The organism is Undibacterium sp. GW821-FHT11H02 (assembly GCF_058808015.1).
Window position 1 is genome coordinate 173,015 of record NZ_JBXARG010000002.1, and the last position, 115,343, is coordinate 288,357.

Below are 115,343 nucleotides of genomic sequence, written 5' to 3' on the forward strand. Positions count from 1 at the left end.
GTATGCACATTAACGGCGTTGGTGGTGATTGTCCGGGCAAAACCGAGTTGCATGCCGATGTGTTGCGTATGGGACCAGTGTTCTGTGAGTTCGAACCTCAGTCACGTATCGAGGGTGATATGCAGCAAATGCCAGCTGACTTCCCAGTTACTGAATTATGGACGGTCTTGTCGGGCAAAGTCGTTGGCCGTAGCAGTGCAGAACAAGTAACGATTTTTGATTCAGTTGGCTTCGCTTTGGAAGATTACTCAGCTTTGCGTTATATGCGAGATGCGGCAATTGAGTTAGGCATGAGCGAGACTTTGTCCTTAATACCGGCGATGGCCGATCCTAAGAACTTGTTCGGTTTTATTGGCGATAACACGGGCGCTACGACGAATCTGAATGTAAGCACTCGTGCCAGGGCAGCGTTTGTATCCTGAGCAAAGAAAACGCTGTGACTGAAACGGCAGTTGGGTGAGAAATAAAAAGTAATAAAATAAATAGCTTTAGAAATATAAAAAAGCCTGATTTTCTAAGGAAATCAGGCTTTTTTTCGTTTTGGACAAAAATAATCTCAAAAAAAGCGAAAAAAACCAAAACATGTAAGTATTTGTGTCAACCAGCTTATTGGGCCAGGCGTTTTTTCCCTAACAGAAACTCTGTCACACCATGAATAGACAGAGACATTTAGGGAGTTATAAAATGATTTACGAAATCTTAGTTCGCCCATCCTACAATAAGCTGATGACCTCCGATCATTTGATCTGGGTTGATAGCCAAATGCCAACTCGCTTCTTCGAGCAATGGCTGCGTGATCATGCTTTGTTAGACGGCAGCGGACGCTCTCCTATCGTACGTTGGGGCATAGTACAAACGCAACGCCCAGCGCATTTCCAATTGGCGACGCAAGAAGGTGCCTTAACAGAACGTATTGCTCAATTGATGAGTGGTGCCGCGCATCTGGGCGAATTGCCAGTCTCAGCACGCGATACAGTACAGGCGAAATCTCCAGTCTTCTTGGCTGCTTAAGCCAGACTAGATCGCAAGGACTTTATGCCTTAGTGGTTTCGTGCTGGGGCCTTAAGTCAAAACAATGAATTCACTCTGCTAAAAGCCCCGTCGTAGCTAAGGATGGGGCTTTTTATTGTTGCCTCAATGCATTCAAACGATCTAATTTTGCCGAATAGAGCGCAAAATCTTTTTGTGTTGTACTGTTTGCTTTGGCGATATCCAACTCTTGCTGAGCGGCTTCCAGTTCGCCGAGCCGAAAGTGTGCCAATCCCAGCCAGAAGTGAAATTCGTGATAATCAGGAGCGCGTTTGAGCTCTCTTTGAAACAAAGATTTAGCCTGCTGAAACTCATTTTTTTCCATGGCTTTCACCCCCAAATTAAAGAAATGAAATGGTGGGTAGGGTTGCTTGTTTAGTAATGTCTCATTTAGCAGGCTCGCTTCGGCGTTGCGCCCTAACATTTCTAAAGTCTGAACCATATTTGACATCGCCACTAAGCTGTCCGGATCAGTCCGTAATGCCATGTCGAGAGTACGATAAGCATACAGATATTGTTTCTGACGCATATAAATAACGCCCAAGGTATTATATGAATAAGAAAACTGAGGGTCTGCTTTGATCGCTTCCTTCACCCACCAATAGGCTTGATCAGTTTGATTGCGCACCAGCGATTCAGCAGCACGATTATTCATATACATGGCGACAATCGTGTTCTCTTCCAGATCGATGGTACGTTGACTCGCGGTGTCCTGAGGTGGCAGAAAATCTATCGTCATTTGATAATTTTGATCCAAATGATTTTTTTCATCGAAACGTTTTTTGCCTAAAACCACGTTCACATGCCCGCTCGCAAAGTAAAGTCCACCGCTGCGGCTCCAATCTTCTTTGGTTAATACTTTTTGGTATTGCACCGATAGCCCCATTTCTTTGGCTAAGGCGGCTGTCATAATGACCAGAGACAGGCAATTGCCTGAGCGTGCGGCAAAGGCTTCGCTGGCAGTACGGGTGTAGGAGGAGTCGTATTCCAGACGTAATTGTGCCTTGCTATACAAGGCATTAAAAAGTGCTCTTTGATGGCTGGTTGAGCGCAATTGACTGACGATCTCACTGGCAATGAATTGTTGCATTGCCTTGTCCGCCGCGAAAATATTATGTGTTTGGATAGGATTGCTGTTGGCAGCGAACAGATCATCGCGGAACAGATCTTGTGGAACCTGCTGTACGGTGGGAGCGGCGACACAGCCTGTTAGAAGCAATGAATAGACAAATAAAACGAATCCCGATCCGAACAAATGGCGCAAGTAGTAAAGAAGATTTTTTGACATGATGGTTCCCCTTTTCAATCCCAGCCTTGTTATGTTGATGCGCGTTAAGTACTTATTGGCTTAGAGACCTATAACCCAGAATAGTTTCCGAGAATCGCACATGCAAATTTAAACCTCATTCATGTTGAGCGGATATTGAGCTAAAAATACAGCTAAGTTTACGGCGCGCATGGCGAAACATCATTGTCATGCCCGGGTCATATTTCCCCTTTACATTCCTGCACTTTAGCCAAGTTTTATCGGTAAGTGTTTGAATTCGACTGATTAGGGGAAAATGATGCAAAATAAAGTGATGGCCGGTTTTACTATGCTGGCTGCAGCCGCAGCTTTAGTGGCCTGTGGCGGCAATGATAGTGTTGAGCGAAAAGTCGTTCCAGCGCCCGTATCCGGTGTATTTTTGGATGCCGCAGTCGAAGGACTAGAGTATGCAGCCAATGGTGCGGCAAAACAAACTACCAGTGCCAGCGGTGGTTTCACTTGCCTTAATGGTGAGACGCTAGCCTTTAATGTAGGCGGCATTAATTTAGGTTCAGGCGCTTGCAGTACCACGATTACACCTTTGACTTTAGCGGGCAGCGATAAACTTAGAGACGATAAAGTGGTCAATCGTTTGTTGGCATTACAATTATTAGACAGTGATAACGATCCTGCTAATGGAATACAAATTTCATCCGAGGTAAAAACGGCTTTGGCGGCGCAGAGCCTAGACTTCAGTTTGGCACCGGCGGCTTTTAATACGGCGATGAACGGCGTTTTGGCGAAGCTGCCAGCGAACTTTCAAAGCCGCATCGTTGACAGCGATAGACGTACTTTAGTGAGCGAACATTTTGAAGATACTTTGGCCTCGAAGATATCTACACCGTTTGTGGAAGCCATCACACAAACCAATACGCTAGGTAGCGTTAGCGCCAGCATTACGCGCTATCAAATTCAAGCAGCAGATTCTTTCTATGTCCCTTACGAAGGAAGCGTTGCTGCGATTAAGGCAGATTTTCCTAAAGGCTTTTTGCCATCCTACGGTTCTGGTTTAACGTTTAAAGGCAAAACAGCTGATGGTAGCCTGGAGTTTTATGGCATCACGGATCGTGGCCCCAACGGCGATGGCCCTAAGGTACCGAATGCGATGATCACTGCGGGGGCAACGGGAAACAGTGACGGTAAATTTTTCCCTTCACCTAGCTTTACCCCGTCGATAGGTGTGATCGCTGTAGGCAAAACCGGAGCGGTCTTAAAATCTAGTATGCCAATTAAATTTTCTAGCACGATTAATGCCTCTGGACTCGCTATCGCTGCCGGTAAAGTCGGCTCTTCTGGCGAAGTACCTCTGACCGATGCCGCTAAGTATGATGCAAGTAGTAAAACGGTATTTAGTGATTACGGTTTAGATACGGAATCCATCGTATTGGATAGCGCACGCAATGCATTATGGGTATCGGATGAATATGGCCCGTTCATAGTCAAGATCGACCTCACTACTGGCGTTATTTTGAAAAAATATCAGCCTGGTACTGGCGCGGCCGATTTGCCCGCTGTCTTATTGAAACGTCGTGCCAATCGTGGCATGGAAGGTCTGAGTCTAGAAATCGCCAGCGGTAAATTGCACGGTTTTATACAAAGTCCTTTGGACGACGGTAAGGCCAGTTACATCGTACCTGGCGCAAGCGCTGCAAGTAACGAAAGTATCAAAGACTATGCCAAATTTAATCGCTGGGTAGAGTTTGATCCAAGCACAGAAACGACCAAACTCTATGCCTATCCTTTGGATGCAAGCATGTACTCAGGCGGTAAAACGGGCGGTGCAAAATTAGGTGATCTGGTGTCCTTGGGTAATGGCAAATTCATCGTCATTGAGCAAGGCGCAGGAGTAGATGGTAAGGTATTTAATCGTCTGATGTTGGTACAGATTCCGAATAATGCAACGAATATTGCAGCGCTCGGGACCGATTTGGAAAAGAGTAGTATGACGGGTGCTGCTGTGAACGCCGCCAATTACGCCAATGTCGTGACTTTGAAGAAGACGCTATTATTCGACTTAAACACGGCTGGCTGGTTGGCAGAAAAAGCCGAAGGTTTAGCCTTGGTCGATGAGAACACCTTGGCTTTGGTAAATGATGATGATTTTGGATTGAAAACCATAGTTCAAACAGCAGCAGGCGTGAATGTAGGCGGAGCCGATGTCACCAAATGCACGGTCGATATGACAGGGGCTTTGACTACGACTAGCTCAGCGATCGGTTGCGCAGCGGGCAATACGACGCGCATCACTCGTGGTGCTGACAGCGAACGCCCAAACCGTTTATGGTTGATTAAATTTGATAAGAAGTTGAATGAATTTGTGGTGCCATAAATTTGTCATCATGCATTTCGCAAAAATCCGCTGAGGCTTTCAGCGGATTTTTTTGAACCGGGATTTTCTATTAGGATTTGAGATGACGAGGGATGCACTTTTCGAGGTAGTTTTGGTGCGAATGAGGCGCCAATAGCGACCTATTGGCAACAAAGAGCATTAAAAATGACCGAAAACGCCCCTCGGCGCTCAAATAGCGCTTACGGCGCGCCTAATGGAAATCTCGGTTGAATGCAACGATGGTAAATATCCGAAACTAATACGCTACAGTAAAACGTTGGTTGATGAATTGCGCCTGTTCTAGTTCATCGATCATAGCTAGCGCATAATCTTCCACTGAAATATGACTCTTAGCCTCTGCATCAAACAACATCTGATCTTTACCTAGTCGGAATTGCCCGGTGCGCACGCCTGGCGCGATGACGGCCGCTGGACTCAGCATAGTCCAGTTGAGATCCTGTTCTTCACGCAGTAAATTCAGAGCTTGACGCGCACCCTCAGCCGTCGCCTTATATTCGGCTGGAAAGCTTGGTGTATCTAGCGCCTGAACACCAGGTGCTACTTCTAAAGATCCAGCACCACCAACAACCAGTAAGCGAGGGGCATGGCTACTTTTCGTCGCAGCGATAATATTCTGAATGCCTGATAAATAGTAGGCATAGGTATCGCTTTGCGCATGACCGCTAAAGGCGCTGATGACTGCATCAAATCCTGATAGTTGTTGCGTAAGCTGATTGAGATCCTGCACATCACTGGTTACAGCTTGCAGAGCTGCGTGTGCAGATAATTTTTCTGGGTGGCCGACTAAGGCCGTGACTTGATGACCGCGTGACAATAATTCCTGTAGCAAAGCTGAGCCGATAAATCCACTTGCGCCTATGAGTGCGACGTTCATAATGAGTTCCTTTGATTTGTTGTGAAGTTGAATGTGTCTACATAACGAAATTACGGAACGAAGTATGCGGGTATTGATTGACTAGATAAATACGCGAATCTAGAATTCATTGTTCTCAAATTCTTATCAATAGTGTGATCCGAATCTTATTTCAACTGGCAAGGTCCAAGGGGTCTTAGCGCACGAAAGGAAGGCGTCGATGGCTAAATTAGATCAGATCGATCTCAATGCTCTAAATATCTTTGATGCTGTCGTGGAAGCCGGTAGTTTTACCAAGGCGGCGGATCGCCTAGGTGTCGCTAAGGCGAAGATTAGTGTGCAAATAGGGCGCTTGGAAAAGCAATTAGGTAGCGCACTATTTACACGCACGACACGTCAGGTAAATCTGACCGATGATGGACGGAGCTTGCATGAGCAATGCCAAGCTTATCTGATGGGATTGCGTGATGCGCTGACTCAGGTCGGAAGCGCGCAAAATGAATTGACCGGTGTTTTACGGGTCTCCGCCAGCGTGATGCATGCGGCACAATCCGTGGCGCCGGCATTGGCCGAGTTTGCTAAGCTGCACCCGCATTTGCGGATCGACCTACGCACCAATGACAGAATTACTGATCTGGTGGCGGATGGTATCGATCTTTCATTTCGCATGGGCTGGTTGCGCGATTCTTCACAACGCGCAATCAAAATAGCTGACTTCCAACAATCTGTTTTAGCCGCCCCTGCGTATTTGAAAAAATGGGGCACTCCTCAACATCCTGAAGATTTACGCGAACACGAATGGCTGGCACTGTCGCTATTGCCGACCCCTCTAACTTGGAAATTTACTGATGGAGCCGGACATAGTTGTAGCGTGCATATGAAGTCACGTTTGCAAGTCGATGCGCCCAGCTCGCTATTGGCTTTATTGCAGCAGGGCGTTGGTATTTCGGTCATGGAAGAAATGAGCGCACAAGCTGCGATTAAAAGTGGGAAGTTAAGGCAAGTATTGCCGGCTTGGTCGCTTCCCGCTGGCGGCATTTACGCAGTCTTACCACCGGGACGTCACGTGCCTGCTAAGGTGAGAGCCTTCATTGATTTTTATCGCGAATTTATGTAATTTTGATTTTGTTTATAGAGAAGAGTTGACTCCTTCCATTGACCTGTCTCAAGCTTCCGGAACAAAGATAATTAGGCCCCAATATTTCCCTCTATAGTGAGCGTTTTCGATCTTCGGGAGGCATCTCATGCCTAAGAATTATCAAGATATTACTCAGTCCATTTCCAGTTCACTTACAAAATTACGTACCGATACACCAGATGTGATGAAGGCCTTTGCAATGTTGGCGCAAGCAGCAACTAAGGATGGTGCTTTGGATAAAAAAACCAAAGAGTTGATCGCCCTGGCTTTAGGCATTGCCGCGCATTGTGATGGCTGCATAGGATTTCATGTGCAAGCCTTAATCAAACTAGGCGTCACTCGCGCTGAGTTAGAAGAAATGTTGGGTATGACGGTGTACATGGGCGGTGGTCCATCTTTAATGTACGCCGCCGATGCTTTGACGGCGTTTGAGGCAATGTCGGCTTAGGATAGTCATTTACTTGAAGCTAGCGACTTTGCAAATTTCGTATCCCGTCATTTCACTGCCCACCTTACTGCTATCTTTGATGCCGATAATCGGTTTTTGCAAAATCATTTGCTTAATCTCTGGTACGCAAGAACCGCAATTGGTGCCGCAATGCAGACGCTGCTTTAGGTGTTGCAGAAACTCAGCCTTAGTATCGATGGATTGCGTACTTAGTTGCTCGATCTCGGCCCGGATTTGATGTTCGCCTACATTCAAGCAAGTACAAACAATTTTGTTACTGGCTCTGTTTGTAAGTGTTGTTGGTGGCGCTTCATTGAGTAATAAGGATTTGGTTTCTTCAATGACTTCGTGATCGTTTAGTAAGCGCCTCAGCCACGGTTCTGCACCGGTGTCGCCAGCTAAAGCAAAACCTTGTATTGTATTACCGTGTTCGTTTGACGCTAACAATACATGTCGTGAATTGCCGCGTTTTTTATCGTCGTAACGCAGCACGGCAGAGCCACGTATTCCCATCATATTTTCAATTTGTTCGGTGATGCGGTTATCAATGGCGCTTGTATGCGCTGCTCGAAATAGCAAACCTTGTTGATCGCGACCAAATGGCACGCAACTGGCGTAAGCGAATTTCCCATAGAACTGACGCAAGCTTTGCTGCACGCTGAGAATTTTTGCTTCATCGAACCAAACAATGACCAGAAATTGCCATGGACATTCTGCTTTTACGATTTTGACTGCTGTGTGTTTTAGTTCTGGTTGTTTAGAGTCTGGGTCTATCGCCGGGTTGCATAGGGCATTGACGCCGTAACTAGGTGCTTCGCTACTCACGGCGCCTGAGACAAATTCTTCACCCCAATGCATGGCGATAAAAGCTTGTCCTGCTTTTAAGGTGTCACTGGCGCTGGCGATCAATCTTTGCATGCCGCGACTATTGCTGACTTCGACCAAATCACCGTCTTTGATGAAACGGCGCTCCATGTCCTGAGTCGCCATCTCTATCACTGGCTCTGCTGTATGTGCAAATAATTGTGCCACGGTGCCAGTGCGACTCATGCCATGCCATTGATCGCGTAAGCGACCGGTAGTCAAAGCGAACGGATAGCGTGGATTAGTTTTTTCCACGGTGGGCATGTACTGCGTATTGACAAAGCGGGCGCGACCATTAGCAGTCGCGAAGCAATGGTCTTCGTACAGGCGCGCTTTTCCTGCGCTTGCACCGTCGGGGTAGGGCCACTGTTGTGGGCCCTGTGTTTGCAAAATGTCGTAACTTAAACCGGTGATATCAAGATCGCGTCCGCTGGTCGTTGCTCGGTGCTCGTTCCAGATTTCTTCAGGTGAAGTGTAAGAAAAATTCGGCGCGCATTGGTTTAATTTCAAAGCTAATTTTCGTGCAAACTGCGCTGCGATTTCCCAATCATGTCTGGCTTCACCCGGCGCGTCGATGGCGGCATTGACTCGTGAGATACGACGCTCTGAATTAGTCACCGTGCCAGATTTTTCTGACCAGGTTGAGGCGGGTAATAAGATGTCTGCGTATGGCACGGTAGCGGTGCTGGTGTAGGCTTCTTGCACTATCACCAGTTCCGCCTTGAGTAGAGCTTCGCGGATTAAATTTTGATCGGGCATCGATTGAGCGGGATTGGTGCAAACTATCCAAAGTAGTTTGATGTCGCCTTGCCGTACGGCTTCGAACAATTCAACCGCCGTTTTTCCAGCCTGCGCTGGGATATTGTCTACGCCCCACAAAGCGGCGACTTCAGCGCGATGTTCGGGATTACTTAAGTCACGATGCCCAGGTAAAAGATTAGCCATGCCACCGACTTCACGCCCGCCCATCGCATTCGGTTGTCCTGTCAGTGAAAATGGCCCAGCGCCGGGTTTGCCTATCTGTCCGGTCGCAAGGTGTAGATTGATGAGGGCGGCATTTTTTGCGGTGCCTGAGGCGGATTGATTCAAGCCTTGGCAATATAAGGACAGCGCCGCTTTGGCTTGACCGAACCATTGTGCCGCTTGTTGTAAATCTTGTTCTTTAATGCCGCAAATTTGCGCCACCATAGATGGCGTAAAATCACGCACCGTCTTTTTTAGTTCAGCAAAACCATCCGTGTGTTGGGAGATGAAATCATGGGCGAGCGTATCGTCCCACAAGCACAAATGTAAGAGTCCATTGAAAAGTGCGACGTCGGTGCCGGGCAAAATAGCCAGATGTAAATCAGCATCGCGCGCGGTATCGGTGCGTCGCGGATCGACTACGATCATTTTTAAGTTGGGATTATTTTCACGCGCTCGTTCGATACGGCGATACAAGATGGGGTGCGCAAATGCAGTGTTAGAGCCTGCAATGAACAAGAGATCGGTATGGTCGATATCTTCATAACTGCAAGGTGGCGCATCGGAGCCTAGAGTCTGTTTGTATCCCGCTACCGCGCTCGACATACAGAGTCGTGAATTGCTGTCGATATTATTCGTGCCTATCAAGCCCTTGGCGAGTTTATTGAAGACGTAATAGTCTTCTGTCAGTAGCTGCCCCGAGATATAAAATCCTACGCTGTCAGGGCCATGTTCTTTGATCGTCGCAGCAAATTTATCGGCCATGCTATCGAGACAGCTATCCCAGTCTAGGCGTTGCCTGGCTTGCGAACGGTCGGTACGCGATTCGGGATACAGCGCACGTACCTGTTGTTGCAATAGCGGCTTGGCGCTCAGATGTAAGTTGCTGCCTTTGCTGCATAGCTTTCCAAAGTTCGCCGGATGGTCTGGATCACCGCGTACGCCGGTGACTTGTACACCGTCGGATTCTATAATGACACCGCAACCGACACCGCAGTAGCAGCAGGTGGATTTGGTTTCTAGCGTAACGACTTTAGTTGGCATGGTTTCGCGCATAGTGTCATTCATGATCTTGGAGATTGCTTAGGTTTCGATTGCCAGTGTTAATAATTCATCTGCATCAAGATAAACCTGATCAGCTTCGACCTTGACGCTGAATTTCTGCGTGCAACCTTCATCTGGTGAGACGGCACAACCAGTTGGTAGTTCTATGTTCCAGTTATGCAAAGGGCAGGCGACTTTTTCGCCGAAGACGATGCCTTGCGATAAGGGACCACCTTTGTGCGGGCACTTATCCAAGAGTGCGAAGATTTTGTCTTGCGTGTTTCTGAAGATCGCAACATCGGTCTGTGCCTGACGTTTGACGACACGTGCACCGAGTACGGGAATGTCGTCTACGCGACAGATGATTTGCCATTCTTGGGACATGGTTTTTCCTTTGTTTTCAATGTGTTTTGATCAGCCAATTTAATGTAGGGCGGGTTTATCTAAAACCCCTCAACGCCGAGGCGCAGAGACGCCGAGAAAGTCGAAAAGAGAGGAAGCCGAGTAATCAAATGTTTTCTCGGCGCTCCTCTGCGCCTCCGCGTCTCGGCATTGAGGGGTTTTGTGCTTGATGAATGCATGCATGTAATTTCAATCCTATTGCGGAGAGGATGCATGTTTTTCATCTAAACTCATCCGCCAATCCGCTCAAACTGCCGCGTATCCACTTGCGCCTTCTCAGGCTCATGCCAAGGATCAGCTTCACCTTCGAGTGAAAACAACAAACGTTGATACAACTCCTCACGTCGTGCAGAATTTTCTAATATCTGTTGCTTCACATAGTCGAGTCCAACGCGGGCGATGTAGTGCACGGTACGTTCTAAGTACCAGCCTTCCTCGCGATACAGTTGGAGGAAAGCACCTGTGTATTCCATCACTTCTTGATGCGTCTTGAGCTTGACCAAAAATTGTGCGACTTCCGTCTTGATGCCGCCATTGCCGCCCACATACACTTCCCAACCCGAATCTACACCGATCACACCGACGTCTTTAATCCCCGCTTCGGCGCAATTGCGTGGGCAACCAGAGACCGCGAGTTTGACTTTGTGGGGCGCGTACATGCGGGCTAATTCGCGTTCTAATTGCTGCCCCATGAGCGTGGAATTTTGTGTACCGAAGCGACACCATTCGCTACCGACGCAAGTCTTCACCGTGCGCAATCCTTTGGCATAGGCGAGTCCTGACGGCATGCCCAGATCTTGCCAGACTGCGCGTAAATCTTCTTTCTTTACGCCGAGTAAATCAATACGTTGACCGCCCGTGACCTTCACCGTTGGGATATTGAATTTGTCGACCACGTCGGCAATTCTGCGCAATTCGGAGGCATTGGTTTCACCGCCCCACATACGCGGGATGACGGAATAAGTGCCATCTTTTTGGATATTCGCATGCGAGCGTTCGTTGATGTAACGTGATTGCGGATCATCCACCGCTTCTTTCGGCCAGGTCGAAATAAGGTAGTAATTCAAAGCAGGGCGGCAACTCGCGCAACCATTTGGCGTGCGCCATTCCATGAACTGTTGAACTGCACTGACAGTTAATAAATGATTGACTTTGATCGCTTCACGTACCGCATGATGCGAGTGGTCCGTGCATGAACACATGGCCTTGGCTTTGGGTGTCGCCGAATAATCGCCACCTGCCGTGAACATAATGATTTGTTCGACCAAACCTGTACAGGAACCGCAGGATGCCGATGCTTTGGTATGTTTTCGCACATCCTCAAGCGTGAACAAACCTTTTTCTTTAATTGCTTTGACGATTGTCCCTTTACACACACCATTGCAACCGCAGACCTCTGCGGTGTCTGGCATAGCCGCTGCTTTGGTGTGGCCTTCGTGGCCGACGTCGCCCGTATTCGATTCACCAAACATCAGTGAATCACGAATCTCGGCGATGTTTTTCCCTTCACGCAACAGCTTGAAATACCAACTGCCATCGACGGTGTCGCCATACAAACAAGCACCTATCAGTTTGTCGTCTTTCAGCACGAGTTTTTTGTAGACGCCACCGATAGGGTCGGATAAGACGATTTCTTCGGTATCTTTTCCACCTGAGAAATCACCCGCAGAAAATAGATCAATGCCGGTGACTTTGAGTTTGGTAGAGGTGACTGATCCTTGATAACGACCGATACCGAAATTCGCCAAATGATTAGCGCAGACTTTCGCCATTTCGAATAAAGGCGCGACCAAACCATATACCGTACCGCGGTGATTCACACATTCACCGACCGCATAAATGCGTGGATCGTAAGTTTGCATGGTGTCGTTCACGATCAGACCGCGATTGCAATACAGCCCTGCCGATTCCGCTAAAGCTGTATTGGGACGTATCCCGACCGCCATGACGACGAGTTGTGTGGGGATTTCTAAACCATCCGAAAAACGGATGGCTTTCACACGGCCGTTTTCATCGCCTAGCAAGGCTTCGGTATTTTTCTCAAGTAGAAAATTAAGTCCACGATCTTCTAAAGATTTTTGCAGCATCTTACCTGCGGTGAGATCAAGCTGCCTATCCATCAGCCATGCGGGCAAGTGCACGACCGAGACATTCATGCCGCGCATCTTCAAGCCATTCGCAGCTTCTAATCCGAGCAAGCCACCACCGATCACGACGGCATGCGTATGCTCTGCCGCTGCAGCGATCATGGCATTAGTGTCGTGGATGTCGCGATAGGCAATTACACCTTGCAAATCTTTGCCTGGTACAGGCAGCATGAAAGGCGTAGAGCCGGTGGCGATCAGCAATCTGTCGTATTCGGTTTCCATGCCATCTTCGGCGATGACCACACGTTTGTAGCGATCAATTTTGACGATTTTTTTACCCAGATACAGAGTGATATTATTCTCGGCATACCAGTCAACATCATTGAGCATAATGTCTTTAATCGTTTGTTCGCCCGCTAATACTGGCGACAATAAGATACGATTGTAGTTGGCATAAGGCTCGGCGCCAAAGACCGTGATGTCGTACAAATCGGGGGCGATTTTCAGCAATTCTTCTAAGGTGCGCACACCTGCCATTCCATTGCCGACCATGACGAGTTTGAGTTTTTTCATGATGAAAATCCTTAATTTGAAAGCGAAAACCTCTCAACACAGAGGCACAGAGGCACAGAGAAATGCGAGAAAAAATCAAAATCGCAGAGGTCTCTTAATTTAGGTGTTCTCTGTGCTACCTCTGTGCCTCCGTGTCTCTGTGTTGAGAGGTTTATATTTTTTTTCCGATCAAGCCACTTCCTTACTCGGATGCGATTGACGGTGATATAAAAATTCCAGCACCGCGCTGCGATATTTGGCGTATTGCGCATCGTTCGCCAGAGCGACTCGTTCACGTGGTCGTGCTAATTCCACGGACAAGACTTCACCGATAGTTGCGGCAGGGCCATTGGTCAACATCACGATTTTGTCGGATAGGAGTACCGCTTCATCTACATCATGCGTGACCATCACGACCGTCGATCGTGTCTTGGCGACGATCTTGAGTAACTCGTCTTGCAAGTGTGCGCGGGTCAACGCATCGAGTGCGCCGAATGGCTCATCCATCAATAGGACTTTTGGTTCAATCGCTAAAGCTCGGGCGATGCCGACCCGTTGTTTCATACCGCCGGAAATTTCATGCGGACGTTTTTTGTCGGCAGCGCTCAGGCCAACTAAAGCGAGGGCATTGCGAGTGCGGTTGATGAGTTCTGCTTTTGATTCCGTGGATGAGAACACGCGTTCTACCGCCAGGTAAATATTTTCAAAGCAATTTAACCAAGGTAATAAAGAGTGATTTTGAAATACCACACCACGCTCAGGCGACGGCCCGGCGATTTCGCGATTAGCGCACAATAAAGCGCCAGATGTCGCGTTGGTTAATCCTGCAATGAGATTCAAGAGTGTCGATTTGCCGCAGCCAGAGTGACCGATCAGGGTGATGAATTCACCTTTGGCGATGTGCAGATTGATATCGCGCAGAGCGTGAAAGCTGCCTTTCTTGGTGTCAAAGCGCATCTCTACATTTTGAATTTCTATGTATTTTTTTTCATTCGCTTTATCGGTGCCAGTGGTGATGGCAGTGACCGTCGAATTTTCCATGAGTTGTGTCATCACTAAGCCCCAGTCTCTTCATAAGTAAAAGCACGTGCTACTGCGACCAAAATTTGTTCCAGAATCAAACCGACAAAACCAATTACGACAATCGCGATAATGATGTGCGGTACATTCAAGTTATTCCATTCATCCCACACCCAGAAACCGATGCCGACACCACCCGTGAGCATTTCTGCCGCGACGATCACTAACCACGCTGTGCCGATGGCGAGGCGTACACCTGTCAACATATACGGCAATACGCTAGGCAATAAGATGCGTGTCAGGATTTTCCATTCGGACAAATTCAGTACCCGTGCCACATTCATATAATCTTGCGGTACACGTTGCACGCCGATGGCAGTGTTGATCACCATGGGCCAGATGGAGCAAATAAAAATAGACCAGATGGCGGCAGGATGGGCGGCTTTAAAAACTAAAAGACCGATAGGTAACCAAGCCAAGGGCGAGACGGGTTTGAGCAGGCTAATGATGGGATTAAACATACCCGCCATAAAGCTGAAGCGACCTATCATGAAGCCGAGTGGAATACCCACGATGGCAGCTAAACCAAAACCGACCGCGACCCGTTTTAAAGAGGCATAAATATTCCAGCCTATGCCCTGATCGTTAGGCCCATTTTGATAAAAAGGATCAGAAAATAATTTGATCGCTTCTTGTAAAGTAAGCCATGGTGAGGGTAGCGAGCTATTCTTTTCGGCAATGATGGTCCAGATTAAGACCAGTAAAGCCAGCCCTAAAAATTGGGGCAACATCTTTAAAGCGATTGCTTTTAGCTTGGTCGAGAATTTGAGCGAGAATGAAGAGGGCGTCGCCATCTTGGTTTCTTTCTTGTGTGATTGTGCCGGCGTGGGACCTGGCATTGCCGGAGCTGCATTGCCCTTATCGGGCACGCTGGCATCCGGGCTGGCGGTATAAGTCGAGAGCATGCTAGTCATAAAAATCCTTAGGCCTTGATCTTGAAGGAAGCGGCATAGGCAGCAGGATTTTTGCCATCCCACACCGTACCATCGATCAATTTACTCTTACGCATCACATCTTTTGGCACATTGACCTTGGCCATTGCTGCACCGTCTTTGTAAATGTCGATACGATTCACGGCCTGCGCTACTCCCAAATAATCTGGATCGGTTTTCAACAAACCCCAGCGCTTGTGTTGAGTCAGGAACCACATGCCGTCCGATAAGTAAGGGAAATTTACCGCGCCATCATTGAAAAATTTCATGTAATAAGGATCATCCCAAGTCTTACCCAAACCATTTTGATAGCGACCCATGATGCGTTGATTGATGACGTCGACAGAGGTGTTGACGTATGATTTTTCGGCGATGATTTCCGCCATTTTTTGTTTATTCATCAGCGATGCATCAATCCAACGGCTGGCGTCGAGAATTGCGGCAATAACTGCACGTGCGGTATTGGGATATTTTTGTGAAAACTCCGCAGTGCAACCCAATACTTTCTCAGGATGATCGCGCCAAATGTCTTGTGTGGTGGCGGCAGTAATACCGATACCGTCTGCAACCGCGCGATGATTCCAAGGCTCACCCACACAATAGCCATCCATATTGTCGACGCGCATATTGGCGACCATTTGCGGTGGCGGTACGGTGATGACTTTGGCCTCTTTCATAGGATTGATGCCGTGTGCAGCCAGCCAGTAGTACAGCCACATGGCATGAGTGCCGGTAGGGAAGGTTTGGGCGAAGGTGTATTCACGTTTTTCACGTGCCATTAATTTGGCGAGACCGGCGCCATCCACCGCACCTTTGTCGGCAAGTTTTTTCGATAATGTGATGGCTTGACCGTTATTGTTGAGGGTCATCAAGATATTCATATCTTTTTTGGGACCGCCTATGCCGAGCTGCACGCCATACACCAGACCGTACAAAACATGCGCCGCATCGAGTTCGCCGTTGACCAATTTATCGCGCACACTGGCCCAGGATGATTCCTTGGTCGGGATAATTTTGATGCCGTATTTTTTGTCAAAACCCATGACTGAGGCGATGACCACTGAGGCACAATCAGTCAAAGGAATGAAGCCGATTTTGACTTCTTCTTTTTCTGGCTTGTCAGAGCCTGCAGCCCACGCACCACTTACGCCGACGCCGAGGCCTAACATGCTACTTGCTGCAAGCATGCCAGCACCTTGAATGAGATTGCGGCGTGAGGCCTCGTGTGCAGTCGGTGTAGGGTTGGCAGGAGATGTTTCATCTAGGGCACCTGTTTCGTTTAAGTGGTTGACTTGCTTATTCATGGTTTGGCTCCAGCGTGTTGGTCTTTACATTGCATGATCAAAACGAAAAAAGGCGTCTTACTACCCGGCTCAGAGGAGCTAGATAGGAAGACGCCTTTGTCTTTTTGGAAGTGCTAAATGAGCAGACAAGCGCAGCAAGATGGTCGCTGCAATACTGGTCTTACTTAATTAGTCCTTCCTGAGAAATTTACCGCCGTTAGCAAATTTCTGTCTGTACCGATGAGGTACTTGATCTTGTAGTTGCAATTACTGTGCCAACTGGTCTTATCGCTAGTTCGCCTTGCGTTTGTCAAAATCGGGCTGGTAAAAAAGGATTTTTTGCACTGATTTGGAACCCAATTTGGTGCAATGCACTAAAAACGATCAGATTGAGATTAGGTCAGCACGCCCTAATGTTAAGCTAGCAAATCCGCGACATCTAAAATGCGTTGAGCCAGATCGACTAATTTAAGATTTTTTTCCATCGCTTGCTTGCGTAGCTTTTGATAGGCTTCGTTTTCGCTCAGGCGATGACGTTCCATTAATAAGCCTTTGGCGCGCTCTATGGTTTTGCGTTCGGCCAGTTTAGTTTTGGTGTCGGATAATTCCGAGCGTAGTTTTTGATCCGCGTTAAAGCGCGCTACCGCGACCTCGAGTACTGGTTTTACTCTATCGACTTGGAGACCGGCCACCACGTAGGCTGAGACACCGGCGGCCATCGCCGCTTCTAGTTGTGAGGGATTGCCATCTTCGGTAAATAAGACGATAGGGCGCGGTGCATCACGACTGACAATGACCAATTCTTCCAAGACATCGCGAGCATCGGATTCGGCGTCGATGATAATCAGGTCAGGCTGCAATTGCGTCAGCCGGTCAATCAGATACATATCGCCGGGAATAGAGGCAATAATATTGTAGCCAGCTTGTAGCAAGCCTATTCGTAAAGCGCGCGAGCGAGCCATTTGCAGTTGCATGGCAGGATCTTGATCATGAGTATCCTCTGACACCGGCATCACGGTATTGATGACGACGATCTTCAGGTTAGGCGCATGAGGTTGAGACAAACAGGGCTCCAGAACTAAGTGCGAAATCACATCACAGAATCAGCTGATTAGCGCTGCGTCAGAATTGCCAATGTGAATCGCAATATAAAAATAAAATGTCGAATAAGTATTGAGCGCTGCTAATTTTGAGCAGCACTCAAGTTAGTCATGCAATATTCGCGCCACCTTATTTTGGGGAGCCGTGCTTTTCCTATTTAGCTAACTTACGGTGCTGTATAGATGACCACAAGGACGCGACAATAAACGCGACACCGATCAGTCCGGTAAAAATTTCTGGAATGTGATACTTCATACTAGCAAACATGATCAAAGCCAAAATGCCTATCGCATAATGCGCGCCGTGTTCCAGGTAGACATATTCTTCCAAGGTGCCCTGACGGACTAAATACACCGTCATCGAACGTACAAAGAACGCACCTATAGCCAAGCCCAGCATGATGATGACGACATCATTGGTGATGGCAAATGCGCCGATCACACCGTCGAATGAAAACGAGGCGTCCAGCACTTCCAGATACAAGAAACCGCCTATGCCGCCGCTTTTTACTACCGCGCCAATATCGATATCGGTGGCTTCTTCTTTTTCCAATAGGCCGCTAATGAAGTCAACGCCGACGTAGGTCACTATCCCCCAAATACCCGCCAACAGTACGGCAAATTGCTGTGCCTCCTCGACCAGACTGACACTGCCTATGACCGTTAACAGCGCTACTAAAACAGGAATAGAGCCGATAGTGCCGAACGCAGACATTTTCTCTTCTATATTGCCCAGCCAGTGCATGTTCTTTTTTTCGTCAAATAGAAAATTCAAAAACACCAGCAATAAAAACACGCCACCAAAAGCGGCGACTTCTGCATGATGACTGATCAGATGAGTGGAAAAAGCCTTAGGATTATTGATGGCAAGATCCCAGACTTCGACCATGCCGAGGTCAGCTGCCTGCGCCACGATTACCAGAGGAAATACCAGACGCATACCAAATACAGCAATGACGATACCGACTGTTAAAAACAATTTTTGCCAAAATGCATCCCAGGTTTTTAATACCGAGGCGTTCACCACCGCATTATCGAAGGACAGTGAGATTTCTAAGATCGCCAAGATTGAGGCGATGCCGAGTGCGGTCAGGGCCGCATTAATGCCACCATGGGTATAACCCCAGTAAGCGGCCAGCGCTAGTAGAACTATAGAGATCAGGATAGATACTTTGAAATGCTTCATGGGATTCCGAAAGGATAAGTTACAGACAAGCGATAAGCTAACAGGCGTCATTCTTGGTGAGAGCGACTGACCAAAGCTGCGATTTTAAGTCGAAGAATAACGCGAGTTTAACATCGAAGATTGATGACGTACGGTTTCCTCATGAAGCATTTATCTTGGATGTGTCGAATCACTATGCCAACAGTTGCATCTGGCGAGACTTTGCCAAGAGTTTGCCATATACGATTAGGTTTTAAGCAATATGCCGCCTGCGTACTACGCGCCTTCTGTCGTATATCGATCTTGTGCTGCGATGATCAATGACAGCTCCCTCTGTTTTCAATTTAGGATCAATTATGTTGAATAAAAAATGTCTCCCAGCGATCGCATTGCTTGCTATGTCTATGGTGAGTGCCGCCGCCAGCGCTCAAGTGTATGTCGATGCTTCGATTGGAAGTGGTAAATGGACTAAGAACTGCGCGGGCGAGGTGAAATGCACATCAGGTACGGCAGTTAAATTCACGGGTGGGTACACCTTAGACAAAAATTTTGCACTAGAGGCCAGTGTGTTCACCTTAGGAAATCATTCGACCAAACTCGTTACTCCGACGATCTTTCATATGACGGAAGGTAGAACGAATGGCGTATCTTTGGCCGGTGTGTTCAACTACGAATTTAGTGAAGGGTTTTCAGGCTTTGCAAAACTCGGTATTGCCTCACTGCGTGAAAAAGATCATTGGACGAATAATCGTATTGATCCAGGGATGGTCACTTTTTCTGAGACCAGTTCGACGCATTTGATGTTAGGTGCTGGTTTGAAATATAAGTTGAACGATAAAGTGTCGTTGACCTTAGAGCTCGATCAATTTCGTTTGAAATCGAATTATCAAAAACCTGCCGCACGTGCACTTACCGTAGGTGCACAGTATGCATTTTGATGGGCTACCGCAATAGTTCTGGGCATTTTTCTTCGATGTTTTATTGCCGCAGATGTAGTTAGCTTCCCTTTCTCTGCAGTTTCGAAAACGGGCTCAAAATTGAAATCCCTCGTCGCTACCCAAGTGCCAGTCTTGGTTGTGCGTACGAGGGATTTTTATTTCCAGCTAAATCGAGCACACACAAAACCCATATTCACTTCACACAAGTTGTCTACACTAGGTCAACAGGCACTAGGCCTGTTTATAGACGACTTTCAAGGTGAATCATGAGCACAAAAATCCTACTGATCAATCCGCCGCACACTGCAATTGGCAGTCGTATTCCTAAAGAACAATTGCCACCATTGGGTCTCTTGAGTATAGGCGGGCCTTTAATTGACGCAGGTTTTAATGTCAGCTTGCTTGATGCTGAATTTGGTCCTATGTCTTTGTTTGACATCGTGCGCACTTGCAGAAAACAGGCTCCACAGTACGTGATGTTGGGACATTCCGGATCTTCTTCCGTGCACGCTACGGTGGTGGTGCTGTGCGCGATGTTGAAATCAGCGATGCCAAATCTGGTCATTATTTATGGCGGTGTATTTCCTACTTACCACTATGAACAAGTGTTAAATGAAAGCCCTTACATTGATTTCGTCGTAAGGGGTGAGGGCGAGCGTACTACGACGCAATTGATGCGTGCATTATGTCAGGGCGGCGATCTCGCCTTAGTAGATGGGATCGCCTATCGTCAGAATCATGCGATACAGGCGACCGCTGCGGCAAGTATGTTGGAGGATCTCGATGCCTATCGCGTAGGCTGGGAGCTGATTGATCATAGTCGCTACTCATATTGGGGTGGCAAACGCGCGGTGGTCGTACAATTTTCACGAGGCTGTCCCTATCTGTGCAGTTATTGTGGACAGCGTGGATTTTGGACGCAATGGCGCCATCATGATCCCATCAAATTCGCCAAAGAAATGGCGCGACTACATAGAGAACAAGGCGTTGAGTTAATTAACTTCGCTGATGAACTACCCACCGGTTCACGTAAAGCCTGGAAGGCATTTTTAGAGGCGTTGATCGCAGAGAAAGTAAATTTAATCCTAGTAGGCTCCACCCGAGCTGGCGACATCGTACGCGATGCGGATATTTTGCATCTATACAAAAAGGCTGGCGTGATTCGGTTTTTGTTGGGCATAGAAAGCTACAACGAAGCCACACTCAAGAACATCAAGAAAGGTGCCAGCACCAGTGAGGATCAGCAAGCGATTCAATTGCTGCGCCAGCATGGCATCGTTTCCATGGCGACTTACGTGGTCGGATTCGAAGAGGAAACTGATATCGACTACTGGCGCTCACTCAAATACTTGCTGCGCTACGATCCCGATCAAATTCAGATGCTCTACGTCACACCGCATCGCTGGACGCCCTATTATCCTACGGTCAATCAGCGCCAAGTGATACAAACTGACACCCGCAAATGGGATTATAAACATCAAGTGCTGGCCACTAAAAAGGTGCCACCCTGGCGCATCTTCATGTGGGTAAAAAGCATGGAAGTCATACTGCAAATGCGCCCCAAGGCAATCTATAGAAATTTATTCAGCCGTGACCGTGATGTCGCCTATGCGATGCGCTGGTACACCAAGATGGGTAGACGTGTTTGGTTGCGAGAGGTGTTTGATTTTATTTTTAAAGATAAGCGAGTAAAGAACGGTCCCAGTTTGGAAAGTTTTTTAGGTAAGTCTTTGCATGAGCGTGAGAATGCGATGAGTAAGTTCAAATTCAAGCGCAAAGTGACTGAGATTAAGTGGGTGGATTTGCATTGAGTCGGACGAGGTAAGCTCAAGGCGGGGGAGATAGTAACAATTGTGGACCGTAGTTTGGGGTGAAGCATCTCGCCGATATGGCAGTGAAAAATTGAATTAGTGCCACTACGCAGCCGGGCTTTCCACTACAATGTCCCCAATTAAATTTCGTACTAGCATCGAAGATCATGGCAAGACTCCCTCGTTTAGTAATTCCCCGTCAGGCACATCACATTACTCAGGCCGGCATAGACGGCAAAATTATTTTTGTCGACACGGCGGATTATGTCGTCTTCATTGATTGGTTAAAAGCGGCGGCGAAACAATTTGCTATTCAGATTCATGCTTATGCCATTTTGCCAGATCGTCTTCATTTGCTGGCGACACCAAGTGATGAAGTCGGATTAGGCAAAATGATGCAATGGTTGGGGCGATATTACGTTCCCTATTTCAACGCCAAATACAAGCGCAGTGGTTTGCTGTGGCAGGGCAGGTTCAAAGCGACCGTACTGGAAGCTTCTCATTACTTTCTACCTTGTTGTGTGATGATAGAGGAAATGGCAGTACGTCAGCATTTGGTGCAAGAGCCGTCTAGTTATCCCTGGTCTAGCTGTCAGCACCATCTGGGGATGCGGGTTGATCCTGTGGTGGCGGATCATGCGATGTATTGGGGCTTGGGGAACACGCCTTTTCAACGCGAAGCGGCATACCGAGATTTGCTGGAAAAAGGACTGTCTTCCAGCCACTTCAAAGCCATTAACGATGCCACCAGCAAGGCGTGGGTATTGGGCTCAGATTCATTTAAGTTGGAAATGGCGAAGCTGACTGAGCGCAGAGTGGAGCCAGCATCGCGTGGGCGACCACGGAAGAAAGTTGTGGTCGCTACCTGAAATTCATCATAAATAAAATTAAGTAAATTTATTTATTCGCCCACCAATTGCACAGCATCAATCACTTTATAGCCACGCTCCAAGTTATTTGCCAAAGTGACTTTAACCGCCTTAGCCTTGTAATTGGTTTTTTCAAAGCTGCGAACGAACCAAGTACGATTGCCGCGTCTATCGCGCTTTTGATCGCTAATGCCTTCCCAGACAGTATTCCATTTGCCATCCGTGTTTTGTAATTCAATTTTGCTGATGGCTTCAACGCCTTCACCGGCTTGGAATACCACGCGTACTTCGCTTGCGGACACGGGTTTTTCGTAACTTAATTCCAACCAATCAAAACCGATATCCTGATTATTATTCGTCCAGTCCTTGCCATCGACTGCGCCTTTAGCATTGATCGCCAGATTAGATGAGGCTGGGCCCGAACTATTTTTTTCGCCGAAGGTTGAGCTGGCTTTGGCATCATTCGCCCATTGTGCTTTGCTGTCATTGATGTATTGGTCTTCCATCTGGGCGTAGTCCATCAGGGCTTTTTTCTTGGCCATTTCCCTTTGCTCAGGCGTTTCTTCCACAGGAGCGGGGCTTGCGGCTGGCGCCGCTACGCTTGCTGTCGATGGGGCGCTGGCAACAGCGACGGCAGTTGCCGATGCGTCAGCGGATTTTTTGTTGCAACCCAATACGAGTAAGCAACTGATCGCTAATAATGCGGATAACAAAGGTGAAGTGCGAAATGTTTTTTTCATGGAAGAGTCAATCAAAAAAGTTGAAGCAAAATATCATGTCGAAATAACATGGATGTGAGAATCACATTCTATGCGAAATGTTTCCTCTATTTCGTAAAAAATGTAATTGTTTGTCGTTTTGGCTTAATGCGCAAAGGATGCTTGTGTGCGCTTCTCATTGCGTCATTTGGAAATTTTTTTGTGTTCTTGGTTGTCATCTAGATTGGCGGTCGTCCGCCCCTGTGCTCATGTCGACGCATTCGCATGCCGAAATTTATGTCAGCTGGCCCTAGTTAGCGCTTTTCTCTATCGATGTTGCGTAATAAGGACCAAACCATTGCGCCTAATACAGCGAGTGCTGCGATTAGCGCCGCCCAAAACACATAGTGTTTTTGTGTGCCCTCAGGTTTATTTGGTGTTGCGGTGATAGTGGGGTTGTCGCTGACGACGCCTTGCTTTGCTTCCGTTCTTGAAACTCTTATTTCAGCAAAATCTAAATCGCTATCGCTTAGATTGAATTTGGGCATTAATGTGCTGACATCGAGCGCTTTTCCTTCTTTTGTGTTGGTTGAAAATTCTATGCGATACGGTGTATCGCCACGCGTCAAAAAAGCCAGATGACGACTTAAGGTTCCCAATGAAATTGTTGGCGCTACGGCACCTAGGCTCTTTACACCAGCGGGGATTTGCAAACGAATTTTGTTGAAGGCTTCGCCGCTCAGGGAAAAATCTTCAGTGCTGACTTCTCCAGCCGGAAGATCAAGGCGGTAAGCGGTGCTATCGCCGAGAAAAAATTCCTGCGCAAGTGAGGATGCTGTTACGTGTTTTTGATGGCGCAGAACATACAGCGGATTGCGGACATGCCTGTGTGCTGTAGTTGGTTGTGCTGATGGTGGGAGCTCGCCAAAAATCTGTACTTTGGCTAGTGTATTTTTTTCTTGCAAATGGAGTCGTAAGCTATCAATCGGCGTGTTTGCCGGTACTTGGTATACACAAGAACTGGCATCGCAATGATGCGCCTTGATGGTGTCTGTCCATTGCATCAGTGGCGTGACTAGCTCTTGTGCTTGGGTGTCGACGTCGATCGCCAAAATCTGGGGAGGAGTTTGTGCTTGATCTGAATCTGTTGGCAGACTGATGCGCAGATATTTTGCCTTACTGTGACCGAGGTTCAGAGACAATTTTTGTATCTGTTCACCTTGATGTTGTAGCTGCACAAGTTGTTCGACGCTGCCCAAGTTGTGCCAGGTTTTAAAGTCCTCACTAGTCTCAATTTTTACCGGCGCAATGCCTTGAAAATTTTTGTCGATGCGCACTCTGGCTTGTACTAAACGAGCGGCTGGATTTAACTTGCTGGCATCGACGATCCAAGTATGAATGGAGGTCGTTGCGTTCTTTGTCGGTTTAATATTGCTTTGTGCTATTAAGCTGCCATCAGTTTGACGCAGGATATTGAACGCGATGAGCTCCTTGCTTTGACTATCATCTTTGAGCGTCGATAAGGGAAAAAATGGCAGCGTATGACTTTCTATCTTTAGCGTTTCGCTTGCGCTGTCTAGCCAGGCATAGTTCAAGAAATCTCCCTTGGCGTTCCGTATCTTCAGGTCAGATAGCTGACTATTGGCACTGAGTGGGTAGAGCGCCATCGGCATCCTCACTGCGTAGTACGGTGAGGATTTTGCCGTGCTGGTCGGTAGCTCGATAAACATGACGCGATCATTTGCAGCTGTCGTTGTGGCGACGGACAATAGCAATGCCCCTAAGCTGGCACAGATAAGATGTGAAAGCTTAGGCATGATGATTTCCTTCTTGGTCTTTCAAATTCTCAGTACGGTCTTTCGCGGCCTCACTCGCCACTTTTGGTTTAACCGGCACTGGTGCGAAATAGCCGACTACCAAAAATGCAATGCCAACGCCAATGAAAGACACAATGCGATACAGGCCGCCGCGTCCAGCGAGTTCAATCACAAATAATTTCAAGACCACGATGCCGAGTAAGACCACACCCGCAATCCATACTGTACGAGAGGCACGGCGATTACCCGATAACATCAGACCAACGCCGCACAGCGCCCAGGCTATCGATACTGAAGCTTGTGCCAAGCGCGATGCAAATAGGGAGTCGAAATCCCAAGCGATATCGCCAAAATGGTGTACTGAACGCAGCACCATTCCCGTCAACAAAGCCAGGCTGCTCATCGCCAAAACGCCTAGTGCATGAGGTCTTGGTAGTTTGACTTTAGCGCTGTCTGGTAGTTGCTGCCACCAAGCGTACAAGCTCAATAGTATGATCAATTGCGCTAGCTCTAGAGGATTCAGTAATGGCAGGTAAGGCAAAGGTGAGGCGTTGCCAGCCGACAGAATATTGCTGACCCAGCACCAGAGTAAAAGATAAAGTGCAATTGGTGTGCATGCCTCTTGCAAATACACGCTGCGATACTGTGAAACAGGCCAGCGTTGCGCGAAGTATCGACGTCCCAAACCAAACAGGGTTAATGCAGGTGCCAAAATCCACGCTAATAAAACCCAACTTGAAGTCGGCTCACTCAACAAGCTAAATTGTCCGCGTAATTCTGCAGAAATGATAAACAGCGCTAACCATAGGCCTAGTATGTGCAACCAGGCTAAAAGGCGTGGGTGTCCAGTATAAAATGGTTCTTGCTGTTTCAAAGCAAACCAATGCCAGATAAAGGCGCAAGGCCAGGCAAGAATTCCCCACGAGCTTGAAGGTAAATAGGTGGCTAAACTTCCCATCATGCCAAGATCGGCAGCGTAGATAAATAGACCTAAACTGACTGCACTTAATAGACCCATAGGCTGCCAGTCACGCCATTTTGCTAATAGCAATAAGAGCGCAGCGGTGGCTATGCCTATCGCAATATCGGCGTTGGGGACGGCTGCGGGTAACTGCCATTGCGTGAAGGCAGACGCGGTTTCTGCTAGCCAGGCCATCAACCACCATGCTAAGCCCCACAATACAGGCAACCATAACATGACCGCCTGATTGCACCAGGGATTTAGCCAGGCGCGGAAGTTGGCGTTACTGTCAATCAGATTCGTGTCGGCATTTTGCGGTTTGCTGGATGCTGATAATTCACGCAATACCACCAAAAAGCGTTGTGCTTCCGCACGTATCTGATCACCACTCCACCATCCCGCAACCGCTAAAGACAAAGCAGCAAAGAAGCCCAAATTCATGAATGGCGTAGTCGCATAAGTATGGCGATGAGCAAGGAAAATGAGGGTGCTGAATGCTTGCATCATCAGAGCGAAGGTCGCCAAGGGGGCATGCGACATATGCAATGCGCCAGCCAAAATGAGGCAAGCGGTCAAAGGCCAGAGCGCGGCCGCTTGTGGCAAAGTCAAGGCAAAGAGCATGGCGATATGCAGCAAGCTAAAGGCGCTGATCAAAGCCACGCTATTGAATATCGACCATGCTGGCGGTAGACCCTGCATTTCCGCTTCGTGCTTACTGCGCAACATGTGGCGGCCGGCATTCAAAAGTATAGATACAGAGATGACCACGGCAGCCAGCATGCCGCGCCAGCCATCTTGTAAGAAACTTTGTGGTTCTGCATTGCTGTTGGTATGCAGGGTCAGTATGAAACTAAGTAATGCGAATGCCTGTATCGTCGCCGCAATCGGTCGTAATGCGGGCAATTGACGGCGTATTCCCTGATCAGAGACGATCAATGCCAGTGCCGCGCATGTCGCCGCTGCAAAAGTAGGCCGCAGCAAGAGCCAGGGCAAAAGCATCAAGGCCGTAACGCCGAGCCAAGGCAAGCCAGCAGCCCCTAGCGATTCCCAACGCGCCATGTTGTCTTGCGCGCGACGCAAATGTAGTACCCACATGCATAGGGCACTCAGTCCCAATAACACAGGGCCGAGCAAGGAACCCTCTAGCAAGGCTTGCTCAGGTACCGCATTGATGCTGATAGCCTTGAGCAATTTGAGCGTGGCGCCAGCGATGACGACCAAAGCAAAAGCACGTGCATAAGGGCGCTCTTGTCGTGTGCCTAGCCAATACATGCCAGCACCTTCTACCGCCCAGGCAGCGCTAGTCCAAGTACCTTCTAAGCCCAAAGGAATCGCGAGCGTGGCAAAGATCGCCGCGACGATGACGTAGGCTTCCGCTAATAATGCCAATCCTTGCTTTTCTTTGGAGAAGATGAGGCGTGCTAACCCCAGATAAAAGAAGGCAACGGCTAATGCCGACCATGCCGCGCCAAATTCTGTGTGTTGCACCAATAAGTATTGCAGACCAAACGCAGTAATCGGATTGCCAAACACCAGCGCGCTGTCAACGCGACCTACAATTTTTATGCCCGCAAATGGATTACCAGTCTGTTGGGCTAAGCTCGCGGTATGCCTTGCTTCCGATAAAGTACGACGTGCAAAAAGAACACCGATTAGTGCAAAGAGTACGAAGAAGAAAATCAAGAAAGGCTGTACCAAAGCATAGTCACTATCAGCGTAAAATTTATTCGCCCAGCCTATCGCCAAAGTAAAGGTGCCAACAAAGGCAATCACATTCAGGACGCGCCAAGCGTTGAACCAGGCGACTAGGAAGATACCGACATCGAGTATCGCCAGATAAGTGAACAGACCAAGAGGACGATTCGCGCCTGTTGAGGTCAGGATGGGCGCAGCAAAGCCTTCCAAGGCCGCGATAATCGCCAGCGCCGGTGCCTTTTGCAAGACCGCCAGCGCAGCACTCAGAACCGATATGGCAAATAGAAAAGCAAAGCCGATTTCCGGTGCGATCAGCGCATGCACTTTGAGCGCCGACAGTATGGTCAGATAAAACACACCGATCGCCATTCCTTGCAGACTCAGCGCATAGTCGCGTCGCTTATGACGCAATACCCAGCCTAATCCTAGTAATACAAGGCCGGTCAAGGCGACGCCAACATAGCGCAGTTCGACCGGCACTGTTACGCGTTCTGCAGTGTAGCGCAGTAAGAAAGCCAGGCCGAGGAATAAAATCAGTACGCCAACTTTTACTAGTATATTGCCGCCGTAAATAAAATCGGCGATGGGCTGAGGCAGACTTTCACGGAAAGTTTTACGCGGTGGCGGCGGTAACCTCTTGGCGGCAGGTTTGACTGGTGCTGTTTCTATGCTTGGCGTTGCGATGGAGTTGAGAGGAAGCGGTGTTGCTACCGCAGTGCTGGTCAGCGCCATTTCTGGCGATGCAGGCCTTGGCTTCAGATTGTTCGCAGTGTTGGTACTTACGGCGAGATCAGTCTTGGTCGATGTAATTGCCGCTTGCATGACACTGTTTAATTCTGCTTCTGGATGACTGCGAAGTGGGCTTGTTTGATGTTGAGTGTTGGCTAGCGGTGTCGCCGCTGTAACGACTGCAGCGCCAGTATCTGTTTCGCTCGAAGTGTCAGTGACGTTAGCGGGTGCTGATGGCGCCGCATTGTCGGTAGCCGAAGTGCGATAGGCGCGCAACTCTTCTTCCAAAGTTTTTAGCTTTTGTTCTAGGTTGGTGATGGTTTTTCGTAATTCATTGAGCGCCGCTGCGGCCTGTTCATGCAGGGTTTGGTTAGATTTTTTGAGCGCGTCAAATCGCGCACTTAAATTCATCTGCAAGATCAAACCGAAAACCCCACCTCCAAGCACATAAATCAATGCTGTGCCTGAGCTTCCTAGGCCTAATGCCAGTCCAATCAACGCGCCTATCCACCACATAGTCTACCCTCTCAAAAATGACTAAATGTCAATGCAGGAACTGTAAGTAGTATTTTGAGTTTTTACAAGAGAAAGTCGCTGTCTATCGCGATTGTTGTATCGACGTAGATCAGCTTGGGCCGTAATGGGACGAGCTTGGCTGGTATCAAGCCACTTAGAAGCGCTTGGGGAAATACCAACTTAGTCTATCAGCGCAGGCGAATCCGGTTCGCCCCAGCCTACTCACCGTTCGCCACAAATAGGTAGTTCTGATTTTTGGGGCAACCTATTATTTGGCCTAGGTTGCAAATCTCTAGAATTATGCCAACAAGGTCTTTGTAAACGATAAAGGACGATCACAATGCGCGGTCAGAATTGCAGCATGAACAATGCCACCGATACTTCGGGTACCGTCAGCTATGGCCTTTCGACACGTCGGAATGACTTGGAATTATTGCGCATAGTAGCTGTAGTTATCCTGATTTTCTACCATACCGGCATGCTGTACGTCAGTGGCTGGGACTTCCATTATAAGAGTGAGTATCAAAGTGAAACGGTAGCGAATTGGATGTTATTGGTTAATCCTTGGCGCATGTCTTTGCTATGGTTAATTTCTGGTGTCGCATTGCGTCATGCTTTGCATAAATACGGCGCCTGGCATAGCTTGCAGCAGCGCTGCCTGCGTTTGCTCTTGCCCTTATTATTTGGCGTGCTCGTCGTGGTGCCGCCGCAGCTATTTATAGAAATGGCAGGCAAGGCACAATTACCTGCGAACTTGAGCTATTGGGATTTTTATCAGGCTTTCTGGCATTTGCAGGATCCACTTTTTGATCAGTACAAAGGCGGAATCTTGCCGCACATGGATGTGAATCATCTCTGGTACTTACGTGAGTTGTGGAAGTTTTCTTTATTGCTCATCGTTGCGCACTTTGCCTGGAAAGGCTTGAACCAAAGATTTCCGTTTGCGATCGTTTTTGTAGAAAATAAAGTGCAGCATCTATTGACGATAAGTTGGCAGGGCGCAGCCTATAGTGGTTTATTAATTTTTGCCCTAGTTGTTTTAGATGTAGTCCACCTTGACGACCGCAATATTACCGGATTCTTATTCTTGGTGGCTGGTTATGCGTTGGCACCCGCTTCGTCTTTTTGGCAACATGTGTTTGAGAACCGAAAAAGATACCTGATCTCTGCCGGCCTGTTTTATCTGCTCTTACTCTGCGTGTATAACTTTTTGTGGATGGTGCCTGAACGTAAAGCACTAGCTTGGGTAGACCCGGTCGCAGCAATTGTCTATCGGTCATACGGCGGCTTTTGCATCATGGCGGCACTCGGTTATGCTCGATATTTTGGCGAAAGATTTCAGGCATTTTCAAAGCGTTGGAGTGAAGCGGTATTGCCAGTGTATATCGTGCATCAAAGTCTGATTTTGATTGCCGCCTACTGCTTAAAACCCTACGCAGTGGGTGCTTGGCTGGAAGCGATTTTGGTCATTACTTTCACTTGCGTTGCAAGCTATCTGATTTATTCCGTGATAGCACGCATCAATATCTTGCGGGTTTGCTTTGGCTTGAAATGGCAAACGCCTGAACAGCTTGTTGTATCAGCTACCTTGGGCTTGAATCGGAGCGCGCACTTTGGACAACAATTGCGCAAGGGTTTGGGCTATATCGTGCTGGTGCCGCTGGCTGTGAAGCTGATTTTGTAGTGGTTTTTTCGTGGTGAGGTGAACGAATTTACTAGGCGTTTCCTAAAATATAGGAAACGCTTTTTTTTGCTAGTTTCGATTTTCAGTCTGGATTAATCGACTTCAGGGCGATCGGAGCGCATCCAGGTGTAGGTCAATCCAATTAAGAATGAAGGTGCGGTTTTGCGTTTTATTAAAGGACTGTTTTCATTTGCGGCGCCCACCACGCTATCTAAACGTAGCCCCCCAAATACACGGAAATTATTGGTATAACTGTGTGAAATAAAGGCAGACATGCGCCATGAAATCAATCCCTGTTTGGCTTGATAAGCAGCGCGGTCAGGGAGCACTTGATCGGGGCGGACTTGATAAAAAGTTTCTGCCATTTGGCGATTGCCGACGACGGCAGATAAACCTGTGCTATAGCGCCAACCGCCGAAGGCACGTCGTTCAAATTCGATTTCTGGTTCTAATGTGTAGCCTTTGTGTTTGAAGCTATTACTTAAATCAAATACCGCACGTAAGGGCAGTTCAAAACGCCAACGACCATTCGCTTCTGGCTCACTCAGATTCCATTTAAAACGGGGGCCAAACTCAATTAAATTGCCTAGTCTTTCCATACCGCGACGAGCAGCGACTTTATCCGAGCTGGAACCCAGTGCGCCGGCAAATCCTATGTCGAATTCGAATCTTGGCGTCTTGATTGCGCGGTAGCCTGTATTGCCACGATCGACTCTAAAATGCTCGCCGCGATACAAAAAATAAGGGACCGCGAGTACCCGGTTCACATAAGTCTCTGATCCCGGATAGGCTTGCTGGCTTAAGGCAAATGCTGATACACCTAATTCCCATAAAGGTAGCGGCTCAGCGTCTTTTACTAAAACTGGCTTTTGAGCTTGCTGGCCTGATTCTGTATGTGCATTTGCCAACTCTTGCGCAACGGCCGTCGTTGCGAGCAAGCCGGCCGCTACCAGTGTCAATAATGAGGTGGTAGTTTTGATTGATTTTTTGAACATGGCGAGGTCTTCGAAGACGGTAAAGTGATAGAAATGCGGGCAGTGTAACGCAGCTGTAAAAAAAAGTTTCGTCGAAAAACCAAGCACGAAACGAGAGCGCCCGGCTGACCGAGACACGAGGCAGAAAAAATGCCGTGTAATGCATGTACTAGCGTGTCAAATTGACCCGGTAAATTTACAGTCAAGCTAGGGCCTGCTAACATTTAAATCGGGAGATGCGTTCAAGCCAAATGGTGGGATGGCAAGGCGTAGTTCGCCGCCGAGGCTGGTGCCTCGGCAAGAGCTACAACGCTGTCCATCGCGCCTTTTGGCTTGAACCCTTCGGGAATGGGCGAATTGGATAAACTCGCGGGCACATGGCGTTGTTGCAAGTCGCTTACAGTGCCCGCACTGCGGCGCCCCTTGACGGTGAAGTCAGGGTTTAGAGCAGCATGCTGCTCACTGACGCAACGAAGCATCCTTGCAAGGATGCTTTCCGTTAGCGATAGCCTAGCCCTGTGCCCGTTTTTCCGCATTCGCACTCCCAATTTAAATGTTAACAGGCCCTAGACTTTGAGTAAGCTGCGAAAGCCTCTGCCGCTGTAGTAAGACTGTGCGCCATTGTGGTAAGTGAAAACCTGATCGTAGCGGCGATCACAGAATAAGGCGCCGCCTAGCTTTCTAATCGCTGCCGGCGTCTGTATCCAGCTCGACGTTTTTTTATCGAATTCACCGAGTTTTTGTAGTGCACGATATTGTTCTTCTGTGAGTAGTGTGACGCCCATCATTGACGCCATGTCGATGGCACTATCTGCGGGTTTGTGTTCTTTTCTTGATTCCAGGCCTTCGCGGTCATAACAAAGGCTTCTGCGGCCATCTGGGCTTTCAGGAGAACAATCGCAAAAAATGTATGCGCCTGTGGTTTCCTCATAGCCCACCACATCGGGTTCGCCACCAGTTCTTTCCATATCGTTGAGCGACAATAATTTTTCAGCATGGGATCTTAGTCGCGCCTGAACCTCGGACCATTTCATGCCTGAATGACGCTGACTATTTTTTTCAAATCTTTGCTTTAATATGGCGATCAATTCTTCAGGTACATAGTTTGTCATGCGCTGAGCTCCTTCAATATGGGCGATCTTCATTTCACAATTTTTGTAGACTAGCACAAGCGTGTTATCTGCTACCTGAGCAAGCTGGGGCTGCTTAAATTCCTCGCTAGACCCTCGCCAGCGCAATTTTGCTAAGTTCTATTTCTGTTCAATAGTAAAACCAATGTTCAATTTTCCTGTACTTTTCCACGCAATACTTTCTGCATTCCACGAAGGCTTTTACGGTCCAGACGTTGGCGTTGTGAGCTGCGCGTCGGTCGGGTCGCCCGCCTTATGCTGGGTAGTAGCGCCGCTTTGTCTATGATCGCTTGTAGTCGTTGTAATCCCTCAATACGATTTTGTTCTTGGCTGCGTGATTGCTGCGCTTTGAGAATAATCACGCCTTCTTTGTTAATGCGCTGATCGCGCGAGGCGAGCAGACGAGCTTTGATCGCCTCCGTTAAGGAGGATCGTGCAATGTCGAAACGCAAATGAACTGCACAGGCGACTTTGTTCACGTTTTGACCACCAGGGCCTTGTGCGCGAATCGCATTAAATTCGACTTCGTCGGGATTGATCAAGTTCATAGCGTGGTGCGAGAGCCGGTAGACGGATTTGTCAATTGCGACAACTGAACATGATAACTGAGATCATTGCGATTCCGGCTATGATAGCGTCAACTAAGTTGCACTTCATTGAGTTAATGGCGTTCAGTTAAGCGAACAAGGTGCTTAATTATGCTTTGAAACCCCTCAACGCCGAGATGCAGAGTCGCCCAGGAGCGCAGAGAAAAGCGAAGATTTTACGGAGTTTCTACTCGGCTCTCAGCGTCTCCGCGTTGAGGGGTTTTTGTTTTTGTCCGAAGCCACAAAGTCAATTCGAATAAAATCTCGTATTTTCTCAATGAGGTGTTCTCATATTTGTCTTAACTGTACGGCATGAGCCACATCGAGCAGTGTTTTTTTCATTAAGTCCTGTAACCGAGCTTAATGCTAAGATCAGGTACATTCTTAAGGAAAATCTCGCTTAAACCATTCAGTCGCTTTGGAGTCGAACTATGTCTATCAAATTCGCGCTTTGCGCTTTTACATCGCTGATGTTTATCAGCCCGGGTAGCGAGGTCTGTGCTCAGGCATTAAAACCTCAAGTGAGTCAGGCAGATACGCAAAAATTTTTGAAGCAATTCGAACAGGTGGACGAGAATCAAAAGCAAGCATGGAAAACCTTTACTGACGGACAAGTAGGCCGTATTAGTCAGATACCGGGCGCAATGGAAACGTGGGTGCAAGCCGCCAATAAGCAAGAGCCTTGTAAAGTATATGCGGCGACATTTGTCGAGCAAGGCAAATCACCGTGGTGGGAAAAAGCCGGCAACTATGTCAATTGGGACGGCAGTTGTGTCAATGGTTATGCATCGGGTCTTGGGCGTGAATTTAGCATGGAGGAAGGCGAGTTGTCCGCATGGCTGGCTGAGTATCAGGGCGTCAAACAAGCGCCAAAATACTACCTGGTGACAAACTACAGTAAACAAACGGTAGAGTTCAGAGCGGCATCACATCCCTTGTATGTCAGTTTGCAATATGCGCTCAACACGAATATCACGAATAAAATGGATAAGCAGCTTGCAGTGAATTACTCGGTATTCAATGTGACTGAGAATCGGCTTTACCGCCGCGACGGTGCAGTTGGCTTTGATCAGGTATCCAAATCACAGATGCTAGCAAATAGGAATAGTTATGCGGTGGTGCAAAGTAGCCATCCTATGGCGACGTTTTCTTATCACACTAGCGTGAATAGTAAGTGGGAGCGTATGGGCTACTCTATCGTCAACCACAGCAACGGTGTGGAGCGAAAAATTATGCAGATGTTTAATGCTACACCGACACAAACCGTCGAGGTCACCCTGCCCGACAATTATATTGAGCACTTGAAAAATATCGATACAAAAATTCATAGCAATCTGAATGCAGGCGTGCCCGTATTGCAAGCCACGTTCGCGGCCATCACTCAGTATCAAACCCGGCTATGTCAGGGCACGGTGAAAGTCGATTTTATGGATAGTGGATTGTATGGGCGGATTTGCCTGGAGCAGGGTGAGCTCAGCGTTTTTAAGGAGATGATGAGCGCCGCACTCGAACAACAAAAACAAAGGCACGATCAGGCAAGAATTGAGATAGCCCGCAGAACAGAAACAATGACAAATTCGCAGACAGCGCAAATCGCGGTAACAAGCGGCAGTACAAAAAAGATTGCGGCTAAGCTTCAACAATTTGCAGACGACACGGAAAAATCCAGTCAGCGTGTTAGCGATTTTTTCCGTTCGGTGATGAGTGGGCAAGCGATGCCTGGCGGCCAGCAGATGGGCCAAATGCAGAGTAAGGCGATTTGTGTTCTGGTGGAGAATGTAGTGGAGTGCAATACGCGGTAGCGCTCGATTTGCTTTAGATACGTCAGCCCAAAAAGAGGCAGGAGATTTTTCTATTTTGTTGTAAAAATACCGTTTTCTTGTCTTGCTTGTTATAGGTGTCAGTCTGTTCTGAGGAAAGTGTTGACAGTGGGTAACTCGCTTGGCAAAGTGGATTACGTAGCGGCGCAGCTTATCTGGCGCCTCATTTTGTTCAGGCGGTGCTTTGTTTAATTTCAACAAAATTACTTTAGAACGTATCGTATTCGCGGGCATAGTGTGTGCTTGGCTGTGCTTGCTTTCTTCATTTTCGCTGGCGGCCTCGACTTCTGAATTGCGCTTTCAAAGATTGTCTGCGCTGGGTGCCGATCAGCTCTCTACCTTATCTTTGCTACAAGATAAACAAGGCTTTATTTGGATAGGAACCAATAATGCCGGACTGTACCGTTTTAATGGTTATCAGAGCGAAAAATACCAAAGTCAGGCCAACAATCCTGCCAGTTTGCCGCACGATAGAATTTCTGCTTTGTATGAAGATAAGGAAGGCCGGATTTGGGTAGGAACCCAAAATGGTTTGGCGCGATTTAATGCAGAAACCAATAATTTCACGCGTTTTATCCCAAGTACCGGTGTCAATAATCAGCGCATTATCAAATCTATCGTTGCCGATGGCAAAGCTGGCTTTTGGCTGGCGACTTGGGGCGGTCTGCAACATTTCGATCCCGCCACCGAGCGTTTTACGCTGTATTCGCATGATTCGGGGCAACCGGACAGTTTAGCCAGCAATGACTTAAATGCGATAGCGGTCGATCTCCGTGGGGGTGTCTGGGCCGGTACCTGGCCTGCCGGAATCGATTATTTGGCACCAGGTGCAAAGCGCTTTCAGCATTACAGGATTGATGATGAAAACGAGCCAGATTCCAAATTGAATATTGTGCGTTCCATGTATTTGGATCCACAAGATCAATTATGGATAGGCACAGAAAATGGTGTGGTGTTGTGGGATAGTAAAAGTGACTGGTCAAGTCGACGTCGCCTGGCTACCCCAGCTAGTCGTGTGAACAATATCTATGCTGACCGGCATGGTGTGGTGTGGGCGGCGACTCTATCCGCCGGTTTGCTGCGGTGGAACAATGACACCAAGCAATTTACACAGTTTGTGAAACAAGCGATTGATCCCTATAGCCTGCCCTCCGACGATGTGCGGGCGATTTTGCATGATCGTGGCGGTATGCTGTGGGTCGCTACTTTAACTGATGGCATCGCGCTTACCAATCTGAATAGTCGCGGATTTCGCCGCATTATTCCGTTTGATGCAGACGCCCAAAATCCCAGGCCGAACAATTCTATAGGGCGCATCGTTGGCGCTCAACAAGGAAAATTATGGTTGGCAAATAATAATGGACTAGCCTTATTTGATCCTGAAAATGGCAATGTACTCAAGCAATTTCGCGCCGATAAAAAACGTCCCAATGCGCTCAGTAATGATTTGGTTTATAGCTTACATCAACAAGTCAACGGACCACTTTGGGTCGGGACTTCGGTAGGTTTGAATCGACTCGATTCAGCAGATGGAGCCTTCACCGTGATGCATTTTGGAAGCATCGCTGATGATTACATCAATGTCATTGCCGCAGGTGATGCGGGGATATTGTGGCTGGGAACGGGTAATAGTTTAATTCGCTACGATACGACGACAGGCGCACACCGAAAATTCATATCCGACCCAAACGATCCTGATAGCCGTAGCGCCAAGGGAACGACTACCATCTTGCAAGATAGTCGCGGCCGCTTGTGGGCCGGTGCTGAATGGGTGGGTGGTGGTCTCGATTTACTTGATCAGACTAGCGGAAAGTTTCGGCACTTTCGACATGATCCCAAAAATCCTTTCAGTATCAGCGCCGACAATATCTCTTCGATACACGAGGACGCCAAAGGTCGCCTCTGGGTCGGTGCAAGCAATGGTTTAAATCAAGTCATCACCGCACAAGATGGCAGCATACGATTCCAACATTTTTCCGCAAAAGACAGTGTAGGCGCTGTCAAAGTTGTAGCGATAGAAAGTGATTTGCAGGGCAAGCTCTGGCTCAGTACAGTCAATGGTTTAATTCGATTCGATCCTGATGCGGCGACGGCCGATGCATATACCGCCAGCGATGGTTTGTCAGATAGTTTTTCGGGGGCGTCTTTCCGCGATGCCAAAGGCGTATTGTACTTTGGCGGTACTAAGGGTATGAGTGCGGTTTATCCCGAACAGGTACAGCGTTTTTCAACGCCGCCGCAAATTGCGATTACCGATATCAGCGTCTTTAATCGTTCGCTCAAATCTGGTAAAGCCGCTTCGGAAGTGAGCTTAACGGGGGCTGTTACAGCGCCAGAATTATTGCGCATAGAGCAACAGGAATCAGTATTTTCTCTGGAATTTGCCGCCTTGCATTTTACCAATCCCGCATTAAATCGTTACGCCTATCGTCTCGAGGGATTTGATCGCGATTGGGTAGAAGTCGATGCCGAACATCGTAATGCGACTTATACCAATTTGAATCCCGGAAACTATATTTTTCAAGTTAAAGCCAGCAATGATGCGGGCCTCTGGAGTGAAAATCTTGCTAGCCTTAAGATCGTCATCCCACCCAAATATTGGCAAACCAGTTGGTTTCGCTGGCTTGTTTTATTTCTGGTCGCAGGCCTGTTGTTTGGCGTTTACCGTTGGCGGGTGGCGCATTTGACGCGTGACCAACTCCGCTTAGAAGGCTTGGTGGCGGTACGCTTGCAAGAGCTGCTGGCGCAACAACAACTAAACCGTGACAACGCACAGCGTATGCAAGCAATTTTGCACAATGCGGCTGATGCGATTTTGACGGCAGATAAGAACTGGAACATAGAATCGTGTAATCGTGCCGGTCTGGCTCTGTTTGGTTGGAATATTGAACAGATCAAAGGTATGCCGTATTCTGCACTGTGCACAGAAGATAGAACAGCCAGCCTGATGCAACTCATCGCGAGTCATGATTTTTCTGAGAAGGGTCATAGCGAGATGGAGCTACAACAGCAACGCGCCGATGGTAGTGTTTTCCTTGCAGAATTATCTTTGAGCGGTTTTGCAGATGCGGGGCAGCGCAAGTTTATTTTGATTGTACGTGACGTTACCGAGCAAAAACGGGTAGAGCGTATGAAGACACAATTCGTATCGACCGTCAGTCATGAATTGCGTACACCGCTGACGGCGATACGCGGCAGTCTTGGTTTGATGGTCGGTGGCGTCACTGGCGAGTTGCCGGCGCCTGCAGCCAAATTAGGACAGATCGCTCTCAGTAATGCGGAGCGTCTTGGACGCCTGATTAATGATTTGCTCGATATGCAAAAAATTGAAGCAAATATGATGGACTTCAATTTTCAACGAGTGCCACTGGCAGAATTGGTCGCCGATGTACTCGAATCCAATCAAGCTTTTGCGCAGCGACTTGGCGTGTTTCTGTTGTTGGACAGCGCTATTCCTAAGCTCGCTTTAAGAGTCGATACCGATCGCTTTGCGCAGGTGATGGCAAACTTGATGTCAAATGCCTGCAAGTATTCACCTGAAGGTGGCTTGGTTAAATTACGTCTTATCCAGCTCGATAATGGCTACATCAAAATTCAAGTTGAGGATCGTGGACCAGGTATTTCTGCGAGTTTTTGTGATCGTATTTTTCAGAAATTTTCGCAAGCGGATGCCTCGGATACGCGGGCCAAAGAGGGCACGGGTTTGGGCTTAACTATCGCCAAAGAGCTGGTGGAAAAAATGGAGGGGAAAATCGGCTTCTATGCCAACCCGCTCGGTGGCGCGATATTTTTTGTTGAATTTCCCTCATACCCACTTTAGGTGGAAAAGCGTGATAGGCGTTATGAGTAAAGCGCCTCATTGACGCCCAATCAAATCCCACTTATTCCCATACAAATCTAAAAACACCACCACCGTGCCATAAACTTCCTCGCGCGGTTTTTCGGTGAAAGTGACGCCATGTGATTCCAAGTGCGCATGGGTTTCCCAAAAATTATCGGTCTCTAAAAATAGAAAAACCCGACCACCGGTTTGATCGCCGATATGCGCTATTTGTTCCGGCGTACTAGCCTTTGCCAGCAATAATTTGGCACCGGTCGATCCGGCGGGCGCGACTACTAGCCAGCGTTTATCAGGGCTGATTTGTCTGTCTTCGAGAAGCTCGAAGCGCAACACCTTGGTGAAATAGTCCAAGGCTTCATCGTAGTCACGAACCAGGAAACTGATGTTGGCGATATTGGTTTTGCTGATCATGATTATTGAGTGCGATTGTCGTAGTTGATATTAAAATTTTCTGAAAGAAGTCTCTTTCGAACAAGAGGGCACAAGTCATTATAAAGTGTAGCAGGGTATTCGAAGCTTGAGCCGCCAACTCTATGAGTAGCATAGCGCAGTAGAGCTTATACTATAGTCTCAACACTCTAAGGAATTCAGCATGGCTATCTGGAAAGCAGATCTCAGCAACGAACTTGGTCAAATCGAAAACGCCATGGTGCGCGTGTCCGAAAATACCATGAAGCCCATGCTCAGCGAATCCATCGCCATGGCGAGCGAACATCTCGATCAGGTCGTCGATAGAGCCAGCGCTAGTTTGAATCAAGTCGTAGAAAACGCTGGTAAGCAACTCAATGAGAGCATAGAACGCTTATCGTCCGAGGTACATAATCACCGCTCCATCACCAAAGACGATATCAAAGAATTGATTGAGTTTGCCACGGTTCAGATGGGCGATATGCTCGATCAACGCATCTCGGCATTGAAGGATGAAACTTCGAATCTGATTAATGACAAAACCCAGATGTTGCGACAAGAACTAGAAGAAGCCGCGATCCGTAGTCGCAAGACTATGTACACCAACGCCGCGATTTCCATAGGTGCTGCGATATCGATGGCGGTCGTTGGTTTCTTGTATAAGCAAGTCTCGCTAGATCAAATCGACCTACTCTCGGTGTTTAGAATTGCCTTATTGTCGCTGTCAGTAGGCTCAGGTATCGCAAGTGTGCTGAAGATCATTCAACACTGGCGCAGCATGAGCGAAGCAAAGAAAAATACCACGACGGTGGTCATCAGTTATTTAGGGGTGTTACGTCCCAATGGCGCATTTGGTTTATTTGTCTTGAGTGTGATTTTGTTATTGGGTTGGGGTGGCTTATTGCATTTGCCGAAGTTTTTGCATTTGGGTTCGTGAGTGTTTTGATCGCAGATCAATTGCAGATGAATAAATCTAAGTTGACTTGGATATCCGCTTAACAATTGCGAAGTATTTATCGCTGCATTATTTGTTTGTTCTCTTATCGTCGCCGCTCGCCATAGCCGTTTTTGGCCAGCTTAGTGCTATGAAGGGGCCGAGCAGCATTCGCTTTTTCATGGCACAGGCTTTAAGTCGATTCACTCTTAATTGCCGACGCCTCTATTGTTTCAGCCGCATGATTCTTCCTAAATATCAAGAAGCATATTGCGCCTAATGGAAGTGATATCGAGATGATCCAAGGGCCATAAAATGCCGCGATAGCTGAAGCACTGAACATTTGTATCGCGAGAGTTGCAAAGTGGATTTCACCGGTAGTCCAGTTCACGGAGAGGTTACAGAAACCGATCAAAATGAACAGTACCCATGGCCATTTTCTTCCTCTTAATTTCATCCTGATACAGATGATTAGTGCCACGATTGTTAGTATAGGAAAAATGATAGCTAAGACAAAAATAAGGTACTGGATTGCGGATTTTCCAGTAAGCGAAAATTTGGTTTGCTCTTCGATGGATGCTGTTTGCTGATTCACGTGGAAGCCAATAATACTGATCCTATCTGCACTTTTTTTCAGCGCAACATTCACGATGATCCATTTGCGTGGATAGGTGTATTCATAGGTCAGGTTGGTGCTGGATTGATCATTCGAAAAATGTTGTTGCGCTCCGATCAGGGTAATTTTTGTGGGCTCTTCGATAGGTAGCAAGGCAGACATTTCTACTAGTGTATTTCTCAGATTCGCTTCTTTAATGCTAGGGTCAATCATCTTTTCAATATCTTCAAACTGTTTTTGTTTGAGCAAAGCGAGGGTTTTTTTCGCCAGTGCCTGATCCTCAGCGGGAGCGAATTTTTGTATTAAGTCATCCTTGCTACATCCTGTTACGATAAAAATGGATAGATGGAGAATGAAGCATAGGAGAAATTTTTTCATTTTGTTTTGATGATTCACATTGGGTTACTTGAAATTACGCTTATGTATTTGTTGTCGGTTTCTTACTTATTTTCTCTTCCCGAAACCCAGAAGGCGACATACCCGTTACCCGCAAGAACTCTTTATTAAAATTCGATTTACTACTAAAACCCGATTCCTGCATGACCTCAATCACCGTCATCTCAGGCGCTTCGATTAATAGGCGTTGGGCTTCATGTATGCGTTGCTCATTGAGGTAGACCGAGAAACTCTTGCCATAAATTTGGTTGATCGCATTCGATAATTGGCGTGCCGGGACTTGTAGTTTTTTGGCGGCTTGCGGTAGTGTGATGCCGAATTCTTGTTTGTGCAGTTGTTCGGTTTTGACTAGATTTTCCCAGCGTTGAAACAGGGCTTGCGCCACTTCAGGGGCAATGGCTGGCGCGGCAACTTGCAGGGTTTGCTCGCCAAATTGGTACATCCATTCTAGCCAGTCGCTGCGTTTGAGTGCGGCTAACATGATGCTGATATTAATAGAAAAGAAAGCGATACTGGCGACCAAGAGGGAAATCGAATCGCGTAGGGCGACGCCAGTTTGCATTTCCAGATTGACCGCGATCTCTAACAGGATGTTCACCAATGCCAGGAGCATCAGGCTCATTAACCAGCGATAAGCTGAGCTCGCATAGCCTCCGAGGTGAGCGAGTGCTTGCTGGCCTGATCGCATTTGTAGCGCGATCAGAGTGGTGTAGGTGATGAAGCTGGCAAGGATGGCAATATCGATCAATGCCCTGAGCGCTTTGATTTGACTAAGTAAGATAATGATCAAGGCACCCAGGCCGAAGTGCCATAGATCGCTTTTTAAGAATCTGGCATCTGGTCGGCGTACGCATAAAAAGTAGACGTATAGGCAGGGCCCAAGCAGCATAGCGAGCAAGGGGCGGGTGAATGCAAAGACCGCCGTGTGACCGTTGAGTATGGCTGCAAGGGCAATACTTTGGTGGGCGTAGAGCAGACAATTCAAACCCAAGAGTCGTTTTGGGATGGGACGCATGGCATTCATGGCTAGCATTTGTGCTGCCAGTAAAAGACACAGGACGGCGTTGGCGATTTGTAGATGGCTGATGATAGATGGCATGTTTGTCATCATAAACGATGTTGAGGTGCTGATTCAAAAAATGCTTGGATGTTAAGTCATTTTCTAGGTGAACATGACTTTCAGTATTTGTTTGATAATGAAATGCTAAGAAATCAGACTTTGGATGTCCTTAAACAGGTTTTTTTCGTCCTTAATCGCGTTTGAGGTCGAAAATCCTGTGTTGAGCGATGACACTGAAGTCCTTTCCAGCCCTCAAGGATTTCATGATGTTTTCTCACTCTATCGTTTCGTCTCGTTTCCTCCTTGCTTCCAGTTTGCTCATGTCTTTATTGGTGCCCAATGCTCAGGCGGACAGCTTATTGATAAAGCAAGTACGAATTATTAATAGCACTAGCGGCGATCAGCCTCAAATATCCAAAGTCAGCGACGTGTTAATCCGAGACGGCAAGATTCAAGCGATTGCAGCGAATTTGAATCAAGCGGCGGGCAAGGTGACAGCTCAGATTGACGGACGTGGCAAGTTTTTGATCCCCGGTCTGATCGATAGCCATGTACATCTCGATGGCGTGCCAGGTTATGCCGGTGACAATCCCCGCGACGCGGCAATGCTACAAGAAGCTAGGGCTCAGATGCCGCGTAGTTATGCCTATTTTGGATTTACCACGGTATTGGATTTAACGGGCGATGCCAACTTCATTGCAAAATGGAATGCCCAACCCGCTGGGCCGCAGGCACATTTTTGTACGCCCGTCACCATCCCCAACGGCTATCCAGCCTCATGGATGGATAAGGATTTGCAGTTTCAAGTGCCAGCAACTAAGTATATGTTGTTCGATCCTGCGCAGCCGAATGGGTATCCAAGCAACTTCAAAGTCGATGATCACACGCCGCTAGCCGTAGTGACTGCCGCCAAACGAGATGGCGCGAATTGCATCAAGGTGTTTTACGAAACAGGCTTTGGCCCGAAGAAGAATCTGCCCGTGCCCTCAGTCGAATTAATACAAGAAGTCGTCCAGCAAGCCAAGCGCTTGAACATGCCTGTGTATTTGCATGGCAATTCTCAGGCCTCCTATGAATTTGCTTTAAAGGCAGGCGTGACCACCTTGGTGCATGGTATGTGGCATGAGGCAAAGAATGTGGAGCAATTTGCCAATCAAGCACGACTCAAGCAGATCGCTGATGAAATTACCAAAGCGGGTATTTCTGTGCAACCGACTATGCAAGTTTTATATGGTGAGCATGAAGAAATGAATCCTGATTTTTTTAAAAATCCTTTAGTGGCGCATGCCATTCCTCAACAATTGATGGCTTGGTATCAAACCGAAGCAGGGCAATGGATGAAGAAAATTTTGGCCGAAGATTTTGAACCTCAGACAAAAACACCGGCGGACTTATATCAGACTGTAAAAACCATGTACCAAAAACCCTTAGGCACGGTGCGTCGTATGACTGCTGCTTTACATCAGAACGGTGCGCAATTGTTATTTGGGAGCGATACCCCAAGCGGTCCGTTTTATACCCAATTCCCCGGTATTAATGGACGTTGGGAAATGGACAGATGGTTGGAAACCGGCATGAGTTTGCCGGAATTATTTACCGCTTTAACCATGAAAAATGCCCGCGCCCTCGGTTTGGAAAAAAACATAGGTAGTGTGGAAGTTGGCAAACAAGCTGATCTCTTATTGTTGTCGGCGAACCCGCTGCTCGATGTGCGTGCTTACGATACGATAGAAAAAGTTATTTTGCGGGGACAAGTGCATCAGCGTGCGGCGTTGTCGGCGCAAAAGCCATAGCCGACTAAATTGACTTGGAATAATCGTTTAGCATGCAAAGGCGCCGTCTCCTCGGCGCTGTTTATGCTTTGGTGTTTTGTGAATTCGTCCGGGTACCTCGCGACGATGAATTGGCCGATCGTCAGACCCAACGTAGGCCTAAGAGCAGCACCTTCAGTTGCGAATTTTTAAATAGACGTTTGAAGATTTTTTGCTGCGTTTTTGTTGATACATAGCTTGATCAGATTGATCCATCAATGCTTCTATCGTCGTCCCATCTTCAGGAAAAATTGCCAAGCCTATACTGGCGTCGATAGTCAATTCATTGGATTCAAACTTAAACGGTTGGTGAATCTTTTCAAATAATCGCAGTATGTGCTTCTCTGCGCCGGCTCGATTCTCGACTTTGTTGAGTATGATCATGAATTCGTCGCCGCCAATTCGGGCGACCGTATCGGTTTCCCTGGCAATCGCATTGATGCGATTGGCAAATTCTTTGATCGCTGCATCACCCGCCCGGTGCCCAAATAAATCATTGATGGACTTTAATCCATCCATATCTAAATTCAGAATCGCAAAAATTTCCTTATGGCGGGTCGAGCGCGCCATGCTTATCCGCAAACGATCAAAAAATAGCGAGCGATTTGCCAGTCCGGTCAGAGCATCATGCGTGGCGCGCAAATACAATTCATTGGCCTCAAATCGCGCTGCATGAAACATCGAAGCCGCAATTAATTCGGACATCATCTTCAACACGAATTGATTCGTTGAATCAAAAGCATTGGCATTCTTAGAGAGTACTTTGAGGACACCTACCACCTCGTCCCTATGCATTAAAGGTACAACGATCATCGACAATAAACCCACTGCTGCGCAGGCCTTGCGATCCACCCGGTCATCAGTGCGAGCATCCGAGCAATACATGATCGTGGCTTCTTTGACGCACCTGCCTGACAGGCTACCTTCACGTGAGATGCGCAGACCCAACTGCGGATTGGCTATGCCGGATGTGGTGCGATACACCATTTGTTCACCTTCGCAAATCTCGATGACAGCACCATCCGCATTGGTGAGTTTTTGTGATTGCTCCGTAATCAAGGGCATCACTGCGCCCAAATCCATACCGGCTTTGACTATGTCGGTTTGGATTCTGATGATCTCCAATAAGGTCTGATTATTGGGTAACTGGGATTTCATAACAATTCCTGATGCTTGGTTTTCAGCGGTATGCGGCCGGCACTTTTTGACGATGCAAGCCGACGCTGTATTTTTATTACGCGTTGCCATTTGCTTTTTTTCATTGTGCAATGCTTGATGTCGATCTTCCCCTATCGATAACAGTTGCGAGAACTACATTAGCACAAAAGCGTGTTCAGTAGAGCAAGTAGGCAACGCATAGCTTCAATTAAAAGGATAGTGCATAGCACATGGTTTGCAATGCAAATCCCAGGTGTGATTCTGTCTGATTGTCGGTGAAATCTGACGGCTCTGAAAATGATGTCAGTATCAATTTAGATACTTGCATGTCTAATCCTTATTCAGCCGTACATTGATCACACAGGCTTGCGTTAATGTGACCTCAGCCAATCAATTCACTTCTTTTTGTTGTCTAATAGTTAGGGAGAGCCTAACATAGATTTTTTGAGTAATACGGCACGCTATTCAAGAAAATCTCAAGTGGTTTTAAAGCGATGCTCATGTTGTATTAGCTAAAGGAAACTCAATGAAAGTACGTATACTTGCTGGTCTTATCGGAACGCTGTGCGTACTTGGCACCCCCATAAGTAGCGCGACAGACTCAACCAACACCGACGATTTGTTCGCATACTATAAGCACTTGCATGCGAATCCTGAGCTGTCGCATTTTGAGGTGAACACCTCCGCCAACTTAGCCAAAGAGCTGCGTAAGGCTGGCTATAAAGTCACTGAACGTGTCGGCAAATATGCCGATGGTAGTCAAGCCTACGGTGTGGTTGCGATACTGGAAAACGGTCCCGGGCCGCGTCTACTCATACGTGCGGATATGGATGCTTTGCCCATAGTCGAAGAAACGGGTTTGCCTTACGCCAGTAAAGTCAAAGTGAAGAGCGCTTCAGGGCAAGAGGTGGGCGTGATGCACGCTTGCGGTCATGATGTACACGTTACGACTTTGCTAGGTAGCGCGCGTGAGCTCGCTGCCCGTCGTAAGGAATGGCAGGGTACGCTGGTACTGGTGGGACAGCCTTCCGAGGAAACCTTGGATGGGGCGCAGGCGATGTTGCGTGATGGCCTCTATCAGCGTTTTGGCCGGCCAGATATGGCACTTGCCATGCACGATTCACCTGGCTTAGCGACCGGTTTCGTTGGGGTGTATTCTGGCGCTACTCATGCTGCGGTGACTTCGGTCGATGTGACTATACGCGGGATTGGCGGTCATGGCGCGGCACCGCATCGTGGCAAAGATCCGGTCGTGATGGCAGCACAATTTATTAATCAGATTCAAACCATAGTCAGTCGCAATCAAGATCCTATGGACTCGGCGGTGGTCACGGTTGGCAGTATCCACGGCGGCACTAAGCGCAATATCATTCCCGATGAAGTGAAGCTTGAGCTGACGACGCGGGCGAGTAAGGACGCCGCTATGAAAATTATTTTAGATGGCATACAGCGCGCAGCCGAAGGTCTTGCCCTTAGTAACGGCTTGCCCGATGATCGCAAACCTATAGTCAAAATTATAGAATCAGAATCGGGACCGGCCAATATCAACAACGCCGCTTTGGCCGCGCGCGTAAAAAAAGCGATGGCAGCGGCGATAGGTGCGGATAAAGTCACAGATGGTTTTGGTATTATGGGTAGTGAAGATTTCGCGCAATACAGTTTGCCGCCTGAACGCGAAATTCCAACCGTGCTGTTTATACTCGGTGTGGTTGACCCCGATTTATTAGCCAAAGCTAAACTTGGCGAGGCCTATGTTCCCGGCACTCACACCAGCAAATTTGCACCGATGGCAGAACCTGCATTGAAGCTGAGTGTGAAAGCGATGAGTGCAGCTGCGATCGGCTTACTGCAGAAGTAAAAAATGAAGTGGTGCTGGAATTTTTTGGGTAGCTTGTGAAAAAAAGGTGGAGAAGAAAATGCTATTTCTTCTCCACCTTTTTTTCAGCTTATTCTTTTAACTTAGTTGATCAAGCAAGCAAAAAAACTCACGAAGCAGGTACATTAACGGTATCAAAGTTGAACTGGTAGATGCCATAGAAATTGGCTGGCAGGTAGATGTCCTTGTTCACAATACTGACACTTCCACCCCAGCTAAGGGTAGGGAAATAAGCACGGATTGTCGGCGTCTGGGGCTGACTGATATCGTATAAGAACAAACCGTACCAGTCCTGAGCCAACAATTTCCCCGGACGCAGGGCAAGAGGATTGATGCCATTTCCCAGAAGATTACTTGATTGCAGATTGAATTCTTTCACTGGCGCGGCATAGATATCCATCTTGTACAGGTAATTGCTGGTGTCATAACTCGTTAGCACGACGGTGTTTTCATCCGCCAGAATTCGACTCAAATATTTGCCCGTCAGGCTCAGACTGGCTTGCAAATACGCGAGATTATTTTGCACGATAGACATATGCAGGCTAGGTTCAAGATTCTTGCCGACTAAGGCATATTCGACGCTATAAAATTGCTTGCCGACGATGGCCATGAGCTGACCCGGAATATTGATCTCTTTACCCAATTGAGGATACGCCGCCGATGCAAGACGCAATTCTTTGACAAAGTACTTGCTTTGCGATTCGCCATTCGGCCCCAGTTGTGGTTGCGCTTTCTGGTAATTAATCCACAGGCTGCTGCCATTTTGGATAAGGTCGATACTCTCTTCGTCTTTGTCCATCATAATTTTCGGGAGCAAAACGGGGTGGCTGGCATCCTCTAAATTAAGGACTTGGAAAATATGACTACTCCAGTAACGCATATTATTTTTTCCATCGGTCGACAAGCCGTTTTGTACTTTGCGGCTGCTGAAGACCAAGGCTTTTCCTACTGCCATAACTTGCGGTGTGGCATAGCTATATCCACCACAACGTAAAATACCGCAGTCAGGCGTCTGAAAAACTGAATAATCGTTGGCTGCCAAAATATCGTCGCTGACAAAATGACTGGTGAGACGGGGATTGCTAGGAATCGATAAATCGTAAGTTAGGATGGTGGTGCGTATACCCTTGTCACGCATTTCACTTGAGACCAGACTTAAGTGATTGCCCATCGCGAACATTTGTGATCCGGCGGGTACTGTTACGCTGGCAATGGGCGCATTGCCATCGACATCATTGAGTGCAACGACTTCAATAACGTCCTTACGCTGGGCCGCACTGTTGCTTCCCCACCAGCCAAAATCGCTGGCACGATAGCGTACGCCGACCTGGGGCAAAGCGATAAATTGAGAATAATTTGCAGCTAAAGTGAGATTGGATTTTTTTACCGGCGAATTCAGATCGCTGATGTTAAATAGTGAGAGTTCGTTGCCAGACAAATTGGCAGCGATATTGTCATTGCTATCGCCCATGAAACTGCGCCTAACCTGGGTGTCTTGCTGCATACTGCCTCGCCGGGTCAGGGTGGAGGCGGAGAAACTGAAGATTTGCACGCCACTACGATAGGTATTGGCGCTGGCATCCCAACCGGTAAAAGGTAATAAAACTAATCCTGTCTCTCTGGTCTTGCCATCGGCAGCTAGCACATTCGTGGCCTTGTCGAGAACGGTAAAAGCCCTATCATCCCAGTTGGCCTCCGACCACGAGTTGGCCAGATCAATTTCGGCACGGGCTAACAGCGGTTGGGTGTTTTTCAAATTGCTAATGTCATACAGGCTAATCGCTAATGTACGCCGATTGTTCGCGTCGTTATGTCCGACGCCGATCAGACGAGTATCGCTTTGTACAGGCACAAAAAAATCATTCCAGCCTGAGACGATAAACTCATTTTCCTCTTGCATGACACCACTGGGCGAAATTGAAAAAGCATGGAAGGGATCTTGCCGCAAATAGGTCACAAAAAAGGCGCGATCCGCCATGAAGGTGGTGCCGAATAATTGCTGCCCGGCGCCGAAAGTGTCATGGTCTACTGCAATAGGTTTGGCTAAGTCGGCGATGTTGAAAGTTTCAACATGGTTGGTATTCAGATTGCTGTCCTGAGTACTTGTGGCTAATGCCGTTGTGGTAGACGAATTACTCGTGACGACGTCGAGGGTGACAGGCACTATATTGGGATCGCGCCTGAGCTCACCATTAATCAACAGAAAACCAGATCCAACGCCACCCGCAGACGAAACGATGCGCATGATATTGCCTTGAATATGCATATTATTCTTTTGCTTGACCAAACCAAACAATGGAACATCAGCACCTCTGAGCATCAGGCCATCGGGGTTGGAGATATCGATCACACTCACTTTAGAGCGCCAATTGCCCGCCAAGGCTGCGACAGAATCGAGACTGGCCACCATCAAGCGCTCGTTCAGCGCCTGAATAGCTTGTACATAATTGCCCAAGCTCAGGCTGGTCTTAGCCTGTAATATTCCCTGGCCGTCTGTTGCAAAACTCATTACTGAAGAATCATTAGCTGTGCCGGTGTAGCGTTGCACCGTGACATACAATGCATTTTTACCGCCACCGCTAGTCATGCGAGATGCACCCAGATAGCCGTCCACCGGCATACTCGCAAGAATTTTAGGCTGGCTGCGATTTGAGATATCGACCGTGATTAAGGCCGCACCCTGGAACCGATCTAAGACGGGTTTGCCGTCTTTTTGCACACTGCGATATTCTGACCAGGAATTCATTAAAACGTAGACCCGTTCACCTATTCTATACATTTCGGTTGGCGTGCCTGTCATTGCTACTCGGCCTATGATTTTGGGGGTGGCTGGGTTACTCAAATCGATGATTTGCAAACCGCGATAGGGGTTCAGATTGAGTAGGGTTTTGCCAGCGTCGAGCACGCGATAGATATCACCCTCGGTCACCGTGCGCGTACTCAATGCGCTGTTAGCGTTGCTGACATCCATCGCGGTTTGCATGGTGTCACTAGAGCGATTAATAGGGTCGTAACTTCGGGCGTCACCAAGCAAGGGCGCGGTCGCTGGGGAGACAAAACTGGTGCGGCCGCTGAGAGCGATTGGTTCTGGGACAGCGACTTTTTCAGATCCACTTCCGCCGCCACAAGCGCTCAAAAATAGACAAAGAAAGATGCCAGCTAAGCTGATACTGTTATTTGAGTCGGCATGGACTTGATTACCAACGGATCTGACAACTGCAGGGCTCAAAGACCCCAATAGGGCATGAGACATTTTTGAAATTGACATACGTACTCCACACAAAATGAAGATGGACCAAAGCTAGAATGCCTATTATGAGCTTTCCAAAAGTTGCTGTTGTCATTCAATTGTATCGGTTTTGTATTGGTAAAAATTAATTTTAATTTGCTCTTTATTGACGCCAGCAACGCAGGCTTTTCTATCTGTTTAAGAATCATAGTTTGAATCAGGTGGTGATAGAAGAATTTCATAGTCGGGTAAGAAATTCGCCTTCACACGTCTCAGTTTGACGGCATACGATCGCCGATATTAGCTGACAAAAATTAGTCATATGATCTGTATGGAGGCGGTGGCGTCTGACTGGAAATAGCGCGATCATGGAAGGCAATTACTTTCGTCGCGGGTAAAAAAATGCCAGTCTCTGAAGACTGGCACCTAACTCAGATTTACCACAATGACGATGTCAGCACGCACTTAGAGCCGGCAGAATCTGGGCTCAAGTGTCGTGCTGCGATCGGTGACTATTTTTTTATATCATGTCGCGTCATTGTCGCTGGCACACTATTGCTGTTCTTGCTGGCGCGCTGGATGGATGCCTGCATTCCAACCGCCTGTAAGGCAGGTATCGGCGCGATGATTAAGTTTTTATCGCCGATAAAGAACAGTGTTTTACCGTCAGGACTGATGGTGCCTAAAGCACGTGAATTGCAGCCATAACTTGAATTTGAACAGGTGGGATAGTCGTTAAGATCAAAATAACCCAGTACCGGCAAATTCGTGGTGGTTACTAAGCGATTGCTAGTGTCGAGCACATAGACACGAGGCTTTACGCTGGAATCATCTGATCCACTGAAACCGCTAGAATGGTAAGCAAGAATGTAAACACGATTGCCGTCCGGTGCGAAAACAGGGGTGCGGCCATAATAGGCGTTGTCTGGCAAGACCACGTTACCTATCAAACTAAAATCGCGATCCCAGACTTTGTAAGTCCCTTCGATAAATCGTTCGCCATGTAAGCTTTGCGCACCTTCATACCAGAATTCCAAACCCGCTGGATTGACTTTGACGACTTCATCAGAGGCATTCATATATAACATTTTGGGGTTAGAACTAATACTGGCAGACTGCACGATCAATAAACGATCCCCGTCACCTGATACGTTAAACCAAGGTCCACCGTAGAAACTAAACTGTAAATTACTACTATTTTGAACAGTAAATTTGCGTGTTGTTAAGTCAAAATAGGTGAGCCCGTTCGCCCAGGTTCTGCTTTGGAAGTAGGCCTTGCCATTGTTTGTCATTGCCAGTCGTGGCAAGGAGTTCAAGCGATCTCCTGCTATGAAATCGGCGTCTGCGCTATAGGTAGCTTGCGTCTCTAAACTATCAGGATCTATCAGGCTCAATTTACCATTGGTGGAGGTCGTTACCAGAGACTTGCCATCCGGTGACATGACTGAGGAATCGATACTAGGAACAGTCGCACTAGAGATCGCCCAAGTGCCATCCATCGCCGTAAATCGCATCACAGAACCCAACTCTTTGTTGCTGGTAAATATAGATTGGCGTGCTGGATCAAAATGGATAGAGCCCTTCATACCTTGGGTAGGAATGGCGCGATAAGTAAAGCTTCTTGGTGGGACCACCTTCAAAGTGGCTGATCCTGTCGGGATTGCCAGTGCATTCTTCAGCGAGACCGTAGTTTCACCCTGAGCAGCGGCATCAAAGTGAAGCAATAATTGCGTATCGTTGACCCGGGTAATGCGTTTGACTGGCAGTCCACTTACATCGAGTGTCTGTTCCAAATTAATGACACTGTCAAAACCGCGTCCGCGCACTATGGCTGTGCTCGCTTCACCAGGGAGACGTGTCGCAGGGCTAATGAAATTAATCTGCGGCAAATTCTTATTGATGGTAAATGTGAGTTTTCTCGGCGCAATTTTGCCACTCGCTGAGCTGATTAAGACGTCTGAAGTATAGGTCGTAAAATTATCCATTTTCAGCAGCTCGTTGGTGTCAATGGCGACCTGCAATTTGCTGCTTCCCGTGATACCGCTCGTGTTGAGTAGTTTTAACCAAGCAGAATTAGTACTGGCGGTCCAAGCTTGTGCTGGTAAGTTAGGTAAATCGACTGCAAGATCAGCAGATAGTTGGCGCGTGCCACTCTCCGCATCAATTAAGAAATTAGTGGTGCCTACGATAGACCAACTAGGAGTACCAACCACCAGTGAGATAGGAATGGCGATGGGCGCTGCCATAGGCCCCGAGCTAATCGTCAGATTCGCATAGTAAGTTCCCGCACTCATATTTTGTGGTAAGGCTGAGACCGTATAAGAACGTTCACTAGTTTTGCTTAAGCTGAGCCAATTCAAGCCGCCAGAAGTGTAGCTAATCTCCGCTTTGGATTCGGTACTCCACGATGGCAAGCTTAAATTGACAGTCAGTGGTGCAGTCTGCGCGCCGCCTGCAATCGCATTGAAATCCAGATTAGTAACATCAGGAATGATTCTGGTCACAGTACTGCTATCACCGGTCACGGTAAAATTGACAGGAATGTCTATATTCCGTCCGGGAAAGTGGACCGACAAAGTGCCAGCATAATTGCCCGGGGGCATAGCGGCAGTCTTCACCGCAAATCCATTGGCACCGATGTTGCTTACACTTAACCACGCGACCGAAGAGCTAACTTCAAAACTGCTCTGTCCGGCAGGTAACTGGACACTGAGATCACGACTAGTCGAATTCCCACTTAAGGTGCTCAGTGTTAATGATTGAGGTGAAACCTTAAAGCCTTTGGCAATGACTATGGTGTAAGGGATGCTGACAGGCGAGCCAGAAAAATGCTGGTTACACTTTGCATCGGGGCAGGCAAACAACTGCACGCTGCCGGTGTAAGTACCGGCCGGCAGATCAGATTTAGGATAAATAGTAAACTTAATCTGTGCGCCTATGACTTCCACGTTCACACGATCAAGTGAGGTCCCTAGATCAAGGCTACCTGTGTAAATGCTGGCTGGCGTCGTACCCACTCCATTACCCAGTACGGCCGCAGGTGACAGGCTTCGGCCTTCCTCACCATCAAAACGCAATGCGGTACGATCAACAGACACTTGAAATCCTGCAGATGGCTTGGACTCTGTTCCACCAGAACCACCACTGCCACCGCCACAGGCACTTAAGACCAGACAAAACACGGCGATACCCCATCGCTTCATTGTTTTAGAAAGTGAAGACAAAGACATGCAAATTCCTATTTATAGAAAAATTAAGATGGCAATTGTACTATGAACATTGAGGAGATTTAATAGCAATACGATGACTAAAAGTCGGTATGCTTTGATTTTATTATCGGCGTTGAAAATGCCGTTGCTACTAACTGGACGTGGATATGAGAGAAGCGCAAACTCTCGCGTCGCTACGATTTCTGCGAGAGTTTGTCTGGTTTCGATTGAAGCTTGCGTGTTCTGTTTTTACTCAAGCCAGTTCGCTTTGGCGACACAACACCTATTTCAAAATCCTAATCACTTTCCCAACGATGCGATCAGCGGGAAGAAAGCCCCAATATCGGGAATCACGACTATTGTCACGGTTGTCACCCATCATGAAATAGTGATCCTTAGGCACGGTACAAATAAAGCCTAGTTCGTCGAAATGGCAAAGTTCCATAAACTTAAAGTTTCTTGGATATGACAGATGCAGCGGCGGCAGCTCACGGTCTAACATAACTTGATAAGTGCCGTTAGCAGTGTGTTCTTCATACAGCTCGAGTTGCGCAGCTTTATCGCTGCTACTGACAGCCTCGTGTCCTACTAGCTTACGTGTATCGACTGCTTGTCCGTTAATCACTAATCGCTTGTTACGATAGCTGACATGATCGCCGGGCAAGCCGATTACTCTTTTCACGTAGTGATTTTTCACTTCATCAGGGACTTCGAAAACAAGTATGTCACCACGTTGTATTGGTGCGGAAATGGCAGTCTGATACAGATTAATGCCATAAGAACCATAATGACCATAGCCCCACTTTTGCACAATGAAGAAAGACTTGGCTGGGATGGTCGGACTCATAGAAGCAGATGGCGCATTGAAGGGTTCAAAAGCGTATGCACGTATCAGAACAACGAGAGCGACAAATGCCATAAACATAGACACTAAAGCGTACCAACGACTCGATGTGGGACGAATTTCACCATCGGGAAAGTGCCTCGCAATTCTATAGGTGTGCGTCAGGCCAACGATCAAATAAGACAACTTAGCAAGCGATGTGGCTATTTCATGTTCATGATAAAAGAAGGCCGCAAAAACAAGTAACAAAAGCAGCACAAGATACATTAAGGCATAACGTCGCTTGCCTAAGTACATCATGGCGAGCGGCGTTGCAAATAATGCGATGAGAACGGCGATCCAGGTTTTTGGTTTGTTTTGCATATAGGTTTATCTGGTTTAAAGGTGAAATACTTATTGCGTTCTGCAGTATCGATTGGGTAAGTGATAGGAATACAGCTGGCTCAGATGCAGATCTTTTGGACCTGTCCTACGCTCGGGCTGTGATTTAAGCCTAAGTCTTGCGGGTATTTTAATTGATACCCGCAAGCTTACAAATTGAACTTGTTTCGTTTGCTTAGAAATGCGGCATCTCTTGCAGATCAAAACATACCTGTGACTCTCAGAATGATCGCTGAATTCTATCTAATTTCGTCGAGTTAGATTATTAGTTGACTAGCTTTGCCTGTGTGCACTGGGACTGTAGCGCTTGTGCCATTTTATGCATAGTGTGATTGAGTGCGTAATTGAGTGCGGTGACATGTTCTGATTTTGCGTTCCACATATTCGTTTTGCTACCAGTTGCACGGAATTTTTCGCTGTGTTGAGCAGAGGATGCCATGTCAATGTCGATTGCCACCATGCCATTGATTCTCATATTTCCGAACCATGTATAAGCACGGATTAGCCGCACATTGAGATTGATCGCATTGGCAACCGGCACTGCGCTGCGCTGTACAGGGAAACCGTATTCCTTTAGCCTGTCGAAGCCACTTTCTATCCATGGTTCAGATGGACTAGATACGATAGGGAATTCGGCACCTATGCTTTCCTTATTGAAGCGCTCGTCAGAAATGCGGACAATGTTGATCATGCAGGTACCAGTCAATTTGACCGGTGCAATGTCACTAACGCTTGAGTCATAAGTAAGTGGCGTAATTTCGTTTGATGCGGGGGTGGCGATGGCCGCGCTGCCGGTTGCAAGCGACAATGCGGCGATAAGTAAGATGGTAGATGGTTTCATTTTGCGCAGCCTTTGTTATTGAGGAAGTGAGTAGACATTACCTTGATCATTGCGCAGAATTTTGCGATCAACGCTGGATGCCATCAGTTTTCCGGATATATTGCTCTTCGTTGCTCCATCGACTTTTGCGATGACTATTTGTTCTGTTGGTTGGGGATCGGTCGCGCTAGCGGCAAGGTCTAACTGAAGCATCTTAGTAATTTCTACAGTGGCATCGTTCATCGTAGTACGGTAAGTTTCTCCCATTTTGTCAGACCAGATTTTGATGGAATCTGCACCGCCCGTGCCTGCGGATTTGGATTGGTAAAAAAAGCTATTCTTAAATACGGGCGTTTCGCTGCCTGGTACTCTTAGTTCCACATAGGTATTTACATTGATGCGTGTGAAGTCAGAGGTAAAAGCGTAGCTCGTACGTACATACATTTGACCACTATCCGTCTTAAGCTTGTTCGTACGAGTGGCCACGTCTTGCAATAAGGGAATGAGCGCAGTGCTTTCCACCAGAGAAAACTTTATTGCCGCGTTGTTCAATAGACTGTTTCCTAGCGTGCGTTCAAAGTGCGTGCGGAAATCGTAGCTATCTACCGCCGCATAAAATGGCGCGACGATTTCTTGCATGGTAGCTTGCCGACCTTCTGCTACTTTTGAGTCAATGATTGCTCCAATCAGCCCACCGCCCAGCGCCATCGTTGCGCCAAAAGACTCCGCTCGCACGATCACTTCGTCTTGGGGCAAAACGCTGAGGACATTGACCTCATTGAGTTTTTGTTTGGCGGCGGGATCTAATGCGATGCGCGATGGCATACTGCCGCATGCGCTCAGTAGGAGTGCCAAGGCACTGGCCATGATTACTTTGTACATATCTATCTTTTCCTATGTGGTTATTTGAGTGAACTTGTTTATAATCGAGCTGACTAGTAAAAAAGCTATGTATTTTACAAGCTAGGCATGGGGAATGCCAGCCTCCAATTCGGTGTTGAGGAACAATGCCAGAATTAGCGAGCAAACTATGAATGCGCGCACAGTAGGGCTATGAAGAAACTCTTAAGTGTAAGGAGCCAACTGTAAAGTTAGCGACACACCTAAGCGATGCATGAACGCTCGCGAGTCTCTCAGTTGAAATATTCGCTAATTACGCGAGATCACTTAATCGCTCAATTAATAGCTCACTCAATCGCTCACTGTAAAGCGAGCTTCAAGGTGAGGCGGGTGTGAGCCGTGAGTCCCAAGCATAAGCACTTTCTACCCTATCGGCGACTTGATTAATCAGTGACATGCCACTGTCACTATTGGTCATCACCACTAAGCCATAGCCTTTTCGGATATGCCCAATCGCCCAAGCGCGGTAGCCCCAGTTGGCACCGCTATGGGAAAAATACCAGCCGTTGTTGCGTTGACTGATAGACCAGCCTATGCCAAAACGACCCACGCTGACTGGCGTAATCATTTCGCGCGCCGACTGTTGCGTGAGCAAGCTCTCATCTTTTCCTAGCAGCGCATTTTGCATGGCGATGATCACTTTTGACAAGTCACTCGGTGTCGTCCACAAGCCTGATGTCGCGAGTTCGGGATAAACATGCCATGGCGCAGCAAAACGCTGTCCCGCTTCATCGTGAGCAAGTGCCGCATTGGAATTGCCTTCCAAATTTTTCGCTTGCACAAAACTGCTATCGTGCATGGCTAGTGGCTGCAATATGCTTGTTCGCATCAAATCGGCGAAAGGGCGCCCGCTTACATCACTCATCGCTAATTGCATAAACATCACTCCGCCGCCGGAATATTTTGAAACTTGAAATGGTGCTTGCGTGAAGAGGATTTTTCCCACATTGGATGGTGGTTTGCCTTCGAGAATTTCTTCTGTCGTCGGCAATTTTGCGTCTGGTTCGTATCCCGGAAAGCCAAAACCATCTGCCGCACCGGAGGTGTGACTAAACAGCGCACGTGGCGTAATCGTTTGATTGGGAAAAGCGGGGTTTGCCGGTATGCGCAAAGATTTGAAATAGGTATTGACGTCCGTATCGAGATTGAGTTTGCCTTCCTGAACCAAACGCATGGCTGCCATTGCGGTGATCGGCTTACTGATAGACGCGGCCTGAAAACGGGTTTGCAAATTCAAAGCTTTGCCACTTTGCGCGTCGCTTACCCCATAAGTCTTTGCCCAATGCAGCTTAAAATCTTTGATCACCGCGATACTCATGCCAGGCACGTGAAACTTCTCCATCAGTTGCGTCAGGCTTAGCTTGTCCAGCTCGCTCTCTATGTGCTTTTGGGGTGCTTCTATCGCGCTGATCATGGCCTTCACGTCGTCCTGTGCTGAGACCTGATTACTTTGCAAAGCAAGCGCGAGCAGTATGCTCAGAGATAAGATAGCTTGTGTAGATCTTGGGAAGACAAACGGCAACAGCATGTAAAAATTCCTTTTTTGATATAAGCGATACGGGTGGGGAGCATATAGGATTTTTGCTCCCAAGACCATTATTTAGGATTGACTGCGCCTGCTGCCGGCCAGCTTGTGTTGCCCAGACGTTTAAGCTCCATCTCAAAGAAACGAACGGGTGCTTGATTTGGCGTAATCCGATCGCCCACTTCTTTCCAGGTGCCATCCTTGATCACTGCGGTATATCGGATAGTCATCGGACCCGCAGGAATTTCCCAAATAAATCCATCATCAGTTGGCGTCAGCGCGTAATCTCCCACCATACCCTGTGCATACGAATGCATGGTGTAAGCATTGGTACTTTGATTAAAAGAGATCGTAGCAAAAGCATTAAAAACAGTTTTTCCATTGGCATCATAACCGCGTCCCTCGATGACTTTGACACCGCCATCTAGAAACGGCCCGATTCGTTCTGTTTGCGTAACTTGATGTTTTTCACCATTTGGCAAAAGTGTCGACGCAGTACCGCGCCATTCACCATCCATAAATGACAATTTTTGCATTGCTTGCTGTTGCGCCGCCATTAATTTTGCGGAATCAGGCCGCCCTTGCGCAAAGCTACTTGGTACGACGACCAAGCTCATCAAAAGTGCCATTGCTATTGATTCTATTTTCATTTCGTTCTCCAGTAGTGAAAAGCTAGTTTGCTGATTCTTGCTTTCGCAATGACAGTGACTCTATTTTGCTTGAACATCAAGGGAGAAAACAGTAGCTGTTATCACGATTCTTTTGTGACAAATGTCATTAGGGTCAGACTGAAGTCAAACAAAAATAATGAACACGTGTCGAGACTGAGATAGGTGGATGATCTAGGCCGGTTTCGTGCGTATATTGCAGTTCGGTCAAGGTGCATATGTGCAGTCAAATTAGATTTGATTCAGTATTGAGGTTGACACATTTTGTGCGAAGTCAGAACGCTGGATTGTGTAGGCATAACACTGTGTAAGGTGACTTCGTGCCTGTGTCGGGGGCTGTCAGCAGCAATACCTGAGTGTCGCACTTAAGACTGTGAATCCAAGCCAAAGACGCGCAATTCTTGTGCGCATCGGCAAGCTTTAGCGATGCGCGCCGCCCAAGCAAGAGCCTCATCACGTGTGCCTAATTCCAATACAGTGAAACCACCATTCAGCCTTGGTGCCCAAGGATAGCCGCCCGTCGTCACTGTGCCATCGGCTGCAACCAGTACTGGTGGCGCACTTTCATCAATTCCACCAGCGAAGACATAGACTCCCGCTGCTTTTGCTTCTTCAATTACAGCGTGTGCGTCGTGACCGACTTGTGCCAGTTCGTGATCTGGTACTTGCATTGCTGCGCTGGGGAAAGAGATGAGATATTTGGCCATGGCGATTTTGTTCGCAGAATTGATCTTAGTTTTAGTGAGTTCTGTTGATGAAAAGTGACGAGAGACTGACTATTAAATACTTGAATTCTAATTGGCTTTCATCGGGGGGGAATTGACCTCTGAATTTAGTTTTTAATCTGCAAAATATGGAGCTTGGATTGTAATAGTTTGACCCGCTGGGTGTAGGTGCTGCGTTTTCTTAAATCCGATTGTCATTGTTTAATTTCATAACCACGACCTTGTTCAAACTCCAGGTATTCCGCAGCAATAGCACGATCACTAAAGATTCCCTTTGTTTGATCTTGCGTATTCGATCCATTTAATCCTTGTAGTGTTGCGATTGAATTGATCGAATCAATGCTTTCCTGAGCTGGTGCAATAAATGCTTGAAGGTAGTTGTCGAGAATGCGCTTTCCTGGTGCTGCGATTTTTTGTGTCAGCGCATTCAGATAGTCATTTTTATTTGTGTCATGTCAGTTGATAGAGAGACCAGCGCGCCTACAAAGTTCTGTATGTACCGCAGGATAGTTCGTCCATTACCGATCCATAATCGGATGACCAGAGGCAAAAAGACCCATGACTTCGCCATGACGATCACGCATCTTCGTATGGTCTTGCCCAAGGTTTGAACCGGACTGAACAGCGAGTGAGGCGCTTTGCGGATGGCTAAAAAGAGTAACGCCTTTGTTAGTCACACTATCTGGCGCGGTCATACTCCTATCTTGAACAGCCCAAGGATAAAAGCTTGCGAATAAAATATGATGAACCCTCAGAAAATGTTCATCGGTGATTTCGTTTCAATCGCACAATTTGAATTAAACAGTCTGCGGCCACTTAATCTCCACCTTCCGCCCACTAGCAATACAGTCCCGCAAATACAAATTAATTAAACTCTGATATGGCACGCCAGCCTCATCAGCCATGCCTTTAAAGTAGTCCACAACATCTTCAGAAAGTCGCATAGTCACAGGCTTCTTCAGTTTAGATGCATAGGGGTTTTTTCTGGACTTTAGTTGAGAGAGGTCGTATTCATCTTTCATTTTCTTACACCTTGGTAGTACGCACTTTCGCGCTTGGTTGCTTGGCGGGCTGAGATGATGCGAATAATTGCACCGTGACTTCGTTCGCAATGACAAACGATGAGTAGTCTTGCGCTTGAACTCATACCTAACATCAAGAATCGATCTTCGTTTGAAGAATGATCTTCGTCATAGAACTGAACGCCAAACTCGTCAAAGAATACGGTTTTGGCTTCATCAAACGAGATTTGATGTTTTTTGAGGTTGCTTGTCGCTTTGGACTCATCCCATTCAAATTTAATCATACGTACATTGTATTTACAAAAATTGTTAAGTCAAGTTGGGCAAAAGTGGAAAATTTTAGATTGCAATTGATTTGCAAAGAGCCTAAGTCAGCATACATAATCAAAAATGCATAATTTAATATAAATTAACTCTGATCTTCATTATCAATAAATACAATTTAGAGCTGAAAAGTGAAACTTCACTCCTGCGCAGCATATCCATGCTAAAGCACCAGTTCTAGTTAGACCGTCTCTATCTATGCATCAATCTGTGTTCATTTTCATTCGGCGCAAAGTGTCCTTCTAAATTTACTCCGTCCCCAATAAAAATTATCAAAAAATAAGACCAATTTTTATAAACTCTGACCCTAATTTTTCTTGTTGTGAAATCTTTTGCGCTGCACTATTCTTGAGCCCAAGTTTGATTTTTTTATTGTCGATTGAGTGATTTCCAAAACTTTATTTGGAATTGTTCAGCAAGCAGATTGAGGTACTTCGGTTGAGAAGTGCTCCAATGCAACAGCAGGAGAAAAGCTATGCAAGCACAAGGTTTATACGATCCGAGTAATGAAAAAGACGCCTGTGGTGTCGGTTTTATTGCGCATATCAAGGGTAAGAAGACGCATGCCATCGTTGAACAAGGCTTGCTGATTCTGAAAAATCTGGATCATCGGGGCGCGGTGGGTGCCGATGCCTTGATGGGTGACGGTGCGGGTGTCTTGATTCAAATTCCGGATCAGTACTACCGCGAAGAGATGGCGAAGCAGGGTGTGGAATTGCCGCCGCCAGGTGAATATGGTGTCGGCATGATCTTTTTGCCTAAGGAACATGCTTCTCGTTTGGCTTGCGAACAAGAGATCGAACGTGCGGTGCGTGCTGAAGGCCAAGTTGTGTTGGGCTGGCGCGATGTGCCGGTTGACCGCGACATGCCGATGTCGCCGACCGTGCGTGAAAAAGAGCCAGTGATTCGCCAGATCTTTATCGGTCGTGGTCCTGACATCATGGTGACCGATGCTTTGGAGCGTAAGCTCTACGTGATCCGTAAATCGGCAGTGCATGCGATTGAGGCTTTACACCTCTTGCATGGTAAAGAATATTTCGTACCGTCGATGTCGGCGCGTACCATCGTCTACAAAGGTTTGCTGCTCGCGGATCAAGTTGGCGTGTACTACAAAGACTTGCAAGACGAGCGTTGCGTCTCGGCTTTGGCGCTCGTGCATCAGCGCTTCTCAACCAATACTTTCCCAGAATGGCCATTGGCTCACCCATACCGCATGATTGCGCACAACGGCGAGATCAATACCGTGAAAGGTAACTTCAACTGGATGCGTGCACGTGAAGGCGTGATGAAGTCTGCGGTGCTCGGCGACGATTTGCAAAAACTCTATCCGCTGATTTTCGAAGGCCAATCCGATACTGCAAGTTTTGATAACGCGCTCGAACTCTTGGTGATGGCAGGTTATCCAATCGCGCAAGCGATGATGATGATGATTCCAGAAGCTTGGGAAAATCACACCATGATGGACGACAACCGTCGCGCTTTCTACGAATATCATGCGGCGATGATGGAACCATGGGATGGTCCCGCAGCGATGGCATTCACCGATGGTCGCCAAATCGGCGGTACTTTGGATCGCAATGGTTTGCGTCCAGCGCGTTACATCATCACTGATGATGATTTGGTGGTGATGGCATCTGAATCTGGCGTCTTACCGATTCCAGAGGCACGCATCATCAAAAAATGGCGTCTGCAACCAGGCAAGATGTTCTTGATCGACTTAGAAGCTGGTCGCATCATCGACGACAAAGAAATCAAAGACACCTACTCCAATGCTAAGCCTTACAAGCAGTGGATTAATTCCGTGCGTATCAAACTCAATTCACTCAAAGGTGAAGAAGACAATACACCAGAAGCGGCTTCCTTATTGGATCGTCAACAGGCATTCGGTTACACGCAAGAAGACATCAAATTCTTGATGGAGCCAATGGCGGTGTCCGGTGAAGAAGCGATTGGTTCTATGGGTAACGACTCTTCCTTAGCGGTGATGTCGAATAAGCTCAAGCCACTGTATAACTACTTCAAACAATTATTCGCGCAGGTGACAAATCCACCGATCGATCCTATCCGTGAAGCGATGGTGATGTCGCTGGTGTCTTTCATCGGCCCTAAACCGAATTTGCTCGACACGAATAACATCAATCCACCGATGCGTTTGGAAGTGTCACAACCAGTCTTGGATTTCGCCGATATCGCAAAGTTGCGTAACATCAGTGCGAACACTGGCGGTAAATTCAAATCCTACGAGCTCGATATTTGCTACCCAGTCGCATGGGGCAAAGACGGTATCGAAGCACGCTTGGCCTCTATCTGTGCAGAAGTCGTGGATGCGGTGAAATCCGGTCACAACATCATGATCATTACCGATCGTAAGATGGATGCGAACTTTGTTGCGATCCCTGCTTTGTTAGCAACTTCAACCGTGCATCAACATTTGGTCAGCAAGGGTTTGCGTACCACGACAGGCTTGGTAGTCGAAACGGGTTCTGCTCGTGAAACACATCACTTCGCTTTGCTCGCAGGCTATGGCGCGGAAGCTGTGCATCCTTACTTAGCGATGCAAACACTCGCGGATATGTCGAATAAGCTGAAGGATGTCGATGCAGAAAAAGCCATCTACAACTACACCAAAGCGATTGGCAAAGGCTTGCATAAAGTCATGTCGAAAATGGGTATCTCAACTTATATGTCTTATTGCGGCGCGCAGATTTTTGAAGCCGTTGGTTTGAATAAATCTTTGGTCGACAAATACTTCAAAGGTACTGCGTCGAACGTCGAAGGCATAGGCGTTTTTGAAGTCGCGGAAGAAGCTTTGCGTTTGCATAAAGCGGCGTTCGGCAATGATCCAGTGTTAGCGAATGCACTCGATGCGGGCGGTGAATATGCTTTCCGTATCCGCGGTGAAGACCACATGTGGACGCCAGATTCGATTGCGAAGTTACAGCATTCCACTCGTTCAAACAACTTCAATTCCTACAAAGAATACGCACAGATCATCAATGATCAATCCAAGCGTCACATGACTTTGCGTGGTTTGTTTGAATTCAAGATTGATGCAAGTAAAGCGATACCGCTGGACCAAGTTGAGCCAGCCAAAGAAATCGTTAAACGCTTTGCGACGGGCGCGATGTCCATGGGTTCGATCAGTACCGAAGCGCATGCGACATTGGCCATCGCGATGAACCGTATTGGCGGTAAATCTAATACCGGTGAAGGCGGAGAAGATCCAGCGCGCTACACACAAGAGTTGAAAGGCATCCCGATCAAGCAAGGCGCGACCATGGCTTCCGTGATTGGGCGTGAAAATGTCGAAGTCGATATTCCTTTGCAAGACGGCGACTCTTTACGCTCACGTATTAAACAAGTTGCGTCCGGTCGTTTTGGTGTGACTGCAGAATATTTAACGTCAGCTGATCAGATTCAGATCAAGATGGCACAAGGTGCAAAGCCAGGTGAAGGCGGTCAGTTGCCCGGTCATAAGGTGTCGGACTACATTGCGAAATTGCGTTTCTCTGTGCCAGGTGTAGGCTTGATTTCTCCGCCACCGCACCACGATATTTATTCCATCGAAGATTTGGCGCAGTTGATTCATGACTTGAAAAACGTCAATCCACGTGCTTCGATTTCTGTGAAGCTGGTGTCTGAAGTCGGCGTCGGTACGATTGCTGCAGGTGTGACCAAGGCGAAATCTGATCACATCGTGATCGCAGGTCATGACGGCGGCACAGGTGCTTCACCTTTGTCATCAGTCAAACATGCAGGCACACCATGGGAACTAGGCTTGTCCGAAACCCAACAAACTTTGGTTTTGAATGGTTTGCGTGGTCGTGTTCGTGTACAAGCCGATGGTCAAATGAAAACCGGTCGTGACGTGGTGATCGCCGCGATGCTCGGTGCCGACGAAATCGGTTTTGCAACGGCACCGTTGGTAGTCGAAGGCTGCATCATGATGCGTAAGTGTCATTTGAATACTTGCCCAGTTGGTGTCGCGACACAAGATCCTGAATTGCGTAAGAAGTTTTCTGGCAAGCCTGAATATGTTGTGAACTATTTCTTCTTCGTCGCAGAAGAGGCGCGTCAAATCATGGCGCAACTCGGTATCCGTACTTATGATGAATTGATCGGTCGTGTGGATCTCTTGGATAAATCCAAAGCGATCACACACTGGAAAGCGAAGGGCTTAGATTTCAGCCGTATCTTCCATCAAGTGGATGCAAGCGAAGAAGTCGCGATCCGCCATGTTGAAGATCAAGATCATGGTTTGGATAAAGCATTGGACAACAAGCTGATCGCCCAAGCGAAATTGGCGTTGGAAACAGGCGAGAAAGTGTCCTTCATCCAGCCTATCAAAAACTTGAACCGTACCGTCGGCGCCATGTTGTCCGGTGAAGTGGCGAAACGTTACGGCCACGCTGGTTTGCCAGATGACACTATCCACATCCAATTGCAAGGTACAGCAGGACAATCCGCAGGAGCATTTTTGGCACGCGGTGTCACTTTGGATTTGGTGGGTGAAGGCAATGATTACGTCGGTAAAGGTTTGTCCGGTGGTCGCATCATCATTCGTCCGAACACCGAGTTCCGTGGCTGGGCGGTTGATAACATCATTTGCGGTAACACGGTTTTGTACGGTGCGATTGCGGGTGAGGCATTCATCAATGGCGTGGCAGGTGAACGTTTCGCGGTGCGTAATTCAGGCGCTTTGGCGATCATCGAAGGTACGGGTGATCACGGTTGTGAATACATGACGGGCGGCACGGTAGTCGTGCTAGGCGCGACAGGCCGTAACTTTGCAGCGGGTATGTCTGGCGGTATCGCTTATGTCTACGATCCAGATGGTGAATTTGCGCCTAAATGCAATATGTCTATGGTGACTTTGGAGTCGGTCTTGGCGGGTGACGAGCAAGAAAAAACCATTCCGAAATCGCAGTGGCACGCCAAGACACGCGGCGCAGAGCCAGAGACGGACGAAGCGATTTTACGTAACGCAATTGAACGTCATTTCAAACACACAGGCAGCACGCGTGCGCGTAATTTGTTAGACGACTGGGCACGTAGTCGCGCCAAGTTCGTCAAGGTATTCCCACACGAATACAAACGCGCTTTGGGTGAGATGTATGCGGCGAAACAGGCTGAAGTGAAATTGGAAAAAGCGGCTTAAGGACGAAACGGCTTAACCGCAGAGGCGCAGAGAAAGCCAAAGCAGCGACGATAGATATATTCGTCATTCCCGCGAAGGCGGGAATCCAGTGACTTCAGTTGATCAACGAACGCCGCTGGACTCCTGCCTACGCAGGAGTGACGGTTAACTAGTTTTGCTGTCAATCTATTTTCTGTTGGTTTCAATGTCTCTGAATTGAGAAGTTCTAAAAAGTTAAAACACGCGCATTGCGCCTAGCTAGATTGAGGTTTTATCATGGGAAAAGTAACAGGTTTTATGGAATACCAGCGCTTGCAAGAAGCGAGCGAAGCGCCGAAAGCGCGCTTGAAGCATTACAAAGAATTTTTGATGCATCTGGACGATGGTCAAGCCAAAATCCAAGCGGCACGTTGCATGGATTGCGGCATCCCGTTTTGCAATAACGGCTGCCCAGTCAATAACATCATCCCAGACTGGAATGATTTGACTTACAACGGCAATTACCAACAAGCCTTGGAAGTGCTGCACTCCACGAATAACTTTCCAGAATTCACAGGAAGAATTTGTCCAGCACCTTGTGAATCAGCCTGCACACTCGGCATCAATGAACTGCCAGTTGGCATCAAATCGATAGAGCATTTCATCATCGATAAAGGTTGGGAAAACGGTTGGGTCACACCACAAATCCCTGCACACAAAACAGGTAAAAAAGTCGCGATCGTTGGTTCCGGTCCAGCAGGTCTGGCAGCCGCTCAGCAATTGGCACGCGCTGGTCATGATGTGACAGTTTTCGAAAAAAATGATCGCGTCGGTGGTTTGCTACGTTACGGCATTCCTGATTTTAAAATGGAAAAATCCCACATCGACCGTCGCGTTGAACAAATGCAAGCAGAAGGCGTGACTTTCCGCACCAGCGTTTTAGTCGGCAAAGATTTTCCAAGCAATATCACCAACTGGGCGAAAGAAACCGTCTCCCCAGATAATTTGAAAAAAGAATTTGATGCCGTGATCGTCGCAGGTGGCGCTGAAGTACCGCGTGATTTGCCTGTGCCAGGTCGCGAACTCAAAGGTGTACATTTTGCGATGGACTTTTTGCCTTTGCAAAATAAGGTGAATGCAGGAGACAAGATCAAAGATCAATTGTCCGCAAGTGGCAAGCACGTCGTGGTCATCGGTGGTGGCGATACAGGTTCCGATTGCGTTGGCACCTCGAATCGTCACGGCGCAAAATCAGTCGCTCAATTTGAACTGATGCCACAACCACCAGAAACAGAAAACAAACCGCTAGTCTGGCCGTACTGGCCAACCAAATTGCGCACCTCCTCTTCACACGAAGAAGGCTGTGATCGCGATTGGGCAGTGGCGACAAAACGCCTAGAAGGCAAGGGCGGCAAAGTAGAAAAACTGATTGCCTGCCGCGTTGAATGGAAAGACGGCAAGATGTCGGAAGTACCCGATTCTGAATTCGAAATGAAAGCAGATCTCGTGCTTCTAGCGATGGGCTTCGTCTCACCAGTGGCACAAGTCTTGGATGCTTTTGGTGTCGACAAAGATGCACGCGGCAATGCACGCGCTACGACCGATGGTGAAGGCTGCTACAAAACCAATGTAGAAAAAGTCTACGCAGCAGGCGATATGCGCCGTGGTCAATCGCTGGTCGTATGGGCGATCCGCGAAGGCCGTCAATGCGCGCGTGAAGTGGATATGTTCTTGATGGGCGAATCAGTTTTGCCGCGCTAGTTATCGAGTTAATTTTTAAAGTTGTACCTTGTCGTAAGCTTAAGGTTTCCCTCCAATGTGTTCATTAGTGAATGTATTGGAGGGTTTTTTTATTTGAGGAAATATGACATTTTTGCGTACATTGCTTTAAAAATAGGGCGGCAGGAATTATAGTGCTGTAAAATTGATAACTTCAATTTTCTTTGTGCTTCGCTTATTCCCTTCATGCGCATGCCTTTCACATTCTACAGACTTGCCCTCGTCTGTATCTTGCCTTTGTTTGCAAGTAGTGCGCATGCCGCGCTCGATTTACAAGCGCCTATGCCGGTCGATCCAACGCTCAAACTTGGGCATCTTAAAAATGGTTTGACCTACTACATCAAAAAGAACGAACAGCCTCAACAAAAAGTAGAGCTACGTTTAATTGTGAAATTTGGCTCCATCGATGAAAGTGACGATCAGCGTGGTGCCGCGCACTTCATCGAACATCTTGCTTTTAAACACACGCAACATTTCAAAAACGATAGTTTGCGTTCAAAGATGGAGACGATAGGCCTTAAGTATGGTCGAGACTTGAATGCCTTCACCGAATATGACTTGACCCGATATGAAATATCCTTACCCAATAATAAAAAGGAGAATTTGCAAATCGGCTTGCAAGCATTAGCTGATTTTGCCGGTGGAGTTGAGTTTCGGCCTATCGATATCGCGGGTGAAGAAGCAATTATTGTAGAGGAGCAGCGCCTCAGAGATAACTTAGATTCTAGAAAAAACCGGGCAACTCTTGCGCTGGCATTACAAGGCACCAGGTATCCTGACCGTCCACCTATTGGTGTCGAAGCGGTTCGTAAAAATTTTACTGCCATGATGTTGCAGAGCTTATATCGTGAGCATTATCGACCTGATCGTATGGCGGTCATGATCGTTGGTGATGTCGATTCTTTGCTTGCGGAAAAATTGGTAACGCAACTATTTTCAGCGCAGAAGACACCCGCAATTCCCGCCAAAGAGCGAATGCAAGAATCGCGACAATTTGCTGAGCCTGGTTTGAAAGTGTTTGCTGATCTTGAGCAAAGCACACATCAAATCGAATTGATGTATTCCGTCAGAGATCAGAAGGATATGCAAACGATCGCCCATTTTCGGGAAGGCATGGTGAAGCAATATTTTGTGGAGATGATGAAGAATCGTCTCTCAACTTACAACGAAAATTATATTCGGGCGAGCGGCGTGCGCACTGAGCTACTCAGAAACAAGAAATTAGAGTCTCTAAAATTCGAATTCGCAAAGGGAAGAGAAGGGGCCGCCATCCATGCGGCTATAGGAAAAATACTTCAGGTGCAGCAATATGGCTTCCTCGAATCTGAGTTGCAAGAGCATAGACAATTTAGCTTGAATTCATTCGAACAAAGCTATTTGGAACGGAACAAAATAAGATCAAGCACCCATATTGGCGACTATCTGGATCACTTTCTTTATGGCGACAGTTTGTCTAGCGTCTCGCAGTATTGGGATCTGCTGCAAAAACTACATCCGGGTATTAGCCTTGAAGAAGTTAATGCTTATGCGAAGGCGCAATTTTCTTCTAAAGAGCTGAAACAAATTTTATATACGGTTCCCAAAAAGGATGAAGCTGCCGTTCCTGTGAAAGCCGATTTATTGAACAAGATCGCCCTTGCGGAGCAACAACAAGTGGCGCCAATGGTGGCTAGGACAGGTATCAAATCATTAATGAAAACGCCGCCTGCCACAGCTGGAAGCATCATCTCAGAAAAAGAAAATTCTGTTTATGGCACCACGGAATTAGGCCTGTCGAACGGCATTACGGTGATCTTCAAGAAGACTGATTTTACGAATAATAAGGTCAGCATGCTCCATCAAACTTATGGAGGAAGCTCTTTGGTCGGCCCTGATGATACGCTGAATGCAACGCATGGACCAGACCTGACTAACGCAATGGGATTCGATAACCTTGGCCCGCGTGATGTGCAAGAATTTTTACAGCCAAAATCTGTGTCCTTTAGATTAGCGATAACGCCTTATCTTGAAACGGTGATCGGTGATAGTTCTGCTGCGGACATAGAAACACTGCTGCAATTAAATTATCAGCGGCTCACCAATCCATCGAAAAATGCAATACTTTTTTCCATGGCACTTGGACGTATAAAACGTAATTTTCAGCAATTCATAGAGCGACCAGAATGGATAAACGCCGACCAGTATGTGAAACTGCTCTATAACAGTAATCCACGTATTACGTATATACCTCGCTTAGAGGATATCGAGACCATGGATATGAATAAAGTTGTTGCTACTTTCGATCGCTTGCACGCTAATTTTTATGGAAGCTATTTTGTTTTTGTCGGCAATGTTGATCTGGAAGTGATGCGCCCCTTGATAAGAAAATATCTGGCGAATTTGCCTGGCACGTATCAGGTGAGAAATCGAGAATTGGCTTTTCCCTTACCTGTGCAAGGTGTCGTAAAAAAAGAGATTTTTGTTGGAAAAGATAATAAGGCACAGGTACAAATAGGATTTGCCGGTAGCATGACATACACGGATGAAGAGCGACTGCGCTTAACTATGCTGACCGATATTCTACAGTTACGCTCGATCCAATCCTTACGCGAAGATAAACGATTGATTTACGCAAGTGGTGTTGCTAGTGAAGCGTTGCCAATAGCAGGTGGTCGTTACCAATTGTTGCTGACCTTACCCTGCGCCGCGGAGCAGACTGATGCCGTTATATCGGCTTTGGCCCTGGAGTTAGAGCGTTTACAAAGTGTCCCTGTGAGCACTGTGGAATTGAATAAAGTCAAAAAAGCTTGGGCGCAAGTACATACAGAATCACTGCGGAATGATAATTATTGGGCCAGGCGTTTGCTCGACGCCAAGTTGAATGGACAAGCAGCGCTACTATTAACTGCACCTGAAAAAGTATTAGCGACAATCACTACGGATTCTATCAAGCGTGCAGCGAATCAATATTTAGATAAACGAAATTATGTGCAATTGGTGCTTAAACCAGAAAGTATGGCTCAAGAAGAACAGGCGGAAATCAGTGCCTATAAAAAATTTGTGCCACGAGACCTAGGACTCGAAATACTTGAGCAGCATTATCGAAGAGACACGAGTTTGAGCGTGGAAATTACCAAATCCTTTCATCCAAAAAAAGACGATTTCATTTTTTCTGATAGAACGTCAAATTTGCAGGAAATAAAATTAGTGCTCGATAACTTGACTGACCTGACGGTCAGTAGTTGTCTGGCCGAGGCGAAACAAGCGCAACTTGAATTGACGAGAAATTTATTTGACCGAGTTTCAATTATTCACCTTAGTGGAGCGGGTGAAAAAGGCGAAAGAAGGGATCTTAGTAATGAAAAGGTTAAACGCTATTATGAATTGTTAGAGAGCTCTAATCAAATTGCCCCGTCTATTCCTAAGAAAATCAAAAGATGTGAAGATGGTGCGAGATAAATCAATAATTATCATCCTTAGCTCGTTGTAAAACGTCTATTTCAAGTATCGGCAATCGCGCTTAAGATACCTGTTTTTTGCGGAGACTACGATGCGATTTACCTACTTATTTCTGTTGTGCTTAGTGTTTGAACTCTTTTCTCAACAAACCGTGACGGCGCAAGAAAAGACTTTGCTGGAGATTACTGCACAAGAAGCCAAAAAACTAAAAACACCGTATGAATTTCGCGTCGCTAGTTTTGCGCAGGATGAGGGGTCATATGGCAGTGGCGCTTTGATACTATTAATCAGCAATGATACCAACACCGCAGTGATCAATTTACAAGGTGTTCGTACTGAATTGAAGGCGATGCAAAGTGTTGCAACGCCGAGCTGCGCAACAGGTGCGACACGCCAGCAAATTTACGCCAAAGACCAATTGCGACTGACGGTAAAATTTAAATTGAAAGCGGGCGAGGAAGCTTGTTGGGCTGAGGGATTGGTGTCTATCCGTACCGACAAACACACCAACCGCTATTTGGTCAAAGGCGTTAGTGGCTTGTAAATGCACCAGCATTTGCTGTCATAGATAAGCAAGTACGCGCTCGCGGGTCCAAAGTTGATTGGCGTAGATTAAGGCACAGATGCCGGTCACGATGACACCAGATAAGTAACTCAGGTCCATGCTGAACAGCGCCGCTTTTATCGGGTCTTGCTTGTGTAGATAAAAGTAGCTTGCAATACCCGCCGCTGTTACTAAGCACGTCAAAAATAGATAGAAGAAACTGCGGCCGGGCTTTTTGCTGCCGCGAATGAGCAGACCGACGCAAAATGCGCTGAGTAATTCTATGATCAAAGTGGCGATGCTGAACAAGGATGGCGATGCCGTACGTTGGTATGTCAAAGGCGTTGCTATCGATATTTTTAAACCATACAAGAGAAGAAATAGAATAAGCGCCCAGAAGCTGTAATACATCACACTGGAGACAAACAAGTGATAGGCGATGCGACCTCGTTGAAAATGTCTGGGCAGGAGTAAAAAGCGCCAATGCAGATCTTTCACCACGATGTAAGAGCTGGAAAATGCAGCAATCATTACTAAGAAGATGAGGTGGGGTAAAGTGATAGCTGCTTGCCAGTCGACGACCAGCATGGGGCTGATAAAGAGGAACCAGAACAGGCCCATATTTTTAAGTAATTTATCTGAAGCTGCCAGGGCATCTTTCTTTTGACGGGCGTTTATAGAGCCGAGGTTGGTAAAGCGAAAATAGAAGTGACGCAGGTCGCTGATGATGCCGAATTCTTTCAATTGCAAAAATAGCGCTTTCCCTTTTTGCACAGGCGGCTTTTTCCAGTACAACAGCACACCGATAGCGAGTATTGGCCACGCCAAGATGGCAATTAAATGCCACGCCCACGAGGCATTGATCCACTGACTGATCCCCATGAAAAAAATGATATAAGTCAGAAACGATGCAAATCCGCACAGCAAGCAATAGCAGCGTTTATTCAGATAATTATTGAATATCAATGGCAAACAGAACCCGCCCGCTAAACTCAAGGAGACCATGCCCAACAAGGCCGTAGTAGGAAATAGACTTTGATGACTTAGCTCCAATGTAGTCGTCGCACAAAATACGACAATCAGGAGTAAGCCGGTACGCATCAAAATGGCTCGCTGCCAGGCTTGCCATAGACGAACTGGCGTCTGCATGTGCTTGAAAACTCGGGCACCCACTAGCAAAACGCGTCCCCATTTTAGGCCGCCTATCATTAAACTAATGAGGCATACGCTGGCAAAAATAGTTGCATAGAATGACCACTGCGTGTCATTCCTATTCAACAAAAATAGGCTGTAAACGATGACTAGCAAGCTTAAGAAGAAGTTCGTTACATAGCTGGTGGCACTACGGGAATACGTGAACGCTAGCGCGGGCTTTTCTAAATTAGACATGGTTTTTATCATCACGAATTAAGAATTCAAGGCGATAAAAAGATCGTCGAGGCCGTTGATGGTTGGCGCTTCCATGATGTCTTCGATATTAAGATGAGTCGCTGGATTTTTCCTTGTCCAGTTGTTCAAGCTGCGAATGTCTATGATGAGCTGTTCGGCATTTTCAAAAATGCACAGCGATTTTGGAAGATGGAATGAAGACTTCGGTAAGATCCGTACAAATTCCAAAACCGCATCCCACTCTTCAAACAACTGAATTCTGCCATCGCGCATGAACGCGACGTGAGACACCACACGTTCTAAGTCGCTCAATAAATGGCTGGAGATCAGAATGGTCGGTGCGTAGTCAGCGTCGTTGTCGTGTGCTTCATCATCGGAATCAGCAAAGAAGGGGCGCTCATCTTGAAACAAGGAGCGCATGAAATCACGACGTGTCATAGGATCTAGACTAGATACGGGTTCATCTAGAATGATGAGATCGGGCTGATGGGCAAGCGCGAGTACTACGGCTAATTTTTGTTGATCGCCACCAGACAATTGACTTACTTCCCGCCCCATGGGCAGGCGCAAGCGTAGTGCCAGTTCTATGGCACGTCGTTCACGCCATTTGGGATAGGCTTGACCTATCATCTTGATGTGCTTTTCAACTGTCAGCCAGGGAAACAAATCAGCCGATTGCGCCACGAAGCCTAGTCGTTCACGTATCGCGTCGTCCATGTCTAATGCAGGTGTGTCGAATAAGCGCGCTTGACCTTGTTGAGGAATTTGTAGCCCGACCAAACAACGCAACAAGGTCGATTTGCCGCAACCATTGGCACCAATGAGACCTACTACCGCACCCTGAGGAATCGCTAGATTAACGTCTTGCAATATTGATTTGAAGCTGTAAGAAAAATGCAAATTTTCGCAAGTCACGGCATATTGATTCTTGCACTGCACCTTAGTTTTAGTCTGCATTTTTCTTACTTTCATTCTCTATCTTCTTAAGCGCTTGTTCAAAGAGTTTCAGCGCTTGTGCTTTTTCCAAGCCTAGCTGATGAGCAACTTGAGCCGCGCTCAACATGGCTGGCATCGCTAAATTGGTCTTGTCTTTTGCCGCATTACGTCGTTCTGCAACCACCATGCCGACCCCACGCATACGCACCAATACCCCCTCGGTCTCCAGCATGTTGTAAGCCTTGCTAACCGTCATGGGATTAATCGCATGCTGTAAAGCGACGGTGCGAACCGAGGGCAGGGTATCACCTGAAACTAACTGACCACTGGCGATAAAACGCTTCACCTGATCGATGATCTGGCGAAATATCGGCGTGCTACTTGAGGGGTGGATATCGTAATTCATTGCGCATTAGTGTATCACTACGATAATACGCATTGCAAGTGAATATTCTTTGAAATAATTCGAAGTGATAACAAGGAGAGTAGTAACAGGGAATTGCGCGTTTGTATCTTGCGCTCGATGCAACTTGGAGAGGAGATTTGATTTGTCGTGGCAGCTTGTTTGGTGTCTTGTCGACACCAAACAATTTTTCTCGCAATACTAAATATGCAAAGCATGCCCCAATGCGCGCAGCGCTGCCTCTTGCATCGCCTCGCACAGAGTTGGATGCGAATGGATAGTCCCGGCTACATCTTCTAATATTGATCCCATTGCAAAGGATCAACCAAACGGCGTGCTCATTGATTGATTTGTGTGTCGACTTCAACGATAGCAATTGTCCCATCTGCCTTGCCTACGGCGAGTCGATTGGCTTGGTGATTGAAGGCAAGGGAGGCCGCTTCGCCAGAAATAATCAGTTCACCAACTAAGAGGTGTTGCTGTAAATCCCATACACGTACCAGACCATCGAGTGAAGCGCTTGCGACGTAACGGCCATCTTTGCTGATTGCCGTAGCCGCTGTGATGGCAATCCCCTCGCTGTTGCGGTTGCGATGTCGCGGTAGGCGGGCAATGATCTTGCCTTGGTCGTAGTCCCATACAGCGAGACGATGTTGGCGCTGATCAGCAACCACCATTCGATTACTGTTGGCCGGAAAATCAGTCAGGAAATTGCCTTGACCTACGGCTTTTCCGGTAGTGAGACGATATACAACGTAATGTGTTGGTCCGTCTCCACTTGCATTTGGAAACGCGATTCTGAGATAGTTAGCATCCGCGCTGAGCAGCAGCTCTTCTGGGCTGTCGTACTCGTCGAGTTTCAGATCAAGTTTATGGATTTTGACTTGCTTCCTTGTATTGTCCCAGAGGTAGATTTGATTTTTGTTGAATAAGACGGCGAGTCGACCATTGCGTGCCGCGAAGCCAAGGACTTCTCCTTTAAGTTTTACTGTTTCTTGCTTTTTACCCTTATCGTCAAATATTTCAAAAGTATTCGCATTGCGTTTAAAGAAAAGTTCAGAGTCAGCATCCAAACGCATATTGGGATAAAGGTAGTTATCAGGGTTGTTGGCGTTATTGATGGCTTTGATTTCTTCACCGTTTGACAAATTTTTGACGGTTTTGTACGCTTGATACCACGTAGACTGTCCACGCAATATGCCAGAGTCATCAAAGTTAATACTGAAGTTAGCCTTTATGAGTCTCTTATCATTGACGCTCCATTGCGCCACTCCGCTACGCATATATTGTGAACTATCGTCATATCCACGATAGCGTGCCAGTAGTTGTTCGTTCAGCGTAAAAAACAGTTCTGCAACGGGACTAGGATAAACTGTGACTTCGCTATCATCTCGCTTTGCAAGCATCGCTCGTGGTGCTGCTAAAGTTGAATTCAGAAGTAGTTTTGGCTTTGGGTTCGGTGTTGCAAAACTTTGGACGGTGCGGATTTGTTCAGTAATAGAGCATGTTTGCACGTTTTTTTCCGTCTCAAATGGCGAAGATTGGAGAAATTTCTTTGGTATGTCGACGCGTTTGATTTGAGCGCTGCCTGAGAGGTTGGGATAGGCACTGGTTTGAACATTTGATGCGCTGTTTGTACCTGTAGAACGCTCCAGCAAGACGAGGGACAACATGAACCCGCCACTCGCATCAGGTAGCAGTGATATGACCTTGCCTGGAGATTGGTAGAGTGTCGCTCCATGCTTCTTGTTGGCGTCAAAAAGCATGAGGGCCTTATTGTCCACGGCGGCCAACCACCTCCCAAGCGGATCAATGGCAACAGTGTCGGCGAAGCCCCCCAATGTGAGTTGTCGTGCTTCAGCGCAGGTGTCGAGCGGTTTCAACATCATGCCCGTTTTTTCATTGATCCACTGACCGGTATAAATCAATTGTGCGAAGCGGGGATTGACCGCCATTCCTGCGCGAGGAGATTCATCACTATTGGGTGGGGCGATGGTGTGTGTGTCGACTTCGATGCCAGTATCAAGATCCCACACGCTGGCACTCCTTCCCACATCGTAATGACCACGATACCATTCATTTACGATCAATCGACGATCATTCGCATAAAAGGCGATTGCGACTGGCATGCCGACTGTACCTGAAATGTCACCGTAGTACATGGAATCGAAAATGTGCAATCGTTTTCCCGTTTTGACCTGCCATACTTGTGTCGTGCCGTCGTCGGCTCCGCTCGCCAATGTGTCATTGGAAACAGCGAACGCGAGGGCGGTAATAGCTCCAGTATGTCCTTTGAATTCGCGTAAGACTCTCTTCTCGCTACGAGAATAAATGGCGACGCGTGCGTCGAGGTAGCCGATCGCTAATACGCTACCGTCGGCATTGAGTGCGATCGCGCTCGGTAGCCCGCTATTAGGTGTTGGGTTTGGGTTATCGAGAATCTTGCTTCGCTCAGCATTTTTTGCTTTGCTTGTTTCGGTGTTTGCCGGAATACGTTCGAGCGGAATAGTGCTCATCGCATCCCAAATAATGATCTCGGCTTGACTCGTAATATGTGCAGCTATTTTGCCATTACCTGAGATGCTTAATGCACTTGGCGAGTTGATCGCTTCGGGAAAGTTCAATGCTTTCCAATTGAGCGGCTGTACTTTGTTTTCTTGTGCCAAACTGGCTTGTAGCATGAGTAGCGAGGGGAGGGCGATGCCGAAGAATAAAACACAAAGTCTGTGCAGTGCGCGTATTGGTTTCACTTGTATGTCCTTCATGCATTTTATAGATCGACGACCTAGCTAGCTTCAAACTTTTTTGGTAGATTGGGGAGCCGTGGTCATTACTGCGTTACATAATACTGAAAACCGCGCATTTGTCGATATCAGATGAGGAAATTCTACAATTTGATGCCGCCATACACTTGACGTGCCAAATAGTTCTCGAAGGCATTTTGGTAGGTGAAGCGCTTTTGAATTGAACGATATGAATTGAAGCTGATAATATGCAGATATGAGTGAACTTACTTAATAGACGTTAGTCAACCTAAACTATAGCCGCAAAGAATAATAAAAATTCCTCGCGGCTTTTTTTTGCGTGACGCAGCTTAGTTCTCAAATATGCAAAGCATGCCCCAAAGCACGCAGCGCAGCTTCTTGAACTGCTTCACCCAGCGTAGGATGAGAGTGAATAGTGCCAGCCACATCCTCTAAGGTTGAACCCATTTCTAAAGATAAACCAAAAGCCGCACTCAGTTCAGATACGCCTTTACCAACCGCTTGCCAACCGACGATCAAGTGATTGTCTTTGCGCGCGACCACGCGTACAAAACCTTCGCTCGATTCCAAAGTCATGGAGCGACCATTGGCTGCGAAGGGGAACATCGCTGTGATGCAATCTAATCCTGCGGCTTGCGCCTCTTGTGGTGATTTGCCGACCACAACTAATTCAGGATCGGTAAAGCACACGGCTGGAATGGAGGCAGGGGTGAAATGACGGCGTTTGCCAGCGATGATTTCTGCCACCATTTCACCTTGCGCCATGGCGCGATGCGCCAGCATAGGTTCGCCAGCCACATCGCCAATCGCCCATACGTCACGCATGGAGGTGCGGCATTGATCGTCGATCTTGATCGAACGACCATTCATGTCTAGCATCAGACTTTCTAAACCAAAACCTTCAGTGCGTGGGCGACGTCCAACCGCGACTAAGACTTTATCGCAAGCGAGTTCCGATTCTTCACCTGCGGCGTTTTTCACCCGCACTGCATCGCCACTGGCATTCAAACCTTGCACGGTGAGGCCAAGATGCACTTCTATGCCCAATTGTTTGAGCGCCGTTTTGACGACCTTGGTAAGTTCTTCATCGTAAGCTGGCAAGATGCGATCGAGTGATTCCACGACCGCCACTTCGGCGCCGAGTTTGCGATAAGCAATACCGAGTTCTAAGCCGATGTAGCCGCCACCGACGACGACCAATTTTTTTGGAATTTCGGTGGGCGATAAGGCTTCGGTAGAGCTGATGACCTTGCCATTGCCAGAACCAAAGGGCATGAAAGGCAATTCAACGGGTGTTGAACCAGAAGCGATGAGTAAATGTTGGCAAGTGATACGTTGAACTTCTTTGCCATCCTGCATGACGGCGACGGTTTTACCATCAAGTATTTGCGCCCAGCCTTTGATGACTTGCGCACCATTCTTTTTTAGCAGCGCGCCTACGCCCGATGTTAGGCGTTTGACGATGCCGTCTTTCCAACTGATCGTTTGCGCGATATTAATGCTCGGTGAGCTCACTTGTATGCCTATGGAAGAACCATGGGCGTAATGCTTGGCTTTTTCGAATTCCTCAGCAGCATGAATGATGGCTTTCGATGGAATGCAGCCGATATTTAAGCAGGTACCGCCGAGTTGATCACCTTCGATGAGGATGGTCGGGATTTTAAGTTGTGCGGCGCGAATAGCGGCGATGTAACCGCCAGGGCCACCGCCAATGACGAGGAGGGTTGTGGATGTTGTTTGCATGATTCGTTCCGAAATTAGTATTGTCTGAATTCTGTGATGTCACACTCCCTTCTCCCGCAAGCGGGAGAAGGGGCTGGGATGAGGGGGCTTGGACGTGCCGTGAATTGGGAAAAATACGAATGGTTTCACGTCCTTCTGCGTTCCTCTTTTTTTGGCGATGCACATTTCTGAATCGCCCTCACCCCAACCCTCTCCCGCTTGCGGGAGAGGGAGCTATCTAATCAATAAACAGCGTCGCCGGACATTCCAAATAGCCACGTATAGTTTGAATAAACTGCGCCGCATCCATACCATCGACTACGCGATGATCAAATGACGAGGACAGATTCATCATCTTGCGAGCGACCACTTGGCCATTGCGTATCATTGGACGTTCCACCATTTTGTTGACACCGATGATGGCAACTTCAGGAGAATTGATAACCGGTGTCGACACAATACCGCCGAGAGCACCTAAGCTAGAAATTGTGATCGTCGAACCGGACAATTCTTCGCGCGTCGCTTTGCCTATGCGCGCTGCTTCGGCTAGGCGACCCATTTCATTCGCATTGCCCCACAAATCGCGAGCCTCGGCATGACGTACCACAGGCACCATCAAACCCGCCGGAGTTTGTGCAGCAATACCCAAATGCACCGCGGCAAACTGCGTGACCGTGCCAGCTTCGTCATCGTAGCGTGCATTGATTTGCGGATAATCACGCACCGCTAACACCACGGCACGCATGAGTAATGGCAATAGGCTGAGCTTGCCGCGTTCCTTGCCCCACTTTTGATTGAGCTGGGTGCGCAAAGCTTCGAGCTCCGTGACATCGACTTCTTCGACGTAAGAAAAGTGCGGAATGCGACGTTTCGCATCTTGCATTTTTTGTGCGATTTTACGGCGCAGACCGATCACGGGAATCGCGGTTTCTTCATGGAGTTCGCGGTAGCTATTGCCGTCCGTAGCGACAGGCGCCGAGCCACGCGCGACGTAAGCATCTAAATCGTCTTGCGTGATGCGTCCCGCAGCACCAGTGCCAGCAACGAATTGCAATTCCACGCCTAGATCCCAAGCGCGGCGACGTACTGCTGGCGAGGCGATGGGTTTCTCGCCATTAGCGCGTGCTGCACTTGGAACACTGCTGCTGGCTTTAGCGGCTGTGTTGGTTGAAGCTGCTATGGCAGGAGCAGCCGCTTTTGCAGGTGCTGGAGTAGCTGGTTTCTCCGCAACTGGTGCTGGTGCGGTTGCAACCGGAGCAGCTTTCGCTGGAGCAGGTGCCGCTGGCGTAGCATTCGCATCTACATTACCCGCACCTTCCACTTCGATACGAATCAATTCCGAACCGACCGCCATGACTTGACCCGCCGCGCCACCGAGCGCAATGACCTTGCCATGCACAGGACTAGGAATTTCTATCGTCGCTTTGTCAGTCATGACGTCGGCCATGACTTGATCTTCGGTGATCATATCGCCGACTTTGACATTCCACGCGACCAACTCAACTTCTGCAATACCTTCGCCGATATCCGGCATTTTAATAACATGAATACCCATCTTATTTCTCCATCGCACGTTTGAATGCCGCGGCAACGCGGGCTGGACCAGGGAAGTAATCCCACTCTTGCGCATGCGGATAAGGTGTATCCCAACCTGTCACGCGTTCTATCGGTGCTTCCAGATGGTAGAAACAATGCTCTTGTACGAGAGCCGTCAATTCCGCGCCAAAGCCGCTGGTGCGCGTCGCTTCATGTACAACTACGCAACGACCAGTCTTTTTCACTGACGCTAAAATCGTCGGCAAATCCAAAGGCCAAATGCTACGTAAATCAATGATCTCGGCATCGACACCACTTTCTGCGGCTGCCGCTTCTGATACCCACACCATGGTGCCATAGGTGAGTACAGTCAGATCCTTACCTTCGCGGAACACAGATGCGGATTCCAACGGCACGGTGTAATAACCTTCAGGTACATCGCCCATAGGATGCTTAGACCAAGGCACCACTGGTTGATCATGATGACCATTAAACGGGCCGTTATAAATACGTTTCGGTTCCAAGAAAATGACGGGATCATTGTTCTCGATCGAAGCAATCAACAAACCTTTGGCGTCGTAAGGATTAGATGGCATCACCGTGCGTAAACCACAGACATGGGTGAACACCGCTTCCGGACTTTGGCTGTGGGTTTGACCGCCATAAATACCGCCACCACAAGGCGTGCGTATCGTCAGTGGCGCGGTGAAATCACCGGCAGAACGGAAACGCAAACGCGCCGCTTCCGACACGATTTGATCGTAAGCAGGATAAATATAATCGGCGAATTGAATTTCGATCACAGGACGCAAACCATAAGCGCCCATGCCGACTGCCGCGCCGACGATACCGCTTTCTGAAATCGGCGCATCGAACACGCGTGATTTACCGTACTTCTTTTGCAGGCCTTCGGTACAACGAAATACACCACCGAAATAGCCAACGTCCTGCCCGAACACCACCACATTGTCATCACGCTCCAACATCACATCCATCGCTGATCGCAGCGCCTGGATCATGGTCATGGGCGTGGATTTTCCTTTTACATCGTTGCTCATCTTTAGATCCCCAATTGTTGGCGTTGCTGACGCAAATGCTCAGGCATATGCTCATAGATGTCCTCAAACATTTCTGCCGGACTAAACACATGGTTGTCGGCCAGAGAGCCAAATTTCTCAGCCTCTTTCTGCGCAACGATCACCATCGCCTCTAGTTCTTTTTGGGTATCCTCATGTTCTTGTTCGGACCAAGCATTTTGATTGATCAAGTATTGTTTGAGACGAGCAATTGGATCGCCCAAGGGGAAATGGCTGGCATCATCTAAAGGACGATATTTGGATGGATCGTCTGAGGTTGAATGTGGGCCCGCACGATAGGTGACCCATTCAATCAGGGTTGGTCCGAGATTACTGCGCGCACGTTCTGCCGCCCATTTTGAAGCAGCATACACGGCGAGGAAGTCATTGCCATCAACGCGTAAAGCGGCAATACCGCAGCCAACGCCACGTGCCGCAAAGGTCGTGTTCTCACCACCCGCAATTGCTTGGAAAGTCGAGATCGCCCATTGATTATTCACTACGTTCAAAATCACTGGCGCGTGATACACGTGGGCGAAAGTCAGTGCAGTATCAAAGTCGGCTTCTGCTGTCGCACCATCACCTATCCATGCGGAGGCGATCTTGGTATCGTTCTTGATCGCCGAGGCCATGGCCCAACCCACTGCCTGTATGTATTGCGTGGCGAGATTGCCGGAAATCGAAAAGAAGCCTGCTTCTTTAATTGAATACATGACGGGTAATTGACGACCTTTAAGTGGATCACCTTCATTCGACATCAATTGGCAAATCAATCCATGCAAAGGCACATCACGTGCCATCAAAATACTTTGCTGGCGATAAGTCGGGAAGCACATGTCATCGCGATTTAATGCCATCGCTTGTGCAGCACCGATCGCTTCTTCGCCAAGACTTTGCATGTAGAAAGACATTTTCTTTTGGCGCTGCGCAATCAACATGCGCGAGTCGAAAATGCGCGTCTTCATCATGGCACGCATACCAGCGCGCAAAGTTTCTATACTGATGTCCGGTACCCAAGGACCGACCGCATTGCCTTGTTCGTCGAGTACGCGTATCAGTGAATACGCCATATCGCGTGTATCGACAGGAGTCACGTCGACTTCAGGACGACGTACTTCACCCGCTGGCGATAGTCGCAAATAGGAAAAATCGGTAGTTTGGCCGGGACGGCCGGTGGGTTCCGGTACGTGCAAACGTAACGGTTCTGAGTGTGGCATGAAAGTCTCCTTGCTCAATTGTGTTGAGCAATGTTAATCATATTCTTACCGCATCTTGTCGTGCGATACGGCTTGTCTCTTTGGTGATGAGCTAATTTCTTTTGGAATCTAGCTCACCGAAAGTGTTATTACTTTCTGGCGCAAAGTATCCACAAATAGCTATGCCTTGGCAAGCGAGAGATGAGGCTTTCTTGATCTGTCACGACAAATTTTTAGCTTGATTTTTTTTCGAAGTAGGGCGCAGATAAATTGTTGCGGCGCGGAATATTTGAGATTTTCTTTTTTGAAAAGTTAACGAGTCCAAGTTCAAAGACGTGTGCCTAAATCCACCAGCCAGTCCGGCATATGACGTGTCAAGAAGGTTTCCAATGATTTGTCAAAACCTGTGAAGACCAACACGCCCACTAAGATTAAACCCGCGCCCATCACCTGTTTGCCGCGATGCCCCTGCGCGCATTCGCTTGCCTAAAATATAGGTCAACAGGCCCTAGGCTATCGCCAAATATCGCAAGTGCACTGCCGACTAGACGAGGAGCTAGATCTCATATTGCGCGATAGTCTCTTATTTCGGCATCGACTCGCGATGCCGGGTTCAATTCAATTGATAAGGCGAGCAAAGATGCTGACACGTTTTCTGAAGTGGAACCTGATGTTGACCGATCTTGGTTTTATCACCTATTGGTCATTCGCTGCGCTGCAAATTTTTCCTGCAGAATGGCTGTATAAAGATGCCGATCTGCCATGGATGCAGGCGTGGAACTGGTCATTTGCGCCTGTCGATTTGATGGCAAGCCTAGTCGGTTTGTGGGCGCTATGGGACGCCAAGCGAGACGGGCGTGTTTGGCGTTTGCTCCTACCTGTTTCGCTCAGTATGACTATGTGTGCTGGCTTGATGGCACTCGCATTTTGGGCAATCCGGGGCGACCTTGATCTTGCTTGGTGCTTGCCCAATTTGTATCTGCTCATTTGGCCTATGTTTGCGCTAGCAACTTGTTTGAAAAATCTAAGATAGAACAGCGCAATCAATATCTCATCTATGCAAGTTTCATCGAATTGTGCAAGCGGCGAGCGTGCCAAGGACCACCATAGTGACCCCCACTTTTGAAACGCATTTCAATGGTGAAGATCTGATTAAGCCAAATAAGCCTATGAAAATCAACACGGTAGAAATAAGCTCCGCTTGGGTAAAGTTCCATCCTAGAAAATGATACATGCTATTGATGCGTATTTTTTCTATTAACAGACGCCCAAATCCACTGAGTATTAAGTAAGTAGAAAAAATACTTCCAAGCGAATAGCTGGCAAGCTGCTTGGTTTTGATCACACGTAAAAATAGGAAGATAGCGAAAGCCGTCATAGCCTCATAAATGGGAGTTGGATAAACTCCCGGGCTCGGTATCAGTACGCCAGCAATATTATTGTCGTAAGTTTGCGCCCACAACCAATGCGGCAACCAGTCTGGCTTTAATGCGAGATCCGCCGCACGTCCCCAATCACCATCGCCCGATATCTGGCAGCCAATTCGGCCTATGCCATAACCTAAAATCATGGCTGGCGCCAAGGCGTCCAGCATAGGAATAATAGGTAGGCCACGACGCCTTAGATAGAGTGCACCAGCGATGACGCCGAATATTAGGCCGCCATAAATAGACAATCCTCCGCGGGAAAAAATCATACCCATAGGGTCATGTAAAAACTCAGACGGATATTCCAAAATGTGAAATACCCGTGCGCCAAGTATGCCAAATAGCGCCGTGATCACTGTTAGATTGGAAACGATTTGATGCGCCGGCACCAAAGTATTCTCCGCTGTTTTCGCATTCTTTAAGATGCCTAGCGTTTCAAATCGCTGTACCTCTTTTTGTGCGAGGTGGCTGGCAACTAAAATAGCCAGACCCACGAAACTACCAAAAGTCGCGATAGGAATGGACCAGTGTGTGCCGAAAAAATAATTAATGACATCACTTAAATAAGGAAAAGACATGGGCGAACCTTGGTATCAGAAGAGGCATAAATAGCTTGTGCCATTATATAGTTTGCCGGGCGTAGTTCGGCAATAACTTCCTAGGTTTAGTTCTCAACTCAAAAACGATACTGCACGCCAGCAGAGACATTGTGAATCGTATTTTTTTCGTTTCCCAGTTTGGTGCGCCGTATTTCAAACTCACCGCGTAATGCGAAGTTTTTGCTGACATTGTAAGTTAAGCCAAGGCCTCCAACTGCTTGAGTCGAAGTCGTTTCGGACGCCATAAAAAATAGTAAGGGGGCATTATCATTGGTTCCTACTGAAACACGCGCCACGCCTATTTTCGCAAAAGTAGCAAAGTCCTCGGTGATATTTTGTTTCAGCACGCCAGCTAATTCAAATCCGGTCGCGTCGGCTGTCGTGTAGCTTTTGCCTGTTGCAGTCTTCGCATTGACCTTCAATTTGCCTAAGGAAAAAAGACTGGCCTCAATGGCAAAGTTCTGGTCGAGCTCATAAGCAGTAAAAATCTTGAAAGCTTTGGCGTTTTTGTCACATTGCACACTGCCTTTGTTGCACTCCGAGCTCCATTTGGCTGGGCCAGTTGTACCACCTATAGTGAACTGCGCTGAGGCAGCGGGCGTGATGCTTAAACTTGAAATTAACAGCAGGGATGAAAATAAAGTTTTCTTCAACATAAAAACCTAAAATGAAAATATGAAATTGTGTGTTCTTGAGGGCTTGACGGTGTCAAGCCTCAATCTGATATTTTGATGAGAAATCAGATGGGCGCAGCGAGATTGTTTGCTGTCACGTATTAAAAATCCGACGGCGCTTTTTTTCGGCTTTGACCGAGAGTCTCAAATAAACCGACTAGCCAACACATAGGACAACCGCGTAGCAATAAAATCGCGCCAATAAAGGCCAGCGACGCGACCACAAGGCCAAGGGTGCCATACGAGCTAAAATGCAGCGCGCCTATGATTAATGTTAAAGCGGCCAAGCCGCGTAGCAAATGGATGCTCACTGAGGTACTACAAAACATGTTTATCTCCTTGTGTATCACTGGGCGCCTCGTCTTTAAGCCAGTAGCCACTCGACATCAGTTGTTCGCGAACTTGTGCGCGCGCCCGATGCAGACGACTTTTTACCGCTTCCAGACTCAGTCCCAATTGCGCCGCTACTTCAGGCGCAGTCAATTCATGTACGTCACGCAAAATTAAAACCTCGCGATAGGGCGGGGTCAGCCGCTCTAAAGCGCGGGTTAAATCCAAACGTAAATCTGTGGGAACGCAGCGTTCGCAAGGTATATCGTGCTCAAGGAGCTCGTCTAATGCTTCGGTCGCTTTTTTGCCGCGATACAGGCGGTAGCATTCGCGCTCAACGATACGAAACAGCCAGGTCGTGAAAGTCGCGACCGTGCGTAATGCACCTATCTTGCGATACAGCTGCCACAGCGCGATTTGTACGGCATCTTCGGCATCTTCTGTGGTGGAACAAGTGCGTCGCGCAAACCGCTTCAGATCAGGCTGACAGACAGTTAATAGATCAGAAATGGCGGCCTTATCGCCTTGGCAGGCAGCCTCAATCAGTTGCGGTTTAGTACGTAGCATATTAGTTATCCAGATAACGACGTCCGACCATGGCGCAAGCCGGGCAAAAGCCAACAAAGGCGGTGAGTGCCAAGGTAGCAGCGGTGCCATACGCCAGCCATGTCACAATGCCTTGGGTGTAGCCGCTGAAAGCGGCGTAAGTGACAAAAACGCCGCTACCTATACGCAGAGCACGTTCCCAATGGGGGAGATTACGCTTTAAATGAAACATGATGAAGTCCTTTCTCGATTTAGAAAATGCGTTCAATTGAATGACACTTACCTAGAGGGGGGAAATTTTCAAAAGGATTCAAGAATTTTTAAAAATATTTAAAAAAGTTCAAAAAGCGCGAAAATGTGCGAAACAGAGGTCTATTTTTGTCAAGATCGCTTGATGGTCTCCATCAGAAAACGATCACAAGCCTCATAAGTTTGAGTGTCTATGGGTGCGACTTGCAACTGTATGAGTTTCAAACGCGCCAATTCAGCATGGATAAAATCAGAGATCGCAGGTATTTGATCGGCGACTTCGGCTTCACCACCAGCCATTTTCTTGACTAACAAGGCATCGATCTCGGCACGTAAGCTGCCGCTTGGCAAAAGCCTATCTAGCAAGCGATGAAATTCTATCGGTGGCATCTCGCCAAATTGCTCTATCCAAAAGCATGCAAAGATAGGGCGCAAAACATAGAGATACTTCTTCAAGCGCACCTGATCTTTCTGTAAGAATTCGCGTGCATTGGTGCTCGCCATACTCACATAGTGTTGAAAACAGGCTTGCGGTTTGAAGAACTTTGTCGCTAGATCTTCGTATTGATTCATGACGAAATCGTCGCGACGATAGACCAGCGGTGATTGCAGCCATTCCATCAAAGCAGGGTTGCTTTTGTGTAGTAGCTGTAAGCTTTTACGCAAATCCCAACCATTGATATCGAGTTCACCCAGAGGATGTTGTTCTATGCCCATCTCGATGACATCGCGAGCTGCGTGTACTTTGAAGTACCAGGGCTCTCGATGCACGTATAGAAAACGCACATCCCAGTCGCTATCGGGCGAAGCAAAACCCCAAGCGCGACTGCCGGATTCTATGGCGAGTAAAATATGCACATCGTGCTTTCGCTCTATGCTCGTTAGGCGTTCCTGAATTACAGTATGAACGGGAAAATTCTCTTCTTGCTTATGCATTTTGATTACTCAATGAGTTGCGCTGCATGATTCTCTAGTGGGATCGTGCTGGGCGCAGTAGCTGTAATGGCCGACCGTGACTTTTTTTCCTTGGCGATCTGAAATCGTTACTAAAACAAGGAATAAGTCGCCGTATGTTTGTCGGTCAACAATGCCTGTGTCTGGCTGATCAACATTCAATTCGATTACGATTGTCGCGTTTTGGATGTCATTTTCTTTGCTGTTTTTGGCAGCTTTACTCTTTAACCATAACGCGTATTGGTGCAATACGCTTTCAAATTGTTTTGTATGTGGCGTAACGGTCATTTTGACCAGATCGAACTCGACAAATCCAACATTATTTTCTTTGGAAAATTGATAGATTTTCCCTGGCCCCCAGTAACCACAAATACGATTATTCCGACTGATAAAGGAAGTACATAGTCCAGCAGCAAGGTTTCTAAGTTGGCTTTTTCTCATGAATCGATTCCACTAAATAGCAGTGTGCGTTCAATTTTTCTATTTTGAAACTGACATCCAAAAACATCTGAATAATCGCGCAATTAGTGTTGAAATGTTCGCTAATAATGTTCGTCGTAAACCTTCCGCCAACCAGCGCCATTGGTAGCAATAGTTGATCGGCCATGTGTTCACCGACCGCGGCGTCACTGGCTAAATAATGCTTCATCTCCTTACAAGCTTGTTGCGCCACAAATTCACTCGATTTAGATTTGTCGCCATAACTGGTAACGATCTCAGTATGCTCGCTACTTTGTACGCTCAAAATCAAGGCATTACCAACGCCATGTGAATTACGCAATCCTTGGTGCACTACGTCTTCGGCATTCCAATTCAAATAGCGCCGGACTTCGGATAATTGTTTGTCCGCGACGCTTTGATCCAAATTTGAAATCACACTTAAACCATGTTGACTGATACGTTCACCGCGACTTTGCAAATCCAATGCAGTTTGCGTCTGCCACGGCGCAATCAAGGCCTTGAGTTTGCCACCCCCGCCAGGATAAAAGCCATGCTTGAGTAAGTCTATCTGCGCCTGCACTCCCATTCTTCGCATCGCTGGCAGAAAGCTAAATTCCAGAAACTCAAATGAAGGCGACATAGGCACATGCGTGCCACCTTCAATAGTCACTGTGCTTTCTGTGTTGGCAAACAATAGTGGCCACAATATCGTTTGTAGCACCAGTGCACAGCTACCCGCAGTGCCTATCGCAAATGCATAGTCGCCGGCTTTAACGCGGTTCGGTTTAAAACTCAGCTGCGAACTACCCAGCGCATCGCCTTCCACCACGGCATCCGAAATCGTCTGCGCCGCCCGAACACAGGTTAAATGTTGACGCATCAAACCCGGCTTACTACGTTTGGCGCGTATGTTCTTTAGTTGTACTGCTTGTTGCGTGATGATGGACAAAGCCAGCGCGGTACGCAGTATTTGCCCACCACCTTCACCTTGTGATGCGTCTATTTGTATCATGTTCATTTTTTTGTGGGATGCTTAAGTCCTGTTAAATTCTCCCTTCTCCCACGAGCGGGAGAAGGGGCGGGGATGAGGGCGCGTGAGATAAGCTTGACGATATTGAGAAATCTAAACATCGCTATCTTGTCGCGTCGTAGTACGAAATAGCATTGCGGTTTCTGTGCTACCCTCAGCCTAGCCGTCTCCTGCATGCGGGAGAGGGAATATTTATGCTGTCTCCTCACTCAACCCTTCACACAAACCACTTGCTTCAACACATACATCACTTCCACCAAATCTTTCTGCGCTCGCATGACCGCATCGATGTCTTTGTAAGCCATAGGAATCTCATCAATCACATCGGCATCTTTCCGGCATTCCACGCCTTCGGTTGCGCGTTGTTGATCTTCGATGGTGAAAATCTTCTTTGCTTTGGTACGACTCATCACCCGTCCTGCGCCGTGGCTGCAAGATTGAAAGCTTTCCTCATTTCCCAGTCCGCGCACGATGTAGCTACGCGCTCCCATCGATCCTGGAATAATTCCCAGCTCACCTTTTTTGGCCGATACCGCACCTTTACGAGTGACGTAGACTTCTTCCCCAAAGTGCGTTTCTTTTTGCACGTAGTTGTGGTGACAGTTCACCGCCTCCAAATGCGTTTCGAAAGGCTTGGTAATGATCTTGCGCATGGCGTCGATTACGTGTTGCATCATGATCTCGCGATTGGTTTTGGCAAATTGTTGCCCCCATCCTACCGCTTTCACATAGTCGCCGAAATACTTACTACCTTCTTCGAAGTAAGCTAAATCTTGATCCGGAATATTACACAAATGCTGTTGCATATCCTTTTTGGCTAACTCGATAAACATGGTACCGATGGCATTACCCACACCACGCGAACCTGAGTGCAACATGATCCATACTGCGTCTTTTTCATCCAGACAAATTTCGATGAAGTGATTCCCAGTTCCTAAAGTTCCCAAATGCTTGTACTGATTGGTGTTCTTCAATTTTGGGTAATCGGCGGTAATTTCTTTGAAAGTGCCCTCCAACGATTTCCACGCTTCATCGACTAAGACTGGAGGCTTATCACCCCAAGAACCTTTATCACGTCCTCCGCGATTTGGTGTTCTTCCATGCGGCACGGCTTTTTCTATCGCGGCACGCAGTGGGCCAAGATTATCTGGTAAATCTTTGGCGTTTAAAGTCGTTTTGCAAGCGATCATTCCGCAACCGATATCCACGCCAACGGCAGCAGGAATAATTGCTTTATGGGTAGGAATCACGCTACCAATAGTGGAGCCTTTACCCAAATGCACATCGGGCATGACCGCCAAATGTTTGAAGATAAACGGCATCTTGGCGGTATTGATTAATTGCTGTTTAGCGTCGTCTTCCACCGGTACGCCTTCGGTCCACATTTTGATCGGGGCGGCGTTGGCGACTTCTAATAATTCGTAATTTTGTTTGTTCATGATTTTCATTTTGTTTGTTTTTAAATCCCCTCTCCCGCACGCGGGAGAGGGCTAGGGTGAGGGTGTTTCAGTTACACCGAAGATTCTCGTTGTCAAACGCCCTCATCCCAACCCTTCTCCCGCTTGCGGGAGAAGGGCTTGCCTTTTCACACATTAATCTTCACCAAGTTTCGTAGGCTGGGCTGATAAGCCCAGCAATTGCATCATGTTTCCTTGGTCCGTTGGGCTTCACTTCGTTCAACCCAGCCTACGCTAGCTACTCTGAAAGCGAAAACCTTTCAACGCCGAGACGCTAAGACGCCGAGAAAATCGAAAAGAGAGGAGGCGAATCGATTAACGTTTTTCTCTGCGCTCCTCTGCGTCTCCGCGCCTCGGCGTTGAGGGGTTTTTTGTATTTATCATTTCACACATTAATCTTCACCAAGCCATTCAAGACCTGATCCAAGCCACCGAACACTGAGATTTTATCGATGCGCTCTGCCACTTTTTCTAAAGTCTCCAACTCTTTCAAACGCAAAGCAGTTGGGTTGTTCTCCATCACTCTTGCGGTGTTCAACATTGATCGAGTGGCGTTAGTTTCTTCGCGTCTGCGGATGACATTGGCTTGCGCGGCTTTTTCGGCTTCTACGACTTGCGCCAATAACAGTTTCATATCACCTGGCAGCACGATGTCTTTCACACCCACGCTCAACACCTTCACGCCGAAGCCTTGCAACTTCTCTTGTAAGTGTTGATCTACCACAGCATCGATGATTTGCTTGTTTTCCAAAAGTTCATCAAGGCTACGGGTTCCCACTGCGGCACGCAAGGCGAATTGTAATTCGCGATAGATGTGCTCGGCTGGTTTTGCCAAGCGGCTATACGCTAATTCCGCATCCTCGAATTGCCAGTTGGCGTTCAAGTTAATGCGCAAACTGACTTTGTCTTTCGTCAAAATCTCTTGTCCTGCGACTTCTAATGATTGCAAACGAGTATCTACCAACTCAACTTGAATATCGCGGTTAAAACGCCAGTAGGCGGTTTTTCCTGCGCCCAAGACTTGCACCAATTTCCCATCCACTTTCAATAAACCTATGTGCGATTCTGGCACTTGTACTGGCAAAATGTTCTGCAAGCCGTTAATAGTTTTTCCACGTAACGCAGGTTGTGCCAAGTAGCTCATCAATTTGTTGGAGACCATGTATTGCTCCGCGATATTAGTGACTTCAAAAGTTTGCTCTGCACCAAATTTCCAAAACAATTTACGGGTACCTGGCGACATGATTTCTACTAAGCTCTGATTCTCATAGCGCAGCACGACAGCTTCATCTGCGACATCAACAAGGTGAAAATTCTCGGCAACCACTTCTGGTTCGTGCCGGCGTAAAGATTCCGCAATAGCGTGGTCAAAGCGCACATTGTCCATGTCGAACACTTGCGCTGTAAATTCTGTAAAAAATTGGAAGTAGCGGTATTCGCCAGGTCCAACGATGGCTTCAAATGCCTTGTCTTTGAAAATGATCGCACGTTCATTTTTTTGTACTTTGATTTTCATTTTTCTTGTCCTTATATTGATTCAAAAGCAGGGTGTTTTGCCCGTCGCGGAAGTCGCTGTTGTCTTCGATTTTGGTGAGAAGCGTCGTGACCATCCTGATAAATGCTTACCTCTTATCGAGACCCCTGCACAACTTACTACGCGCCCGAATTTTGAATCTCCGGTGCTCGCTGTGCCCTAGCACAGGTCCGCTCCTCAATTCAAACTTCGACCGCTCGCTACAGTTGTGCAGAGGTCTCTATCACTGATGATGACGATGACGACTAACCGACTACCTAGAGTTCAACCACTGCGGCGAAGTGCAAAGAAGATGTCGGTTTGTTTACAAATGTCATCTTCCCACCCTGTACTGCATGTATTGCTACTGCTTACTTACGAAACACTTTTTAAGAGTGTGTGGAGCGGGAATCGAACCCGCGACCGATCGATTATTAGTCGATTGCTCTATCCAGAATGAGCTATCCATTTTGGTGACGATGTCAGGAATCGAACCTGAGGACATTCTCCAGAATCATCGCCGATATCTTAATTTCCCTCGCTGCGGCATACCTGGTTTCTATCAACATTGGAGAGACTCCTGATTGAGACCCATGTACCGGAAGGGCTTTTTGAACCCTTACCTGTTGCAAACGAATTCGTTTAAGACATCTACTCTATTGCGATAAGCGTGCCAGTTTTCAAAAATCTTATAGAAGTTTTTATAAGTGATTGATTTTTAATGATTAAATTCAATTTGAAAAGTTTTTGCCTAAAATGCGATTTTGCGAGATACTTTACATTGAGATAAATTTATATATGGTTTTATAAAAATGGATAAGGTTGTTTTTGGCTTTCTAGGCACAACGCTGGATGCAGGATTTAATGCGGGCAGGTGGGAGCGTTGGCGTCCGACGGTCTCTTTGTGTCAGCAAGAAGATGTGTTGATCCACAAACTCGTGCTATTTCATGGCGGTGGCAGAGGGGATTTGTTGAAGCTGGTCACGGCTGATATCAAACGCGTGTCGCCCGAGACCATAGTTGAGCCAGTGCTGATGCAGATCACGGACCCTTGGGATTTTGTCGAGGTGTATTCTGCACTGCATGATTTTGTGCGGCGCTACACATTTGATACTAGTGCGTGTGAATATCTGGTGCACATCACCACGGGTACGCACGTGGCGCAAATTTGTTTGTTTCTGCTCACCGAAGCGCGTTATTTTCCCGCGAAATTATTGCAAACCTCGCCACCGCGTCGAGGAGGATTTCCTGAATCCGGGGAAGTAGCGGTGGTTGATCTTGATCTCTCGCAATACAATCAACTCGCCACGCGTTTTGAAGAAGAGCGGCAAGAAGATTTGTCTTTCTTGAAGTTTGGCATAGCGACTAAGAATGCGAGCTTTAACCGCACCATAGAAGAGATCGAGCAAGTCGCTCTGCGCTCGCAAACACCGATTTTGCTGACTGGACCAACGGGTGCCGGTAAGTCCTTTTTGGCGCGTCGTATCTACGAATTAAAGAAGGCCAAGCATCAATTGCAGGGTGATTTTATTGACGTCAATTGCGCGACTTTGCGCGGTGATGGTGCAATGTCCGCTTTATTCGGGCATGTCAAAGGCTCGTTCACCGGTGCCTTGCAGGCTAGGGCTGGCTATCTGAAAGCCGCGGATGACGGCCTATTGTTTTTGGACGAAATAGGCGAATTGGGTCTCGATGAGCAAGCGATGTTACTCAAGGCGATAGAAGAAAAACGCTTCTTCCCTATGGGCGGCGATAAAGAAGTCGAAAGTCACTTTCAACTCATCGCGGGTACGCATAGAGATTTGGCGCAAGATGTGCGTAGCGGGCGCTTTCGTGAAGATTTATTTGCACGTATTAATACGTGGTTATATACGCTGCCAGGTTTGAAAGACAGGCGTGAGGATATAGAACCGAACTTAGATTTTGAATTAGATCGTATTGCCAATCAACTTGGAAAGAAAATTCGATTTAATTCCGACGCCAAGAAACTATACTTGCAATATGCGATGGCGGGCACCACGCTTTGGGCGGGCAATTTCCGTGATTTGTCTGCGAGTCTATTACGTATGGCTACGCTGGCTGATGGTGGGCGTATTGATGTTAGCGCCGTCGATGTAGAATTGCGTCGCTTGCAACAGCGCAATCAAGATCACCTCAGTAATGATAGTCTCGTCAGCAAGGAGTTGCAGCATCCTGACTGGCTGGCCTTAAAGGAAAATATTGACCCCTTTGACCAAGTGCAGCTCGCCTACGTGATTCAAGTCTGTTTGTCGGCACACAATTTATCGGATGCTGGGCGAGCTTTATTTGAACATAGCCGCAAGGAAAAGAAAATGTCGAATGATGCCGATCGCTTGCGCAAGTATTTGGCGAAATTTGATTTGAATTTTGCGCAGATTAAGGATTGGTAGCGTTGAGAGTAAGGCACTTTTTCGGATAGACTACTGACTTCAATTATAGGTAGTTATCCTCATGTCGAAAACTTGGAAACTAGAAGATGTATCCGGTCGTGCCACCGAGGCACCGTACACTTTTTATTTACCCTCAAAAGAGCTGATTGCGCAGTTTCAAGTGGGTGATCTAGTAAAACTGATTTTTCAGTTTGAGATTGAAATCGATCAAGAATGTTCCGCTGAACGCATGTGGGTAGAAATTACTTCTCGTGCCGGCGATCAATTTGTGGGTAGGCTCGATAATGTGCCGCGTTATATTCCTGACTTGCACATCAATGATGAGATCACATTTTCTTCTTGTCACATTATTCAATCACAAAGAGATGACCCAGTTGCCAGTCTTGCTGGACAATATCAAGAGCGATGTTTTGTGACTAGCGCAGTACTGCAAGATCAACGCTCTGTTAATGTGCTGTATCGTGAAGCGCTGGATGCAGAAGGTATAGAGCGCCGTTTTAGCGGTTGGACACTGACCGCAGGTGATGAAAGTGATGATTATTGTGATGACCCAGAGAATTGGCATTTTGTTTCTTTGGGCGCTGTACTCAATATCGATGATAGGTTTCGGGCTTTGCTTGATACGCCTTTTACCCATGACGCGGAATATGCATGGAATGCGCAAACACTAAGCTACGAAGAAATACCGTCGACTGACTAGCGATCTCCTCTCTCTCGATTATTCAGCTGATTTTGAATCCTGACCATGAACCCCAATAAAGTTCGACGCGAAAATATACGTTGCCTGACCGACTTGCCTAATATCGGTAAGGCTAGTGCTGCTGATTTGGTTTTGTTAGGAATAACTCATCCTCAGCAATTGATCGGGCGCGATCCATTTCAGATGTATCAAGAGTTATGCGACATCACGCAACTGACGCACGATCCTTGTGTCATCGACGTATTTATCGCGATCACGCGGTTTATGGCGGGGGAGTCGGCACAGGTGTGGTGGGCGTATACGGAAGAACGCAAACAAATTTTGCGGCGCCAATAAATACCTTCGTGGCAAGGCAATTCACAACTTAATCGGCACACCATTGCGCCAATGCCAAGTTAAGCAAGTATCAAAGAAAGGTATTGTCAGTTAATACCTTTGGTGCAGCTATCTGGCCTGCCGTAAATAATTCAGGTTTACTAGAAACCTTCACTCAAACTTGATGGTCTTAAGCTGGGATTTGCTGGCAAGAGCCTGCCAAAAAGCAAAATAATGTGGTGAATTGCAGAAATTGCTGACTCTAAGTTCATTTATTTTGCCTTGAATTGTGCGGTGCGGCAGAATTTAACGCTTAAATAAATTAAAATTCCAAAATTTTATTTTCTAATGAAAGTTAATTTCAGAATTTAATTATTTCGTTACATTTTTCATAGTATTGATGCGCAACTCAAATTCCCGTTCTGGTTTACAATCTCGCCTTTATTACAGAATTCTATTGCCGTGCCCAATCTAGTTGAAATACGTGATCTGAAATTTGGCTATGGAGGTCGGAACATTTTGTCCGGCCTGAACATGGATTTCCCACGCGGTAAAGTCATTGCCGTAATGGGGGGCTCGGGTTCGGGTAAGACCACTATCTTGCGCCTGATAGGAGGGCAAATTAAGCCCCAGTCTGGGCAGGTCAGTGTCAATGGTGAAGTGGTACATCATTTGAAAACGCCGGGTCTGTATGCCTTACGTCGCAAGATGGGAATGTTGTTTCAACATGGCGCTTTGTTTACCGATTTAAGTGTTTTTGACAATGTGGCCTTCCCTTTGCGTGAACACGCTAAGTTGCCAGAGTCTATGTTGCAAGATCTGGTGATGATGAAGTTGAATGCAGTGGGTTTAAGGAATGCTGCTCAATTAAAGCCTGCTGAAATTTCCGGCGGCATGGCGCGCCGTGTTGCGCTGGCACGCGCCATTGCACTCGATCCTCAACTCATTATGTATGACGAACCATTCGCAGGTTTAGATCCTATTTCTATGGGCGTGACGGCGACTTTAATTCGTAATCTAAATAGCGCTTTGGGCTCGACTAGTATCTTGGTATCGCATGATGTACACGAAACTTTCGTTATCGCAGACTATGTGTATTTTCTGTCGCAAGGGAAAATCGTAGCTCAAGGCACGCCGAAAGAAATGATGGAATCGACCGATCCGTACGTGAAACAGTTCGTTCATGCCGAAAGTGATGGCCCAGTACCGTTCCACTATCCAGGTCGATCAATGGCAGATGAGATCGGTTTACAACCGCGTGCAGGTGATTCCTTATGATCGCGGATTTCATTAGTCGCCTCGGCCAAGTGACGCGTCAGGTAGTAGAAAGTTTGGGACATGCGAGCCGGAGTTTCCTCAGTATTGTGATGCATGCGCCGGGCCTGTGGCGTCGCCCGCAATTGATCGCTGATCAAGTGCATTTCATTGGCAACTATTCCTTAGTGATTATTGCTATTTCTGGTTTGTTTGTTGGTTTTGTGTTGGGCTATCAAGGTTATTACACACTGAATCGCTACGGCTCCGAAGAAGCGCTGGGTTTGTTGGTCGCCTTGTCTTTGGTGCGTGAATTGGGTCCGGTTGTGACCGCTTTATTGTTTGCCGGACGTGCTGGTACGTCGTTGACAGCTGAAATTGGTTTGATGAAAGCTGGTGAGCAGCTAGCGGCGATGGAAATGATGGCGGTGAATCCTCTGCAACGTGTGGTTGCGCCTAGGTTTATCGCTGGCGTAATTGCTCTGCCTATCTTGACCTTGATTTTTAATGCCATGGGTATTATGGGTGGCTATTTGGTCGGTGTTTCGCTGATAGGTGTGGATAGCGGCTCTTTCTGGTCACAAATGCAGGCCGGGGTTGATATTTGGAATGATCTCGGGAACGGTATTATCAAGAGCATAGTATTCGGATTTGCTGCGACTTTTGTGGCGCTGTATCAGGGATATGAAGCGACGCCAACGCCTGAAGGCGTGGCTCGCGCAACCACGCGCACGGTCGTCATATCCTCCTTGTTAGTGTTGTGGCTGGACTTCTTGTTGACAGCCTGGATGTTCCAATAAAGCTGATTTTAAAATTTGAATTTTTACAATCGCGTTTGTAGCCTGGTGCGCAAATGGATTTTCGTAAGAGGTAGATGATGGAAAAGAAATCGATAGATTTTTGGGTGGGAATATTTGTGCTATTGGGTGCGGCATCATTGCTATTTTTAGCATTGAAAGCGGGCAATATGAGTAGTCTCTCTTTTGAACAGACTTACGACCTCACTACCAAATTTGACAATATTGGTGGATTGAAACCCAATGCTGCAGTTAAAAGTGCAGGTGTGGTGGTGGGACGAGTCAGTTCTATCAGTTTTGATGATAAGAGTTTTCAAGCCAATGTGGTATTGAAGATGGAGAAGCGTTATAGCTTCCCGAAAGATTCGTCTGCAAAAATTTTGACTGCGGGTTTGTTGGGTGAGCAATATATAGGATTGGAAGCCGGCGGTGATGTGAAGAATTTAGCTGCCGGTGACAAAATTACGATGACACAGTCAGCCGTGGTTTTGGAAAATCTGATCAGCCAATTCTTGTTCAGCAAAGCCGCTGACGGTAAGGAAGAACAGAAATGAGTGCGCGTTTTTTAAGTGGGTCTATCCTAAGTTCATTTGCTGTTCGTTTGCTGATTTTGTGCGCGCTCGGCTTAAGTATGACGGCTTGCAGCACAGTCACTAAGGTAAAAACCAAGGCTGTGGCAACACTGGAAAAAGTCAGTGAAACCACCAATATTGGTAATAATCCGGATGATCCTTTAGAGGGTTTCAACCGCTCTATGTTTAGCTTTAATGAGAGTTTGGATGCGAACATTTTAAAGCCGACAGCGCAGGCATACCAAAAAGTGACGCCTAGCATAGTACAAACGGCGGTCGGCAATTTCTTTAGTAATGCAGGCGATGTCTGGACAGCGGTCAACAATGTATTGCAAGGCAATCTGGTTGATGGTGCAAATGATTTTATGCGATTTGCGATCAATACCACGATGGGAATTGGTGGACTGATTGATGTGGCCAGTGCTGGCGGCATGCCCAAGCACAGAGCTGATTTCGGGCAAACTTTGGGGGTGTGGGGAGTGCCTGCCGGGCCTTTTGTGATGTTGCCGGTTTTGGGGGCATCCACCTTACGAGATACAATAGCGACCCCTATTGATTTCAAAGGCGATATTCTCTTTTCACAGACCTCGGGCGCGGTAAAAACGACGACCTCGATTTTAAAAGTGATTGATAAGCGGGCGAGTGCATTAGATGCGGTGAGCCTGATAGAAGAAGCTGCTTTAGATAAATATGTGTTTATCCGTGGTGCTTATCTGCAAAGACGTGAAAGCCAAATCAACGCGGGCAAACAGCAAGAGCAGGAATAGTACAAAAGAAAAGTTCAAAAAATTCTTGGTGCTTCGATTTTTAATCAAATCGTAATTGAGCATCAAGAATGGTACCGGGGGGGATTTTGAACTGCGTCAACCAAATGTTGCGAGACAGGGTTTACGTAACAAGCTAGTCAATGGAATTAATCCCACAAGTCAGGAAAGTAAATTATGAAAAAAATCAGTCAGTTTTTAGTTGGTCTCTGTTTCAGTTTTAGTCTGTTTGCTAATGCGCAAGTGCAAGAAGCGCCAGATCAATTAGTGAAGCGTTTGAGTACAGAAATCATTGATGCGGCCAAGACCGACAAGGAAATTCAAGCCGGTAACCGTCAACGCATTAACGACTTAGTTGAGAATAAAGTTCTGCCGCATATCAATTTTGAGCGTATGACTTCTTTAGCTGTGAGTAAAAGCTGGCGTTCAGCGACACCTGAACAGCAAAAGCAATTGATTACAGAATTTCGTACTTTGCTGATTCACACCTACTCAGGCGCAATTACACAAATTCGTGACCAAAAAGTCGAATTTAAGCCATTCCGTGCTTCTCCCGAAGATGCAGAAGTGGAAGTGAAAAGCTTGGTGATACAAGCACGTGGTGAGCCATTGCAACTTAGTTACCGTTTAGAGAAAACTGCAGCAGGCTGGAAGATTTTTGATATCAATGTTCTGGGCGCATGGTTGGTAGAAACCTATAAGGGTAGTTTTTCAGCTGAAGTCAGTAAAAACGGTGTGGATGGTTTGATCAAGACTTTAGTTGAAAAGAATAAAAAATTGGCTGCAGCCTCAGTAAAAAAGTCGTGAGTTCAGACATAAATTCAGTCATATTTTGGAGCCCAGCATGATCTTGCAGGATCAAGAACTAAGTCTACGTAATGCAGTGAGCGTCTCTGAAGCGGGATTGCAAGCACTTCATGCTGGCGCTGATCAGTTCGATATGTCACCACTGCAGGCCGTCGATTCGTCGGCAGTGGCAGTCATGCTCACATGGCAACGTCAGGCACAGGCGCTTAATCGACAGTTACAATTCATAGGCGTGCCTGCCAGTTTATTAAGTTTAATTTCTCTTTACGGTTTGACAGATTTTTTCCATCTGACCGCTGCCAACAGCTCTGAGCGACATTGATCCTCAGCCTTGCTCTATCAATTTGTCTATACAAGCGGCGCATTAAAGCGCAACCCGTTGTCAGGCAAAATCCCCTATAATCGAAGGTTTTCACGGCAATTGTCGTGATCTTTTTCGTAATTGTCGACCTAAGTTCACAATCAATGCGCATAAGCGCGAATGCCACATGGCCGCCATACAAATTAGCAATGTACAAAAATCCTATCAGTCTGCTGGCAAACCGCTACAGGCTTTAGGTGGTGTTTCACTTTCGATCGAAGAGGGTGAATTTTTTGGTTTACTGGGGCCGAACGGTGCTGGTAAGACCACGCTTATCTCGATAATCGCGGGTTTAAATCGCGCCGATTCTGGTCAAGTTTTAGTGCAAGGGCATGATGTAGTGCGCGATTATCGTGCAGCACGCAGCAAGCTTGGCGTAGTGCCGCAAGAATTGGTGTTTGATCCCTTCTTTACGGTGCGTGAAACTCTGCGTTTGCAATCCGGTTATTTCGGTATCAAAAATAATGATGCCTGGATCGATGAAGTCATGGAAAATCTCGATCTGACCAATAAAGCCGATGCGAATATGCGCGCTTTATCGGGTGGCATGAAACGCCGGGTTTTAGTTGCACAAGCATTGGTGCACAAACCACCGGTGATCATTTTGGATGAGCCGACTGCAGGTGTTGACGTCGAATTACGCCAAACTTTGTGGAAGTTTATTTCACGCTTAAATCGTGAAGGTCATACCATCGTGTTGACCACGCATTATCTGGAGGAAGCACAAGCTCTGTGTAATCGTGTCGCGATGCTGAAAGCCGGTAAAGTCGTGGCACTCGACACCATGTCGGCTTTGATCAAGCGCATCTCTGGCTCGCAAATGAAAGTGCAACTCGCGCAAGGCTCATTGTCAGCTCCCTTGCCAGCTTCTTTGCACAACTTAATTATCGCTGCTGATACTCAAGCAGAAGCGAATAGCTTTGCTTTGCGTATTACGAACTATGCCGAAGTTGAACCGATACTCGCGAATCTGCGTACAGCGGGTTGCGTGATTGAAGATCTGCATTTGCAACAAGCGGATCTGGAAGATGTGTTCTTACAAATTATGGGTGGAGGAAATCCGCAATGATAGGTTTTCGCACCTTGTTGTATAAAGAAGTTTTACGTTTCTGGAAAGTCGCAACGCAGACCATTACGGCGCCTATCATGACCGCGATGATGTATCTGCTGATTTTCGGCCAAGCTTTGGAAGGCCACGTCAAAGTTCATGGCGTTACTTACATGGCGTTTTTGATTCCCGGCCTGGTGATGATGAGCGTCTTGCAGAACGCATTTGCAAATGCTTCTTCATCTTTGATTCAATCCAAAATTACTGGCAATCTGGTCTTCATCATGTTGCCACCGCTCTCACATTGGGAAATGTTTTTTGCCTATGTGTTAGCTGCCGTGGTGCGTGGATTAGCTGTCGGACTCGGCGTGTTTGTGGTGACAGCGTGGTTTGCACATCTGAGTTTTAGTGCGCCTTTATGGATTGCTCTATTCGCTTTGATGAGCGCTTTCGTACTCGGCACTATGGGCTTGATCGTCGGTATCTGGGCGGAGAAGTTTGATCAATTGGCAGGATTTCAAAATTTCGTGATTGTGCCTGCGACCTTTTTGTCGGGCGTGTTTTATTCAATTAATTCACTGCCACCAATATGGCAAACGATTTCGCATTTCAATCCCTTCTTCTACATGATAGATGGCTTTCGCTATGGCTTTTCAGGACAGTCGGATGTTGATCCTGTACGTAGTTTGGTGATTGTTACTATCTTCTTGTTCGCATTGACTGCGGTCGCAATGCAGATGCTGCGCAGTGGTTATAAGTTACGACACTGAGTATGGCACTGAGTACGGCACTAAATGCGGTACGCAATCCTTAAGAATTAATTTTAGAAAATATTTTAGAAAGACATATCGTGTTTCCTACCCCAGAACAAATTAAAAACTACATCGCTGCCGGCTTGGAATGTACGCATCTTGAAGTCGAAGGCGACGGCCAGCATTTCACTGCGGTGATCGTCTCTCCAGCCTTTGCAGGTAAGCGTTTGATTCAACGTCATCAACTCGTGTACGCCGCTTTGGGCGACCGCATGCGTGAAGAAATTCATGCTTTGTCGATGAAAACTTTAACTCCGGAAGAATTTCAATAAGCATGGATAAGTTACTGATTACAGGCGGCAATCGCTTGAATGGCGATGTCATTATTTCTGGCGCAAAGAATGCGGCTTTGCCGATTTTGTGCGCAGGTTTGCTGAGTGCAGGTGATGTGGTTTTGCATAATGTGCCGCATTTGCAAGACGTGGCTACGATGTTGAAATTGCTCAAGCAAATGGGTTTGCAAGTTACCGACGAGAATGGTGTCGTCACATTAAATGGCGCGGCGATTGACAAGCTCGAAGCACCTTACGATTTGGTAAAAACCATGCGCGCATCTATCCTGGTGCTTGGTCCTTTGTTGGCACGTTTTGGCGAGGCAAAAGTTTCTTTGCCAGGTGGTTGCGCAATCGGTTCCCGCCCTGTTGATCAACACATCAAAGGCTTGCAAGCCATGGGTGCTGAAATCACTATCGAAGCGGGTTACATCCACGCCAAGGCCAAACGTTTGCGCGGTGCGCGCATCGTGACCGATATGATCACCGTGACAGGTACAGAAAACCTGTTGATGGCGGCGACTTTGGCGGACGGCGAAACCGTATTAGAAAACGCGGCGCGCGAGCCTGAAGTCACCGACCTGGCAAACTTGTTAGTCGCTATGGGCGCGAAGATCACGGGTATCGGCACTGATCGCTTAGTGATACAAGGCGTAGAAGCATTGCATGGCGCGACCCACACGGTGATCGCAGATCGTATCGAAACTGCGACTTTCCTGTGTGCTGTTGCAGCGACCGGCGGAGATCTGACCGTTAAAAATACCCGTAGCGATATTCTGGATGTGGCATTGGATAAATTGCGCGAAGCTGGCGTGATCATCACGACTGGTCCGGATTGGATTCGCGCACAGATGAGCGGACGTCCAAAGGCGGTCGGTTTCCGCACCACTGAATATCCAGGTTTTCCGACGGATATGCAGGCGCAGTTCATGGCTTTAGATTGCCTGGCTATTGGCACTGCGCGCGTGACCGAAACAATTTTCGAAAATCGCTTCATGCACGTGCAAGAAATGAATCGTCTCGGCGCGCATATCGAAATTGATGGCCATACGGCGATTGTGAGCGGAGTCGAAAAACTGATAGGTGCGCCTGTGATGGCGACGGATTTACGCGCTTCCGCATCCTTGGTGATTGCAGGTTTGGCGGCGCAAGGTGAAACTTTGATCGACCGCATTTATCACTTAGATCGCGGCTATGACCGTATGGAAGTGAAGTTGTCTGCGGTCGGTGCGCAAATTCAGCGCGTTAAATGATGTAGTGTCAAAAATAAATAAGCAAACTAGCGAAACAATCGATATGAGTTCTCAGCAACTTACTTTGGCCTTGTCCAAAGGACGCATTTTTGAAGAAACCTTACCGCTATTGGAAGCGGCGGGCATCCACGTCACTGAAGATCCGGAAAAATCGCGTAAGTTGATTTTAGCGACGAACGATCCTGATGTCCGCGTCATCATCGTGCGCGCCTCCGACGTCCCGACTTATGTGCAATACGGTGCTGCCGATTTTGGTGTGGCGGGCAAAGACGTGTTGTTCGAACATGGTGGTGCAGGTTTGTATCAGCCGATTGATTTGGGTATCGCCAAATGCCGTATGTCAGTTGCGGTATCGGTAGGATTTGATTACGCGACCGCGGTGCGTCAAGGTGCGCGTCTGCGCGTAGCAACCAAATACACAGAAACTGCGCGCCAGCATTTTGCTAGCAAAGGTGTGCATATTGATTTGATTAAGTTGTATGGCTCTATGGAATTAGCGCCTTTGGTCGGTTTGTCGGATGTGATTGTCGATCTGGTTAGTACCGGTAATACTTTGCGCGCGAATCATCTGGTTGAAGTAGAGGAAATCATGGAGATTTCCTCGCGCTTGGTGGTGAATCAAGCGGCCTTGAAATTGAAACGTGAACGCTTACAACCTATTCTGCAAGCCTTTGAGCGCGCTTCGGAGGGTAAGTAATGACTTTCGCGACAGCATTAACGCGTTTAGATTCTACGCAAGCTGGATTCGCTCAAACCTTGCGTCAGTTATTGGCGTTTGAAGCGAGCGAGGACGCAGCGATTGATCAAAGTGTTGTGCAGATTTTGCAAGCAGTGAAAACTCGTGGCGATGCGGCGGTGCTGGAGTATACGCAGCGTTTTGATCGTTTGCCGACAGCCACTACGATGCAAGCTTTAGAAATTCCACAAGCTGATTTGCGTGCGGCGCTCGCCAGCATTTCTAGTGAACGCCGTAGCGCATTAGAGGCTGCGGCACAGCGTGTACGTGCGTATCACGAAGTGCAAAAACATGAATGTGGTTCGGCGGGATTCTCGTACACCGAAGCAGATGGCACTGTGCTCGGACAAAAGGTGACGCCTTTAGATCGCGTAGGCATTTATGTGCCAGGTGGTAAGGCAGCTTATCCGTCTTCGGTATTGATGAATGCGATTCCTGCCAAAGTGGCGGGTGTGCGTGAAATTATCATGGTGGTGCCGACTCCAGATGGCGTACGCAATCCTTTGGTATTAGCTGCCGCAGCCATCGCTGGCGTCGATCGCGTGTTCACGATAGGTGGCGCGCAAGCGGTCGCCGCTTTAGCTTATGGCACGGAGTGCATTCCACAAGTTGATAAGATCGTGGGTCCAGGCAATGCCTATGTCGCGAATGCGAAACGTCGTGTATTCGGCACGGTTGGTATCGATATGATCGCTGGTCCATCTGAAATTTTAGTCTTATGTGATGGCACGACTGATCCGGATTGGGTGGCGATGGATTTGTTCTCGCAAGCCGAACATGATGAACTCGCACAATCGATTTTGCTATGTCCTGATGCTGCTTATATTGATGCCGTACATGCCAGTATAGATAAACTGATTACGACGATGCCACGCGCGGAAATTATTCGCACCTCGTTGAAAGATCGCGGTGCCTTGATCAAGGTACGTGATATGCAAGAAGCGTGCGATATTGCGAATGAGATTGCGGCAGAACATTTAGAAATTTCTGCAGAAAATCCGCAACAATGGGCAGATCAAATTCGTCATGCAGGCGCAATGTTCCTAGGTCGTTTTTCCTCTGAATCTTTAGGGGATTACTGCGCTGGTCCAAATCACGTATTGCCGACTTCACGCACTGCACGTTTTTCTTCTCCCTTAGGCGTCTACGATTTTCAAAAGCGTTCGTCGATGATACAAGTGAGCGAGCAGGGTGCGCAAACCTTGGGAAAAATCGCGGCAGAACTCGCGTATGGCGAAGGCTTGCCAGCGCATGCACGTAGCGCTGAATTGCGTTTGAAATCTTGAGTATGTTTTCTATGAATGACATAAAACCTCTCAACACAGAGACTCAGAGATGTGGAGGAAAAACGGAGAAAAACTCTGTGTATCTCCGTCTCTCTGCGCCTCTGTGTTGAGAGGTTTTAAAGTTTCTTTTAATCGAACGAAAAAATAATGCGCGCCTTTGCAATATGACGAGTTTCCTCAATCAGATTTTCAACGAAGATGCCATCACAGGTTTGCAGCGCATACCCGATGGCAGTATCGATTTGATTTTGACTGATCCTCCCTACGGGTTGGGCAAGGACTATGGTAACGATTCCGATAAACAAGAAGCGGCTGATTATCTTGCGTGGACTGAGCGTTGGATCGATGCGGTTTTACCGAAGCTCAAACCGACTGGCTCGCTGTACATCTTTTTGACCTGGCGCTATTCGCCGGAAATATTCGTCATGCTCAAGCAGCGCATGACGATGATTAATGAAATCATTTGGGATAGACGGGTGCCATCGATGGGCGGCAGTACCCGTAGCTTTTCTTCTGTGCATGACACGATAGGTTTATTCGTGAAATCGAAAAACTATTATTTCGATTTGGATGCGGTGCGCATACCTTATGATGCTGCGACCAAGAAAGCACGCTCGCGTTCTATCTTTGTCGGTGCAAAATGGTTGGAACTTGGTTACAACCCGAAAGATTTATGGAGCGTGTCGCGCCTGCACAAAGAAGATGCAGAGCGAGTCGAACATCCTACCCAAAAACCTTTAGAAATTATTCAACGCATGCTGCTCGCATCTTGTCCTGAAAACGGTGTGGTACTTGATCCGTTTATGGGGAGTGGTACAACCGCGATCGCAGCACGACGTTGTGGCCGGCAATTTGTCGGCTTTGAATTAAATCCAGAATACTGCGCCATCATCGCGGCGCGTCTTCAATCGGCAGAGGCAGAATTACAAGTTCTGAATAATCAACCGACCGAACCAGTGCGGGCTAAACCTGTGCTGAAGAAAGCAAGTAAAGTTAGTAAAGTTAGTAAATTAACTAAGCGCAGCAGTAAAACACCACCTGCGCTTGCTAAGGCGAAAGCCAAAAGTGTGACAACCACTGTTCGTAAGAAGAGTGTCGTCGCACTTGAAACTTGATTCCGGTTTGAACGAATACTCCAAAGTTATTCAAGAATTATTCATTGATTTTTAAAACGAGCAAAAGCCTCATGTCTTTAGTTGAAAATATTATCCGCGCCGATGTGCGCGCTTTGTCGGCTTATCACGTGCCGGATGCAACGGGTTTCCTGAAACTCGATGCCATGGAAAACCCCTACACGCTGACACCAGAGCTGCAGCAAGCGCTGGCAAAACGTCTGTCTGAGACCGATCTGAATCGTTATCCGGTACCAAGTTACTCTGGTATTAAAAACGCGCTCAGCACGCATTTTGGCGTACCTGATGGTTACGATCTTGTGTTGGGCAATGGCTCAGATGAGTTGATTGCGATGATTAGTATCGCCTGCGCTAAACCGGGTGCAAAAGTACTGGCACCTATGCCTGGTTTCGTGATGTATTCATTGTCAGCTAAATTTGCAGGCATGGAATTTATTGGCGTACCTCTTAAAGCCGATTTCACTTTGGATAAAGCGGCGATGCTGGCAGCTATTGCTGAGCATAGACCTGCCGTGACTTATTTAGCCTATCCGAATAATCCTACTGGAACTTTGTTTGATGCAGCGGACATGGAAGAAATTATCCGTGCGGTTGGCGATACAGGTTTGGTGATTATTGATGAGGCTTATCAACCATTTGCGCAGACGAGTTTCATGTCGCGCTTATCAGAGTTCCCCAATCTGATCGTGATGCGTACGGTGTCGAAATTAGGCCTAGCAGGAATCCGTTTGGGCTATATGTCTGCATCTGCAGAATTGCTGGAAGAATTCGATAAAGTCAGACCGCCATATAACATTAATGTGTTGACGGAAGCGGCGATTATTTGCTTACTCGAACATGCTGAAATCTTTGAAGTGCAGGCAGCACAATTACGTGCTCAACGCAGTGAGTTGTCTAGTCAACTTGCCGCTTTGCCGGGGGTAGAAGTTTTCCCTTCATCTGCGAATTTTTTGCTGGTGCGCGTGTCTAATTCGGCAAAAAGTGAGACTTATGGCAATGAAGTATTCACAAAATTAGTGGAACAAAAAATTTTAGTGAAAAATGTGGGTAAAATGCATGATCTTTTGCAGAACTGCTTACGCATTACCGTTAGCACGCCAGAAGAAAACGCCGAGTTTTTACATGCCTTTAAACTAGCTTTAGAATAATTTTCTTTAAAATTTTTTGAATTTTTTTATCAAGTTTTTCTTTCGAATTTCACTCAACATTATAGCTAAGCATCCTTAGCTAAACTCATCATGCAACGTACAGCGCAAGTTACACGCAATACCAACGAAACCAAAATTCGTGTCGCCATTAATCTTGACGGCACTGGCAAGCAATCCTTAAAAACCGGTGTGCCATTTTTGGATCACATGCTGGATCAAATTGCCCGTCATGGTTTGATTGATTTGGATATCGAAGCCGATGGTGATTTGCACATCGATGCGCATCACACTGTGGAAGATGTTGGTATTACTTTGGGTCAGGCATTCGCGATTGCGATCGGCGACAAAAAAGGCATACGTCGTTATGGTCATGCCTATGTGCCACTGGATGAAGCCTTGTCTCGCGTGGTGATTGACTTCTCTGGTCGTCCAGGCCTTGAATACCATGTTGATTTCAAGCGTTCCATGATAGGTTCATTTGATGTTGACTTGACCCATGAATTTTTTCAGGGTTTCGTCAATCATGCTTTAGTCTCTCTACATATTGATAATTTGCGCGGCGAGAATGCGCATCATCAATGCGAAACCATTTTTAAAGCCTTTGGTCGTGCGCTGCGTATGGCGGCAGAATTGGATCAACGCGCCTTGGGTACCATTCCATCCACTAAAGGTAGTCTATAAAAGAGCAGTACGTGCTATAACGATCAATATGTCGCTGTGGCACTTACAACACTTCACTATGTCTACTCTCTCACTGTTATGAATAAGATAGTTGTTGTCGATTACGGCATGGGCAACGTGCGTTCGGTCGCACAGGCTTTTCGTGCTGTAGCGCCTGAAGCGCAGATTGTTATCTCAGGCGATATCGCTGATATCCGATCTGCCGACCGACTGGTTTTGCCAGGTCAAGGTGCTATGCCTGATTGCATGGGCTGTTTACGGGAATCCGGTTTACAAGAAGCGCTTTTGCAAGCCGCACGTGAAAAACCTCTATTTGGTGTCTGTGTCGGTGAACAGATGCTATTTGACCTCAGTGCCGAAGGCAATACGCCTTGCTTAGGCTTGTTGCCGGGCAAGGTCGTGCGCTTTGATTTAAGCGGACAATTGCAAGAAGATGGTTCCCGTTATAAAGTGCCACAAATGGGTTGGAATCGTGTGCGACAAGTTCAAGCCCATCCACTTTGGAATGGCATTGCTGACGAGAGTTATTTCTATTTTGTGCATAGTTATTTTGTGCAAGCAGAGCACGCGCAAGATGTGGTTGGTACCACTGAATACGGTCAGGTATTTACCTCAGCAGTGGCGCGCGAGAATATTTTTGCAACGCAATTTCATCCCGAGAAAAGCGCTGCAGCCGGATTGCAACTGTATAAAAATTTTGTACACTGGAATCCTTAGACCTTGAAATATTGAACATACTGTCAAACTTATTGTCTGTTGTTTACCTTACTTTTTTCTTTTTAATTACCCTATAAATTCATCATGCTGCTCATTCCTGCTATCGACCTGAAAGATGGTCACTGCGTACGTCTTAAACAAGGCGATATGGATCAAGCCACTGTATTTTCTGAAGAGCCCGCCGATATGGCGCGCCACTGGCTAGAACAAGGCGCACGCCGTCTGCATCTGGTGGATCTGAATGGCGCCTTCGCTGGCAAGCCAAAAAATGAAGCAGCGATTAAGGCAATTATCAAAACCGTGCGCGAGTATGCAGAAGAAACCGATACCGAAGAAGTACCTGTGCAGTTAGGCGGCGGCATTCGTGATCTCGACACGATTGAGCGCTATTTGAATGCTGGTATTTCTTACATCATTATCGGTACTGCCGCGGTCAAGAGCCCGGGTTTTTTGGCAGATGCTTGTAGCGCTTTTCCGGGACAAATTATTGTGGGTATCGACGCCAAAGATGGCAAAGTCGCTACCGATGGTTGGAGCAAAATGTCGGGTCACGATGTGATCGATCTGGCACAAAAATTTGAAGGTTATGGCGTAGAAGCGATAATTTACACTGACATCGGTCGCGATGGCATGATGGGTGGTGTGAATATCGACGCGACAGTGAAATTAGCGCAGGCCGTGACTGTGCCTGTAATCGCTTCTGGTGGTGTGCACGTATTAGCCGATGTTGAAGCTTTATGTGCGGTACAAGATGAAGGCGTAGAAGGTGTGATCTGCGGCCGTTCAATTTATGAAGGCACCTTAGATTTGGCGAGCGCACAAGAGCGCGCCGATGAACTCAGCGGTGATCTTATCTACGAAGAAGACGAAGAATGACTTTAGCAAAACGGATTATTCCTTGTCTGGATGTGAATGCCGGGCGGGTAGTCAAAGGCGTCAACTTTTTAGAGTTACGCGATGCCGGTGATCCGGTGGAAGTCGCGCGTCGTTATGATTTGCAAGGTGCCGATGAAATCACTTTCTTGGATATCACGGCATCGTCCGATGACCGGGATTTGATTTTGCCTGTGATAGAAGCGGTTGCTTCACAAGTGTTTATTCCCCTAACCGTCGGTGGCGGTGTGCGTACTGTGGCTGATGTCCGACGCTTACTGAATGCGGGCGCGGATAAAGTCGGCATGAATACTTCTGCGGTGACGAACCCGCAATTAGTCGCTGATGCCGCGCATAAGTATGGTTCGCAATGCATCGTGGTCGCAATTGACGCCAAAGCAGTGGCGCCAGGTAAGTGGGAGGTCTATACCCACGGCGGTCGCAATGCGACGGGTCTCGATGCGGTCGAATGGGCGCGCAAAATGGCGGAATTAGGTGCAGGTGAAATTCTGCTCACCAGTATGGATAAAGACGGCACTCGTTCCGGTTTTGATTTAGCGCTGACCCGCGCAGTTTCGGATGCAATTGATATTCCCGTCATCGCTTCGGGTGGTGTTGGAGGTTTGCAAGATCTCGCCGATGGCATCAAACTCGGCGGTGCCGATGCAGTTTTAGCAGCAAGTATTTTTCATTTTGGACAGCACACAGTGCAGGAAGCAAAACAGTTTATGGCAGCACAACATATACCAATGAGGTTAGCATGAGTTTTCGTTGGTTAAACAAAGTGAAGTGGGATGAAGTCGGCCTAGTCCCGGTGATTGCGCAAGAAGTCGGCAGCAATGATGTCGTCATGTTTGCTTGGATGAATCGCGAGGCACTGAGTCGTACAGTAGAAACTGGCGAAGCGGTGTACTGGAGTCGCTCCCGCAAAAAACTGTGGCACAAAGGCGAAGAATCCGGTCATGTACAAAAAGTCAAAGAGATACGCTTAGATTGTGATGAAGATGTGATTCTTCTGAAAATTGAACAAGTTGAGGGTATCGCTTGTCATACCGGACGTCATTCATGTTTTTTCCAAAAGTTCGAAGGCAATGTGGATGAAGGCGAATGGGTGACGGTTGATCCTGTGCTGAAAGATCCTGAAGCCATTTATAAATAAGCACAGGACAGATATGACTCAAGAATCAATATTGAATCAGCTGGCCGCCGTGATAGAAAGCCGTAAAGCGGTCAACGGTGGTAATCCTGAAACTTCTTACGTCGCCAAATTGTTTCACAAAGGTGACGATGCGATTTTAAAAAAAATCGGTGAAGAAGCGACCGAAACCGTGATGGCAGCCAAGGATGCACGTGTTTCTGGCGATACTTCTGATCTGCTGTATGAGTGCGCGGACTTGTGGTTTCATTCGCTTGTCATGTTGGCGCAGTATAATTTGCACCCGCAACAAGTGTTAGACGAATTGGCGAGGCGCGAAGGCATTTCTGGTATAGAGGAAAAAGCTTCTCGCTTAGATAACTAATGATCGTCGTGTGCGACTTTTGTAACAATTTTTGAGTGAACTGTATGGATAACTGTATTTTTTGTAAAATCGTCGCCAAGCAAATTCCGGCGACTGTTTTGTATGAAGATGATGAATTGATGGCATTTAATGATATCAATCCAGCAGCACCCGTACATTTTCTGATTATTCCTAAGAAACATTTGTCGAGTTTGGCTGATGCAAAAGCCGAAGATGCCGTATTGTTGGGTAAAATGTTGGAATTGGCTCCTAAGCTGGCGGCGCAACAAGGCTGTGCTTATGTGGAACATGAGGATGGATCAAAAACCGGCGGATTCAAGACCGTGGTGAACACGGGTCCTAACGGCGGTCAGATTGTTTATCACCTGCACATGCATGTGATTGGTGGCGCCAAGTTGTAAACTATTTTATTGATCGATTTTTTGGGCTTAGCCCTAGAAGGAAGCATGATGGGTTCATTTAGTATTTGGCATTGGTTGATCGTATTAGTGGTCGTGGTATTGGTATTCGGCACCAAAAAGCTTGGCAATGTCGGTAGCGATCTGGGTAAAGCCGTTAAAGGTTTCAAAGATGGCGTAAAAGGTGAGGAAGACAAGGCACCGAAAGCCGACGAACAAAAAACCATTGATGTCGAGGCAAAGGATAAATCGACGCACTAATCTTAGGATAGTGTTAGAACAGATTTATGATAGACCTCGGACTGACCAAACTCGCTTTAATCGGCGCTGTGGCTTTGATAGTGATTGGCCCTAAAGATCTACCTAAAGTGGCGCGTATGGCTGGCACCCTATTCGGTCGTGCGCAGCGCTATATCAGCCAGGTAAAATCCGAGGTGAGTCGCGAAATCGAAATGGAAGAATTGCGCAAGATGCAGAAAGAAGTTGAATCTGCGGCGCAAAATTTCGAGCAGGATATCAATAAAGAGTTTTCCGAGGCGCAGCAGGAATTGAATGAGCTGGTGCAACCAGAATCGCATTCAAGCTATTCACCTTACGATTATTACACCGCACCTTCTAGCGATGCGATGATGGCAAAAGCGAAAAATTTTCGCCGCAGAAAAGTCGCTAAAACCTCGAATATTCCAAGCTGGTATAAAAGCCGCCACGGTCAGCGTAGTCAAGTAATTTCTGGTGCTGCCCGTATGGCAAAGCACCGAGTCAATCGTAGTTCACCATCGAGTTTTTTCTAAATGCTCTCAATAGTTCATTTAAGGGCATGTCATGAGTGATAATAATTTCATGGGTATGCAAGAGTCCTTCATTTCCCATCTGGTCGAGTTACGCGATCGACTGGTAAAAGCCTGCGCCGGGATTGCACTAGTTTGTGCAGCCTTGTTCGCTTGGCCTGGCCCCTCAGCAATTTATGATCTTTTGGCGCAGCCTATGGTGGCGGCTTTGCCTGCGGGTGCCAAGATGATTGCTACAGGTGTGATTTCACCATTCCTAGTGCCTATGAAGGTGACTTTGTTGCTGGCGTTTTTAATTGCTTTACCTTGGGTTTTGTATCAAGCCTGGGCTTTTATTGCACCTGGTTTGTACGCGCATGAGAAGCGACTGGTAGCGCCTCTGGTCATATCGTCTTCATTCTTATTTGCTGCTGGCGTCGCCTTCTGCTACTTCTTTGTATTTGGACGTGTCTTCAAATTTATTACGGAGTTCGCACCTACCTCGATCACAGTCACGCCCGACATAGAAAATTATCTCGATTTCGTGATGTCCATGTGCCTGGCATTTGGTCTAACCTTCGAAGTACCTATCGTGGTGATCGTCTTGGTTCGTACAGGGATATTGACTGTGGAGAAATTGAAAGCGATCCGGTCCTATGTCATTGTCGGCGCCTTTGTGGTTGCTGCTGTGGTTACGCCGCCTGACGTCGTCAGCCAACTGGCGCTAGCTGTCCCGATGTGGATGTTGTTTGAATTAGGCCTGTTTGTGGCGCCCATCTTTGTCAAAGCGACTCAGGCACCGCCGGAAGAATAAGTTGGTCTAGCTGAATCTGGCTGCTCGCAGCCAGGTGACTAAGGGTAACGCTGATTTAAACCCACCGACTAATTGTTTGTGTACGTCTTCGTACAACATGCCATCTAAAGGACATTCAGTCCACACCATCATACTTTTTAATTTTAAATATTCTATCAATGGGTGCTCGGGGTCGTAGCCCTTGGGCGGACGTATCAATTTACCTTCTTCTTGCAAGTCGCCAAAACAAGCTTTCAATGCTTTGTTCTTAATGACTTTGTTGAAGCCAGCCTCATCTTCAAGAATATGCTGACGGATGTTCTTCAGTCGGTCTGAAGGTGGCATATACTCACCGACCGCGAACAACAAACGACTGTCCTGACTGATTTGGAAATAATAGGCAGGCCCGCCACCTTCACTAGGCTTCTTGCGGCCACTCGGTAATATTGAAGCTGAAAAATAAGTTTTGTAGGGCGATTTGTCTTTGCCAAAACGTACATCACGGTTGATTCTGAACAATGCTTTTTTAGGATCGCATAGTGCGATGGCGGGGTCGAATTTACTGAGCTCTTGAATCAAGCGCGTTACCATCACCAAAAATTCGGCGCGCAAAATATCGTAACGTGGCTTGTTCATGACAAACCAAGCACGGTTATTATTTTCCGATAGTTCAAATAAGAAACGACTTAGTTCTGGCACGTGCATACTTTTCCTAGGGTGTGAATGTTTTATTCTTCTAGCTTAAATGGTGGGCGTTTACCGACATTGATATCCAGGGAGATTTCATTCGATTGACGCAAAATTTTCAATTTCGCCTTGGAATTCGGTTTCAATGAGGCGATCCGATTCATCATCTCGCGGCTATTTTGAAATACCTTACCATCAATCGCGATGCAAATATCACCAGGCTTAACACCTGCCTGATCGGCTGGTCCGCCACGTACCACGGCCGCTACGATAGAACCCTTGGTTTGTTTGATATTGAAGCTTTCTGCCATCTCGGTCGTGATGTCTTCTGGACTAATGCCAAGGTAGCCACGCACCACTTGACCATCCGTGATAATTGCTTCCATCACCATTTTGATGGTCGACACAGGAATCGCGAAGCCGATACCCAATGAGCCACCGTTCTGAGAGTATATGGCGGAATTAATTCCTAGTAAGTTGCCATTTGCATCGACTAAGGCCCCACCCGAATTGCCTGGATTGACCGCGGCATCGGTTTGTATAAAATTCTCATAGGTATTGATACCTACACTATTGCGACCTAGCGCTGAGACTATGCCCATGGTGACGGTTTGGCCTACGCCAAATGGATTGCCTATGGCTAGCACCACGTCACCCACATTCGATTCTTCTGAGTGGCCCAAGGTGATCGTAGGTAAATCTTTCAAATCAATTTGCAACACAGCGAGATCGGTGTCAGGGTCTGTGCCTATGACTTTGGCGCTGGCTTGGCGACCATCTGCTAGCGCCACTTCAATAGCGCTAGCACCTTGAATCACATGGTTGTTTGTCAGTATGTGTCCTTGCGGACTCATGATGACGCCGGAGCCACTGCTGGATGGACGTTCTGATTTGGGGCGCGCTTGCTCACCAAAAAAACGTTTAAAAAAAGGATCGTTTAATAAGGGATTATTGTTATTCGAATTGCGAGATGCGCTGATATTCACCACCGAAGGCATTGCACGTTTTGCGGCCAGATGATAAGAGCCGGTCGTCGCAACTTTGTTACTGGGAGCTTCGATCAAGGTGGCAGAAGAAGTCAGGCTGACATTCTTGTTGACGGAAAAACCTTGTTGCAACCAATTTGGCTTCAAGCTGGTTACAATAAACCACAGCGCCAAACCGACAGTCACGGTTTGAGCAAATAATAGCCATAAACGACGCATGATGAGGACGGTATGTTAAGAAAGTCAGTAGAGAGGAATGTGCTTGCACAATTTCTGGCCAACGAGTTGCAAGTTGCACGCTTCCGTGATTATTGCCCAAATGGGCTTCAGGTGGAAGGGCGACGTGAAATTAAGCGCATTATCAGTGGTGTCACTGCTTGTCAGGCGCTATTGGACGAAGCGGTGCGTTTGCAAGCTGATGCTATCCTGGTGCATCACGGCTATTTTTGGCGCGGTGAAGATATGCGCGTTGTCGGGCAAAAGTTTCAACGTCTGAAAACCCTGATCGAAAATGATATCTCCTTATTTGCCTATCATCTACCGTTAGATTCGCATCCAGT

Annotated in this window: 98 protein-coding genes and 1 tRNA gene (2 of these 99 running past the window's edge); 47 read left to right on the forward strand and 52 right to left on the reverse strand. The window is 47.4% G+C overall.

Features of this window, described 5'->3' with window-relative positions:
- Window positions 1-422 carry the final stretch of an ornithine cyclodeaminase gene (gene ocd / locus AC1RR2_RS03065; protein WP_493220999.1) on the forward strand. The gene continues 652 nt to the left of window position 1, outside the view, so the window shows 422 of its 1,074 coding nt (coding positions 653-1,074); its start codon lies beyond the left edge, outside the window; the stop codon is at window positions 420-422.
- A gap of 262 nt (window positions 423-684) precedes the next feature.
- Entirely contained in the window at window positions 685-1,011 is a 327-nt protein-coding gene (locus AC1RR2_RS03070; protein WP_493220836.1) for a hypothetical protein, read from the forward strand.
- A gap of 112 nt (window positions 1,012-1,123) precedes the next feature.
- Here the strand turns inward: AC1RR2_RS03070 and AC1RR2_RS03075 are convergent, their stop codons facing one another.
- The gene (locus AC1RR2_RS03075) at window positions 1,124-2,317 is read right to left on the reverse strand and encodes a tetratricopeptide repeat protein (protein WP_493220837.1); all 1,194 of its coding nucleotides are present in this window, start codon (window positions 2,315-2,317) and stop codon (window positions 1,124-1,126) included.
- A gap of 277 nt (window positions 2,318-2,594) precedes the next feature.
- Between AC1RR2_RS03075 and AC1RR2_RS03080 the strand changes: the two genes are divergently transcribed.
- A complete protein-coding gene (locus AC1RR2_RS03080; protein ID WP_493220838.1) occupies window positions 2,595-4,664 on the forward strand; it encodes an esterase-like activity of phytase family protein in 2,070 nt (689 codons plus the stop codon).
- Between the two features lie 256 nt (window positions 4,665-4,920).
- Here the strand turns inward: AC1RR2_RS03080 and AC1RR2_RS03085 are convergent, their stop codons facing one another.
- The gene (locus AC1RR2_RS03085) at window positions 4,921-5,559 is read right to left on the reverse strand and encodes an NAD(P)-dependent oxidoreductase (RefSeq protein WP_493220839.1); all 639 of its coding nucleotides are present in this window, start codon (window positions 5,557-5,559) and stop codon (window positions 4,921-4,923) included.
- 199 nt (window positions 5,560-5,758) lie between these two features.
- Here AC1RR2_RS03085 and AC1RR2_RS03090 point away from each other — a divergent pair, with 199 nt between their 5' ends.
- Together AC1RR2_RS03090 and AC1RR2_RS03095 are read left to right on the forward strand one after the other, a co-directional pair.
- A complete protein-coding gene (locus tag AC1RR2_RS03090) occupies window positions 5,759-6,655 on the forward strand; it encodes a LysR family transcriptional regulator (RefSeq protein ID WP_493220840.1) in 897 nt (298 codons plus the stop codon).
- 127 nt (window positions 6,656-6,782) lie between these two features.
- Window positions 6,783-7,124: a carboxymuconolactone decarboxylase family protein gene (locus tag AC1RR2_RS03095; protein ID WP_493220841.1), complete on the forward strand. Its 342-nt coding sequence runs from the start codon at window positions 6,783-6,785 to the stop codon at window positions 7,122-7,124.
- A gap of 9 nt (window positions 7,125-7,133) precedes the next feature.
- Here AC1RR2_RS03095 and AC1RR2_RS03100 read toward each other — a convergent pair whose 3' ends face one another.
- The 8 genes from AC1RR2_RS03100 to AC1RR2_RS03135 all read right to left on the reverse strand — a co-directional run bounded on the left by AC1RR2_RS03100 (window position 7,134) and on the right by AC1RR2_RS03135 (window position 18,617).
- A complete protein-coding gene (locus AC1RR2_RS03100) occupies window positions 7,134-10,019 on the reverse strand; it encodes a nitrate reductase (RefSeq protein WP_493220842.1) in 2,886 nt (961 codons plus the stop codon).
- Window positions 10,020-10,034: 15 nt separating this feature from the next.
- The gene (nirD, locus tag AC1RR2_RS03105; RefSeq protein ID WP_493220843.1) at window positions 10,035-10,379 is read right to left on the reverse strand and encodes a nitrite reductase small subunit NirD; all 345 of its coding nucleotides are present in this window, start codon (window positions 10,377-10,379) and stop codon (window positions 10,035-10,037) included.
- A 248-nt stretch (window positions 10,380-10,627) separates the two neighbouring features.
- Window positions 10,628-13,057: a nitrite reductase large subunit NirB gene (gene nirB, locus AC1RR2_RS03110; protein WP_493220844.1), complete on the reverse strand. Its 2,430-nt coding sequence runs from the start codon at window positions 13,055-13,057 to the stop codon at window positions 10,628-10,630.
- Between the two features lie 168 nt (window positions 13,058-13,225).
- A complete protein-coding gene (locus AC1RR2_RS03115) occupies window positions 13,226-13,993 on the reverse strand; it encodes an ABC transporter ATP-binding protein (RefSeq protein WP_493221000.1) in 768 nt (255 codons plus the stop codon).
- A 98-nt stretch (window positions 13,994-14,091) separates the two neighbouring features.
- Window positions 14,092-14,910 (reverse strand): nitrate ABC transporter permease, encoded by an 819-nt coding sequence (gene ntrB, locus AC1RR2_RS03120; RefSeq protein WP_493221001.1) that lies wholly within the window; start codon window positions 14,908-14,910, stop codon window positions 14,092-14,094.
- A 128-nt stretch (window positions 14,911-15,038) separates the two neighbouring features.
- Window positions 15,039-16,235, reverse strand: a complete 1,197-nt coding sequence (locus AC1RR2_RS03125) for a CmpA/NrtA family ABC transporter substrate-binding protein (protein ID WP_493221002.1) — start codon at window positions 16,233-16,235, stop codon at window positions 15,039-15,041.
- A gap of 512 nt (window positions 16,236-16,747) precedes the next feature.
- Window positions 16,748-17,344, reverse strand: coding sequence for an ANTAR domain-containing response regulator (locus AC1RR2_RS03130; protein ID WP_493221003.1), 597 nt, complete (start codon window positions 17,342-17,344; stop codon window positions 16,748-16,750).
- Between the two features lie 241 nt (window positions 17,345-17,585).
- Window positions 17,586-18,617: a DUF475 domain-containing protein gene (locus AC1RR2_RS03135; RefSeq protein ID WP_493220845.1), complete on the reverse strand. Its 1,032-nt coding sequence runs from the start codon at window positions 18,615-18,617 to the stop codon at window positions 17,586-17,588.
- Between the two features lie 335 nt (window positions 18,618-18,952).
- Between AC1RR2_RS03135 and AC1RR2_RS03140 the strand changes: the two genes are divergently transcribed.
- The 3 genes from AC1RR2_RS03140 to AC1RR2_RS03150 all read left to right on the forward strand — a co-directional run bounded on the left by AC1RR2_RS03140 (window position 18,953) and on the right by AC1RR2_RS03150 (window position 22,214).
- Window positions 18,953-19,534 (forward strand): porin family protein, encoded by a 582-nt coding sequence (locus AC1RR2_RS03140; RefSeq protein WP_493220846.1) that lies wholly within the window; start codon window positions 18,953-18,955, stop codon window positions 19,532-19,534.
- 266 nt (window positions 19,535-19,800) lie between these two features.
- Window positions 19,801-21,345: a magnesium-protoporphyrin IX monomethyl ester anaerobic oxidative cyclase gene (gene bchE, locus AC1RR2_RS03145; protein ID WP_493220847.1), complete on the forward strand. Its 1,545-nt coding sequence runs from the start codon at window positions 19,801-19,803 to the stop codon at window positions 21,343-21,345.
- A 167-nt stretch (window positions 21,346-21,512) separates the two neighbouring features.
- Entirely contained in the window at window positions 21,513-22,214 is a 702-nt protein-coding gene (locus tag AC1RR2_RS03150; RefSeq protein WP_493220848.1) for a transposase, read from the forward strand.
- Window positions 22,215-22,246: 32 nt separating this feature from the next.
- Here AC1RR2_RS03150 and AC1RR2_RS03155 read toward each other — a convergent pair whose 3' ends face one another.
- The 3 genes from AC1RR2_RS03155 to AC1RR2_RS03165 all read right to left on the reverse strand — a co-directional run bounded on the left by AC1RR2_RS03155 (window position 22,247) and on the right by AC1RR2_RS03165 (window position 28,630).
- Window positions 22,247-22,954, reverse strand: coding sequence for a hypothetical protein (locus tag AC1RR2_RS03155; protein ID WP_493220849.1), 708 nt, complete (start codon window positions 22,952-22,954; stop codon window positions 22,247-22,249).
- A 272-nt stretch (window positions 22,955-23,226) separates the two neighbouring features.
- Window positions 23,227-24,729 carry a DUF3999 family protein gene (locus tag AC1RR2_RS03160; RefSeq protein ID WP_493220850.1) on the reverse strand — a complete coding sequence of 501 codons (1,503 nt, stop codon included), beginning with the start codon at window positions 24,727-24,729 and terminating at the stop codon, window positions 23,227-23,229.
- Window positions 24,722-28,630 (reverse strand): DUF2339 domain-containing protein, encoded by a 3,909-nt coding sequence (locus AC1RR2_RS03165; RefSeq protein WP_493220851.1) that lies wholly within the window; start codon window positions 28,628-28,630, stop codon window positions 24,722-24,724. The genes AC1RR2_RS03160 and AC1RR2_RS03165 overlap by 8 nt, the downstream gene beginning before the upstream one ends.
- 361 nt (window positions 28,631-28,991) lie before the next feature.
- Here AC1RR2_RS03165 and AC1RR2_RS03170 point away from each other — a divergent pair, with 361 nt between their 5' ends.
- Entirely contained in the window at window positions 28,992-30,314 is a 1,323-nt protein-coding gene (locus tag AC1RR2_RS03170) for an acyltransferase family protein (protein WP_493220852.1), read from the forward strand.
- A gap of 92 nt (window positions 30,315-30,406) precedes the next feature.
- Here AC1RR2_RS03170 and AC1RR2_RS03175 read toward each other — a convergent pair whose 3' ends face one another.
- From AC1RR2_RS03175 to arfB, 3 genes are all read right to left on the reverse strand, one after another.
- Window positions 30,407-31,309 (reverse strand): MipA/OmpV family protein, encoded by a 903-nt coding sequence (locus tag AC1RR2_RS03175; protein WP_493220853.1) that lies wholly within the window; start codon window positions 31,307-31,309, stop codon window positions 30,407-30,409.
- Window positions 31,310-31,854: 545 nt separating this feature from the next.
- The gene (locus AC1RR2_RS03180) at window positions 31,855-32,400 is read right to left on the reverse strand and encodes a DUF4256 domain-containing protein (RefSeq protein ID WP_493220854.1); all 546 of its coding nucleotides are present in this window, start codon (window positions 32,398-32,400) and stop codon (window positions 31,855-31,857) included.
- 167 nt (window positions 32,401-32,567) lie between these two features.
- Window positions 32,568-32,966 (reverse strand): alternative ribosome rescue aminoacyl-tRNA hydrolase ArfB, encoded by a 399-nt coding sequence (gene arfB / locus AC1RR2_RS03185; protein WP_493220855.1) that lies wholly within the window; start codon window positions 32,964-32,966, stop codon window positions 32,568-32,570.
- Between the two features lie 470 nt (window positions 32,967-33,436).
- Between arfB and AC1RR2_RS03190 the strand changes: the two genes are divergently transcribed.
- On the forward strand, window positions 33,437-34,807 hold the full coding sequence (locus AC1RR2_RS03190) for a hypothetical protein (protein WP_493220856.1): 1,371 nt from the start codon (window positions 33,437-33,439) through the stop codon (window positions 34,805-34,807).
- 202 nt (window positions 34,808-35,009) lie between these two features.
- Window positions 35,010-38,645 carry a two-component regulator propeller domain-containing protein gene (locus tag AC1RR2_RS03195; RefSeq protein ID WP_493220857.1) on the forward strand — a complete coding sequence of 1,212 codons (3,636 nt, stop codon included), beginning with the start codon at window positions 35,010-35,012 and terminating at the stop codon, window positions 38,643-38,645.
- A gap of 36 nt (window positions 38,646-38,681) precedes the next feature.
- On the opposite strand, the gene AC1RR2_RS03200 is transcribed toward AC1RR2_RS03195, so the two are convergent.
- Complete coding sequence (locus AC1RR2_RS03200) at window positions 38,682-39,077, reverse strand: VOC family protein (RefSeq protein WP_493220858.1); 396 nt, start codon at window positions 39,075-39,077, stop codon at window positions 38,682-38,684.
- Window positions 39,078-39,258: 181 nt separating this feature from the next.
- Here AC1RR2_RS03200 and AC1RR2_RS03205 point away from each other — a divergent pair, with 181 nt between their 5' ends.
- Complete coding sequence (locus AC1RR2_RS03205; RefSeq protein ID WP_493220859.1) at window positions 39,259-40,011, forward strand: hypothetical protein; 753 nt, start codon at window positions 39,259-39,261, stop codon at window positions 40,009-40,011.
- 190 nt (window positions 40,012-40,201) lie between these two features.
- On the opposite strand, the gene AC1RR2_RS03210 is transcribed toward AC1RR2_RS03205, so the two are convergent.
- Together AC1RR2_RS03210 and AC1RR2_RS03215 are read right to left on the reverse strand one after the other, a co-directional pair.
- Window positions 40,202-41,002, reverse strand: coding sequence for a hypothetical protein (locus AC1RR2_RS03210; RefSeq protein WP_493220860.1), 801 nt, complete (start codon window positions 41,000-41,002; stop codon window positions 40,202-40,204).
- A 40-nt stretch (window positions 41,003-41,042) separates the two neighbouring features.
- Window positions 41,043-42,119 carry an AraC family transcriptional regulator gene (locus AC1RR2_RS03215; RefSeq protein ID WP_493220861.1) on the reverse strand — a complete coding sequence of 359 codons (1,077 nt, stop codon included), beginning with the start codon at window positions 42,117-42,119 and terminating at the stop codon, window positions 41,043-41,045.
- Between the two features lie 227 nt (window positions 42,120-42,346).
- Here AC1RR2_RS03215 and AC1RR2_RS03220 point away from each other — a divergent pair, with 227 nt between their 5' ends.
- Complete coding sequence (locus AC1RR2_RS03220) at window positions 42,347-43,873, forward strand: amidohydrolase family protein (RefSeq protein WP_493220862.1); 1,527 nt, start codon at window positions 42,347-42,349, stop codon at window positions 43,871-43,873.
- Window positions 43,874-44,026: 153 nt separating this feature from the next.
- Here the strand turns inward: AC1RR2_RS03220 and AC1RR2_RS03225 are convergent, their stop codons facing one another.
- Window positions 44,027-45,049 carry a diguanylate cyclase domain-containing protein gene (locus AC1RR2_RS03225; RefSeq protein WP_493220863.1) on the reverse strand — a complete coding sequence of 341 codons (1,023 nt, stop codon included), beginning with the start codon at window positions 45,047-45,049 and terminating at the stop codon, window positions 44,027-44,029.
- 526 nt (window positions 45,050-45,575) lie between these two features.
- Here AC1RR2_RS03225 and AC1RR2_RS03230 point away from each other — a divergent pair.
- Window positions 45,576-46,907, forward strand: coding sequence for a M20 metallopeptidase family protein (locus AC1RR2_RS03230; RefSeq protein ID WP_493220864.1), 1,332 nt, complete (start codon window positions 45,576-45,578; stop codon window positions 46,905-46,907).
- Between the two features lie 127 nt (window positions 46,908-47,034).
- Here the strand turns inward: AC1RR2_RS03230 and AC1RR2_RS03235 are convergent, their stop codons facing one another.
- From AC1RR2_RS03235 to AC1RR2_RS03285, 11 genes are all read right to left on the reverse strand, one after another.
- A complete protein-coding gene (locus AC1RR2_RS03235) occupies window positions 47,035-50,193 on the reverse strand; it encodes a beta-propeller domain-containing protein (protein WP_493220865.1) in 3,159 nt (1,052 codons plus the stop codon).
- Between the two features lie 473 nt (window positions 50,194-50,666).
- Window positions 50,667-53,384 carry a hypothetical protein gene (locus AC1RR2_RS03240; protein ID WP_493220866.1) on the reverse strand — a complete coding sequence of 906 codons (2,718 nt, stop codon included), beginning with the start codon at window positions 53,382-53,384 and terminating at the stop codon, window positions 50,667-50,669.
- Window positions 53,385-53,646: 262 nt separating this feature from the next.
- The gene (lepB, locus tag AC1RR2_RS03245; protein WP_493220867.1) at window positions 53,647-54,570 is read right to left on the reverse strand and encodes a signal peptidase I; all 924 of its coding nucleotides are present in this window, start codon (window positions 54,568-54,570) and stop codon (window positions 53,647-53,649) included.
- A gap of 283 nt (window positions 54,571-54,853) precedes the next feature.
- Window positions 54,854-55,429 (reverse strand): hypothetical protein, encoded by a 576-nt coding sequence (locus AC1RR2_RS03250; RefSeq protein WP_493220868.1) that lies wholly within the window; start codon window positions 55,427-55,429, stop codon window positions 54,854-54,856.
- A 15-nt stretch (window positions 55,430-55,444) separates the two neighbouring features.
- Entirely contained in the window at window positions 55,445-56,290 is an 846-nt protein-coding gene (locus tag AC1RR2_RS03255) for a hypothetical protein (protein WP_493220869.1), read from the reverse strand.
- Window positions 56,291-56,624: 334 nt separating this feature from the next.
- Window positions 56,625-57,836 carry a serine hydrolase domain-containing protein gene (locus AC1RR2_RS03260; RefSeq protein ID WP_493220870.1) on the reverse strand — a complete coding sequence of 404 codons (1,212 nt, stop codon included), beginning with the start codon at window positions 57,834-57,836 and terminating at the stop codon, window positions 56,625-56,627.
- 68 nt (window positions 57,837-57,904) lie between these two features.
- Window positions 57,905-58,483: a DUF1579 domain-containing protein gene (locus AC1RR2_RS03265; protein ID WP_493220871.1), complete on the reverse strand. Its 579-nt coding sequence runs from the start codon at window positions 58,481-58,483 to the stop codon at window positions 57,905-57,907.
- Between the two features lie 383 nt (window positions 58,484-58,866).
- A complete protein-coding gene (locus AC1RR2_RS03270; RefSeq protein WP_493220872.1) occupies window positions 58,867-59,208 on the reverse strand; it encodes a YciI family protein in 342 nt (113 codons plus the stop codon).
- Window positions 59,209-59,744: 536 nt separating this feature from the next.
- Complete coding sequence (locus tag AC1RR2_RS03275; RefSeq protein ID WP_493220873.1) at window positions 59,745-59,921, reverse strand: hypothetical protein; 177 nt, start codon at window positions 59,919-59,921, stop codon at window positions 59,745-59,747.
- 102 nt (window positions 59,922-60,023) lie between these two features.
- Window positions 60,024-60,248 carry a BrnA antitoxin family protein gene (locus tag AC1RR2_RS03280; RefSeq protein WP_493220874.1) on the reverse strand — a complete coding sequence of 75 codons (225 nt, stop codon included), beginning with the start codon at window positions 60,246-60,248 and terminating at the stop codon, window positions 60,024-60,026.
- Window positions 60,245-60,532: a BrnT family toxin gene (locus AC1RR2_RS03285; RefSeq protein ID WP_493220875.1), complete on the reverse strand. Its 288-nt coding sequence runs from the start codon at window positions 60,530-60,532 to the stop codon at window positions 60,245-60,247. Before AC1RR2_RS03285 ends, AC1RR2_RS03280 begins: the two co-directional genes overlap by 4 nt.
- A 515-nt stretch (window positions 60,533-61,047) precedes the next feature.
- Here AC1RR2_RS03285 and AC1RR2_RS03290 point away from each other — a divergent pair.
- From AC1RR2_RS03290 to AC1RR2_RS03305, 4 genes are all read left to right on the forward strand, one after another.
- On the forward strand, window positions 61,048-65,730 hold the full coding sequence (locus AC1RR2_RS03290; RefSeq protein ID WP_493220876.1) for a glutamate synthase-related protein: 4,683 nt from the start codon (window positions 61,048-61,050) through the stop codon (window positions 65,728-65,730).
- Window positions 65,731-65,985: 255 nt separating this feature from the next.
- A complete protein-coding gene (locus AC1RR2_RS03295; protein ID WP_493220877.1) occupies window positions 65,986-67,449 on the forward strand; it encodes a glutamate synthase subunit beta in 1,464 nt (487 codons plus the stop codon).
- 210 nt (window positions 67,450-67,659) lie between these two features.
- A complete protein-coding gene (locus AC1RR2_RS03300) occupies window positions 67,660-70,905 on the forward strand; it encodes a M16 family metallopeptidase (RefSeq protein ID WP_493220878.1) in 3,246 nt (1,081 codons plus the stop codon).
- Between the two features lie 91 nt (window positions 70,906-70,996).
- Window positions 70,997-71,449, forward strand: a complete 453-nt coding sequence (locus AC1RR2_RS03305; protein WP_493220879.1) for a hypothetical protein — start codon at window positions 70,997-70,999, stop codon at window positions 71,447-71,449.
- Window positions 71,450-71,467: 18 nt separating this feature from the next.
- On the opposite strand, the gene AC1RR2_RS03310 is transcribed toward AC1RR2_RS03305, so the two are convergent.
- The 8 genes from AC1RR2_RS03310 to AC1RR2_RS03345 form a co-directional block, all read right to left on the reverse strand.
- The gene (locus AC1RR2_RS03310) at window positions 71,468-72,838 is read right to left on the reverse strand and encodes a hypothetical protein (protein ID WP_493220880.1); all 1,371 of its coding nucleotides are present in this window, start codon (window positions 72,836-72,838) and stop codon (window positions 71,468-71,470) included.
- Between the two features lie 18 nt (window positions 72,839-72,856).
- Window positions 72,857-73,810 carry an ABC transporter ATP-binding protein gene (locus tag AC1RR2_RS03315; protein WP_493220881.1) on the reverse strand — a complete coding sequence of 318 codons (954 nt, stop codon included), beginning with the start codon at window positions 73,808-73,810 and terminating at the stop codon, window positions 72,857-72,859.
- Window positions 73,785-74,180 (reverse strand): GntR family transcriptional regulator, encoded by a 396-nt coding sequence (locus AC1RR2_RS03320; protein WP_493220882.1) that lies wholly within the window; start codon window positions 74,178-74,180, stop codon window positions 73,785-73,787. The genes AC1RR2_RS03315 and AC1RR2_RS03320 overlap by 26 nt, the downstream gene beginning before the upstream one ends.
- Before the next feature lie 335 nt (window positions 74,181-74,515).
- Window positions 74,516-76,927: a WD40 repeat domain-containing protein gene (locus AC1RR2_RS03325; RefSeq protein ID WP_493220883.1), complete on the reverse strand. Its 2,412-nt coding sequence runs from the start codon at window positions 76,925-76,927 to the stop codon at window positions 74,516-74,518.
- A 351-nt stretch (window positions 76,928-77,278) separates the two neighbouring features.
- Entirely contained in the window at window positions 77,279-78,688 is a 1,410-nt protein-coding gene (gene lpdA / locus AC1RR2_RS03330; protein WP_493221004.1) for a dihydrolipoyl dehydrogenase, read from the reverse strand.
- A gap of 214 nt (window positions 78,689-78,902) precedes the next feature.
- Window positions 78,903-80,219: a dihydrolipoamide acetyltransferase family protein gene (locus tag AC1RR2_RS03335; RefSeq protein WP_493220884.1), complete on the reverse strand. Its 1,317-nt coding sequence runs from the start codon at window positions 80,217-80,219 to the stop codon at window positions 78,903-78,905.
- A gap of 1 nt (window position 80,220) precedes the next feature.
- Window positions 80,221-81,258 carry an alpha-ketoacid dehydrogenase subunit beta gene (locus AC1RR2_RS03340; RefSeq protein WP_493220885.1) on the reverse strand — a complete coding sequence of 346 codons (1,038 nt, stop codon included), beginning with the start codon at window positions 81,256-81,258 and terminating at the stop codon, window positions 80,221-80,223.
- Window positions 81,259-81,260: 2 nt separating this feature from the next.
- On the reverse strand, window positions 81,261-82,493 hold the full coding sequence (locus AC1RR2_RS03345) for a 3-methyl-2-oxobutanoate dehydrogenase (2-methylpropanoyl-transferring) subunit alpha (RefSeq protein WP_493220886.1): 1,233 nt from the start codon (window positions 82,491-82,493) through the stop codon (window positions 81,261-81,263).
- A gap of 619 nt (window positions 82,494-83,112) precedes the next feature.
- Between AC1RR2_RS03345 and AC1RR2_RS03350 the strand changes: the two genes are divergently transcribed.
- Window positions 83,113-83,505: a DUF5360 family protein gene (locus tag AC1RR2_RS03350; RefSeq protein WP_493220887.1), complete on the forward strand. Its 393-nt coding sequence runs from the start codon at window positions 83,113-83,115 to the stop codon at window positions 83,503-83,505.
- A 33-nt stretch (window positions 83,506-83,538) separates the two neighbouring features.
- On the opposite strand, the gene AC1RR2_RS03355 is transcribed toward AC1RR2_RS03350, so the two are convergent.
- The 11 genes from AC1RR2_RS03355 to AC1RR2_RS03405 all read right to left on the reverse strand — a co-directional run bounded on the left by AC1RR2_RS03355 (window position 83,539) and on the right by AC1RR2_RS03405 (window position 92,163).
- Entirely contained in the window at window positions 83,539-84,477 is a 939-nt protein-coding gene (locus tag AC1RR2_RS03355; protein ID WP_493220888.1) for a prolipoprotein diacylglyceryl transferase, read from the reverse strand.
- Window positions 84,478-84,575: 98 nt separating this feature from the next.
- Window positions 84,576-85,154 carry an outer membrane beta-barrel protein gene (locus AC1RR2_RS03360; protein ID WP_493220889.1) on the reverse strand — a complete coding sequence of 193 codons (579 nt, stop codon included), beginning with the start codon at window positions 85,152-85,154 and terminating at the stop codon, window positions 84,576-84,578.
- Window positions 85,155-85,273: 119 nt separating this feature from the next.
- On the reverse strand, window positions 85,274-85,501 hold the full coding sequence (locus tag AC1RR2_RS03365) for a hypothetical protein (RefSeq protein WP_493220890.1): 228 nt from the start codon (window positions 85,499-85,501) through the stop codon (window positions 85,274-85,276).
- Entirely contained in the window at window positions 85,491-86,069 is a 579-nt protein-coding gene (locus tag AC1RR2_RS03370; RefSeq protein WP_493220891.1) for an RNA polymerase sigma factor, read from the reverse strand. Before AC1RR2_RS03370 ends, AC1RR2_RS03365 begins: the two co-directional genes overlap by 11 nt.
- A 1-nt stretch (window position 86,070) precedes the next feature.
- Window positions 86,071-86,280, reverse strand: a complete 210-nt coding sequence (locus tag AC1RR2_RS03375; protein WP_493220892.1) for a YgaP family membrane protein — start codon at window positions 86,278-86,280, stop codon at window positions 86,071-86,073.
- 149 nt (window positions 86,281-86,429) lie between these two features.
- Window positions 86,430-87,233 (reverse strand): nucleotidyltransferase domain-containing protein, encoded by an 804-nt coding sequence (locus AC1RR2_RS03380; protein WP_493220893.1) that lies wholly within the window; start codon window positions 87,231-87,233, stop codon window positions 86,430-86,432.
- Window positions 87,234-87,242: 9 nt separating this feature from the next.
- Window positions 87,243-87,692, reverse strand: a complete 450-nt coding sequence (locus tag AC1RR2_RS03385) for a hypothetical protein (RefSeq protein WP_493220894.1) — start codon at window positions 87,690-87,692, stop codon at window positions 87,243-87,245.
- Window positions 87,673-88,704 carry an RNA 3'-terminal phosphate cyclase gene (gene rtcA / locus AC1RR2_RS03390; RefSeq protein WP_493220895.1) on the reverse strand — a complete coding sequence of 344 codons (1,032 nt, stop codon included), beginning with the start codon at window positions 88,702-88,704 and terminating at the stop codon, window positions 87,673-87,675. Before rtcA ends, AC1RR2_RS03385 begins: the two co-directional genes overlap by 20 nt.
- A 227-nt stretch (window positions 88,705-88,931) precedes the next feature.
- Window positions 88,932-90,161, reverse strand: a complete 1,230-nt coding sequence (locus tag AC1RR2_RS03395) for an RtcB family protein (RefSeq protein WP_493220896.1) — start codon at window positions 90,159-90,161, stop codon at window positions 88,932-88,934.
- Window positions 90,162-90,564: 403 nt separating this feature from the next.
- Window positions 90,565-91,695 carry a slipin family protein gene (locus tag AC1RR2_RS03400; RefSeq protein ID WP_493220897.1) on the reverse strand — a complete coding sequence of 377 codons (1,131 nt, stop codon included), beginning with the start codon at window positions 91,693-91,695 and terminating at the stop codon, window positions 90,565-90,567.
- A 397-nt stretch (window positions 91,696-92,092) separates the two neighbouring features.
- Window positions 92,093-92,163, reverse strand: a tRNA-Ile gene (locus AC1RR2_RS03405).
- 341 nt (window positions 92,164-92,504) lie between these two features.
- Here AC1RR2_RS03405 and rtcR point away from each other — a divergent pair.
- From rtcR to tatC, 27 genes are all read left to right on the forward strand, one after another.
- Complete coding sequence (gene rtcR, locus AC1RR2_RS03410) at window positions 92,505-94,103, forward strand: RNA repair transcriptional activator RtcR (RefSeq protein ID WP_493220898.1); 1,599 nt, start codon at window positions 92,505-92,507, stop codon at window positions 94,101-94,103.
- Between the two features lie 61 nt (window positions 94,104-94,164).
- Window positions 94,165-94,803, forward strand: coding sequence for an immunity protein Imm33 domain-containing protein (locus tag AC1RR2_RS03415; protein WP_493220899.1), 639 nt, complete (start codon window positions 94,165-94,167; stop codon window positions 94,801-94,803).
- A gap of 45 nt (window positions 94,804-94,848) precedes the next feature.
- Window positions 94,849-95,139 carry a helix-hairpin-helix domain-containing protein gene (locus AC1RR2_RS03420; RefSeq protein WP_493220900.1) on the forward strand — a complete coding sequence of 97 codons (291 nt, stop codon included), beginning with the start codon at window positions 94,849-94,851 and terminating at the stop codon, window positions 95,137-95,139.
- A 441-nt stretch (window positions 95,140-95,580) separates the two neighbouring features.
- Window positions 95,581-96,396, forward strand: a complete 816-nt coding sequence (locus AC1RR2_RS03425; protein WP_493220901.1) for an ABC transporter ATP-binding protein — start codon at window positions 95,581-95,583, stop codon at window positions 96,394-96,396.
- On the forward strand, window positions 96,393-97,172 hold the full coding sequence (mlaE, locus tag AC1RR2_RS03430; protein WP_493220902.1) for a lipid asymmetry maintenance ABC transporter permease subunit MlaE: 780 nt from the start codon (window positions 96,393-96,395) through the stop codon (window positions 97,170-97,172). Before AC1RR2_RS03425 ends, mlaE begins: the two co-directional genes overlap by 4 nt.
- A 77-nt stretch (window positions 97,173-97,249) precedes the next feature.
- The gene (mlaD, locus tag AC1RR2_RS03435; protein WP_493220903.1) at window positions 97,250-97,723 is read left to right on the forward strand and encodes an outer membrane lipid asymmetry maintenance protein MlaD; all 474 of its coding nucleotides are present in this window, start codon (window positions 97,250-97,252) and stop codon (window positions 97,721-97,723) included.
- Window positions 97,720-98,508, forward strand: coding sequence for an MlaA family lipoprotein (locus AC1RR2_RS03440; RefSeq protein WP_493220904.1), 789 nt, complete (start codon window positions 97,720-97,722; stop codon window positions 98,506-98,508). The genes mlaD and AC1RR2_RS03440 overlap by 4 nt, the downstream gene beginning before the upstream one ends.
- Window positions 98,509-98,682: 174 nt before the next feature.
- The gene (locus AC1RR2_RS03445; RefSeq protein ID WP_493220905.1) at window positions 98,683-99,312 is read left to right on the forward strand and encodes an MlaC/ttg2D family ABC transporter substrate-binding protein; all 630 of its coding nucleotides are present in this window, start codon (window positions 98,683-98,685) and stop codon (window positions 99,310-99,312) included.
- A 37-nt stretch (window positions 99,313-99,349) separates the two neighbouring features.
- Entirely contained in the window at window positions 99,350-99,634 is a 285-nt protein-coding gene (locus AC1RR2_RS03450) for an STAS domain-containing protein (protein ID WP_493220906.1), read from the forward strand.
- Between the two features lie 166 nt (window positions 99,635-99,800).
- The gene (locus tag AC1RR2_RS03455; RefSeq protein WP_493220907.1) at window positions 99,801-100,742 is read left to right on the forward strand and encodes an ABC transporter ATP-binding protein; all 942 of its coding nucleotides are present in this window, start codon (window positions 99,801-99,803) and stop codon (window positions 100,740-100,742) included.
- Window positions 100,739-101,491: an ABC transporter permease gene (locus AC1RR2_RS03460; protein WP_493220908.1), complete on the forward strand. Its 753-nt coding sequence runs from the start codon at window positions 100,739-100,741 to the stop codon at window positions 101,489-101,491. The genes AC1RR2_RS03455 and AC1RR2_RS03460 overlap by 4 nt, the downstream gene beginning before the upstream one ends.
- Before the next feature lie 80 nt (window positions 101,492-101,571).
- Window positions 101,572-101,805 (forward strand): BolA family protein, encoded by a 234-nt coding sequence (locus AC1RR2_RS03465; protein ID WP_390212405.1) that lies wholly within the window; start codon window positions 101,572-101,574, stop codon window positions 101,803-101,805.
- A 2-nt stretch (window positions 101,806-101,807) separates the two neighbouring features.
- Window positions 101,808-103,058, forward strand: coding sequence for a UDP-N-acetylglucosamine 1-carboxyvinyltransferase (gene murA / locus AC1RR2_RS03470; protein WP_493220909.1), 1,251 nt, complete (start codon window positions 101,808-101,810; stop codon window positions 103,056-103,058).
- Between the two features lie 43 nt (window positions 103,059-103,101).
- Window positions 103,102-103,755 (forward strand): ATP phosphoribosyltransferase, encoded by a 654-nt coding sequence (gene hisG, locus AC1RR2_RS03475; RefSeq protein ID WP_186891071.1) that lies wholly within the window; start codon window positions 103,102-103,104, stop codon window positions 103,753-103,755.
- Window positions 103,755-105,080 (forward strand): histidinol dehydrogenase, encoded by a 1,326-nt coding sequence (gene hisD, locus AC1RR2_RS03480; RefSeq protein WP_493220910.1) that lies wholly within the window; start codon window positions 103,755-103,757, stop codon window positions 105,078-105,080. Before hisG ends, hisD begins: the two co-directional genes overlap by 1 nt.
- Window positions 105,081-105,244: 164 nt before the next feature.
- Window positions 105,245-106,195 (forward strand): DNA-methyltransferase, encoded by a 951-nt coding sequence (locus AC1RR2_RS03485; RefSeq protein ID WP_493220911.1) that lies wholly within the window; start codon window positions 105,245-105,247, stop codon window positions 106,193-106,195.
- Between the two features lie 71 nt (window positions 106,196-106,266).
- Entirely contained in the window at window positions 106,267-107,361 is a 1,095-nt protein-coding gene (hisC, locus tag AC1RR2_RS03490; RefSeq protein WP_493220912.1) for a histidinol-phosphate transaminase, read from the forward strand.
- 90 nt (window positions 107,362-107,451) lie between these two features.
- Window positions 107,452-108,042, forward strand: a complete 591-nt coding sequence (gene hisB / locus AC1RR2_RS03495; RefSeq protein ID WP_186891067.1) for an imidazoleglycerol-phosphate dehydratase HisB — start codon at window positions 107,452-107,454, stop codon at window positions 108,040-108,042.
- 78 nt (window positions 108,043-108,120) lie between these two features.
- Window positions 108,121-108,759 (forward strand): imidazole glycerol phosphate synthase subunit HisH, encoded by a 639-nt coding sequence (gene hisH / locus AC1RR2_RS03500; RefSeq protein ID WP_493220913.1) that lies wholly within the window; start codon window positions 108,121-108,123, stop codon window positions 108,757-108,759.
- A gap of 84 nt (window positions 108,760-108,843) precedes the next feature.
- On the forward strand, window positions 108,844-109,635 hold the full coding sequence (gene hisA / locus AC1RR2_RS03505; protein WP_315468117.1) for a 1-(5-phosphoribosyl)-5-[(5-phosphoribosylamino)methylideneamino]imidazole-4-carboxamide isomerase: 792 nt from the start codon (window positions 108,844-108,846) through the stop codon (window positions 109,633-109,635).
- Window positions 109,632-110,396, forward strand: a complete 765-nt coding sequence (gene hisF / locus AC1RR2_RS03510) for an imidazole glycerol phosphate synthase subunit HisF (RefSeq protein WP_186921823.1) — start codon at window positions 109,632-109,634, stop codon at window positions 110,394-110,396. Before hisA ends, hisF begins: the two co-directional genes overlap by 4 nt.
- Window positions 110,393-110,791: a phosphoribosyl-AMP cyclohydrolase gene (gene hisI, locus AC1RR2_RS03515; RefSeq protein WP_186940603.1), complete on the forward strand. Its 399-nt coding sequence runs from the start codon at window positions 110,393-110,395 to the stop codon at window positions 110,789-110,791. The genes hisF and hisI overlap by 4 nt, the downstream gene beginning before the upstream one ends.
- A 13-nt stretch (window positions 110,792-110,804) precedes the next feature.
- Window positions 110,805-111,152, forward strand: a complete 348-nt coding sequence (locus AC1RR2_RS03520) for a phosphoribosyl-ATP diphosphatase (protein WP_493220914.1) — start codon at window positions 110,805-110,807, stop codon at window positions 111,150-111,152.
- Between the two features lie 44 nt (window positions 111,153-111,196).
- The gene (locus AC1RR2_RS03525) at window positions 111,197-111,553 is read left to right on the forward strand and encodes a histidine triad nucleotide-binding protein (protein ID WP_493220915.1); all 357 of its coding nucleotides are present in this window, start codon (window positions 111,197-111,199) and stop codon (window positions 111,551-111,553) included.
- A 48-nt stretch (window positions 111,554-111,601) separates the two neighbouring features.
- On the forward strand, window positions 111,602-111,811 hold the full coding sequence (gene tatA / locus AC1RR2_RS03530) for a Sec-independent protein translocase subunit TatA (RefSeq protein ID WP_493220916.1): 210 nt from the start codon (window positions 111,602-111,604) through the stop codon (window positions 111,809-111,811).
- A 26-nt stretch (window positions 111,812-111,837) separates the two neighbouring features.
- On the forward strand, window positions 111,838-112,341 hold the full coding sequence (tatB, locus tag AC1RR2_RS03535) for a Sec-independent protein translocase protein TatB (protein ID WP_493220917.1): 504 nt from the start codon (window positions 111,838-111,840) through the stop codon (window positions 112,339-112,341).
- A 31-nt stretch (window positions 112,342-112,372) separates the two neighbouring features.
- Window positions 112,373-113,131: a twin-arginine translocase subunit TatC gene (tatC, locus tag AC1RR2_RS03540; RefSeq protein WP_493220918.1), complete on the forward strand. Its 759-nt coding sequence runs from the start codon at window positions 112,373-112,375 to the stop codon at window positions 113,129-113,131.
- Between the two features lie 6 nt (window positions 113,132-113,137).
- Here tatC and AC1RR2_RS03545 read toward each other — a convergent pair whose 3' ends face one another.
- Both AC1RR2_RS03545 and AC1RR2_RS03550 read right to left on the reverse strand, forming a co-directional pair.
- Window positions 113,138-113,815 carry a DUF2461 domain-containing protein gene (locus tag AC1RR2_RS03545; RefSeq protein ID WP_493220919.1) on the reverse strand — a complete coding sequence of 226 codons (678 nt, stop codon included), beginning with the start codon at window positions 113,813-113,815 and terminating at the stop codon, window positions 113,138-113,140.
- Window positions 113,816-113,838: 23 nt separating this feature from the next.
- Entirely contained in the window at window positions 113,839-115,002 is a 1,164-nt protein-coding gene (locus AC1RR2_RS03550; RefSeq protein WP_493220920.1) for a S1C family serine protease, read from the reverse strand.
- 12 nt (window positions 115,003-115,014) lie between these two features.
- Here AC1RR2_RS03550 and AC1RR2_RS03555 point away from each other — a divergent pair, with 12 nt between their 5' ends.
- A protein-coding gene (locus AC1RR2_RS03555) for a Nif3-like dinuclear metal center hexameric protein (RefSeq protein ID WP_493220921.1) crosses the window boundary here: on the forward strand, window positions 115,015-115,343 show its beginning. 439 nt of this gene lie beyond the right edge of the window; the window shows 329 of its 768 coding nt (coding positions 1-329); the start codon lies at window positions 115,015-115,017; the stop codon falls past the right edge of the window.

What these genes read in the sequence shown, in the direction of transcription:
- AC1RR2_RS03070 (WP_493220836.1), top strand. Translation starts at nt 685, where the DNA reads ATGATTTACGAAATCTTAGTTCGCCCATCCTACAATAAGCTGATGACC.
- AC1RR2_RS03075 (WP_493220837.1), bottom strand. Translation starts at nt 2,317, where the DNA reads ATGTCAAAAAATCTTCTTTACTACTTGCGCCATTTGTTCGGATCGGGA.
- AC1RR2_RS03080 (WP_493220838.1), top strand. Translation starts at nt 2,595, where the DNA reads ATGCAAAATAAAGTGATGGCCGGTTTTACTATGCTGGCTGCAGCCGCA.
- AC1RR2_RS03085 (WP_493220839.1), bottom strand. Translation starts at nt 5,559, where the DNA reads ATGAACGTCGCACTCATAGGCGCAAGTGGATTTATCGGCTCAGCTTTG.
- AC1RR2_RS03090 (WP_493220840.1), top strand. Translation starts at nt 5,759, where the DNA reads ATGGCTAAATTAGATCAGATCGATCTCAATGCTCTAAATATCTTTGAT.
- AC1RR2_RS03095 (WP_493220841.1), top strand. Translation starts at nt 6,783, where the DNA reads ATGCCTAAGAATTATCAAGATATTACTCAGTCCATTTCCAGTTCACTT.
- AC1RR2_RS03100 (WP_493220842.1), bottom strand. Translation starts at nt 10,019, where the DNA reads ATGAATGACACTATGCGCGAAACCATGCCAACTAAAGTCGTTACGCTA.
- nirD (WP_493220843.1), bottom strand. Translation starts at nt 10,379, where the DNA reads ATGTCCCAAGAATGGCAAATCATCTGTCGCGTAGACGACATTCCCGTA.
- nirB (WP_493220844.1), bottom strand. Translation starts at nt 13,057, where the DNA reads ATGAAAAAACTCAAACTCGTCATGGTCGGCAATGGAATGGCAGGTGTG.
- AC1RR2_RS03115 (WP_493221000.1), bottom strand. Translation starts at nt 13,993, where the DNA reads ATGCGCTTTGACACCAAGAAAGGCAGCTTTCACGCTCTGCGCGATATC.
- ntrB (WP_493221001.1), bottom strand. Translation starts at nt 14,910, where the DNA reads ATGGCGACGCCCTCTTCATTCTCGCTCAAATTCTCGACCAAGCTAAAA.
- AC1RR2_RS03125 (WP_493221002.1), bottom strand. Translation starts at nt 16,235, where the DNA reads ATGCTTGCAGCAAGTAGCATGTTAGGCCTCGGCGTCGGCGTAAGTGGT.
- AC1RR2_RS03130 (WP_493221003.1), bottom strand. Translation starts at nt 17,344, where the DNA reads ATGCCGGTGTCAGAGGATACTCATGATCAAGATCCTGCCATGCAACTG.
- AC1RR2_RS03135 (WP_493220845.1), bottom strand. Translation starts at nt 18,617, where the DNA reads ATGAAGCATTTCAAAGTATCTATCCTGATCTCTATAGTTCTACTAGCG.
- AC1RR2_RS03140 (WP_493220846.1), top strand. Translation starts at nt 18,953, where the DNA reads ATGTTGAATAAAAAATGTCTCCCAGCGATCGCATTGCTTGCTATGTCT.
- bchE (WP_493220847.1), top strand. Translation starts at nt 19,801, where the DNA reads ATGAGCACAAAAATCCTACTGATCAATCCGCCGCACACTGCAATTGGC.
- AC1RR2_RS03150 (WP_493220848.1), top strand. Translation starts at nt 21,513, where the DNA reads ATGGCAAGACTCCCTCGTTTAGTAATTCCCCGTCAGGCACATCACATT.
- AC1RR2_RS03155 (WP_493220849.1), bottom strand. Translation starts at nt 22,954, where the DNA reads ATGAAAAAAACATTTCGCACTTCACCTTTGTTATCCGCATTATTAGCG.
- AC1RR2_RS03160 (WP_493220850.1), bottom strand. Translation starts at nt 24,729, where the DNA reads ATGCCTAAGCTTTCACATCTTATCTGTGCCAGCTTAGGGGCATTGCTA.
- AC1RR2_RS03165 (WP_493220851.1), bottom strand. Translation starts at nt 28,630, where the DNA reads ATGTGGTGGATAGGCGCGTTGATTGGACTGGCATTAGGCCTAGGAAGC.
- AC1RR2_RS03170 (WP_493220852.1), top strand. Translation starts at nt 28,992, where the DNA reads ATGAACAATGCCACCGATACTTCGGGTACCGTCAGCTATGGCCTTTCG.
- AC1RR2_RS03175 (WP_493220853.1), bottom strand. Translation starts at nt 31,309, where the DNA reads ATGTTCAAAAAATCAATCAAAACTACCACCTCATTATTGACACTGGTA.
- AC1RR2_RS03180 (WP_493220854.1), bottom strand. Translation starts at nt 32,400, where the DNA reads ATGACAAACTATGTACCTGAAGAATTGATCGCCATATTAAAGCAAAGA.
- arfB (WP_493220855.1), bottom strand. Translation starts at nt 32,966, where the DNA reads ATGAACTTGATCAATCCCGACGAAGTCGAATTTAATGCGATTCGCGCA.
- AC1RR2_RS03190 (WP_493220856.1), top strand. Translation starts at nt 33,437, where the DNA reads ATGTCTATCAAATTCGCGCTTTGCGCTTTTACATCGCTGATGTTTATC.
- AC1RR2_RS03200 (WP_493220858.1), bottom strand. Translation starts at nt 39,077, where the DNA reads ATGATCAGCAAAACCAATATCGCCAACATCAGTTTCCTGGTTCGTGAC.
- AC1RR2_RS03205 (WP_493220859.1), top strand. Translation starts at nt 39,259, where the DNA reads ATGGCTATCTGGAAAGCAGATCTCAGCAACGAACTTGGTCAAATCGAA.
- AC1RR2_RS03210 (WP_493220860.1), bottom strand. Translation starts at nt 41,002, where the DNA reads ATGAAAAAATTTCTCCTATGCTTCATTCTCCATCTATCCATTTTTATC.
- AC1RR2_RS03215 (WP_493220861.1), bottom strand. Translation starts at nt 42,119, where the DNA reads ATGCCATCTATCATCAGCCATCTACAAATCGCCAACGCCGTCCTGTGT.
- AC1RR2_RS03220 (WP_493220862.1), top strand. Translation starts at nt 42,347, where the DNA reads ATGTTTTCTCACTCTATCGTTTCGTCTCGTTTCCTCCTTGCTTCCAGT.
- AC1RR2_RS03225 (WP_493220863.1), bottom strand. Translation starts at nt 45,049, where the DNA reads ATGAAATCCCAGTTACCCAATAATCAGACCTTATTGGAGATCATCAGA.
- AC1RR2_RS03230 (WP_493220864.1), top strand. Translation starts at nt 45,576, where the DNA reads ATGAAAGTACGTATACTTGCTGGTCTTATCGGAACGCTGTGCGTACTT.
- AC1RR2_RS03235 (WP_493220865.1), bottom strand. Translation starts at nt 50,193, where the DNA reads ATGTCAATTTCAAAAATGTCTCATGCCCTATTGGGGTCTTTGAGCCCT.
- AC1RR2_RS03240 (WP_493220866.1), bottom strand. Translation starts at nt 53,384, where the DNA reads ATGTCTTTGTCTTCACTTTCTAAAACAATGAAGCGATGGGGTATCGCC.
- lepB (WP_493220867.1), bottom strand. Translation starts at nt 54,570, where the DNA reads ATGCAAAACAAACCAAAAACCTGGATCGCCGTTCTCATCGCATTATTT.
- AC1RR2_RS03250 (WP_493220868.1), bottom strand. Translation starts at nt 55,429, where the DNA reads ATGAAACCATCTACCATCTTACTTATCGCCGCATTGTCGCTTGCAACC.
- AC1RR2_RS03255 (WP_493220869.1), bottom strand. Translation starts at nt 56,290, where the DNA reads ATGTACAAAGTAATCATGGCCAGTGCCTTGGCACTCCTACTGAGCGCA.
- AC1RR2_RS03260 (WP_493220870.1), bottom strand. Translation starts at nt 57,836, where the DNA reads ATGCTGTTGCCGTTTGTCTTCCCAAGATCTACACAAGCTATCTTATCT.
- AC1RR2_RS03265 (WP_493220871.1), bottom strand. Translation starts at nt 58,483, where the DNA reads ATGAAAATAGAATCAATAGCAATGGCACTTTTGATGAGCTTGGTCGTC.
- AC1RR2_RS03270 (WP_493220872.1), bottom strand. Translation starts at nt 59,208, where the DNA reads ATGGCCAAATATCTCATCTCTTTCCCCAGCGCAGCAATGCAAGTACCA.
- AC1RR2_RS03275 (WP_493220873.1), bottom strand. Translation starts at nt 59,921, where the DNA reads ATGACCGCGCCAGATAGTGTGACTAACAAAGGCGTTACTCTTTTTAGC.
- AC1RR2_RS03280 (WP_493220874.1), bottom strand. Translation starts at nt 60,248, where the DNA reads ATGAAAGATGAATACGACCTCTCTCAACTAAAGTCCAGAAAAAACCCC.
- AC1RR2_RS03285 (WP_493220875.1), bottom strand. Translation starts at nt 60,532, where the DNA reads ATGATTAAATTTGAATGGGATGAGTCCAAAGCGACAAGCAACCTCAAA.
- AC1RR2_RS03290 (WP_493220876.1), top strand. Translation starts at nt 61,048, where the DNA reads ATGCAAGCACAAGGTTTATACGATCCGAGTAATGAAAAAGACGCCTGT.
- AC1RR2_RS03295 (WP_493220877.1), top strand. Translation starts at nt 65,986, where the DNA reads ATGGGAAAAGTAACAGGTTTTATGGAATACCAGCGCTTGCAAGAAGCG.
- AC1RR2_RS03300 (WP_493220878.1), top strand. Translation starts at nt 67,660, where the DNA reads ATGCCTTTCACATTCTACAGACTTGCCCTCGTCTGTATCTTGCCTTTG.
- AC1RR2_RS03305 (WP_493220879.1), top strand. Translation starts at nt 70,997, where the DNA reads ATGCGATTTACCTACTTATTTCTGTTGTGCTTAGTGTTTGAACTCTTT.
- AC1RR2_RS03310 (WP_493220880.1), bottom strand. Translation starts at nt 72,838, where the DNA reads ATGTCTAATTTAGAAAAGCCCGCGCTAGCGTTCACGTATTCCCGTAGT.
- AC1RR2_RS03315 (WP_493220881.1), bottom strand. Translation starts at nt 73,810, where the DNA reads ATGAAAGTAAGAAAAATGCAGACTAAAACTAAGGTGCAGTGCAAGAAT.
- AC1RR2_RS03320 (WP_493220882.1), bottom strand. Translation starts at nt 74,180, where the DNA reads ATGAATTACGATATCCACCCCTCAAGTAGCACGCCGATATTTCGCCAG.
- AC1RR2_RS03335 (WP_493220884.1), bottom strand. Translation starts at nt 80,219, where the DNA reads ATGGGTATTCATGTTATTAAAATGCCGGATATCGGCGAAGGTATTGCA.
- AC1RR2_RS03340 (WP_493220885.1), bottom strand. Translation starts at nt 81,258, where the DNA reads ATGAGCAACGATGTAAAAGGAAAATCCACGCCCATGACCATGATCCAG.
- AC1RR2_RS03345 (WP_493220886.1), bottom strand. Translation starts at nt 82,493, where the DNA reads ATGCCACACTCAGAACCGTTACGTTTGCACGTACCGGAACCCACCGGC.
- AC1RR2_RS03350 (WP_493220887.1), top strand. Translation starts at nt 83,113, where the DNA reads ATGCTGACACGTTTTCTGAAGTGGAACCTGATGTTGACCGATCTTGGT.
- AC1RR2_RS03355 (WP_493220888.1), bottom strand. Translation starts at nt 84,477, where the DNA reads ATGTCTTTTCCTTATTTAAGTGATGTCATTAATTATTTTTTCGGCACA.
- AC1RR2_RS03360 (WP_493220889.1), bottom strand. Translation starts at nt 85,154, where the DNA reads ATGTTGAAGAAAACTTTATTTTCATCCCTGCTGTTAATTTCAAGTTTA.
- AC1RR2_RS03365 (WP_493220890.1), bottom strand. Translation starts at nt 85,501, where the DNA reads ATGTTTTGTAGTACCTCAGTGAGCATCCATTTGCTACGCGGCTTGGCC.
- AC1RR2_RS03370 (WP_493220891.1), bottom strand. Translation starts at nt 86,069, where the DNA reads ATGCTACGTACTAAACCGCAACTGATTGAGGCTGCCTGCCAAGGCGAT.
- AC1RR2_RS03375 (WP_493220892.1), bottom strand. Translation starts at nt 86,280, where the DNA reads ATGTTTCATTTAAAGCGTAATCTCCCCCATTGGGAACGTGCTCTGCGT.
- AC1RR2_RS03380 (WP_493220893.1), bottom strand. Translation starts at nt 87,233, where the DNA reads ATGCATAAGCAAGAAGAGAATTTTCCCGTTCATACTGTAATTCAGGAA.
- AC1RR2_RS03385 (WP_493220894.1), bottom strand. Translation starts at nt 87,692, where the DNA reads ATGAGAAAAAGCCAACTTAGAAACCTTGCTGCTGGACTATGTACTTCC.
- rtcA (WP_493220895.1), bottom strand. Translation starts at nt 88,704, where the DNA reads ATGATACAAATAGACGCATCACAAGGTGAAGGTGGTGGGCAAATACTG.
- AC1RR2_RS03395 (WP_493220896.1), bottom strand. Translation starts at nt 90,161, where the DNA reads ATGAACAAACAAAATTACGAATTATTAGAAGTCGCCAACGCCGCCCCG.
- AC1RR2_RS03400 (WP_493220897.1), bottom strand. Translation starts at nt 91,695, where the DNA reads ATGAAAATCAAAGTACAAAAAAATGAACGTGCGATCATTTTCAAAGAC.
- rtcR (WP_493220898.1), top strand. Translation starts at nt 92,505, where the DNA reads ATGGATAAGGTTGTTTTTGGCTTTCTAGGCACAACGCTGGATGCAGGA.
- AC1RR2_RS03415 (WP_493220899.1), top strand. Translation starts at nt 94,165, where the DNA reads ATGTCGAAAACTTGGAAACTAGAAGATGTATCCGGTCGTGCCACCGAG.
- AC1RR2_RS03420 (WP_493220900.1), top strand. Translation starts at nt 94,849, where the DNA reads ATGAACCCCAATAAAGTTCGACGCGAAAATATACGTTGCCTGACCGAC.
- mlaE (WP_493220902.1), top strand. Translation starts at nt 96,393, where the DNA reads ATGATCGCGGATTTCATTAGTCGCCTCGGCCAAGTGACGCGTCAGGTA.
- mlaD (WP_493220903.1), top strand. Translation starts at nt 97,250, where the DNA reads ATGGAAAAGAAATCGATAGATTTTTGGGTGGGAATATTTGTGCTATTG.
- AC1RR2_RS03440 (WP_493220904.1), top strand. Translation starts at nt 97,720, where the DNA reads ATGAGTGCGCGTTTTTTAAGTGGGTCTATCCTAAGTTCATTTGCTGTT.
- AC1RR2_RS03445 (WP_493220905.1), top strand. Translation starts at nt 98,683, where the DNA reads ATGAAAAAAATCAGTCAGTTTTTAGTTGGTCTCTGTTTCAGTTTTAGT.
- AC1RR2_RS03450 (WP_493220906.1), top strand. Translation starts at nt 99,350, where the DNA reads ATGATCTTGCAGGATCAAGAACTAAGTCTACGTAATGCAGTGAGCGTC.
- AC1RR2_RS03455 (WP_493220907.1), top strand. Translation starts at nt 99,801, where the DNA reads ATGGCCGCCATACAAATTAGCAATGTACAAAAATCCTATCAGTCTGCT.
- AC1RR2_RS03460 (WP_493220908.1), top strand. Translation starts at nt 100,739, where the DNA reads ATGATAGGTTTTCGCACCTTGTTGTATAAAGAAGTTTTACGTTTCTGG.
- murA (WP_493220909.1), top strand. Translation starts at nt 101,808, where the DNA reads ATGGATAAGTTACTGATTACAGGCGGCAATCGCTTGAATGGCGATGTC.
- hisG (WP_186891071.1), top strand. Translation starts at nt 103,102, where the DNA reads ATGAGTTCTCAGCAACTTACTTTGGCCTTGTCCAAAGGACGCATTTTT.
- hisD (WP_493220910.1), top strand. Translation starts at nt 103,755, where the DNA reads ATGACTTTCGCGACAGCATTAACGCGTTTAGATTCTACGCAAGCTGGA.
- AC1RR2_RS03485 (WP_493220911.1), top strand. Translation starts at nt 105,245, where the DNA reads ATGACGAGTTTCCTCAATCAGATTTTCAACGAAGATGCCATCACAGGT.
- hisC (WP_493220912.1), top strand. Translation starts at nt 106,267, where the DNA reads ATGTCTTTAGTTGAAAATATTATCCGCGCCGATGTGCGCGCTTTGTCG.
- hisB (WP_186891067.1), top strand. Translation starts at nt 107,452, where the DNA reads ATGCAACGTACAGCGCAAGTTACACGCAATACCAACGAAACCAAAATT.
- hisH (WP_493220913.1), top strand. Translation starts at nt 108,121, where the DNA reads ATGAATAAGATAGTTGTTGTCGATTACGGCATGGGCAACGTGCGTTCG.
- hisA (WP_315468117.1), top strand. Translation starts at nt 108,844, where the DNA reads ATGCTGCTCATTCCTGCTATCGACCTGAAAGATGGTCACTGCGTACGT.
- hisF (WP_186921823.1), top strand. Translation starts at nt 109,632, where the DNA reads ATGACTTTAGCAAAACGGATTATTCCTTGTCTGGATGTGAATGCCGGG.
- hisI (WP_186940603.1), top strand. Translation starts at nt 110,393, where the DNA reads ATGAGTTTTCGTTGGTTAAACAAAGTGAAGTGGGATGAAGTCGGCCTA.
- AC1RR2_RS03520 (WP_493220914.1), top strand. Translation starts at nt 110,805, where the DNA reads ATGACTCAAGAATCAATATTGAATCAGCTGGCCGCCGTGATAGAAAGC.
- AC1RR2_RS03525 (WP_493220915.1), top strand. Translation starts at nt 111,197, where the DNA reads ATGGATAACTGTATTTTTTGTAAAATCGTCGCCAAGCAAATTCCGGCG.
- tatA (WP_493220916.1), top strand. Translation starts at nt 111,602, where the DNA reads ATGGGTTCATTTAGTATTTGGCATTGGTTGATCGTATTAGTGGTCGTG.
- tatB (WP_493220917.1), top strand. Translation starts at nt 111,838, where the DNA reads ATGATAGACCTCGGACTGACCAAACTCGCTTTAATCGGCGCTGTGGCT.
- tatC (WP_493220918.1), top strand. Translation starts at nt 112,373, where the DNA reads ATGAGTGATAATAATTTCATGGGTATGCAAGAGTCCTTCATTTCCCAT.
- AC1RR2_RS03545 (WP_493220919.1), bottom strand. Translation starts at nt 113,815, where the DNA reads ATGCACGTGCCAGAACTAAGTCGTTTCTTATTTGAACTATCGGAAAAT.
- AC1RR2_RS03550 (WP_493220920.1), bottom strand. Translation starts at nt 115,002, where the DNA reads ATGCGTCGTTTATGGCTATTATTTGCTCAAACCGTGACTGTCGGTTTG.